This is a genomic window from Chromohalobacter sp. 48-RD10 (assembly GCF_029889785.1).
Lineage (GTDB): Bacteria > Pseudomonadota > Gammaproteobacteria > Pseudomonadales > Halomonadaceae > Chromohalobacter.
On record NZ_JARANX010000001.1, the window covers coordinates 346,029 to 461,371 of the forward strand.

A 115,343-nucleotide genomic window follows, 5' to 3' on the forward strand; every position below is an offset into this window, starting at 1 on the left:
TCGGTCATCTCGCGTAGTGGCGCCAACTGTCGCGCCACGGCCTCGACATCCAGCGATGCGGCGCCAGTCACACCCTTGAGTGATACATAGTACAAATAACCTTCGCCGTGCGCACATATTGTAGCGGCCCGGGAGGACGAAGTGGTAGGGGCCAGCAGGAAGATCGACTGCAAACCGTGCTCGGTGAACAGCGGCGCTATCGCCGTGGCTTCCTCAGGCGGCATGTCGACCATCAGCACGCCGTCGACGCCCACCTCACGCGCACGCTGTACGAACGCCTCGTAGCCCATGCGCTCGATGGGATTGAGATATCCCATCAACACTACCGGGGTCACCTGGTCGGTCTCGCGAAACGACGCAACCATGTCGAGCACATCGGCCAGACGCGTCCCATGCTTGAGCGCGCGCGCGCAAGCTTTCTGGATCACCGGGCCATCGGCCATGGGATCGGAAAATGGCACGCCCAATTCCAGCACATCGGCGCCCGCCTCGACGCAGGCGTGCATGAAGCCAACGGTATACTGCGGCGCGGGGTCACCGGCGGTGATATACGGAATCAAGGCGCGGCGCGACTGAGTCTTGAGCGCCGCAAAACGTTGATCGATACGATTCATAGTCATGCTCAAAATTCCAGACCGTCGAGCTTGGCCACCGTGTGAATATCCTTGTCACCACGCCCGGAAAGATTGACGACGATGTGCTGATCGGGGCGCATGGAGGCCGCCATCACCTTGGCATGGGCCAGCGCATGAGCCGATTCCAACGCGGGCATGATGCCCTCGATGCAGGTCAACTCGCGAAACGCCTCGAGCACTGCATCGTCGTTGGCGGCCACGTAGCTGACGCGCCCCACATCCTTCCACAGTGCGTGCTCGGGGCCGACTCCAGGATAGTCGAGACCGGCGGAAATCGAGTGCGTCTCCGATACTTGGCCACTCGCGTCGGACATCAGATAGGTCCGATTGCCATGCAGCACACCGCTGGGGGCATTGCCAGTCAACGGTGCGGCGTGACGCCCAGTTTCGACACCGTCGCCACCGGCCTCGACGCCCATCATGGCCACTTCTTCGTCCTCGAGGAACGGATAGAAAAGGCCGATGGCATTGGAGCCGCCCCCTACGCAGGCCACCAGGGCATCGGGCAGGCGACCAATTTGTGCCAAGCTCTGCTTGCGCGCCTCGCGACCGATCACTGCGGTGAAATCGCGCACCATAGCGGGATAGGGATGCGGCCCCGCCACGGTGCCGATGATATAGAAGGTATCGTCGACATTGGTCACCCAGTCGCGCAGCGCCTCGTTCATGGCGTCCTTGAGGGTTCGCGACCCGGACTCGACCGGGTGCACCTCGGCCCCCAGAAGGCGCATGCGATAAACGTTGAGCTTCTGACGCTCGACGTCCTCGGCCCCCATGTAGATCTCGCACTTGAGGCCTAGTCGTGCCGCCACGGTGGCGGTGGCCACGCCATGCTGACCAGCACCGGTCTCGGCGATGACACGCGGCTTGCCGCTTTTCTTGGCGAGCAGCGCCTGGCCAATGGTGTTGTTCACCTTATGGGCGCCGGTGTGATTGAGATCTTCGCGCTTGAGCCAGATCTGCGCACCACCAAGCTTTTCGGACCATCGTTCAGCGTGGTACAGCGGAGACGGGCGGCCCACGTAATGGGCCAGATCACGGTCGAAATCGGCCTGGAAATCGGCATCGTCACGAAGGCTCATGTAAACCTTCTCCAACTCTTCCAGGGCGAAGCTCAGAGTCTCCGAGACGAACCGGCCACCGTAAGGGCCAAAATGGCCTTGGGCGTCCGGCAGTCGGGTCAGGTCGCTGAACTTGGTCACGAATGACACCTCTATGGGGCTTGGGTATGGGACACTTGGGACAGAAATGCCCGGATGCGCGCGGAGTCCTTGATGCCCTTGACCGCCTCGACGCCTCCCGAGACATCGACGGCGTAGGGCCACACTCGCTGAATGGCTTCGGCAACATTGGTTGCCGTCAAGCCTCCTGCGAGAATAACAGGTTTTGCCAGGTTTGCGGGGATTCGCGACCAGTCAAAGGTCTCGCCCGTTCCTCCCGGCATGCCGGGACGGTAAGCATCCAGCAGCAGGCCGCGCGCGCCGGCATAGCGCGCCGCCTCGGCGTGCAAGTCGAGTCCGTCGCGCATGCGCAAGGCCTTGATCCAAGGGATATCCAGATGCGCACACGCCTCGGCGGTCTCGTCACCATGCAACTGCACCAAATCAAGATGCCGCGCGCAACGCCGAATCTCGTCCGGCGGCTGGTCGACGAACAACCCTACGCGTGTCACGAAGGGCGGCACGCACGCCGATAGCTGCGCCAGGCGCGCTTCGTCGATAGCCCGCGCACTGCCAGGCCACATCACGAAGCCCAGCGCATCGGCACCCGCCGCCACTGCCGCCTGGATATCGTCCTCACGCGTCAGGCCGCAGATCTTGACACGCGTTCGTTGCATCGGCGCCTTCATGACGACATCTCCCGACGCGGTGGATAGACGCGGCGCTGGCGACGCGCACGCGCCCACTCACTATCCGGCAGCGTGCGCTCGCCACTCCACTCCCCGACGAACGCCAGCATGTTCGGGCCAAGTGGCTCTTGTGGCAATTCGAAGCGCTCATCGTAGTACACATCGACGAAGTGCAGTCCGCAGCCCGGCGCCGTGACATTGCCCTGCGTTCGATCACGCAGCGCCAACAGCTCGCCAGGATAGTTCGTCGGATGATCGCCGCGTCCGACGGCCATCAGCGCGCCGGCGATATTGCGGATCATGTGATGCAAGAACGCGTTGGCCTGAATGTCGAGGACGACCATCTGTCCATAGCGTCGTACCTCGATGAAATGCACATGGCGATGGGCGCTTTTCGACTGGCAACCCGCGGCGCGGAAACTCGAAAAATCGTGCTCGCCGATCAACGCTTGGGCGGCGGCATGCATGCGCTCGGCGTCCAGCGGCTCACGGCACCAGGTCACATTGGCGCGTTCGAGCACCGGCCGCGATGGCTGATTGAAGATCACGTAACGATAGCGCCGCGCCAAGGCCGAGAGTCGCGCATGAAAATCATCGGCGACCGGCACCACCCAGCGCACCGCAATATCCCGCGGCAATTTGGCATTGGTGCCGAACAGCCAGGCTTTTTGCGTACGAGCCACCGGTGCATCGAAGTGCACCACCTGGCGCGTGGCATGCACACCAGTATCGGTGCGCCCGCTACACAGCGCTTGCACCGGCGTATTGGCAATCTTCGAAAGCGCCGCTTCCAGCGCTGCCTGCACCGAAGGCGCTTGTGTGAGGCGCTGCCAGCCACAGTACGCACTGCCATCGTACTCGACACCGAGTGCAATGCGTCCTTCCAGCGGCTGGCAGTCATCCTGGAATTCGAAGAAGGCCATCGATATCCGTCACGTTGAGTCTTGGGCATGTCAAGTGGAGGCTGGGCATGAAGCTTGACTTCAGCGTCTTGGCGCCCCATCGACGCGCCCATTATCCAGATGCGAGGGTTCGAACGCCACTTCCTCGACCTCCCAATGCGCAACATCATGTGGTGACTCGCTTGAATCATCGTGCGACTCGGCCCCCGCGGAGGGCTCTACCTCGGGCAACTGATAATCCAGTCGTGCAGGCGCGTCGGGAACCTCGGGCGGGTTGAAGTCGAGCGGCGCGGCCTCCTCGTCGGGGCGTACGGCAGGCGTTACCGCCTCCTCATCCGTTTCATCATGGGGCGTCTCGGACTTGGCGCTGTCGGCAGGCACCGAGGCGCCTGCGAATAGTGGATCCATCTCGGGGGAAGACGCCACCGACTCATGCGACACACTCGCGGCTTGCGTGGCGACGACTTGACGATAATGCGTCACCAAGGCCTCGACCTCGCGATGCGTTTCATCACTGACCGACGACGCAAAGCACTCAGCCTCCCGCTCCAATACATTGAGCTCACCCAGCTCGCCCAACACCGACAGCAATTTGAGACGTAACTCGGCATTTTCCTGTACCGCCAGACGCGCCTGCAGCCATTCGCGCGCCTGGGTATAACGACCATAGGCGATATAAATGTCGGCCTCGTCGATGGTGGCCGTCTCGGGTACATCATCGTCGCTCAAGATCGGGCGCGTCTTGGCGGCGGACTGCGTCGTCCCCAACCGCGCCGTCATATCCTGGTAGGTCGCTTCGCGGCCGGTACGCCAACGCTGCCATCCCCAGAGCGCCAGCAATGCCGCCAGTACGATCAGTAGCCCCGCCTGCAATGGCCCCAACCAGGATGACGACGCTTCATCACGCTGGGCAGCATTCGGAGGCGTTTCGTCGCTGATGGATGCTGCCTGCTCGACGGACGGCGCCGATGAGGTATCGAACGCCGTCTGTGCCAGCAACGCTGCCACGCCGGTGACATCGACCGGCGGTAGCATCGAGAGTGCTTCAAGGCGCTCGGCCAGCGCATCACGCTCCCGCTCGACGTAGGCTACGCGTACGCGCAGCGCTTGCAGTGCCGCCTCCAGCTCGGCCGCACGCCGCGAATCGGCTTCTCCTGTACGCTGACTCGATGAAGTGGCGCCCGACGATGCAGGACGTGAAGCCTCGGCCCCCTCGGGACCCGTCCCGACAACGCCCTGTGGCGCCTCGGACTGGGGCTGAGAGTTCGCACGAGAAGACATCGAAGCATTGGCTTGCCATGTCGAGGCATCATCCTGCGTTGTCTGCGACGCACCGGGAGAACTCGACAAGGCGTAGCCAGGCGGATCGAGCAACAATGTCACCGGCTGCTGGATACGCCCTTGCGGCCATGACACCTCCAGCAATAATTCGAGATAGGCGCGCCCCACCGACGCCTGACTGCTGATCGTGATGCGTGGCGGCGTGGTATCGCGCGATAGCGCGACATTCAGCGGCATTTCTAGTGCCCTCTCGTCCATCCCCGCCGCTTCGAAGGCACCGTCATCCGCCAGACGCACCTTGAGTCGCTGGGGATCGATATCGCCGACACCGGACAGCGCCAGTTCGGCGCGCAAGGGCTGATTGAGATACGAGGTGACCTGCGGCGCGCCCACGCTTACCCCTAGTGCCACGGGGCTTATCACGACCAGGCACAATGCCAGAGCAATCTTGCGCAGCATGGAATCCTCAAGAACGACGTCAACGATAGTTTGAGTTTTACCATATCTTTTAACCAGCCACCTCATACTAGGCACTACCCAAACGAGACGAGCCCGCCTAGGCGGGCTCGTTGCTCAGGATGACCATAAGGCATGGGCGCCATCTCGACGGCGCCACACCTGTCAGCGCGTGGCGATGATCCAGACAGCGTGGACGATGCCGGGAATATACCCCAACAACGTCAGCAGAATATTGAGCCAGAAATGCAGGCCGAAGCCGACCTGTAGGAAAACCCCCAGGGGCGGCAGCAAAATAGCCAGAATTATGCGGATAATGTCCATACATCCTCTCCTTGTGAATGCGTCCTTTCAGAGTCTTTCAAGGTAGCGTGGGTCGCCACACTGGTGGTATTCACCGCCTAGCATGATACGCAAGGGCATGATGCCTAGATAGCCTGGCTATTGCTTTCCGCGAGGATCACAATATTCGACACCCGGCGCATGCGAATGTGCATCGGGATCGATTTTCTGGCGCACCTCATCGGCGCCGGAGGCCAGCGTGTCATGGTGACGCTCCCAGTCTTCCCAATCATGCGGAGTACCACTGCGCGGGCGGTGGCTTGCCGCGCCCCGGGCTCTTGCCCAAGCCTGTTCCTCGAGGGTGGTGGGCTTGTCCTCTTCCTTGTCGAGGCCGATTCCCTGCTTGGCCAAGTAATCGCGTGCGTTCATGTTGCCTCCCGAAGAGCCGAAACCTGTCTATCACGTCTCGTACCAATGGTTTGCGCTACTTCCGCGCAGCGTCACTTTCTCACGATGTCACTATAGCTTATCTATCTTACTGAAGGCATGAGGCCGACTTTCAAGTCGCCGCCACTTTATCGTTTACACAATCTCCACGCGCTGCAATGACACCGTGAGAATGAGCTATTCTCGACTACAGGGCTCAGGGCTATTATCCGGTCCTGCCCGTCGACGCTAAGGAGGCCTTCCATGACGCGCTCATCCCCCACCGTAGTCGGCGATATCATGATCGGCGATGGCTACCGAGTCACCGCCAACACTTCGATCTCGGTCCTCGCTGACGGTCTGGCTCGCCACCGATTGCCCGGTGCGCCAGTCGTCGATGCGCAAGACCACCTGATCGGCTTCATCTCGGAACAGGATGTGCTGGGCCAGTTGCTCGATAGCGCCTATCACTGCGGCCAGCCATCCTTGGTCGGCGAACTGATGCGCGAAGTCGTGCTGACCGTAACGCCTGACAAGAGCATCGTCGACCTGGCCGAGTCCATGCGCGGCGAACGCCCCAAGGTATATCCCGTCGTCGATGACGGACACGTCATCGGCCTGGTAACCCGTCGCGAGGTTTTAGGCGCCCTGTTGGTAATGCGCAACCGCTGCTAAGGCCGACGCCAACGCATAAAAAACCGCCGTACAAAGGGCACGGCGGTCAATCGAGAACAGTAAGCTCAAAACGCATTTCCTAGCGACTGCCTGGAATCACGTTTCTTGCTTTAACTCAGACCATATTGCGAGCAAAAGTTCCCTCTCCTCGCGCATTTTTTTATCGAGCGCTGCTATGGTCAGGCTTGCCAAGCCTGGCTCGCTTGATTAACATCCCTGCGTCGAGCGGGCATAGCTCAGTTGGTAGAGCATCAGCTTCCCACGCTGAGGGTCGCGAGTTCGAGCCTCGTTGCCCGCTCCACTCCTTCTTCGTAAGTTCAGGCAGACCTCAGGGTCGCGAGCTGGTGCGCCAGCCCGGTCGCGCCTCGTTGCCCGCTCCACTCCTTCTTCGTAAGTTCAGGCAGACCTCAGGGTCGCGAGCTGGTGCGCCAGCCCGGTCGCGCCTCGTTGCCCGCTCCACTCCTTTCTGCGATTTCATTCCAGCCCGCTTTCCTTTTTCGTGTCATTGTTTCCCCCACCGATGGTCGACTCGCGAGTGTGCGCACTTTTAGGCAGAATCACGCTGCTGGACACTCACGACTTAGAAGAAAACACCATGACGACTTTTTCACGCGAAACACGTTTATGGCTGGGGGCAATGCTTTGCAGCCTGGCGCTGGCCTCATTCGATACTCACGCCGCACCTCAAGGCAAGACCGATTGTATTGCCCCCGCCAAGCCCGGCGGTGGCTGGGACTTTACCTGCCGTACGACGGCGCGTGCCTTGCAAGAACTCGACTTGATTCCCACCGGCATGCAAACCATCAATGTCCCCGGCGCCAGCGGCGGTGTGGGTTTCAGCCATGTGCGTGCCAAGCGCAATAACGACGATAACCTCATCGTCGCAGCCTCCACCGCCACCACCACGCGTCTGGCTCAGAACCGCTATTCGGGTGGCACTCTCGACCAAGTGCGATGGGTCAGCGCGCTTGGCGCTGACTACGGCATCATCGCTGTCCCCAGCGATTCGCCCTATGACGACTTGACCGATCTGCTCGAGGCACTTGAAGAAGATCCACATAGCGTCAGCTTCTCGGGAGGTGATATCACGGGTGGGTTCGACCATCTCAAGATGTTAATGGCTGCACGCAAAGCCGGCGTCAGCAACCTTCGCGAGATCAAGTATCTGGCTTTCGATTCCGGTTCTGTCGCTATCACACAATTGCTGGGTGGCCACATCGACGCCTTCACCGGTGATGTTTCCGAGGCCATGAGCTTCGTCGAAAACGGCGACCTGCGGTTGCTAGCCGTCTTCTCGGAAGAACGCCTCCCCGGTGAGTTAAGCGATGTCCCCACCGCGCGCGAGCAAGGCATCGATGTTGTCGCACCCAACTGGCGGGGGTTCTACATTCCCGGTGGAGCCTCCGACAAGGCCTATGCAGACTGGACGGACACGTTTGATACACTTTATGGCTCATCGCAGTGGAAGGACATCATGGAGGCCAACGGTCTGTTGCCTTTTCACAAGTCCGGAGAAGAGATGCAGCGTTTCGTCGAGCAACAGGTCAACGACATCCGTGAACTATCGGAGACACTAGGCCTGGTTAAGTAACCAACCGACGGATGGCACGACAGAACACGCCATCCGTCGCCGCGTCACTGCGTCGTGCCGCGATCACATGCTAGAATCAAGGTTTCGCATTTGTTTCGGCCCCTCAACGCATCATGCTACTTTTTTTACTGGTTTTCGCCGTCTGCCTGACGATCCTGGTCGGTACCGTGGCGATGCTGATGCTCAGCCGTACGCCCCGCTATCGGACCGAGCCCGCGCACCTGCTGACGCTGTTCGACAAAACGCTGGACAAACGCGTCAGTGTGGCCGAGTGGCATACACTGGTCGATTACCCGATTCGCCACGATGCCTATCTCGAAAGCATTCGCCGCCGCGCGCAGCATGTGATGGAGGAGCACGGTAGACCCTGGCAAGTCGCACGGGGAGGCTGCCTGCTATCGCGTGCCGGGCGCGACGAACTCGAGGCAATACGCGACCATTTGCGCGCGCGCCTGGCACTGCAGAAGCCTGAACTAGAGGCCTGAGAATTGCGCCTCACGCGCCATGGGCGTGTATGGTAAGCTCACTGCGAAGCTCAGGAGAGTCGCCATGAGCAGCAGCATTCGTCTGACGCCGCTCGACAACACCGTCAAACATCACGGCCATGCCTTCCATCAGATCGTTATCGGCCTGGCCGGCCATGCCGAATTCGAGATCGAAGGACTGGGCGGTTCCATCGCCCCCTTGTCGGGCTGCATCGTCCCGATCAATCATGTGCACTATTACGAAGGTATCGGTGACAACCGCCAGTTGATCCTCGACCTCCCGGATGACTCGCCCTCGCTGACCGGAAGCCATCGCGAACTGGCCAGCCTGTTCGATGCGCCACGCTATTTCACGCTCGACGATCCCCTGCGCAATTATCTCAACTTCGTGGTGCAGGAAATGTCGCAGCCGCGCCATGCCGACGGCGAATTGCTTGCTACCACCTTCTTGAGCTGTCTGCATGCCCGCCTGGCCGCACCGACGATGCTCGATAATGGGCGCGCGCTGGATCTCGATACCATCGATCGCTACATCGACCTCCACCTCGCCGAGCGCGTGACGGTCAAGGATCTGGCGCGCCTGGCCTGCCTGAGCGAGACACACTTCGGCGAGCGCTTTCGGCGCCATACGGGGCTGACGCCTTACCAATACTTGTTGCGTCGCCGCCTCGAACGCGCGAGCACCTTACTGCGAACCGCCGGCGCACCGCTCAGCGAAATCGCGGCACGCACGGGATTCGCCAATCAAAGCGCCTTGTCGCATGCCTTTCGACGCCATCATGGCCAGTCTCCCTCGCAATGGCGCCGAAGTGCCAACGCCTCCGTCATGACCACGTCATCCATTATAGACTAAGGTCTAAAATTCAAGCCCACTTCTTCTTCTGCCGTGTTTTTTGACACAAATATCCGGGAAATTGGCAAGACCGAGCACGCTGCCCCATTCTAAAGTCGACGCTATACAACATAATCAGGACGCCGATACCGGCGCCGACTCCGCACGCCCACCTTCATTATTACGTCGCCGATCATCACGGAGTCATGACATGCAAGATGCCAATACCATGCTGGAAACCGCCACCTGGAACGACGATCTCGACACGCTGTTCGCGCGCGTCAGCGATTATTATAGCGTCGAGGAAGATGCCTATGTCGCCGAATTGGTCGCGTTCTTGCGTACCGAAGAGCAAGACTTCAAGCGCATTGCCACGCAAACCGCCGAGCTGGTGCGCGAAGTCCGCGAGATGGATACGGCGGTCGACTCCATCGACGAACTGCTGCAGGAATACAGTCTCGATACTCATGAAGGCCTGATGTTGATGTGTCTGGCCGAGGCCATGCTGCGAATTCCCGACAAGGCCACCGCCGACGCCCTGATCGAAGACAAGCTGGGGCCTGCCGACTGGAAGGCGCACGTCGGCCAGAGCGAGTCATGGTTCGTCAACGCGTCCACCTGGGGATTGCTGATGACCGGCCGCGTTCTGCAGCTTGACCAGTCCCACGAAGGCAAGCCCGCCACCTTCATCAACAAGATGGTCAACCGCATGGGCGAGCCGGTAATTCGCCGCGCCATGTATCAAGCGATGAAGATCATGGGCAAACAGTTCGTGCTGGGGCGGACCATCGACGAGGCCCTGAAACGCTCGCAGCCACTGTTCGACAAGGGCTATACCTACTCATATGACATGCTTGGCGAGGCCGCACGCACGCGGCCAGACGCCGGTCGTTATTTCGACGATTACGCCCAGGCTATCGAACGAGTCGGTGCTACCAGCCGCAAGCTGGACGCCAAGACGCCAGCACCCTCGGTATCGATCAAGCTATCGGCCTTGCATCCGCGTTACGAATTCGGGCGTCGTCGTCAGATCCTCGAAGAGCTTACCGACAGTGTCCGCCGGCTCGCCTCGCTAGCCCGCGAGAACAACGTCGCCATCACCATCGATGCCGAGGAAGCCGACCGCCTGGAATTGTCGCTGGAGGTCTTCCGCGCCGTGTTCGAAAGCGATGTCTGCCGCGGCTGGGGGCACTTCGGGCTAGTGGTACAGGCCTATTCCAAGCGTGTCTTGCCGGTTCTGCACTACATCAATCGCCTCGCCGATCAGTGTGGCGACGAAATTCCGCTACGTCTGGTCAAGGGCGCCTACTGGGATACCGAAATCAAAGAGGCTCAACAGCAAGGGCTCGACGGCTACCCTGTCTTCACGCGCAAGGCGTGCACCGACGTCACCTACCTGGCCTGCGTGCATTTCCTGCTCTCCGAGAATACTCGGGGACGCATCTTCCCGCAGTTCGCCACACACAACGCCCACACCATCAGCACCATACTGGAACTCGCCAATGCGGGGGATCGTCATTTCGAGTTCCAGCGCCTGCATGGCATGGGTGAAGCGCTCTATGACGCCGCACTCAAACGCGCACCACAGGGCACCTACTGCCGTATCTACGCACCGGTAGGCGCGCATAAGGACCTGTTGCCCTACCTCGTGCGGCGCTTATTGGAAAACGGTGCCAATTCGTCTTTCGTGCACCAGTTGGTCGATCCTGGCGTGCCCGTGGAAAGCCTCTGCGAGCACCCGGTAGAAACCTTGGCGCAATACGATACTTATGCCAATCCACGGATTCCGCTGCCACGCGATATCTATGGGGAAAAACGCAAGAACTCCAAGGGCGTCAACTTGAACATCAACAGCCAATACCAACCGCTGATCGACAGCATGGCGACATTCATGGAGCGCGAACACCACGTCAAACCGCTGCTGGCTTTCGACGTGGAAGACGAGGCCGCGCAGCAGCATGACGTTCTCAGCCCTTACGATACCCGCCAGCGCGTGGGCAGCGTGCAATGGACTACGAGCGAACAGGCCCAGCGCGCCGTGGATGCCGCCTGGGCGGCCTTCCCTCGCTGGTGCGATACACCGGTCGAGGAGCGTGCGCAGACTCTCGAGCGCTTCGCCGACTTGATGGAAGAGCATCTGGCCGAACTGATGACACTGTGCTCCCGCGAAGGCGGCAAGCTGCTCACCGATGGCGTCGACGAGATTCGCGAAGCGGTGGACTTCTGCCGCTACTATGCGATGCGGGCCCGCGAAATGTTTGACGCGCCGATCCCGCTGCCCGGCCCGACCGGTGAATCCAACGAGCTGATCTTGTCCGGCAAGGGCGTATTCGCCGCCATCAGCCCGTGGAATTTCCCGGTGGCAATTTTCTGCGGCCAGATGGTTGCCGCCGCCGTCGCTGGCAACCCGGTGCTCGCCAAGCCGGCCGAGCAGACCTCTCTGATCGCGCACCGCGTCGTGGAACTGCTCCACGAGGCGGGCATGCCGCGCGACGTGGTGCAATTGCTGCCCGGCGACGGCCCCACCGTGGGCAGCGTACTGACCGGTGACGCCCGCATCACCGGCGTCGTCTTCACCGGTGGCACGGACACCGCACGAACCATCAACCGTGCCCTCGCCGACCGCGAAGGTGCCGCGCTGCCGACCCTGGTCGCCGAAACCGGTGGCTTGAACGCCATGATCGTCGATTCCACCGCGCTTCCCGAGCAGGTCGTCGCCGACGTGGTGGCCTCGGCCTTCCAGAGCGCTGGCCAGCGTTGCAGCGCCTTGCGTGTGCTCTATATCCAGGAAGACGTCGCCGACCACGTCATCGCGCTACTCAAGGGCGCCATGGCGGAGTTGCACATCGGCGATCCACGCGACCTGGGTACCGATGTCGGCCCGGTCATCGACGAGGACGCCCATCGTCAGCTCAGCGATTACATCGTGCGCCTCAAGGAGGAAGGCCGTCTGTTGGCCGAGGCGACTCCCGATGCAGACACCACGGCACACGGCCACTTCATTGCGCCGACCGCGTTCGAGATCGAAGGCATCGACACACTGGAGAGCGAGCAATTCGGGCCGATATTACACATAGCCCGATACCGTAGCGCTGAGATCGACCAGGTCATCGATACCATCAACGCCAAAGGGTATGGACTGACGTTCGGCATTCACAGTCGCAACGAATCCTTCGCCGCTGAAATAGCGCGGAAAATTCGAGTGGGCAATGTGTACGTCAATCGTAATATCATCGGCGCCGTGGTAGGCGTTCAGCCTTTCGGTGGCCAGGGCCTGTCAGGCACTGGTCCCAAAGCAGGTGGACCGCATTATCTGCAGCGATTCGCCACAGAGAAGACCCGTACCATCAATACCGCCGCCTTGGGCGGTAACGCGTCGCTACTCGCGCTGGGAGACGAGTGATCATTACTCGTCATCAAACAATAAACGAAGGGAACTCCCTTATGATCGAAATAACGTCGCGATCGGCGCCACCTTCGCGCTCTGCCTGTTCACGATGCTCGCCATCAGCGTTCTGGCCCGTATGCGTACCCACAACCTGCCGGAGCAACCTCCGGCCCAATAACTAAGACAATTAAAAACAGGAGACGTTTTTATGGCTATTGGTGTCTGGATAAGCCTCTTTGCTTACTTTGCGCTCATGGTCGGTATCGGTCTTTATGCCATGCGCAAATCGACGTCCACATCCGAAGATTACATGTTGGGAGGGCGAACGCTTAGTCCCAAAGTGGCGGCCCTGTCGGCCGGCGCTTCGGATATGAGTGGCTGGTTGCTGCTGGGATTGCCCGGGGCAATGTTTGCCTCCGGCCTGGGCTCTGCCTGGATTGGAATCGGCCTGTTCGCGGGCGCCTTCTTCAACTGGCTTCTGGTCGCACCTCGCCTTCGTGAACAGACGGTGCACTATGGCAATGCGATCACCATTCCCGCTTTCCTGGCCAATCGGTTCCCGACGCGAGCCATGTCGCTGAGAACGGTATCCGCTATCGTCATCGTCGTCTTCTTCGCGGTGTATACGGCCTCAGGCCTGGTGGCAGGCGGCAAATTGTTCGAAAGCGCGTTTTCCGGCGTTATCAACATCGGAGGCATGAGCGATTACGCGGTGGGGGTCATCATCACACTGGGCGTGGTACTTGCCTATACGGTTGTCGGCGGCTTTTTGGCCGTGAGCATGACGGACTTCGTGCAGGGCTGCATCATGATGCTGGCATTGGTGATCATGCCGATGGTTGTACTCTTTGGCGAAGGTGGCGGCGGTTTCGCCCAAGCTACTCAGACCCTGAATGACGTCGACCCCACACTCCTATCGTGGACGGATGGACTGACCTTCATCGGTTGGCTGTCTGCGGTGGCCTGGGGGCTGGGTTACTTTGGGCAACCACACATCATCGTGCGCTTCATGGCCATTCGATCTCTCCAGGATGTCCCTATTGCACGTAACATCGGTATGAGCTGGATGCTCATCTCCATGATCGGTGCGGTCTCTCTGGGTGTATTCGGCCGAGCCTATGCAATCCGCAATGGTATGGAAGTCGAGGATCCGGAAACGATCTTCATCATCCTGGCGGACCTGCTGTTCCATCCGCTGATCACCGGCTTCCTCTATGCCGCACTGCTTGCAGCGATCATGAGCACCGTTTCCAGCCAGCTTCTGGTGGCGTCTTCATCACTGACTGAAGACTTCTACCGCTTGTTCCTGCGTAAAGAGGCAACGGAGAAGGAAAGCGTCGGCATCGGCCGGGTCAGTGTCGTATTGGTTGGCCTGGTGGCAGCCTTCATTGCATCCGATCCGAACTCTCAGGTCCTGGGGCTGGTCAGTAATGCCTGGGCAGGCTTCGGTGCAGCGTTCGGCCCATTGATCATCCTGTCGCTGATGTGGTCGCGCACGAACGGCGCTGGCGCCATCGCAGGCATGGTCGTGGGTGCCGTCACCGTCATGATCTGGATTGAACTGGGCTGGAACGCAGCGTTCATGGGAGGTCCCGGTGTATACGAGATCATTCCAGGCTTCATCGCTTCCTTCATTGCGATTCTGGTAGCGAGCAATGTGACTAAAGATGCCGGGGAATATAAGCAAGTCTCCCGCTGACAGAGCACGCTAATCCACTCAGAGTAATCAAAGGGCTCCTGCGGGAGCCTTTTTCATGACCAGTCGCAGTGGTACTGAGCGCCGAGAAAGATGCGATAATCGGCGTTAGCGTAGCGATATCAGCGTGACGCGCCGAACGCCCAGAAGCGTGACGCCAAATACGTCAACACTGGCACCGTCAATGTCGCAATCGCCACCGCGATAAAGCCATGTAGCGGGGTCACCGCCAACAAGGCGGCCAACACGCCATTGTTGAGGATGAATCCCGACGCCGCCACCAGAAAGAAACGTCTTGCCCGGCCACGACGGCGGAAAGTCAAACGCCTATGCCCGATCAGCGATATCTGAAAAGCCACTAGAAACGCCACGATATTCGCTACGAATTCAGACATATTCGGCCATAGGCCAAGCAGCACCCCCGCCACCAGAAGATGAGCGCCAGTCGCCATTACTCCAACAAGTCCGAAACGTGCAGCGGTACCCGCTTCCCCTACGAGCCGACTCATGACTCGCGACCACTTCGAGGACGTGATGCGTACGGCGTCTCACTATCTTCGGCAACTAGATAAAGCGGTCGATGCTTGGCCTCGATGAAGAGCCTTCCCACGTACTCCCCCAGCACGCCTATCGACAACAATTGCATGCCGCCGAAAAACAAGATTGCTGTCATCAGTGACGCATAGCCGGGCACATCACTGCCAAATAGCACCACACGCCCCACCAGAAACACGATGTACAAAAACGCAATCAAGGCGATCACCGCCCCAAAGTAGGACCAGATCCGCAACGGCCAGGTGGAAAAACTCACCACGCCGTCCAGGGCGAAGTTCCACAGTTTCCAGTAGTTGAATTTACTCTGCCCCGTCCCGCGGGAAGGGCGTGCGTAGTAAACCCCGGTGGTGCGATACCCCGGCCACGAGAATAACCCCTTCATGAACCGGCTGCGTTCCGGCAAGCGGTTGATGGCGTCGACCACACACCGATCCATGAGCCGAAAATCCCCCGCATTATGCGGAATCGGCGTGTTCGCCATGCGGTTGAAGAAACGATAGAACAAGCCGGCGGTGGCACGCTTGGTATGAGTGTCCTCTTCACGGGTACCGCGCACACCGTAGACCATGTCATAACCTTCCTCACGCCACAGGCGCACGAACTCGATGATCACCTCTGGCGGATCCTGGAGGTCGACATCCATGGGCACGATGGCATCGCCACGAGCATGCGCGAGCCCCGCTGATAGCGCCGCCTCCTTGCCGAAGTTACGGGTCAACGAGAGATAGCGCACGCGAGCGTCTCGCTCATGCGCATGGCGCAAGCTGCTCAGGGTCGCATCCTGCGATCCGTCATCGATGAAAAGCACTTCCCAGCGCGCAATATGGCCATCGAGAGCGTCACGAACCGCTTGCAGAAACCCCGGGATGGCGTCCTCTTCGTTCATGACCGGCACTACGATGGACAACAGCCAATCAGCCCCGAGGCTTTCATCCTGTACTCCCTTTCCCGTCGACGATGATAGTTTCATTGTTACCTCCACTTTGAACTCACCACGATCCACCGTAGACTCAATGTCGCCATCCCTCGACACGAGACGGTGCTCTACCAGTCGTCAGATCCATCCCTTCAACTCACTCATCATGATAGATCACACTCTCTCGACGTAAAAAAACAGTGTTTTAAAATTTTCCTTGACTTAAGAAACACTGTTTCCTATTCTACAAGCGTTGATTCGGAAACGCCGTTCGATATGGCGATGAACCCAAGGAGTTAAATCATGACCAAGACTAAACTGTTCTCTGCCGTAGTACTGGCCAGCACCTGCGCTTTCGGTACCCAAGCCGCTCTCGCCTATGACGCAGGCGACTTCTTCGTGCGCGGCGATATCGCCAAAAGCGATATCGATGATAGCCATGTCGACGATGAAAATGGCTTCATGGGTAGCGTCGGTTACCTCTTTCACGACAAGCTGGGCGTCGCTCTGAGCTCCAGCGAAAAGTTCGAGCACGATTTCTCGACCAATGGGGTCAATGGCGACTTCGAGCAGCGTCCGATCAATCTGACGCTGCAATACTATCCGCTGGGTGGCACTAACTCGCGCGTTCAGCCCTATGCCGGTGCCGGCGTCAACTACACCAAGTTTTCCAGCGAAAACCTTGCCAACGGCCAGAGCGCCGATATGGACCACTCCTGGGGTGCCGTCGGTGAACTGGGTGTCGACCTGTTCGTGACCGAGAACCTGGCCTTCAATGGCTTCGCAAGCTACACCGATGTGGATTCAGACGTCGATATCGATGGCAACTCGGCAGGCTCTGTCGACCTGAATCCGGTCACAGTGGGTGGCGGTCTTAGCTATCGCTTCTAAGCAGTACACGTCAGTACGTTGATAAAACGCCGGGCTCTTTGCCCGGCGTTTTCATGTCTGACCATGCACCTCACGCCTCGGTGACGATCCGGTCGACCTCGGCCACAGCTTCAGTGATCACGCGACGCACGCTGGGCGATGCCTCCTTGAGCCAAGTATCCACTGCAGGTGCGACATCGCAGGACGCCGGCAACGGTGACCCAGTCTCGGCCAGCGTTTCGAGACGCGCCACAAAGACGTAGCGCAACCACTGCGGCATCGCCATGGTATCGATGCAAAATGGCTGCTGGCTGGCGAAAGCCGCGGCAGTTGGCTCTTCCACTCGCCACATGTCGACACTGCGTAATGACGCGACCAAGTTTTCCAATGCCTTCATCAAGGCGTCATGAGCCGTCATCTCGTCTCCTGAAAAGGGTGGAACACTACCCCATTATCGCGTTCACCCTAGGCGATTGACCACCGCGCAGACGGTTTCTCCCCAAAAGGCCGTTTACCCACAGTTCATTGGGACGAGATTGTGGATAAACGTGGGACAATCTTCGTTGGGCCATGGATGACGCCGCTTGGCAGCAAGCGTTTATTTTTTGACCAACTTGGGGCTGGTCAGCGCCATCCTTGAACGCTACAGTGCTGGCCTCGATCCCGGAGGCAGCATGCAGTCGATCACCACGCTCAGTGAATTTTTCCAACGTACCGGTGCGGACGTACGCCTTTTCGACATGGGGCGCCGCATCGCACCTTTCGAATTCTCACGGCTCACCGAGTTCGAAGCCGGAGCCGCCCCCTGGCCCTTGCCCTGGAACGGCCAAGCACGCCTGGCATGCGCGTTCCGCCTGGGCAGCGATGCCACAAGCGAACCCCTGATCTGGTTCTTGGCCCTGCCCCTGGATGAACAAGGCATGCTGGTCCCCGGACCACGCGACGCCTTCCTCGAACGCCTCATCGAAACCCTCGGGCGTACGGTGGAAAGTGTCGGGCGCGACGACGCACCGCACATCGACAACTTGATGCGCGATAATCCCTTGGTCTTTACTCCCGAGCTCATACAACAGGCCATGTTGCATGCCCAAGCTGCCCGCGACTTTGCCCTACCGGCCAGCATGCACCATGCCCTGGTCCGCGCCTATCTGATCGAGGCCGACACCAGCGTCGACTGGCAAATGCTCGGCCTGCAAGGAATTGCCGATCTCGTGGCCCGCCTCGACCGTGAGGAAGAAGCTCGCCTGGCCGAACGCATCCCTACGCTACCCGTCGAGGTCCTGCAACCACTTTGCTACTGTATGGAGCATCGAGACTTGGGCTCGGCATGCGTAGAGCCGCTTCGCGAGCGCGCCGAACAAGCGGCGCACTCAGGGGATCTCGAAACCGTGTGCGCGGTGATTCGTGCCCTGGGCGGCAGTCGCGATTCACGAGTCGGTACCTGGTACGATACGCTGCTCGATGATCCAGCAGCCTGCGGGCCCGATATACTCGCCGCCATGGCCGCGCGTGGCTGGATGCATCTTGAGGATGAGCAACGCTTGCCGCGGTTTCTCACACGACTAGCGGAAACGCCACAAGCGAACTTCACCGCACTGGTACGTGACCTGGCGCTTGTGCCACGTTTGCGCCTACCGGTATTAATGACGCTGCGCCAAGCGAATGCCGATTCCCCTATCGGCCTACGCCTGGCCGAACTGGATCGTTGATGCATGAAAGCACTGCCCTACCAAGCCAAGGCAGTCATCGGCCGGCGCGAAATGGTCACCCTGCCGGAGCTGGGCCTGACGCTGTGCGCTAAAATCGATACGGGGGCGCGCACCTCGGCACTGCACGCCGAAGACATCGAGACGTTCGAGCGGCAAGGGCATCTTTGGGTGCGTTTCATTACGCGCGGCGGCGGTCCCGACGCCCCATCGCATACGCTGGAACTCCCCCTGTACGACCGCCGCAAGATCAGGAATTCCAACGGGTTCGAGCAATGGCGCCATGTCATCCGAACGCATATGCAACTCGGGGGGCTCGAATATCCTATCGAACTGACCTTGACCGACCGGCGTAGCATGCGCCACCCCATGCTGCTTGGACGGCGCGCGCTGCGCCGCCTTCTGGTCGCGTCCGGCGCGGCCTTCCTGCACGGCGAGCCCTGATTCCGCCGGCATCGCTATCGAGTGGAGACGACCATGCATATCGGCATTCTTTCACGCAATCGCAGACTGTACTCGACGCGGCGTCTGATCGAAGCTGCCGAGGCGCGCGGACACACCGCCCGGGTGGTCGACACGCTGCGCTGCTACATGAACATCGCCTCACACCGGCCGTCGATTCACTACAAGGGCGAGGAAATCGAGCCGTTCGACGCCATCGTGCCGCGCATCGGTGCTTCAGTCACCTTCTACGGCTGCGCCGTGTTGCGCCAGTTCGAGATGATGAGCACCTATGTGCTCAACGACTCAGTATCGATCACGCGCTCGCGCGACAAGCTGCGCTCTCTGCAATTGCTGTCACGCAAGGGGCTAGGACTGCCGGTCACCGGATTCGCCCATTCACCGGACGATATTCCGGATCTGATCACCATGGTCAAGGGCGCGCCACTGGTCATCAAGTTGCTCGAGGGCACCCAGGGCATCGGCGTGGTCCTGGCGGAAACCAACCAGGCCGCCGAATCGGTCATCCAGGCCTTCATGGGCATGAAAGCTAATATCATGGTCCAGGAGTATATCAAGGAGGCCAAGGGCGCCGATGTGCGCTGCCTGGTGATCGGCGACAAGGTGGTTGCCGCCATGAAGCGTCAGGCGCTCGAAGGTGAGTTTCGTTCCAACCTTCACCGTGGCGGCACCGCCAGCGTCATACGCATTACCCCGGAAGAGCGTTCCACCGCCATCCGCGCTGCCAAGGCGATGGGCCTGCGCGTCGCCGGTGTGGACCTACTACGCTCCAACCACGGCCCCGTGATCATGGAGGTCAATTCTTCGCCGGGCTTGCAAGGTATCGAAACCGCCACAGGCAAGGATATTGCCGGGCAGATCATCGACTACATCGCGAAAAATGGTGTCACCCCACGCAAGGCCCCTCCCAAACCCAAGGGCTGAGCAAGACATGCCCCGTGCGCGGTGCCACACGGGGAAATTTTCTTGCCGCCGGGGTAGCAAAACGCTGTTTCCACCCGCACAATTTGCGTCACCGGAGGAGGTGACCGCCCATGTTTCTCGATAATCGCCAAGTGGCGATGGACAGCGTGCTGGAAGCGCTGGCCGACAGTCTCGATTATTTCCAGGACAATTTCGAGCGCCTGCGCCCCGCGCTGCGTGATCGGCTGAAACCGCATTACGAAGAGCGTGGCCAGGCCATGCGCGAGCTGCAGAAACTTGCCAAGGAACATCTCGATATTTTACCGCGTGATGCCGACGTGGAGCGCGATGACTACCTCTGGCTGTGGAGCCGTATCAAGAGTTTCGTGGGTAACGACAGCCAAGTGCTTATCGGCGAGCTTCTCGAGCAGGAGCGCGTCTTGATGCAGGCCCTGGGCACGGCGTTCACCCATCCGCTACCGGACCCGCTGGAACCGGTGCTGGAACGCTGCTGGAAGAATTGTCGGGCGTTGATCCGCGAGCTCAACGCACAGCACAAGCGCTGATGCCGATCTCGGGCACTATCACTTCTCGTTATTGCGGATAGGCAACGTTTCAGGCGGCCCGAGAAAGTAAGGTACCCTTCCCCACAGGTAGATATCACCGACGGTCGCTGCACGTGCTAGCCATTCGCGCAGCCAAAGCTGCCACTCGCCCCCGACTCGACCATCCGGCACGGCACACCCTTCCGCTTTCAAGCCGACCGCATCAGCGATAAACAAGGCACGCGGCAAGTGCCATGCCTGCGAGATCATCAGCACGTGCTCGGCCCCGAAGACGCGACGAGCCCGCACCACGCTGTCGAAGGTGCTGAAACCGGCATAATCGAGCGTCATATCGTCACTATCGACGTTACGAGCACGCAATGAGCGCCACATCGACACGGGCTCGTTGTAATAGCGCGTACGATTGTCACCAGACAGCAAAAGATGCTGGACGCGCCCCAGGCGCAGCAATTGCGCTGCGGCTTCCATGCGTGCGGCGAAATAGGGGTTATGACCGCCACCACGAAGTCCCTCGGCGGTACCGAAGACCAACCCGACCGGCTCGGCGTCGCACACCAGCGTATCGTGATGAATACGACCAGCCGTCTTGGCGAACACCCAGATGTTGAGCGCCACCACCACGGCGAACATGAAGATCATGCCGACAAGACACCACTTGAGCAGTCGCCATCCCCACCGAATGAGTCCCCGGCGACCGTTTTCTAGCGGCATGCGGATCTCCAACGAATAAGGGGGCGTCAGTCACGCCCCACCATGAGAAAGAGAGCGACGAAGGCCGCATCCTAGAACATGCCCAGTTCCAGCCTCGCCTCCTCTGTCATCATCTCACGGCTCCAGGGCGGATCGAAAACGATCTCGACATGCACTTTGGACACTTGCACCGCGCCCTGGAGTTTGCGTCGAGCATCTTCGGCGATCACCTCGCCCATGCCACATCCCGGCGCGGTCAAGGTCATGCGAATGGTCACCATGGTCTCGCCACTCAGTAGATGCTCGATACGGCATCCGTAGACCAGGCCCAGGTCGACGATATTGACCGGAATCTCCGGGTCGAAACAGGTCCGCAGCTGCGCCCAGATAAAGGCCTCGAGCTCCTCGTCGCTGGCCCCCTCGGACAGGGACACACGCGATACTGCCTCGAGCCCCAGGGCATCGAGGTCATGTCCCTCGAGCAGAAACATGCGTCCCTCGAAGCCGACACTGACCGTTCCGCCCTTGGCCTGCATCACCGAGACGATGCTGTCCTCGGTCAAGGTCTCGCTTTTGCCAAAGGGAATCGAGATTGCCTCGACATCGCGCTGCAAGGGCATTTCCTGCCCCTTGTAGAGGCTTTGCAGTTGATCCATGCCGTCTCCGTTAGCGCACCATGGCGATGACTTTCTGTAAGGCTTCGACGAACGCATCGACCTCTTCCGGCGTATTGTAAGCTGCCACAGAGGCGCGACACGTTGCGTCGAGGCCCATGCTGGCGAGTACGGGCTGGGAGCAATGATGCCCGGTACGGATCGCCACGCCAAGTTGATCAATCAGCAGGCCGATATCTTGAGAATGTGCTCCGTCGACCACGAACGACAGCACACTCACCTTGTCCGGGGCCGTGCCGATCATACGCAGACCATCGACCTCCTTCAGCTTGTCGGTGGCACGCTCGAGCAGGTGATGCTCCCACGCCGCCATCCGGTCAATGCCGGTCTCCGCTATCCAGTCGAATGCCGCTCCCAGAGCGATCACTTCCGCGATAGCCGGTGTGCCGGCTTCGAACTTGTGCGGAATTTCGCTGTACACCGTACCCTTCTCGAAGGACACGCGACTGATCATCTCGCCACCGCCCTGCCAAGGCGGCATCGACTCGAGCAAGGCCTCACGGCCATAGAGTGCGCCAACGCCGGTGGGACCATAAGCCTTATGCCCCGAAAACGCATAGAAATCTACGTCCAGTGCCTGGACATCCACGCGCTGATGCGGCACCGCCTGGGCACCGTCGACCAGGACCAATGCGCCATGCTCATGCGCTGCGCGCGCCATTTCCGCCACCGGATTGACGGTGCCCAGCGCATTCGAGACGTGATTGACGCACACCAGGCGCGTACGCTCGCCCAACATGTCTCGGTAAGCCGCTTGGTCGAGCACACCGCGCTCATCGACCGGAATCACCTGAAGCGTGACATCCAGCGCCTCGGCCAGCATTTGCCAAGGCACGATATTCGAATGGTGCTCCATCAACGAGACGATGATCTCGTCACCCGGGCGCAGGTTGGCCCGCCCCCAGCTATTGGCGACTAGATTAATCGCCTCGGTGGTGCCACGCGTGAAGACGATCTCGCGATGCGACGCCGCCCCCAGCCAGGCACGTACTTTCTCGCGCGTGCCCTCGTAAGCTGCCGTGGCCTCGTCAGCCAGGGTATGCAGCCCGCGATGGATGTTGGCGTTATAGCGCCGATAGTAATCGTCCAGCGTATCGATGACCGCCGTCGGCGTCTGACTGGTCGCCGCGTTATCCAGATAGATCAACGGCTTGCCGTGGACTTCCCGTTCGAGGACCGGGAAGTCGTTACGCACACGCGCCACATCCAGCATCGTCTCGGCAAAGGCATTCATGGACTCAGGCCTCCTCAAGCGCGTCGGAAACCTCTACCAGATCCGCAAGATTGAAGCGCTCGGGCAATTTGCCTGCCACCGCACGCTCGACACGCTCGGCGATGACCGGCAGGCGCACCCGATCCATCACCTCGCCAGCGAACGCCAACGTCAGAAGACCGCGCGCCATCTGTTCGTCGATGCCGCGCGTACGCAATGCAAAAACGGCCTCCTCGTCGAGCTGGCCGGTCGTCGCGCCGTGCGAGCACTTGACGTCGTCGGCGTAGATTTCCAGTTCGGGCTTGGTATCGATTTCGGCGCGATCGGACAAAAGCAGGTTGGCGTTATTCTGATTCGCCTCGATCTGTTGACTATCACGCTTGACGACCACTTTGCCATTGAACACGCCCCGGGCACGGTCGTTGAGAATGCCCTTGTAGTTCTCGTCGGAGAAGGTGTTCGGCGCGTTATGCCTGACCAGGGTGTGATTGTCGACGTGTTGACGGCCCTGAACGAAGAACAGGCCATTGTAATTGGTCTCTGCACCTTGCGCGTTGAGATCCGTGACCAAATCAGTGCGCACCAGCGCGCCGCCCAGGTTCAAGTTGAACGACGTAAAGCGCGAATCGCGACTCTGCTCGACGTGGATGCTCGCCACGTGCAGGTCCTCGGTCGAGGCTTCCTGCAACTTGTAGTGATCGACGATGGCGCCGCGTTCGAGCATGACTTCGCTGACCACGTTGGTGAAGTTGGCCGCACCCGCCTCGCCGGCGTAATGCTCGACCACCGTGGACTGACTACGCGCTCCGGCCATTACCAACACGCGAGGATGGCTCATCCGCGCCGATTCATTGGCGCGCGAGGCAAAGACCACATAGATCGGTTTGTCGACGACGACGCCCTGACCGATACGCACGACCGCACCTTCTTCGGAAAGCGCCACGTTGAGCGCGGTGAACGGCGAGAAGTCGACCCCCGCCAGGCGCCCGATGGCACCGCCGATCGCCTCGTGATTGGTACGCATCGCCGTGGTCAAGGGCTCGATGGAAACACCTTCGGGCAGCTCCGTCAGGTCGGATAAGGCCGCCGAAAAGACGCCATCGACGAACACCAGACGATGGGCATCCAATGGCATGTCGAGTGCCGCGAAACGCGCCTCGTCGAGTTCGGCGTCATCGGCCAGCGTAAATTCGCCCTCGGCGATGCGTCTGACATCGGTATATTTCCAGGCCTCGTCACGCTTGGTGGGAAATCCCAAGGCTTCGAAGCGTTCTGCCCCGGCCTGGCGGCGTGCCGCCACCCAAGTGGGCTCGTCATCGACTCGCTCGCCGAGCCGCTGTAGAAAAGCGTGTGCTGCACTCATGCTGCAGACTCCTCCAGCACCCATTCATACCCGCGTGCTTCAAGCTCGTTGGCAAGATCCTTATCACCGGACTTGACGATACGACCGTCCACCAGAACATGGACATGATCCGGCACGATGTGCTCGAGCAAACGCTGATAATGCGTCACCATAAGGATCGCGCGGTCCGCGCTGCGCAGCGAATTGACACCCTCGGCGACCACCTTCATGGCGTCGATATCAAGCCCGGAGTCGATCTCGTCGAGCATCGCCAGCTTGGGTTGCAATACCAGCATCTGCAGGATCTCGTTGCGCTTCTTCTCACCGCCTGAGAACCCCTCATTGACTGCACGCTGCAAGAAGCTGCCGTCCATCTTCATGAAACTCAACTGCTCGCGAACCAGTTTCATGAATTCCGGCGCCGGAATTTCCTCTTCACCACGCGCGACACGCTGCGCGTTGAGCGCCGCCTTGAGCAGGTAGATATTCTTGACGCCCGGAATTTCCACGGGGTACTGGAAGCCCAGCAGAATGCCGGCCAGCGCACGCTCTTCGATTTCCATTTCCAGCAGGTTCTTGCCTTCGAACAGCACCTCGCCGCTGGTCACCTCGTAACCGTCCTTGCCCGCGACCACTGCCGACAGCGTCGACTTGCCCGCCCCGTTGGGGCCCATCAAGGCATGAACCTCGCCGGGATTGACGGTCAAGTTCAGCCCCTTGAGGATTTCCGAACCTTCCACCGTGACGTGCAGATCTTTGACTTCGAGCATCTTGATACCTTGCTTGCGTTCGAGTCGCCCGGCGACTCCGATACATGGGTTGAGACCTTGTCTGTGCGTCTGACGGTATATCGGGCGCGTTACCCGACTGCCCCTTCCAGCGTCACATTGAGAAGCGCCTCGGCTTCCACTGCGAATTCCATCGGCAGCTCCTGGAAGACGTCCTTGCAGAAGCCGTTGACGATCATGTTGACGGCATCTTCTTCGGAAATGCCGCGCGCCTGGCAATAGAACAACTGATCCTCGCCGATCTTCGAGGTGGTCGCCTCATGCTCCACGGTCGCCGAGTTGTTGCCGATTTCTTGATACGGGAAGGTATGCGCGCCGCAGCGGTCACCGATCAACAGTGAATCGCACTGCGTGAAGTTGCGCGCGTTCTTGGCGCGCGGACCGACCTTGACCAGGCCACGATACGCCTGATCGCTGCGTCCGGCGGCGATACCCTTGGAGATAATGGTCGAGCGCGTGCCTTCGCCGATATGAATCATCTTGGTGCCGGTATCGGCCTGCTGACGGCCGTTGGTCACCGCCACGGAATAGAACTCGCCAACACTATCCTTGCCACGCAGCATGCAGGACGGATACTTCCAGGTGATCGCCGAGCCGGTCTCGACCTGCGTCCAACTGATCTTGGAGCGGTCGCCCCGGCAATCGCCGCGCTTGGTGACAAAGTTGTAGATGCCACCCTTGCCGTCCTCGTCGCCGGGATACCAGTTCTGGACCGTCGAGTACTTGATGTTGGCATCTTCCAGCGCCACTAGCTCGACCACCGCCGCATGCAGCTGGTTCTCGTCACGCTGCGGCGCCGTGCAGCCTTCCAGATAGGAGACCTGGGCGCGCTTGTCGCAGACGATCAGCGTGCGCTCGAACTGGCCGGTATTCGCCGCGTTGATGCGGAAATAGGTGGACAGCTCCATGGGGCACTCGACGCCTTCGGGCACATAGACGAAGGAACCGTCGGTAAACACCGCCGAGTTGAGTGCGGCGAAGTAGTTATCACCCTGAGGCACGACGCTGCCCAGGTACTGGCGCACCAGCTCGGGATATTCACGAATCGCCTCGGAAATCGAGCAGAAGATGACACCCGCTTCCGCCAGCTTCTCCTTGAAGGTGGTCGTCACGGAAACGGAGTCGAACACCGCATCCACCGCGACCCCGGCCAGCGCCGCACGCTCGTGCAGCGGAATCCCCAACTTCTCGTAGGTTTCCAGGAGCTTGGGATCGACCTCGTCGAGGCTCTGCGGCTTGTCTTCCTGCTTTTTGGGCGCGCTGTAATAGGAGATCGCCTGATAATCGATAGGCGGATAGTCAAGATGCGCCCAGGAAGGCGTAGTCATTTGCAACCATTGACGATAAGCCTCCAGGCGCCATTCGAGCATCCACTCGGGCTCGCCCTTCTTGTTCGAGATGAAGGCGATGGTGTTTTCATCCAACCCCGGCGGTACGGTATCGCTTTCGATGTCGGTCACGAATCCTTGAGTATATTCGCGACTGACAAGCTCTTCCATTTCCTGACTTGCCATGGTGTCTCTCCTCCCGAGCGGTATGCTCTCGGCTCGTGGCCAGCGCCACGGCCCCGATATCGTGTGATCAAACCTCGGCGCGACTCGCCAAGGTCACGCTCTGTATGGGCAATTGGACGGGCAGTTTCAGCGGCGATTCCTGGGCCAGATGCGCCAGAGTCACGCTGTCGAGCAAGGTACGAATCGCCAGCGAGACACGCTGCCAGTTATCGGCGACGCCACAGGTATCGACTAGATCGCAGTCACCATCGGCGTGGCTGCACTCAGTCATCGCCACCGGCCCTTCAATGGCGCCGATGATGTCGGAAGTGGTGATCGAGGTCGCCGGTCGCGCCAACCGATAACCGCCCAACGAACCACGCCGCGATTCCAAAAGCCCGGCTCTCACCAACATTTTCAACGTCTTACTGACGGTGGGGTGTGGCAACTGCACCGCATCCGCCAATTCGGTAGCGGCATGTGCCTGTTCCGGATAACGCGCGATCTGCGCCATCACCACGGCGGCGTAGTCGGTTAGCCTGGAAAGCTTCAACATGCCTTCACTCCACGATTCATCTATTGAGGACCATTTTAGTCCCCTATCGATTCGATGTGAAGGGAACCAATCACTTCGCGCCTTCGAGCGCCATCTTGGCGTCACGATAACGACCATTCGCATCAATAATGACAATTGTTAGCATTTGAGAAAACTATCGCCTCTTGCCTTGGGCACGATTCACCCGCACATTCGAGACAGAACTTCAGTCGGATACCGTCATGCGACGTCACCTGAGCCAGGAACTGCACAATTTCATCGAGCGGGGCCGCGACCGCCAATTGCGTCTCGCCGTCACCGGACTTTCCCAAGCCGGCAAGACCGCCTTTCTGACTTCGCTGGTGCATCAGTTGCGCCATGCGGGACTGGAAGCACGTCTCGATTTGCTGCGCGCCGCCCGCGAGGGGCGCCTCTTGGGCGCCCAGCGAGTCGCTCAGCCTGATCTCGGCGTGCCCCGCTTTCCTTACGACGCCGCCATGACCTCCCTCGACGGCACACCACCGCACTGGCCGGCGCCCACCCGAGGTATCAGTGAACTACGTCTGACCATCAAGCATCGCACGCGCCGCGCTCGGGGGCTGCTGGGTGATACGGCGACGCTCACCCTCGACTTGATCGACTACCCCGGTGAATGGCTGCTCGACCTGCCCCTGCTCGAGCACGACTTCCTGAGTTGGAGCGAGGCGCAGCAAGCCGCCATGGGCAGTGAGCGCCAACGCCTCGCCGCGACCTGGCTGCGTGCTGTCGAGGCTCTGGCCCCGGACGACGACGCCGACGAAAGCCAACTCGCCGAGATCGCCGCGCATTACGCCGACGCGTTGCGCGCCTCTCGCGAGGCCGGTTTCGCCGACCTGCAGCCGGGCCGCTTTCTGCTCCCGGGCGACCTGGAAGATGCGCCGGTACTGCAGTTTTTCCCGCTTCCCGGCGTGAGCGAAGCCAATCGTGCCGAGCTTGAGGCTTTGCCCGAGACGAGCGTCTACAAGACGCTGACGCGACGCTTCGACCATTACCGCCGTCACGTGGTCAAACCGTTCTACCGCGAGCATTTCCGACACTTCGACCGTCAGATCGTGCTGGTCGATGTGCTGGGCGCGCTCAACGCCGGCCCAGAGCGCTTCGAGGATCTCTCCCGGGCGCTGAGCACCCTGATGCGGAGCTTCGACTACGGCAAGCGCACCCTGATGAGCCGACTGTTCTCGCCGCGCATCGATCGTCTTGCCATCGCCGCGACCAAGGCCGACCACGTGACGCCCGAACAGCATCCCAACGTCGTCGCGCTGCTCGAAGCACTGCTCGCCGAGCCGCTCAAGGACCTGCGCTATGCCGACGTACCGGTGAAAGCGCTGTCCTTGGCGGCGGTGCGTGCCACCGAGCCACGCGAAGTGGATAATGACGGTCAACGCCGCGCCGCTCTACGTGGTACCACCCTGGAAGGCGAAGACGTACTGCTGTTCCCCGGCGACGTGCCGCCCCGCTTGCCTGAGGGCGACTTCTGGGCCCGCCAGGGATTCGATTTCACGGCGTTTCGGCCCCCACATCGCGACACACCCGAATTGCCGCATGTGCGCATGGATGCAGCGCTCGACTGGCTGATTGGAGATAAATTGAAATGAGCGAGCCGCGCCCCGGACAACGTTTTCGCGTCGACCCTGAGCCGCCACCCCACTTTACCGCCGCCCCCGAACCGGGGGAGCGCTTTCACCCGGACAGCGTTTCTCAACCGCTCGCAGTCCAGGACAGCGCGCCGGACATACCACTCGAAGCCAGCCTGGGCAAACCCCGCAAGCGTCGCTGGGGGCTGATGACGCTGCTCGGCGGTTCCATAGCGCTAGGCAGTGTGGAGGTGGCGCGTCATCTATATACCGCCACCCTGGGCGGAGACTGGCTGGCAGGCGCCTGGAGCGCGCTGGGGCTATTGGCGCTGGGCTTGGGTGGCGTGGCGCTCTTGCGCGAGCTATGGCGTCTGCGGCGTCTGAAGCGGCACACCCAATTGCGTGACCAACTCGACGCCCCCGAAGAGGCCACGCCCCAGGACATGCAGACGCTCGCCGAGCGCTTGCGACGCCAGATGCAACTCGGTGACGACGACCCCAACTGGCGCGCTTTTCAAGCGGCGCATCAGTCGCACCACGACGCCCAGGAAATACGTACCCTGCTCGCCCACCACCTTCTAGCCCCGCGCGACCGTCAAGCACGCCGACTGATCGCGCGCATGTCCGGCGAAACGGCCGTCATGGTCGCCGTCAGCCCGGTCACCTTTATAGACATGGCCTTGATGGCGTGGCGTAATATCGGCCTGATCGACCGTCTTGCCGCGCTCTACGGTCTGGAACTGGGCTACGCCAGCCGCCTGCGCCTGTTCCGCGCGGTGCTCTACAACATGGCCTTCGCCGGCGCCAGCGAGATCGCCACGGATGCCGGGATGGACCTGCTCTCGATGAACGTGGCCGGCAAGCTTTCCACCCGCGCCGGCCAAGGGCTCGGCGCTGGTCTTCTCACCGCGCGGCTCGGTCTGCGCACGCTGCGCATGACACGCCCGATCCCCTTCGACGAGGGCGAAGCCCCACATCTCGCCGATCTGCGCCGCGAACTCTGGCAACGCCTGCGTCAGTTGGAAACAAAGGACGACGCATCACGTTAGCGCGAAGAACTCTCGCAACTGACAGGCAACGCCATAAGGATGGTGGTGGCCGATGCGTGCGGCGTCAGGCACGCGCCGCACCAATTCGGGGTGAGCGTTTTCCACGATGAAGCCATGGCCAGCCAATGCCAGCATCTCGGCGTCATTGAGGTTATCGCCGAACGCCAGGCAGCGCGCTGCAGGTAGCTCGAGATGCGTCAAAAGACGCTCCAGCGTGGCGCCCTTGTTGACGCCTTCCGCCATGATCTCTAGTGAATGGGACATCGAATAGGTTATGTGCAGCCGCGTCCCTAGCGCTTCGTTGATGCTCTGCTCCAACGACGCCAGCGCCGTAGGGTCGCCGATGCACAACACCTTGCCCACCCCATTGCCATCATGGGCCTCGAGATTGGCGACTCGATAATGAAAACCCGTATGCGCATGCAAGGCCTTCAACTCGGGGGCCGACGCATCGATCAACCACTCGTCGCCGGTATAAAGATTGAGCCGGATATCGGCATCGCGCGGCATCGCTATCAACGTCCGTACCAATTCGGCCGGCACCCACTGCTCAGCGATCAGGCGATCGTCGGGTGCATAAAGATGCGCGCCGTTGGTACTCAAAATATAGGCGGGCACGCCCAATCGACGGCGAAACGCGGTGATATCGTGAAAGTGACGCCCCGAGGCCAGTGCCAGATGATGGCCCTCGGCGGCCAGTGCCTGAAAGGTCTCGATGGTCAACTCATCGAGATCGTGCTCGGCATTGAGCAGGGTGTTATCCAGATCCGTAACAATCAGATGAGGCTGCATGCGGCTTCCCAGTTGGTTCGCGACCTCCCAAGGTTACCGCATATCGGTCTAGAGTTGGGGACTGGCGTTAGCGCCATGTCTGTTGGTCAAGGTGCATCTCACAGCAGGACAGACCCATGGCAGAACGAGCGATATCGACGACTCCAACGCCAGTATGGTCGATCATTACGTACTTTGTCCTTGAGTCGCCCAACTGTTCAGCATTTTCGTCGTGCGGCGCATGGCGGATAGATGCTGAACAGTTAAATGCCTAGAGAGCGCTATTCTCGTCATCTTCATCGGGCTTCGCCGAGCCCTGGTGTTCCAGCGGCGTGGCTCGGTCGAGACGCGGATGGTTATTACGGAACTCCTGATGCGGATCGTCGAGGACATCCAGCGCTTGAATGGTGTAGGTCAGCGCATGGATCGCCGCGAGCACGTCCTGAGTATTGCCGGTCTCGGAGATGGTGTGCATGTTGCGGATCGGAAAACCGATCGAGGTGGCAGCGCAATCCACCGCCGCCAGCACCCCGGCCATACCGTCGGTGCCGGTGTCGGCGCCGACCATGTCTCGCTGCATGGGAATGTCGTGCTGCTTGGCGGTGCTCTCGATGATCCGATTGAGCTGCTCGCTGGCGATCGCGCCCACCGCCATGGTGAAGCCCTTGCCCATTTCCAACGGCTGCATGCGTCGGTCGCCGATGCCGGGCGCCGCCACATAGTCGTGATTGACGTCGACGCCGATCAGCACGTCCGGCTCGAGCTCCCCGGCCAGCACCCGGCTACCTAAGCGGCCGATCTCCTCGTAGCTGGCGATGGCGAACAGCACACGCACCTGCCGAGTGCCGCCCGCCTCGGCGATCAGCCGTGCGACCTCGCTGGTGACAAAGCAGCCCAGGCCGTTGTCCAGGTAGGCGCCATAGAAGGTGTCGGGGCTGAAGCCGGGACGGATGGGGCGATCCATGATGATCGAGTCGCCGGGGCGCACGCCGAGATTCAAGACCTGCTGCTTCTTGTTCTCGCCGTGGATCTGCAGATCCAGATAGAGCTGCTCCTTCTTGATGCCCCGTTCGCCCGAGCGCACCGCCGGGTCGGCGAAATGGATGGCGCCCAGCGCCTCCACCGTACCGCCCTGGATCACCCGGTAGTTGCCGGGACTTTCCGGATCCTCGCTGAACAGCTTGACCTCGTGGCCGATCAGCACGGTGGGCAGGAAGGAATCGCTATTGATCCAGATCTTGCCGTCGTCGCCGATCGAGCGCACCTGCATGCGAATCTTGTCGGCATGCCCAATCAGCATCACCTTGAACATGTCGTCGCGACCAGGATGGGTATCCAGCACCACGCCGGCATGGCCCTGATACTGGTGCAGATGCCAATCGCTGGGCGCGAACGACTCGAACTGCGGCTTGAGCACGCCATAGGTCATTGCGCCCTCCAGCCCCACCGGGCTGGGTGCATCGAGGATCTCGCACATTAGCTTGAACTGCTGTTCCTGCATTGGCCGGTTCCAGGGTTGCTTCTTCTCGCTCATTGCGCTCACTCTTTGTGAAGTCAGTGTCTATAGAAGACTAGTCTGGCAGATTTCAGGCCACTAACTGAAGCCAAACATAACGATGCTCTGCGCGGCGCTGCGGCGTCATGGGCGTGGGCGCCTACGTGTCCGGTAGGCTCCAGGCCCCCGATTCGTCAGTCCGTTCGCGAAAGCAACGCGGCGCGCAGCTCGTCCGAAAGCGGTGGTTCGGCCAGCCAGATGCCGAAATAAGCCCGAGCCAGCTCGCCGTCGTCCGACTCGAAGAGCGTATCACCGTTCAGGCTCAGACTCAGTCGTGGCACGTCCGGGTTCCAGTCAAGCCTATAGCGATCACCGTCAGTGACACTGATCATGGCATTCTGGATCGCCTCGACCTTGGGACGAAGCGCCTCGAGGGCACTATCCTGAAACTGCTCCTCCAGAGTGGCCCAGGTCGCCTTACGGATATCCGCAACGTCCACATCACGCCGATACTCGAGGAGCAGACTCATCGGCATCTCGGCGTTGATGATGGCATCCTGGCTAGCGTCCGCCGGTGCGTAAAGCGCCGCGTCATATACATCCCAGAGCATATAACTGGCGGTGCCTGCCCCTTGCAAGACGACCTCACTCCCGTCCAGTGACTTCTCATCCGGAAACGACGCGGCGAGCGCCGCGCCACCGCTCCAACCGACCGCCATTGCCAGCCCCACTCCTCCGGCAAAACCGCTTAAAACAGCGCGTAGCGTCATGATGACTCCCCGTCTGGATTAGACTTGGTGAAGAACAGCGTATCCTCTCCACCTTGGATACCGAATTTCGTTACAGTCGCCCAATTGATCATCACACTCGCCTCTGGTGGCATACATTCTCCATCGACAACCCGGAGCTTATTCATGTCTCGTACTATCGAAGTCCCCGCCGCCGACGGCACCATCGACGCGCATATCTTCACACCCGGGAACGCCGACGGCCCTCTATCGGCCGTGGTGCTGTTCACCGATATCGGTGGCCTGCGCCCCTGCTATCACGAGAAAGCCCAGCGAATCGCCGATCACGGCTATGCCGTGTTGATGCCCAACGTGTACTACCGCGATGCGAGCGGGTCTCTCGTGCCGGAGGGCAAGTCCTTCCGTGATCCGGATGTACGCCCAACCCTGGTCGAGTATGCCGGCCACCTCACGCCCGAGGCACAATCCCGCGACTTCATCGCCCTACTGGACTGCATCGACAACGAGGCCGAGTTCGCGGACGGCAAGATAGGCGTGATCGGCTATTGCATGACCGGCGCCTTCGCACTGCGCATGGCGGCCGAACACGCCGGTCGTGTCGCGGCTGCAGCTGGATTCCACTCAGCCCGGCTCGCGGAGGCAGACGACCCGAACAGCCCCAGGCATGTGGTCGGCAATATCCAAGGGCGCGTCTATTTCGGTCACGCCGACAAGGATGAACTGCTACCCCCCGAGCAGATCGCCTGCATGGACGAAGCGTTAGCCGCCGCCGGCGTGCACTTCACCACCGAACTCTACAAAGGCGCCGCCCACGGCTTCACCGCCAAGGACGCCCCCTCCTACGATGCCGCCGCCGATGACCTGCATCACAAGCGGCTAACCACTCTTCTGGAAGAAACGCTGTGACGTCTAAATTAGGCCACTGGTGAGCGGCCAGCGGCCATGACCACCAAGATCCACAAGCCGAGCACAGCCAGAAAGTTGATGGTGAAGACGATTCCCCTGAGACGGACGTTGTGGGTAAAAATTTGAACTGCACTATGCAGCAGACGACCCGCGACGAAGACCCAGGCAAGCGCAAACGCGGCCGGGCTAACCTGAAGATATAGCAAGATGAGGCAAGCGGCATGGAACGCCAGTGGCCACTCGAATTGATTGGACAAGTTGGCACTGATGCGTGGCTCGACAGCCGCCCATGGATTAGTGCCGTCTGACCTGTGCCCAATCCCCCAAACGGCGGGAGCCCGTGCAGCCGTCAGCAGCACATACAGGAAGGCAGAAAGGGCGACGTGTGCTGCCATGGAAAGAATCAACGCCTGCGGCATGTCTTACTCCTGTGGCTTAGTGCTACAACTTAGTTGCCGCCCCGCTTGGGACGGTCAACTACAGCATTTCGTTGGGCATCTCTTGTCTGCGTCGCGGCTTGAAACGCCAATTCTCTGGAACCTTAATTCTTTTACTACGGACCATACTGCCCAACCAAGCATGATAAACGTTCGCGTCGTAGTGATTCAGCGATCCCCGAGGCTGGCGGCGACGCCGGGGGCGCGTTCGCCGAGCAGTACGTGGACCAGGCCGCCGTCGATGCGTTGAATGCCTTGCGCGCCGAGTGTCTTGAGCGCGGCTTCGTCGAGATTCGCAGCATCGGCGAGGCGTAGTCGTAGTCGGGTCATGGCCACGGCGGTGGCTTCCTGTACGTTGCCACGTCCGCCGAGCGCGGCCAGCCAGTGGTCGAGCTGTTCAGCACTCAGCCGCACCACACTGGTTGCATCCGAGCCATTGCCCTCGCCGGCCACTGGCGCTTCACTGGGCGCGGCGCCTTCGGCAACCATGGCAGCGCGAATCTCATCGGCGACGCCATCGGCTATCGGCCCCAGGATCACTTGCAAGCCGCCACTACGGAGGTGCAGCACGCCGCGCGCGCCGAGCTGCTTGAGTGCCGGTTCGTCGATGGCGTTGTCATCGTCAAGCACCAGTCGCAAACGGGTGGTGCACGCACCCACGCTGGTCAGGTTGGCGGCTCCGCCTAGTGCATGCACGAACGCTGGGCCTCGCTCCCCGAGATCGGCCGGGGCGCTGGTGGCACCTGCGGTTTCCGACTCGCGCCCCGGCGTGGGGAGATCGAAGCGTACGATCGCCCAGCGAAACACCCCGTAATACAACGCGAAGTAGCAAAGCCCCACGGGGACCATCAGCCAGCCGTTGGTCGAAAGCCCATAGGAAAGCGCATAGTCGAAAGCACCGGCCGAAAAGGTGAAACCCAGCTTAACGTTGAGCAAATCCATGAGCACCATCGAAAGCCCGGTGAGCATCGCATGCAGCACGTACAAAAACGGCGCCAGGAACATGAAGGTAAACTCGATCGGCTCGGTCACCCCGGTCAGAAACGCGGTCAACGCCAGCGACAGCAACAAACCGCCGACCTGGGCACGCCGCCCTTTGGGCGCGGCGTGATACATCGCCAGCGCCGCCGCCGGTAGACCGAACATCATCACCGGGAAAAAGCCCGCCATGAAACTGCCCGCGCTGGGGTCGCCGGCGAAGAAGCGATTGAGGTCGCCGGTCGCGCCATCGAAGCTGCCGAACACGAACCATACGAAGCTGTTGAGGACATGGTGCAGCCCGGTGACGATCAGCAAGCGGTTGAGCACACCGTAGACGAACAGGCCCAGGTCGCCGGCCTCGATCAGCCACTGACCGAGGGTATCGATGCCGGTCTGCACCGTCGGCCAGATCACCCCGAAAATCATCCCCAGGATGACCGCAGCAAGCCCGGTGACGATCGGAATGAAGCGCCGCCCGCCGAAGAATGCCAAGTAGTCGGGAAGCTTGATGTCCTTGAAACGGTTATAAAGCAGGCCTGCCAAGGTACCGATGATGATGCCCGACAACACGCCCATGTTGATGTCTTCGTTGAGCGTATGCAGGACCGCATCGAGCACCAGGTAACCGACGACGCCCGCCAACCCGGCAGCGCCATTGCTGTCGTTGGCGAAGCCCACCGCCAGGCCGATGGCGAAGATCAACGCCAGATTGGCGAAAATCGCATCCCCGGCATTGGCGAGAAAGGCGATGTCGAGCAGATCCGGCTGCCCCAGGCGCAGTAAGAGACCGGCAACCGGTAGTACCGCGATGGGCAGCATGAGCGAGCGCCCCAGCTTCTGCAGGCCGCCCATGATATCGAGTCGCATGATCGTTTCTCCCACTCTTGTTGTTGGCCAGAACGTCGTTGTTCAGAATGTCGTTACATGAATGGCGGTGGTGTCAGGCCACGACCGGCGCATTCAGCCACGCCTCGACGCGCTCGCGTAGCGCGGTGCCGTCGTCCAGTTCCAGCCATGCCGGTAATTGTTCGTTGAGCGCACCAGCGTCGATGTCGCGCAATGCAACCTTGACCGCCGGCACGCGGCTTGGCTCCACCGAGAGTTCATCGATTCCCAGCGCCACCAGCACGGCCAATGCCATAGGAGCGCCGGCAGCAGCGCCGCACACTCCCACCGGACAGCGTCCGGCAGCGCCTTCGATAGTTATCTTGATCAGTCGCAGTACCGCCGGATGAAGCACGTCGAGCTGCGCCGCCAGGTCCGGGTCCTCGCGATCCATGGCCAGCGTGTATTGCGTCAGGTCGTTGGTGCCGATCGATAGGAAATCGGCTTCGGCGGCGAGGCTGGCCGCACATAATGCGGCTGACGGCACCTCGATCATCACTCCGAGCTGCGGCAGTCGACTCACGCCCAGTTCCTCGGCCAGCGTTTCAAGCCGTTGGCGCAACGCCCGCAACTCTCCGACGCCGCTGACCATCGGCAGCATGATGCGCAGCGACTCGAGTGGTTCGAGCGCCAGCAAGGCACGCAGTTGGCTGTCCAACAGGTCGGCCTGACTAACCCACAAACGAATGCCGCGCACGCCTAGCGCCGGATTAGCCACGCTGGGCAGCGGTAGGTAGCTGAGTTGCTTGTCGGCGCCGATATCCAGCGTACGTACGATCACTGGCTTGCCGCCCAGCGCATCGAGCGCGGCCTGATATTCATCACGCTGTTCGTCGACGCTCGGCGCGCTATCACGATCGAGGAACAGGAATTCACTGCGCAGCAGGCCGATACCGTCGGCGCCCTCCTCAGCGGCGATAAACGCCTCGGCACCGCCGGCGACGTTAGCGCATACCTCGATAGTGCGCCCGTCATGGGTCGTCGCCGCCTCTTTTGCCGCCTCGCGGGCGACGTCTTGGGCTTGCTCGCGCTCAGAGATACGCTCGCGCATGGCTTCCAGGCTGGCGCTATCCGGCTGCGGTTCGAGCAGGCCGCGTTCGGCATCGAGAATCGCCATTTCCCCTTCAGCCGATTCCAGAGCAGTGCCCATCGCCACCAGGCACGGCAGGCCCCGGGCACGGGCGAGAATCGCCACGTGCGACGTAGTACCACCCGCCACCAGACAGATACCCGCCGGTTGCTGAGCGGCCAAGGCCGTCAATTCCGATGGCGTCAGATCGTCGGCGATGACGATGGCGTCGGCCGGCACCCGTGGGACGCTCGGCGCCGAACCCAAGCACGCCATTACTTGGCGCTGTAGATCGCGCAGATCGGCAACTCGCGCCGCCAGCAGTTTATTACCGGTCGCCTGCAGGCGCGCCGCTTCGTCATCGAGAGCCTCCCTCCAGGCCTGCCCGGCGCTGCGCCCGTTGTCGATGTAGCCTTCGGCGGCATTATACAGCGCCGGATCGTCGAGCCAGGCCAGATGCGCCTCGAGGATCTCGGCCTCGCTGCGTCGTACGCTGCGCTTGGCTTGCTCCAGCGCCGCCTTGAGCGAATGACCGACATTCTGTAATGCCTCGTCCAACGCCGCTCGCTCTTGCGCCGGATCGTCGCTGGCTTGCGGTACCGTGGGTAATGCCGCCACATAATGATGCAGCGGCCCAACCGCGAGCCCTTGGCTGGCGACGAGCCCGGCCAACTGCCCTGCTCCGACCTCGGCAACAGGCTCGTCGGCAGCACGGGGCGCGGGATCATCGGCCTCGGCTTCGCTCAGCAGACGTTCCGCGGCATCCAGCGCCGCCGTGGTGCGTTCGCCACGCGCGATCAGCGTCACACGGTCGCCATCCATCAATTCCATGTTCATCAACCGGCTCAGGCTCCGCGCATCGACGTGCGTCTCGTCGTGGACGAGTTCGAGATCGACATTCTGTTCGTGGGCGATAGCGCGCAACCGGGCCGCAGGCCGCGCGTGCAAACCGGCCGCCAGGCCTATGGTCACCTCGCGGGTGGCCTGAGGACCCGATGCCGCGGGTGTATTCACGCCGGTCGTCTCTGTCGGCACCTCAAGACGCATGATCGCCTCGCCCTGGCGCACCGCTTCGTCGCTGTGCTGTGCGCCGGGAGGTGTCAGGTGCCAACCGGCCGGCTCGGCGATAATCAATGGTGTGATCAGGCTCATCGCCTGCTGGGCGATCCGGTCAGCATCGAAACGCAGCAACGGCGCGCCGGCCTCGACTCGCTGGCCTACCTCGACCAGCAGTTCGAGCCCCGCGCCGTCGAGATTGACGGTATCGAGCCCCAGATGAATGAGCAGTTCGACGCCGCCCGCACTGCGCAGCGTGACCGCGTGGGCGGTACGTGCGCAGTGTACGATCTCGCCGTCGCAGGGCGCGCACAAGGTATCGCCCAGCGGATCGATGGCCAGGCCGTCGCCGAGTGTGCCTTCGGCGAAGACCGGGTCGGGCACCGTATCGAGGGTGACGAGGACGCCGTCCACCGGTGCCTGGATGTCTAAGGATGAAGCCATGTTGCCTCCGGCGTTGTTGTTGTCAGAAAAGAGAATCGCAAAGCGCTCAGCGGGTACGGGTCACCTTCTTGAGATGACGTGGTTGATCGGGGTCGCTGCCACGCGCCACCGCCAGTTGGGCGGCCATGACGTAGAAACTCTGGATGACCGACAGCGGCTGCAGCGCCGCATGACCGGCATCGACGAGTGTCAGTTCACGCTGGGCAACGCCTTCGTCGGCGGCCAGCAGCACTCGTGCGCCGACGCTTTCAAGCCATTCGGCAAGTTCGAGCAGACCAGCCTGCTCGGGTCCTGGCGGGGCGAACACCAGCACTGGATAACCAGGGCCAATCAACGCCATCGGGCCATGCTTGACCTCGGCACCGCTGAACGGTTCGGCCTGAAGGGCGCAGGTTTCCTTGAACTTGAGCGCCGCTTCCTGAGCGACGGCCAACCCGGCGCCGCGCCCGACCACCATCAACTGGTCGACATCGCGCAGCGCCTCGATGGCTGGTGACCAATCTTGCGCTGCTGCGGCACGCAACCGTTCGGGAAGCGTTTCAAGAGCAGCGAGCAATGCGCGGTCCTGACGCCAGTGACCCAGCAATTGCGCACACGCGGATAGCGTCGCCAGGTAGCTCTTGGTCGCGGCGACGCTGCGCTCCTCACCAGCATGCAGCGCAATCTCACGATCGCTGACTTCGCCCAGCGGCGAACGCGGCGTATTGACCAGCGCCAGCGTCTGCGCCCCGCCAGCGGCCAGCGCTTTTTGGGTCTCGATCAAATCGGGGCTCTGGCCGGACTGCGAGATCGCCAGCGCCAGTTGGCCATCGAGCTTCCACGGCGCCCGCGCCAAGGTGGTGAGCGATGGCGGCAACGAAGCCACCGGAACCCCTCGGCTCTGCATGCATAGATAGGCGAAGTAACTGGCGGCATGGTCGGAGCTACCCCGCGCCACGGTGACTACACCGTGCGGATCGCATTGCCGCAGCCACTCGCCGAGTTCGATCAGCGGATGGGCGTTGTGGGTCAATTGAGCGGCGACACGCTCAGGGGCATCGCGCGATTCGCTGAGCATCATCGAACTCATGTTTCAACTCCTGGGCGCGTCGTTGGGGCGTCTTCGGGATCCTCGCCGGCCACGTGCTGGCCCTCGACATAGACACAGTCGACGCCCAGGTCGCGGTCGAGCACGACCAGGTCGGCATGACAACCATCGGCCAGCCGGCCGCGATCATGCAGGCCAAGAAAATCGGCAGGATGGCGCGATACGCGTTCGCTGGCCTCGGCAAGCGACAGGCCGATATCAACCAAGTTGCGCAGCGCCTGATCCATGGTCAGGGTGCTGCCGGCAAGCGTGCCGTCGGCGAGGCGCACCCCGCCCAGACACTTAGTCACGGCCTGCTCGCCGAGCCGGTACTCACCGTCGGGCATGCCGGCGGCAGCGGTCGAGTCGGTAACCGCATAGAGGCGAGGAATGCTTCTCAGCGCGACGCGAATCGCCCCGGGATGGACGTGCAACAAGTCGGGGATCAGCTCAGCGAAATCGGCATGCGCCAAGGCAACACCCGCCATGCCAGGGTGGCGGTGATGCAGGCCGGTCATGGCATTGTAGAGATGCGCAAACCCGCAGGCGCCATGCTCCATCGCTGCCACGCCCTGTTCGTAGGTGCCCAGGGTATGACCGAGTTGCACGCGCACGCCGCGCTCGCTCAAATGCCGAATCAAGGCGTAATGCCCGGAGAGTTCCGGTGCCAGGGTCACCAGCCGAATCGGCGCCAACGCGCACAGCGCGTCAACCTCGGCGATATCACCCGGCCGTGCGTAAGGCGGCTGGGCACCGAGCTTGCCAGGATTGAGATACGGACCTTCAAGATGCACGCCGAGTACCCGAGCACCCTCACCGAGTGACTGTTCCATCAAAGTACCGATCTCGCCGAGCACTCTGCGCACCGTGGCATCGGTATCGGTCATGGTCGTCGCCAGCAGGCTAGTGGTGCCGAAGCGCGCATGCGTACGTGCCAGGGTGGCCACGGCCTCGCCGCCTTCCATGGTGTCGGCGCCGCCACCGCCATGCACGTGCAGGTCGATAAAGCCAGGCACTATATAGGGCGCATCGTTGTCGGCCGGATCGACCGGCGTACCGTCAATGCGCGCGATACGTCCGTCGCGCCAGTGGATCTTGCCGAGGCGCCAGCCCTCGGGGGTCAGAATGTTGCCGTAATGCATAAGGGTACCTTCTATCGAGCCCGGTGAAGCTCGACCATGAAGTCGTAATAGTCGGTGCGGCAGTAAGTGATGGTGAGTTCCGCCGGTGTGCCGTCGGCGAGGTAGCCAAGGCGAGTGACCTTGAGCAGTGCATGGCCTTCGGGCACTTCGGCCAAGGTGGCGAGTTCGGCGTCGGCATTGACGGCCGTCAAATGTTGCAGGGCGCGCTCCACCGTCTTGCCGCGCGCTTCCAGCGTCGCGTAGAGCGACTGCCCGACGCCTTCCGGATCGGACAGTATCGATTCGGGCAAGCAGCTTTCCTCGACCGCCATCACCACGTCGTCGGCCAGGCGCAGACGCTTGAGGCGCGCCACCTGAGTGCCACCATGCAGCCCGAGACGCAAGACCTCTTCGGTACTCGGCATACCCAACTGGCGGGATAGCCATCGCGAGCGGGGCGTAAAGCCACGCTGCGTCAGCAACTCGGAAAAACTCGTCAGACGCGTCAGTGGCTGATTGAAGCGTGGCGCGATGAACGTGCCTGAACCGTGCGTGCGCCGAATCAGACCCTGCTCGGCGAGTCGTTCCAAGGCCTTGCGCGCGGTGATACGCGAAACCTCCAGCATTTCGGCCAATGCGCGCTCTGAGGGTAAAGCCTCACCGGCCTGCCAGGCCCCCGCCTCGATGGCATCGCCCAATTGCCGCGCCAGCTGATGATAAAGCGGCGTCGCCAAGTCGGGATCCAGCGTCATCTCAACAAAGCGTGGGTCCATGAAAACGGTCTCTCATTTCGGATTCTGAGTAACCAATATAGAGCCTCTTTAATACCAGTCAAATACCAATTGGTCTTGTAGTGGTATCTATGCCTAAGAAGAATGTGAAGAGGGAGGCGGAAGAGATAAGAAGGAAGAGAGAAGAGAGGGAAAAGAATGGAGCAATAGAGGGCAAGGCTGGTCGACGACAGCATCGCTCGGGCTTGATTACCGGCACCGAGAGCCGCATACAATAGTCATCGACAATACTGAGGAGAGCCCCATGAAGACGCTAGTGATCGGTGCCAACGGCCAGATCGGCCGCCAGTTCTGTGAACTCGCGCATGAGGCCGACGTGCCGATTCGAGCGATGATTCGCGATACGTCGCAGCAGGCGTGGTTCCAGGCGCGAGGCATCGAAACGGTGCTTGCCGATCTGGAAAGCAATTTCCGCCATGCTTTCTATGGCTGCGATCAGGTGGTGTTCGCGGCGGGATCGGGACCCCATACCGGCCCCGACAAGACGCTGATGATCGATCTAAATGGCGCGCTGAGCGCGGTCGATCTGGCTGCATCGCTGGGGATCGGGCGTTTCATCATGCTCAGCGCCATGCGTGCCGACAAGGTGCTCGAGGCCCCGGCCAAGCTGCGCCCTTACATGGCTGCCAAGCATGCCGCCGATGCGCATCTACGTGCGTCGCGCGTGCCTTACGTGATCCTCAAACCGGGCCGACTGACCAATGAGACCGCAACGCAACGCGTCACCACCGACATCGCCAACGCCGACGACAACCGTATTTCACGTGCCAATGTCGCGCATGCGTTGCTCGAGGTAATGCGCAACCGAGAATTGCGCCAACATGAGTTTTCCCTGCTCGATGGCAATACGGCGATTGATGAGGCGCTGTGCTGATCCAGCGCTCGGCAGGACATCGCGCTTATCCCCCGCTTTTCCCCGCCAGGCGTTGGTTGGCGAGGGATACACGAACCCGTATAGTATCGACTTACTCCCCCCAACCGAATGTGTCTCGATGCTGCAGAACAACTCCGCGCTTGCCCAGCTCAAGCAACAGATTCGTGAAACCACCCCGCGTGTTCAAGGGGTGATCAAGGCCACTGATCGCGGTTTCGGCTTTATCGAAACCGAGGACGGCACCTCCTATTTCGTTCCGCCCCCCGCCATGAAGCAGGTACTGCATGGCGACCGCGTCGATGCGCTGGTCAAGCAGGAGGGAGACAAGACCTCCGCCGAGCCCGATACGCTCCTCGAAGCGGGACTCGAGCGTTTCGTGGCGCGACTGGTCAAGCGCGATGGGCGCCTCAGTGTCGTTCCCGACCATCCGTTGATCAGCAACCAGTTGCGCGCACGCCTCAAGAACTCGCTCGACGAAAGTACGCTCGGTGACGGCGACTGGGTCGTGGCACACTTGGTGCGCCACCCGCTCAAGCCCGACGACCGCGGGTTCTTCGCCCAAGTCGACGAGCTCGTAGTCAAGGCCGACAACCCCGCCGTGCCGTGGCGCGTGACCCTGGCGCGCCATGCGCTGGAACAGGCGTCGCCGCAATTCGGCGAGCAGTGGCCGCTGCACGATGAAGGCCTCGAGCGCGAAGACTGGACTGCAACGCCCTTTTTCACCATCGACGGTGAAAAGACCCGCGACATGGACGACGCTCTGCACATCGAGACGCACGAAGATGGCTGGCGTCTCAGCGTGGCGATCGCCGATCCTACGGCATACGTCCGTGAGGGTGATCCGGTCGATCTGGAAGCGCAGACCCGCGCCTTCACCGTGTACCTGCCAGGCCAGAACGTCACCATGTTGCCGGAAACACTGGCCAACGAGCTGTGCTCGCTGAAGGAAGGCGAGGAGCGCCCGACCCTGGTCTGTACATTGGACATCCAGCGCGACGGCACCCTAGGCGACTATCGATTCTTCGCCGCCAATGTCCGTTCGCATGCACGTCTGGTGTACGACCAGATCTCCGACTGGCTGGAAGGCCAAGGCGATTGGGCCCCTGCCGACGAGGCCATGGCTACGCAGCTCAAGGCCTTGGCCGCGATGACCGAGGCCCGCAACGCATGGCGCCAGGAACACACGCTGGTGTTCAAGGACCGTCCCGATTATGCCTTCGACGTCGATGACGCGGGCAACGTGCTAGCGGTGCGTATCGAGGAACGCCGTACCGCTCAGCGCATGATCGAGGAGTCGATGATCGCGGCCAACGCCTGCTGCGCCGATCTGCTGGCTTCGCACGTGGGCCATGGCATCTTCAACGTGCATCAGGCGTTCGAGCCCGAGAAGGCCGATCAGGCGATCGAGTTCCTGGCCACCCAAGACATCAACGTGGAACGCGAACAGTTGCTGGAACTCTCGCGCTACCGCGAGCTGCGCCGCGCCCTGGAAGCACGCGAGGACGCCTGGCTCGACGCACGCCTGCGCCGTTTCCAAGGCTATACCAACATGTCCGCCCAGCCTGGCCCGCACTTCGGGTTGGGACTGCCGGCATACGCCACCTGGACATCGCCCATCCGCAAGTACGGCGACATGGTCAATCACCGCCTGATCAAGCGCGTGCTCAAGGGCGAAAGCGCACCCGCCGAGGCCAGCCAGGCATTGACCGAGCAGCTCACCGAGCGGCGGCGCCTGAATCGCATGGCGGAACGTGACGTCAAGGATTGGCTCTACGTGCGCTATCTCGGCCCCTCCGCCGAAAAAGGCGAAGTTTTCGACGCCGAGATCATCGCCATCAACCGTGGCGGCATGCGGGTTCGGCTCTCCGCCAATGGTGCCACGGCGTTCGTTCCGGCACCATTCATGCACAGTGAACGCGACAAGGTCGCCATCGACGACAAGGAAGGCCGTATCCAGATCGAGGGCCAGCCGCGCTACAAGCTCGGCGACAGCGTTCAGGTCGCACTGGCCGAAGCCGTCGAGGCGACACGCTCGTTGGTCGCACGTCCCGCCGCATGAAGCTGGCCATGTCTTGCGTCACCAGAAGTGGACGCAAGGCATGGCATGTGCCAGCGTAATCTCATGACAGCGCGGTGACATTCCTACGACAAGCCCGTCAGGGCCCGAGCGGTCACTCCGTAACCAACCGGGAAGGTTTCAAGGAGTCACGCTTTGCATATCACCGATATCACGATGTTTTACGCACCTGCCAGCGGTGGAGTACGAACCTACCTCGAGGCCAAACGCAACCGCTTGGCGACACTGCCTGGCGTGATATCCAGCCTAGTGATTCCCGGTACCCGCCATGTAGTCAGTGAGTCCATCCATGAAATTCCCGCGCCACCGCTCCCCTTCAGCCAAGGGTATCGCTTTCCCCTGAGGCGAGAAGGCTGGCGGCGCGAACTGATTCAGATGGCGCCGGATCTCATCGAGGCCGGCGATCCTTACGTCACCGCTTGGGCCGCGCTTGATGCCGGCCGGACCTTGGACGTCCCCATAGTGGGATTTTACCACTCCGACCTACCTCGCCTGATCGGCAACCGTCTCGGGAACTGGACGCGCATTGCCCTCAAACGCTATGTCGAAAACCTCTACCGGCATTGCAACCGTGTCCTCGCGCCGAGTCGCGTCATCGCCGATAGACTTAATGGCCTTGGCCTCGACAATGTCGCCCTGCAATCGTTGGGGGTCGACTTGCAGACCTTCTCGCCCCAGCACCGCCAAGATACCTGTCGCCAGCGCTTGGGCCTCGACGACAATACGCGCCTGCTGATCTTCGTAGGGCGCGGCTCGCGCGAGAAGAACCTGCCGGTTCTGTTGGAAACCGCACGGCGCCTCGGAAAAGGCTACCACCTGCTGTTGATCGGGCCGCAGATGCCGCAACGCGTTCCTGACAACGTCAGCGTCATCGGCCGCTACACGGCCACCGCCGATGTCGCCGAGTGGTTGGCCAGCAGCGACATGCTGCTGCATGCCGGTACTCAAGAAACGTTCGGTCTGATCGCCCTGGAAGCCATGGCAAGTGGCATTCCAGTCGTCGCGGCACGCGCCGGCGCCCTAGCCGAGAATGTGCCCCTGGGCTGCGGACTGCTTTGTGAACCCCACTCGGCGGACGATATGGCACGCGCCGTGCGCGAACTCTGCGCCAATGCGCCCGAGGAACAAGGGCGTCGTGCCCGCCTGCATGTCGAACGCCATCACGATTGGGATATCGTGGTCTCCAGCCTGATGAAGCATTATCGTGAATTGACCGGACAACGCGTCAACACGGAGGGCCTTCAGCATGGCTGATCGCCACCTTTCCCTCGTCCTGCACGATGTCGCGCCGGAAACCTGGCCCGACTACACCAACTTCTTGGCCAGGGTCGACGCCCTGGCACATCGACACGGTCCGATCCCGATCACCTGGCTGGTGGTACCCGATTTTCACCATCGCAGCGACTGCCGCCGCGACGGCGTCTTCCTCGAGCACTTGCAACGCCGCCGAGCCATGGGCGATGAATTGGCCTTGCACGGTTATTATCATTGCGACGACGCGCCCGCGCCGCGCACGCCTCGCGACTGGTTCATGCGGCGCTTTTACACCTGGGAAGGCGAGTTCTACGCTCTCGACGAAGATGAGGCGGCACAGCGCCTGGACAAAGGCATCGACCTCTTTCGATCACAGGGCTGGCCACTCACCGGCTTCGTGGCGCCAGCCTGGCTCATGAGCCAAGGGGCGCGGCGAGCACTGGCCCAGCGCGACTTTTGCTACACTAGCGACCCGCAACATCTGTATACGCTGCCCAGCTTCATGCGCCTCGAGGCGCCGGGGCTGGTATGGAGTGCCCGTAGCGCCTGGCGTCGTGGCCTATCACGCCTGGCCAGCGAAACGCAGCGCTGGCGTAGCCGCCAGGCACCGCTGCTGCGCCTGGGACTACATCCCGTGGACATGCGCCACGCCAGCGTTCAGGCATACTGGCTCGCGGTTCTGGAGCGCCTGATCCACGAAGGACGTCGCCCTATCACCAAGTACGATTGGGTGACGGGGCAACGCCGGAGGGAGCAGCACGCCGCATGAAGCGCCTGGTGATATTGCTTTTTATCGGGTTGGTGGCGGCCATCAGTATCCCGCTGTTATTCGGCGGGCGCGCACTTTTCGGTGAACTCGCCTCATTTCCCTTGCAGCAACTGGCGTTTATGCTGCTGCTGATCGTCATCTGCTGGAACGTCAATGCCTTGCGGCTTCGCTTGCTGCTGGCGGGACGCGCCGGACACCTCGGTCAGACGCGCGCAGTGGGCATCGTGATGTCTACCGAGTTTGCCATCTGCGCCACCCCCGGCGGCACCGGGGGCTTACTGACGCTCCTAGGCTTGCTGGCACGACGCGGCGTTCGGCCCGCGCAGGCTTCGGCGATCTTCGCCGTCGATCAGTTGACTGACCTGCTCTTCTTTCTTTCCGCGCTGATAGGCGTCGCGCTCTATGTCCTCATCGAGGCCATCGATCTCAACCTCGGCTGGCTGGTGGGCTTGCCATCGTTGCTGCTGGTGTGCGGCTTCATCCTGCTGTGGCTGGTCATACGCCACTATGGACGCCTGCTCCAGGTCACCGGCAACTGGCTCGAGCGGTTCAAGGTGCGCCGCAAGGCACGCTTCGGGTTCGCTCGCCGCCTGCTGCATTTCCGTAACGCCTTGATCGAGACGCTACGCCTGCCTCGTCTGACCTTGTTGTCGGTCTTCGCCCTGTGCTGCACCCACTGGATGCTGCGTTACAGCGTCCTGTATCTGGCCGTGCAGGGCCTGGATGCCCATGTCGATTGGGCTTGGACCTTCCTGGTACAAATGCTCTCCATGGCGGCAGGACAGTTGAGTTTTCTGCCTGGGGGCGCAGGCGGTGCCGAACTGACCTCCACTGCCTTGCTGGCGCCGTTAATCGGCAAGCAAAGCGCCGCTGCAGCGGTGCTCATCTGGCGCTTCGTGACCTACTACTTCTACCTCATCGCTGGTGCGCCGGTCTTCTTGGCGTTGGCGGGACGTGCTTTCGTCAAACTGCTATCCCGGCGTCGGTAGTCACTTGCACGTTTTTACGAACGGTCGCGTTTTCAAGAAAGGCAGCGAGCGCAGGCCGTTTGCATAAAGCACTTGAAACGACGAAGGGCATCCCCGTAGGGATGCCCTTCGTCATGCTCACTGGCCGGCGACCCATGACCCGCCGGGCCTAGAGGCGACTTACCAACCCGTCGCTGCCTTCAGCGCATCGCCGATCTCGGCGAGCGAACGCACGGTCTTGACGCCTGCAGACTCGAGCGCGGTGAACTTCTCGTCCGCCGTACCCTTGCCACCAGCGATGATGGCACCGGCGTGGCCCATGCGCTTGCCCGGAGGCGCCGTTACACCGGCGATATAGGAGACCACCGGCTTTGAGACATGCTCCTTGACGTATGCTGCGGCTTCTTCTTCCGCCGTGCCGCCGATCTCGCCGATCATCACGATGGCTTCGGTCTGCGGGTCCTTCTCGAACATCTCGAGCATGTCGATGAAGGTGGATCCCGGGATCGGGTCGCCGCCGATGCCCACGCAAGTGGACTGGCCGAATCCATGATCGGTGGTCTGCTTGACGGCTTCATAGGTCAAGGTGCCGGAGCGCGATACGATGCCGACCTTGCCGGACTTGTGGATATGCCCCGGCATGATGCCGATCTTGGTCTCGCCCGGCGTGATCACCCCCGGGCAGTTCGGCCCGATCAGGCACACGCCCAACTCGTCGCACTTGGCCTTGACGTCGAGCATATCGAGGGTCGGAATTCCCTCGGTGATGCACACGATCAGCTTGATGCCGGCATTGGCGGCCTCAAGGATGGAATCCTTGCAGAACGGCGCGGGCACGTAGATCACGGAGGCTTCGGCACCGGTCGTGTCGACGGCTTCCTTGACAGTGTTGAACACCGGCAGGCCGAGGTGCGTCTGGCCACCCTTGCCTGGCGTCACGCCACCCACCATCTGAGTGCCGTAGGCAATCGCCTGCTCGGAGTGGAAGGTCCCCTGGCCACCGGTGAAGCCTTGGCAGATGACCTTGGTGCTTTTGTCGATCAGGATACTCATTACTTGCCCTCCGCTGCTTTGACGACCTGCTGGGCCGCGTCGGTCAAGCTGGTAGCAGCGATGATGTTCAGTCCGCTGGAGGCCAATTTCTCGGCACCCAGCTCGGCGTTGTTGCCTTCGAGACGCACCACGACCGGCACGTTGACACCGACCTGCTCGACGGCACCGATGATGCCCTCGGCAATCATGTCGCAACGCACGATGCCGCCGAAGATATTGACCAGAACGGCTTTCACGGAATCGTCGGAGAGGATGATCTTGAAGGCTTCGCCCACGCGCTCTTCGGTGGCACCACCGCCAACGTCCAGGAAGTTGGCCGGCTGCCCGCCGTTGAGCTTGATAATGTCCATGGTCCCCATGGCCAGGCCGGCGCCATTGACCATGCAACCGATATTGCCTTCCAGAGCGACGTAGTTGAGTTCCCACGCCTGAGCGTGCGCCTCACGTTCGTCTTCCTGAGACGGGTCGCGCATGGCTTGCAGATCGGGATGACGATACAGCGCATTGCCATCGAGGCCGATCTTGGCATCCAGGCAGTGCAGGTCGCCGCTGTTGTTGATTACCAGCGGGTTGATCTCGAGCAGCGCGAGGTCTTTTTCTTCGAACAGCTTAGCCAGGCCCAGGAAGATCTTGGTGAACTGCTTGATCTGTGCGCCTTCCAGACCCAGGTCGAACGCCAGTTCACGCGCCTGGTACGGCTGAGCACCGACCAGCGGATCGACTTCGGCCTTGAGAATCTTCTCGGGCGTTTCTTCGGCGACCTTCTCGATTTCCACGCCGCCTTCGGTGGAGGCCATGAAAACGATACGCCGCGTGCCGCGATCGACGACGGCGCCCAGATAAAGCTCGTTGGCGATATCGGTGCAGTCTTCGACCAGGATCTTGGTGACCGGTTGGCCCTTCTCATCGGTCTGGAAGGTCACCAGGTTCTCGCCCAGCCATTTTTCAGCGAACGCCTTGGCATCCTCGACGCTTTCGACCAGCTTGACGCCGCCCGCCTTGCCACGGCCACCTGCGTGAACCTGGGCCTTGACGACCCACTTATCACCGCCAATCTTCTTGCACGCATCGGCAGCTTCTTCGGGGGTATCCACGGCGAAACCCTTGGACACCGGTAGACCATAATCGGCAAACAACTGTTTGCTCTGATACTCGTGAAGGTTCATCGTGTCATGCCATTGGTTGCATGTGACTCGAATGGTAGCGATGGCCTCGAGCTTTTACAGCCTCAGGCCACCGCTACCCCTGTTCGCTCCCGCCTAAGCGGGAGCGACGCGTCTCTACACTGAAACGCTCGTCGAAACGCTTATTTGCGCTTCTTGCGGTTGGCCATATGAATGGCGTGGCCATCCACCGCCAACGCCGCTTCGTGCACGGCTTCCGAGGTGCTCGGATGCGCGTAGCAAGTCAATGCCAGGTCTTCAGCGCTGGAGCCGAATTCCATGGCGATGACGCCTTGCGCGATGAGCTCCCCGGCATGTTGACTGATGATATGCAATCCCAGAACGCGGTCGGTTTCGGCATCGGCAATGACCTTGGCCATGCCTTCCGACGCATTGTTGGCCAGCGCGCGTCCGTTGGCCGAGAACGGGAAGGAGCCCGTCTTGACCTCGATGCCGGCGTCTTTCGCGTCCTGCTCGCTCATGCCAACCCAGGCGATTTCCGGGGCGGTATAGATCACGCTGGGGATAGCGTCGTAATTCATCTCGGCTTTGTGCCCGGCGATGATATCGGCGACCATCACCCCCTCTTCGGACCCCTTGTGCGCCAGCATTGGACCACGTACCACGTCACCGACGGCGTAGACACCCGGTACGTTGGTGCGGCACTGATCATCGACGAACACGAAACCATGCTCGTCGAGCTTGATACCGACATCATCGCTGAGAATGCCCTCGGTGTAGGGACGACGTCCCACACACACGATCAGCTTGTCGAAGGTCTGCTCCTGCTCGCCGTTAGCGTCGGAATACTTGACAACGACTTCCTTGTCCTTGATCTCGGAGCCCGTCACGCGAGCCCCCATCTTGATGTCCATGCCCTGCTTCTTGAACAGCTTCTGGCCTTCCTTGGCAATGTCCTGGTCGACCATCGGCAGGAAGGCGTCCATCGCCTCGAGGACCGTGACTTCACTGCCCAGGCGATTCCAGACACTGCCCAATTCGAGGCCGATGACACCGGCACCGATCACACCGAGACGCTTGGGCACCTCGTCGAACTCGAGCGCACCGCTGGAATCGACGATCAAGCCCTCGGTCAAAGGCGTCGGCGGGATATCGACCGGCACAGAGCCGGAAGCAATCACGATGTTCTCGGCATCATAGGTGGCCGTCTCGCCATCTTGACCGGTGACTTCGACCTGCTTGTCGGAGACGACCTTACCGGCGCCTTCCAGCGCCGTGACGCCGTTGGCCTTGAACAGCGCGCTGATGCCGCCCACGTTCTTGGCGATGACGCTTTCCTTGAACTCCTGCATCTTGGCGATGTTGGGGGTCGGCTCGCCCACCTCGATGCCGATCTCCGCGTAATGATCGCGGGCTTCGACAAACTTGTGAGAGGTTTCCAGCAAAGCCTTGGAAGGAATGCAGCCCACGTTCAGGCAAGTACCGCCGTGAACGGTCTTGCCTTCCTTGTTGACCCACTTCTCGACGCACGCGGTCTTCAAGCCCATTTGAGCAGCGCGAATGGCCGCCACGTACCCGCCAGGCCCGGCACCAATAACGATCACATCGAATTTATCGGCCATGAAATCATCCTGTTCGAATTCAGTTAATTAGTCGCAACACATTGTTCGGCGACAGCCATCACACGTCGAGCAAGAAACGTGCGGGATCTTCGAGCAGTTCCTTGATCGTGACCAGGAATTGCACCGCGTCCTTGCCGTCAATCATGCGGTGGTCATAGGAGATAGCGAGATACATCATCGGACGAATCTCGACCTTGCCGTCGACGGCCATCGGACGCTCCTGGATCTTGTGCATACCCAGAATCGCTGTCTGCGGCGGATTGATGATCGGTGTCGACAGCAGCGACCCGAAGATACCGCCGTTGGTGATGGTAAAGGTGCCACCCTGCATGTCTTCGATGCCGATCTTGCCGTCACGACCGCGCTCGCCGAAGTCGACGATGCTCTTCTCGACATCGGCAAGTTTCATGCTGTCGGTATCACGCAGCACCGGTACGACCAGGCCACGCGGCGTGGACACGGCGACACCGATGTCCTGATAGCCGTGATAGACGATATCGCTGCCATCGATCGACGCGTTCACGTCGGGGAAACGCTTGAGCGCCTCGGTACACGCCTTGACGAAGAAGCCCATGAAACCGAGCTTGGTATCGTGCGCCTTGAGGAAGGTTTCCTTGTACTGACTGCGCAGATTCATCACCGCACTCATGTCCACCTCGTTATAGGTGGTCAGCATGGCGGCGGTCTGCTGTGCCTGCACCAGACGCTTGGCGATGGTCTGGCGCAAACGGCTCATCGGCACGCGTTGCTCTGGACGATCACCCTCGACGGCGGGTGCCGGCGCTGCGGCAGCCTTGACGTCGCCGCCCTCGGGTTTGCCGCCCTCGGGTTTGGCGCTCTTCTTGGCGGAACTGTCCTTGACGGCCTTCTGGACATCTTCCTTGAGGATGCGACCGCCCTTGCCGGTGCCTTCGATCTTACTGGCATCCAGGTCATGCTCGGCGACCAGCTTGCGTGCTGCCGGCGCAAGGATCTTGTCACCGACCTTCTCATCACTGCCGGTGTCTTTCGACTCGCTCGCCGTATCGCCAGATGCGGAAGCCTCACCGCCCGCGGCATCACCGCCGGCGCCTTCGGCGAACAATGCGAGCACCGCTTCGGACTCGACCTGCTCGCCTTCTTGCACCTTGATCTCGCTGAGGGCGCCATTGGCCGGGGCGACGACTTCGAGCACTACCTTGTCGGTCTCGATGTCCGCAAGGATATCGTCACGCTTCACCGCTTCACCGACCTGCTTGTGCCAGGTGGCCACGGTCCCTTCCTGGACGGATTCCGGGAAGCTGGGCGCCTTGACGTCATACTGGTTGCCAGACGCCGCCGACTTGGCATCGTCGGACTTGGCTGCTGCCGCGTCCTGCTTCTCGCTGGTCTCTTCTTTTTTCTCTTTTTTCGAGTCCTCGGCAGGCTTTTCTCCGCCACTTTCACTCGCGGCGCCCAGCATTCCGAGCACCTGCTCAGAATCGCACGTATCGCCTTCTTCCACCTTGATTTCGGTCACGGTACCGGCGTCCGGTGCCACGACTTCGAGAACGACCTTGTCCGTCTCGATCTCGACAATCAGCTCATCACGTTCAACGCTATCACCGACCTTCTTGTGCCAAGTGGCGATGGTGCCCTCGGCAACGGATTCCGGGAAATTCGGCGCTTTGATCTCAGTAGCCATGTCGTTTCCTTAGTGTTTTCTCTCGATCCCGATGGAACGCCTCAGCCAGTAATGGCGTCTTCCACCAGCTGACGCTGCTGTTCAACATGGACGGACATGTAGCCGGATGCCGGTGCGGCAGATGCCGGACGCCCCGCAAACTTCAGATCGCGCCCCAAGCCTTCCTGCACCATATCGGCCACCAGACGCATGTGATGCTGGCTTTGATACCAGGCGCCCTGGTTGAGCGGTTCTTCCTGACACCAAACGACCTGTTCGAGGTTCGAATAGGTCTTGAAGACCTCGTACAGTTCTTCCTTGGGGAAAGGATAGACCTGTTCCAAACGCACGATCGCAACATCGTCGTTGCCATTCTCGGCACGATAGCTCACCAGATCGTAGTAGACCTTGCCCGAGCACAACACCACGCGCTTGACACTCTCCGTGTCGAGCTTGCCTTGATCCGGCAGCACCATTTCGAAGCGGCCATTGGCCAGATCTTCCAGCGTCGAGGTTGCTTCCTTGTGACGCAGCAGGCTCTTCGGTGACATGATCACCAGCGGCTTGCGCAGCGGACGAATCACCTGTCGGCGCAGAAGGTGGAATATCTGGGCCGGCGTGGTCGGCATGCAGACCTGCATGTTGTGCTCGGCGCACAGTTGCAGGAAGCGCTCGAGACGCGCCGAGGAGTGCTCGGGTCCCTGCCCTTCATAGCCGTGCGGCAGCAGCATGGTAAGCCCGCAAAGCCGTCCCCACTTGGTCTCACCGGAGGAAATGAACTGGTCGATCACCACCTGTGCCCCATTGGTGAAGTCACCGAACTGGGCTTCCCAAATGATCAAGGCCTTGGGTGTGGTCGTGGAATACCCGTACTCAAACGCGAGTGCCGCTTCCTCGGAAAGGAAAGAATCGCGGATGGTGAAATTTGGCTGGTCTTCCTTGATGTACTCCAGCGGCACATAAGTCGAACCGTCTTTCTGGTTATGCACGACGGCATGACGATGAGAGAAAGTGCCGCGTCCTGTATCTTGGCCCGTCAGGCGTATCGGATGGCCTTCATCCAGCAAGGTGGCATACGCCAGCGTCTCGCCGAAGCCCCAGTTGATAGCCAGATCACCAGCGGCCATCTTGCGGCGATCCTCGTAGATCTTGGCCACCTGGCGCTGTACCTCGACTTCCTCGGGGACTGCGCACATTTTGTCGGCAAGCGCCTGCATACGCGTCATGTCGATCGACGTATCGGCATCACCAGTCCACGTGTGCCCTAGATAAGGCGTCCAGTCGACGAATAGCTCGGTATTGGGCTCCTTGACCAGCGCATTGGCAACGTGATTGCCTGCCACAAGATCATCGCGATACTTCTCGACCATGGCGGCCGCTTCGTCGTCGCTGATCATGCCCTCTTGCACCAAGCGCGCCACATAAAGCTCACGCGAACTCTTGTGCGACTTGATCTTCTGGTACATCAGCGGCTGGGTGCCGGAAGGCTCGTCAGCCTCGTTGTGGCCGCGCTTGCGATAGCAGACGAGATCGATCACCACGTCCTTGTTGAACTGGTAACGATAATCGACGGCCACCTGGGTGGCATGCACCACCGCCTCGGGATCGTCGCCGTTCACGTGGAAGATCGGTGCCTGGACCATCTTGGCGATATCGGTGCAGTATTCCGTGGAACGTGCGTCATCGGCTCGTGATGTGGTGAAGCCGACCTGGTTGTTAATGACGATATGCACGGTACCGCCGGTCTTGTAGCCACGGAGCTGGGACATCTGGAATGTCTCCATGACCACGCCTTGGCCGGCGAGAGCGGCATCACCATGAACGACGATCGGCAGTACCTTGGCACCCTCGCCGTCTTCGCGGCGGTCCTGGCGGGCACGCACGGACCCTTCGACCACCGGCGTGACGATCTCGAGATGCGAGGGGTTGAACGCCAAGGCCAAGTGGACCTCGCCACCCTCGGTCATGACGTTGGAACTGAAGCCCTGGTGGTACTTCACATCCCCCGAGCCTTGCTGGATGACTTTCTTGCCGTCGAACTCGTCGATCAGTTCCGACGGACTCTTGCCCAGCAAGTTGACCAGCAGGTTGAGGCGACCCCGGTGCGCCATGCCGATAACGACTTCCTTGGTGCCATAGTTACCAGTGCGCTGGATGATTTCGTCAACCATCGGGATAAACGTCTCGCCGCCTTCCAGCCCGAAGCGTTTGGTGCCTGGGTACTTGGACGCGAGATAAGTTTCCAATCCCTCGGCAGCCGTCAAACGCTCGAGGATGTGCTTGCGCACATCGATGCTGTAGTCCGGCTTGGAGCGCACCGATTCGAAGCGTTGCTGCAGCCAACGCTTTTCGTCGGTGTCAACGATATGCATGAACTCGCAGCCAATGCTGCGGCAGTACGTCTTCTCCAGGACGTCGACGATTTCCTTGAGCGAGGCTTGATCCTTGCCCAGGAACAGCGAGCCGGTCTGGAAGGACGTCTCCATGTCAGCGTCGGTCAGCTGATGGAAGGAAAGATCCAGATCAGGAATTGGCGTCGGGCTGCGCAGCCCCAGCGGGTCGATATCGGCACGCTGATGGCCGCGAAAGCGGTATGCGTTGATCAGCTGGAGAACCTTGACCTGCTTCTTGTTCTCGCTGCTGTCGGCGACACCGGCGGCGGGTTTGCCACGCTGGTTTTGCGCCAACTGATAGAACTGATCACGAATCGGACTGAGAGGAACGTCGTGAGAGGGGGCGCCTTCCGGACGAGGTAACTGATCGAAATAGTTACGCCATTCGTCGGGAACCTCAGAGGGCTCGACGAGATATTGCTCGTAGAGCGCTTCCACGTAGTGGGCGTTGCCGCCGCTGACATGGGAAGTGCGCCACATCAACTCCATTATGCCTTCTTGCATTTCTTAATCACCCTATGCACTGATGGGTGTTCTTGGCGCTGGCACGCCCGGACGTGCCGGCGTCACTTGGGACCTGCGGGAACAGGTTGGCGTCACACGCGATGCTAGGGTCCACTTATCGTCAAAAGCCGGTGCGCAGGGCACCGGCTAACGGCGATCGTTGGACCGGCCTCCTGCGACGGCATGTCGCAGGAAGAAGCTTGTTGCCAATGATAACAAGCCACGCGGCGCGATTTAAGTGGCATTAGACAGTAACATCTCACGAATCTTGCCAATCGCACGCGTCGGATTGAGCCCTTTAGGACACACCGCCACGCAATTCATGATGCCACGGCACCGGAACAGGCTAAACGGATCCTCAAGCCGCGCCAGGCGCTCGCTCGTTGCGGTATCACGCGAATCGGCAAGGAAGCGATAAGCCTGTAGCAAGCCCGCTGGCCCCACGAACTTGTCCGGATTCCACCAGAAAGAGGGGCAAGCCGTAGAGCAGCAGGCGCACAGGATGCACTCATAAAGCCCATCGAGTTTTTCGCGCTCTTCCGGTGACTGCAAGCGCTCGGTGGCCGGCGCAGCGGTATCGTTTTGCAGATAAGGCTGGATGCTCTCGTACTGCTTGTAGAACATCCCCATATCGACCACCAGATCACGAATAACCGGCAAACCGGGCAGTGGACGCAGCACCAGCTTGTTGTCCTTGATCACCTCGGACAACGGCGTGACGCAAGCCAAGCCATTCTTGCCGTTCATGTTCATGCCATCGGAACCGCAAACCCCTTCGCGGCAGCTACGCCGGTACGCCATGGAACTATCCTGCTGCTTGATCATTTCAAGTGCATTGAGAACCATGATGTCGCGGCCCTGCGTGTCCAGCTCGAACTCCTGCATATAGGGCACGGAGTCGGTTTCCGGGTTGTAGCGATAAATGGATATCTGAAGCATAGACATCTTGGACAACCCCTTAGTAGGTGCGAATTTTCGGCTCGAAGGTCTCGACGGTCTTTGGCGCAAAGTTCACGTCACGCTGCCCAAGCCGCTTCTCGACCGGGAAGTACATGGAGTGCTTGAGCCAATTGGCGTCGTCGCGATCCGGATAGTCGTAGCGCGAATGCGCGCCGCGGCTTTCCTTGCGGTCCAAAGCGGAGATTGCCGTGGCTTCCGCCACCTCGAGCAGATTGTCGAGCTCCAATGCTTCGACACGCGCGGTGTTGAAGGCATTGGATTTATCGGCCAGATGCGCATTACCGATACGCTCGCGGAGATCGGCCAGTTTCTTGACGCCCTCCTGCATGGTGTCTTCCTGGCGAAAAACACCGAAATCGTTCTGCATGACCTCCTGAAGTTCTGCACGCAGCTCAGGAATTGCCTCGCCACCGCTCGATTCATCCCAGCGGTTGAGGCGGGCCATGGCACTGTCGATATCGGACTGAGCCGCCTCGAGGTAATCGACCCCCTCATTGAGCGCTTCTTCGATGAACATGCCGGCGGCACGTCCGAAAACCACCAAGTCTAGCAGTGAATTGCCGCCCAGACGGTTGGCACCGTGCACGGACACACATGCCGCCTCGCCACAGGCGAACAGCCCGTTGACGATCTGATCGTTGCCATCGGCGTCCTGCATGATCGCCTGGCCGTGGACGTTGGTCGGCACGCCACCCATCATGTAATGGCACGTCGGCACGACCGGAATCGGGTCTGTGGCGGGATCGACATGGGCGAAGGTCTTGGATAGCTCGACGATACCCGGCAGACGCTTACCCAGAACCTCCTCACCCAAGTGATCGAGCTTGAGCATGACGTGGTCACCGTTTTCGCCACAACCACGCCCTTCAAGGATTTCCATGACCATGGCGCGAGCCACGACATCGCGGCCGGCCAGATCCTTGGCGTTCGGCGCGTAGCGCTCCATGAAGCGCTCGCCATCCTTGTTGATCAGATAGCCGCCCTCGCCACGACAGCCTTCGGTGACCAGGACTCCGGCCCCGTAAATACCGGTGGGGTGGAACTGCCACATCTCCATATCCTGCATGGAGAAGCCAGCGCGAAGCGCCATGCCGATACCATCGCCGGTATTGGTCAGCGCATTGGTCGTTGACGCGTAGATGCGGCCCGAGCCACCGGTCGCCAGCACCGTGGCCTTGGACTTGATATGCACGAGTTCACCGGTTTCGATGCACATGGCGATACAGCCCACTACATCGCCATCGGCATTTTTCACCAGGTCCACCGCATACCATTCATTCAGAAACACGGTGTTATTTTTCAGGTTGTTCTGATACAGCGTATGTAGCAGCGCATGGCCGGTACGGTCGGCAGCGGCACATGTACGCGCGGCCTGGCCGCCCTTGCCGAAGTCCTTGGACTGACCGCCGAAGGGGCGCTGATAGATGCGGCCGTTATCGAAACGCGAGAACGGCAACCCCATGTGTTCTAGCTCGAAAACCGCCTTGGGGCCTTCGGAACACAAGTACTCAGTGGCATCCTGGTCGGCGATATAGTCACCGCCCTTGACGGTGTCGTACATGTGCCAGCGCCAATCGTCATTGGGATCGGCGCTGGCGATGGCGCAGGTGATGCCGCCTTGGGCGGAGACGGTGTGCGAGCGCGTCGGAAAGACCTTGGAAAGCACCGCGGTCTTCTTGCCGGACTTGGCCAGCTCGAGCGCGGTACGCAGGCCGGAGCCACCGCCACCGATGATGATTGCGTCGAATGTCAGGCTACGCATATTGGACATGGATTAGGCTCCCCAAAGGACTTGAACGCCCCACACCAGAAAAACAAAGATGGCCAGCATGACGACCGCTTGAAATGCAAAGCGTGCACCCGCCTGCTTGAGATAGTCGGTGGACACCGTCCACAAGCCGACCCATGCGTGCGCCGCGATGGAAATAAAGGCCAGCAGAGAAAAGATGCGCATCCAGGTCTGCGAGAAGAGACCGCTCCACGTGGCGTAATCAAGCCCCGGATGGAACAGTAGATACAGGACCATGAATACGGCATAGACTGCCAGAATGATGGCCGAGACTCGCTGGATCAGCCAATCGGACAGGCCGCTACGACCGAGGTTCGTGATATTGGTTACCATACCCAGACTCCTGCCAGAACCACCAAGATGGCACTGATCACGACCGTGATCTGCGCCTTGCGATATCCGCCCTCGAGATCCACGCCAATACCTGCATCCATCAGCAGGTGCTTGATGCCGGCCACGAAGTGGAAGCCCAGCGCCGAGAGCAATCCCCAAGCAATCAGTTTGGCGAGTACGTTGTTGGCGAGGGTGTCACGCACTGCTTCGAATCCTTCGGGAGACGACAGTGACGCGTCGAGGGCCCAGAAACCGAAGATCAATCCCACGAAGAGGATGACACCGGTAATGCGGTGGGCAATGGAGGTCAATGCGGGAAGTGGAAATTTTATAGTCGTCAGGTCTAAGTTTACGGGTCTTTTGCTATTCACGGCTCATCACACTCTCTTGGCCCGCCAGCGGCTAGGGCTGTACCCGGTGCGGGCGGTGGTTTGAGGGGGAGGCCTTGGTCGAGGGCTTACATGACCAAGCCATGCTCCTGCCAGTCGCGCGGGTTAAGATTATAAGGACCGGGGGATGTCATGACAAATGAGATAGCCCTTGCAGCCATCCGCATGGACGCGTCAAATAGGGTAACACTTCCGGGTGAAAACCTTGCTCGCCCCCTTTCTATCGCCACGTCAGGACACACCATGCGCGGCGGCGCCATGGTCACAGGCGCCCTAGGCCCAATTGACAATCCACCGCGTGGTTCTATAGTAGGCGCATTATTTTCGCTGGCATGGCAAGCAAGACAAAGACTTAGGTATAAAGAGGAGGCCATAATGGCTGACAGGAAAGCGCAGTTGACGGTAGAAGGGTTGGACAAGACGATCGAGTTCCCTGTCTACTCCGGCACCGTCGGGCCTGATGTGATCGACGTCCGCGGCCTGACCAGTGAAGGTCTGTTCACATACGACCCGGGCTTCGTCGCCACCGCCTCCTGCGAATCAGGCATCACCTACATCGATGGTGCTGCAGGCGTTCTTCTCCATCGCGGCTACCCCATCGGCCAACTCGCCGAGCACTCCAATTACGTCGAACTCTGTTATCTACTGTTGTTCGGAGAGCTCCCCAGCAAGGCACAATACGACGACTTCGCGGCCACCGTGAGAAATCACACCATGGTCCACGAACAACTCGTCAACTTCTTCAAGGGCTTCCGTCGCGACGCTCATCCGATGGCGATCCTGTGCGGCGTCGTCGGTGGCCTGGCCGCCTTCTACCACGACAATCTGGACATCACCAAAGAAGAAGAGCGCCGCGTCAGCGCGATTCGCCTGATCGCCAAGATGCCGACCCTGGCCGCAATGTGCCACAAATACAACATAGGCCAGCCATTCAATTATCCGCGCAATGACCTGGATTACGCGGAGAACTTCCTCTACATGATGTTCGGCAACCCGTGTGAAAGCTACGTGGTCAACCCGGTTTTCGCCAAGGCCATGGACCGGATCTTCATGCTGCATGCCGACCATGAACAGAACGCCTCCACCTCGACGGTTCGTCTAGCAGGTTCGACCGGTGCCAACCCCTTCGCCTGCATCAGTGCCGGCATCGCCGCACTATGGGGTCCGGCTCACGGTGGTGCCAACGAAGCCGTGCTCAACATGCTCGATGAGATCGGTGATGAGTCCGAGGAGAACATCCAGCGTTTCATCGACCGCGCCAAGGACAAGGATGATCCGTTCAAGCTGATGGGCTTTGGCCACCGCGTCTATCGCAATTTCGACCCGCGCGCCAAAGTCATGAAGGAAACCTGCGACGAGGTGCTGGGCGAACTCGGCATGGCTGACGACCCGCAGCTCAAGATCGCCAAGCGGCTCGAGCAGATCGCATTGGAAGACGACTATTTCATCGAGCGTAAGCTCTATCCAAACGTCGACTTCTATTCGGGCATCATCCTCAAGGCGATCGGCATTCCGACCAACATGTTTACCGTCATCTTCGCCATGGCCCGTACGATTGGCTGGACTTCCCACTGGAACGAGATGATCAGCGGCAGCTATCGCATCAGCCGCCCGCGTCAGCTCTATATAGGTCATTCCCAGCGGGACTATCCAACCAAGTAACTTGCTAGCCACAACCCAACCGAGATACTCCCGGACAGGTTACTGCACGCAAGCATCACGGACCGCCTTCAGGGCGGTCCGTTGCGTTTGACTCCGCGTCTTCCCGCCCCTAAAACCTCCCGCTCCCACAGCCTTGTTCTTCTGCCCCTGACGCCGCTGGGCGTTTTCCACACTTTCTGTGGATAAACCTGTTCAAAACCTTTCGGTAGTTCGCCAGGAACACCATGACAAGGCGGTTACGCTCAAATCGGTTAATTTTTAACCTTCTATAAGTGATTGAAAAATCGAATATTTTTCAATAGCGCGCAGCATGAGGGGCCTCATCCGGCGTTATACACAACACGAAAAGGGTTACGACACGGCAGTGGACAAAATTCCGGAGGTGTCAAGGGGAAAAACGTATAAAAACGTCTAATGGCGAACGAGAAGCAGACACAAAAAAAGACGCTTCAGCGTCTCTGATATCGCCACTACTGTGGGCAAGGGTGGCGTCCCATAGGGGGTTTGAACCCCTGTTACCGCCGTGAAAGGGCGGTGTCCTGGACCACTAGACGAATGGGACGCATTGTCTTGATGCTTGGTGGAGCCTAGCGGGATCGAACCGCTGACCTCAACACTGCCAGTGTTGCGCTCTCCCATCTGAGCTAAGGCCCCGCGCTTCAAGACGGTGCGTAGAATACTGATAACGCCGAGATTCGTCAATAGCTGTTGAGAAGGAAGAAGGAAGAAGGAAGAAGGAAGACAGTCTCTGGAGTTTTCTTCCCTCTTCCAGGCGCGCAGCGCCGCTCTTCCAGCTCCGGGCGAAGCCCGGGAGCTTACAGCTCCCGATATTCCTTCTCGAAGCGTTTGGTCTGCTTCTTGGAGATACCCCCCAGCACCTCGATGGCATGGCGCAAGCGTGCCCGTGTCATGTCCGAACCGAGAATCGCCATGGCATCCAGCACCGAGGTAGAAGTCGCGCTCCCCGTAACGGCGATGAAGACCGGTGCCAGAAACGCTTTCATCTTCATATTGAACGCCTCGGCCAGGAACTTGACCTCGTCGAGCAAGGCTTCCTTGTGCCAACTGGAAACGCCTTCCAGTCGCCAGGTCAAAAACTGCAGTAACTTGAGCAAGTCCTCATTCTCGAGCTTAATGCCCTCGAAACTGGACGCCTCGAGCGGCGGCACCCCCGAAAAGAAATGCCCGGCCAACGGCATGACATCGGAGAGTGTCGAGATTCGCGGACGTACCTGCGGCAGAATTTGACTGACGTACTCTTCATTGAAGGCCCACTCTCTCAGGGCCTGCAGCAAGGCAGCATCGTCCAGATCCTCGCGGATATAGACCCCATTGAGCCAAGTGAGCTTCTCTAGATCGAACACCGGCCCCCCCAGCGACACACGCTGGATATCGAAGTTTGCCATCATCTCTTCGAGGGTGAATTTCTCGCGGTCGTTGGGCATGGACCACCCCATGCGGCCCAAATAGTTGGTCACCGCCTGCGGCAAAAAGCCCATGTGCCGATAATAATTGATCGAGGTCGGGTTCTTGCGCTTGGACAGCTTCGACTTGTCCGGGTTGCGCAGCAATGGCATATGGCACAGCGTCGGCATCGACCAACCGAAGTACTCATACAGCAGCTTGTGCTTGGGTGCCGAGTTGATCCACTCCTCACCGCGCATGACATGCGTGATGCCCATCAGATGGTCGTCGACGACATTGGCAAGGTGATACGTTGGCATGCCATCAGACTTGAGCAGGATCTGGGCATCGACCTGCGCCCAATCGACTTCGATCTCACCCCGCAGCATGTCGCTGACGATGCAACTGCCCTCGCTGGGTACCTTCATGCGCACCACGTAAGGCCACTGTTCGCGCTCGCGACGCGCGACTTCTCCATCGCTAAGCGCCAGGTCGGCGGGCTTGAGCGCCAGGTGCAGCCCCGCCGCCTTGCGTGTCTCACGCAGCTCATCGAGTTCCTCGCTGGTCCGATAGCACTTGAACGCATGCCCGGTGTCGAGCAACTGCTGTGCATATTGCGTATAGATGTCGACACGCTCGCTCTGCCGATACGGGCCATGAGGGCCACCGATATCCGGACCTTCATCCCATTCGAGCCCCAGCCAGCGCAGAGAGTCGAGGATCATCTGCTCCGACTCGGCCGTCGAACGCATCCGGTCCGTATCCTCGATACGGAGGATGAACTGCCCGCCGTGCTGACGCGCGAAACATAGGTTGAACAGCGCGATATAGGCCGTGCCGACATGGGGATCGCCGGTCGGCGACGGCGCAATACGTGTACGTACGGTCATGAAGTTCCCGATCATTGGTGACTGACGATGGGGGACATTATACGCATGCACCTCCCCGGCATCAGCACCGTCGACGTCTTCTTCACAAGGCCAGGTGCTCGCGAAACCACTCCGTAATGAAATCCAGGTAGGCGCGAGTCTTGTCAGGCAGGTATTTGCGCGAACGAAACAACACCAACATGCTGCCGTGCTCATTCCAATACGGCTGCAAGAGTGGGGTCAGCTGCCCCTCCTCCACTGCCGCGCGCGCCGCGAATGTAGGCAGATAGGCCAAGCCAAACCCCGCCTTTGCCGCTTCGACCACACCCAGCAGATTATTGATTACCAGACGCGAATTGGGCTCTATATCCAGCGGCTGTCCATTGAGCGAAAAGCGCCAGTGAGCACCTAGGTCGTAATTGCCGTAGAACACTGTATCGAACTCGGCGATGTCCTTGGGATGCAGCGGCCGTCCGACACGGGCCAGGTAATCCGGCGCGGCGTACAAGCCATAGACCACCTTGCACAGCGGGCGCGATACCAGGCTCGATGGCGGCATCGGCCCCATGCGAATGGCCAGGTCCACCGAGTCGTCGATGGGCTCGAATCGCTGATCCTCGAGCAGGATTTCCACCGACATCTCGGGATAGCGGCGCATGAAGGCGGTGGTCGGCTCTGCCAAGTACATAAAGCCGAAGCTCACCTGGGCACTGACCTTGAGTTGCCCCCGAGGTTGCGACGTCACCGACTGGACCTGCGCCTCCGCCGTCTGCAACTCCTCGATGACCCGCAACCCATGCTCGTAATAGATCTGTCCAGCTTCCGTAAGGCGCAGCGAACGCGTCGAGCGATTGAGTAGACTGACGCTTAACTCATCCTCGAGTGCAGCCACACGCTTGGAAGCCAACGACTTGGAGATACTCAGACGCCGCGCCGCGGCGGTAAAACTGCCCGCACGAACGACCTCGACGAAGACACGCAATGCATCCAGTGTCGTCATGTTGAAGATACTCCGACTACCAGTTTCCAATTTAGAAACACTAGTTTTCGATTGTACCCTCTTATTACGCAAAGGCCGACTGCCTATAATGGCAGCGCTCGGGCAGGCGATGTTTCGCTCCCGACACGCGTGGTCTTTTCTCAGCGAAAGTGCCACGCGCACGCTAACGGCGTCAGGCAGCTTCGGCTGTCCTGTGCCGTGTGGCATCTTCAGTGAAACGAGCTTTTCTTTGCGCCACCAGGCTGTTCTCCGGAACGGCCGGCGCTCTTTTCTTCCTCATTCTATCCTTCCCCATGCTGCAACACGGTTCCGGCATGCGCACTGCATTCTGGTCATAACCCCCAACCCGAAACATACTTTGGTATTGGCTGGATATGCTAAAGCGTTAACCTCATGGCGAGATGTCTACATGGACGCACTGGGACCCCGAATCAAGCAGCTAAGGATATACGCCGGCTTGAGCAAGGCCGCCTTGGCCAGACGTGTCGGCGTATCGGACGTCACGATTTCCTATTGGGAATCCGGCACCATCAAGCAGGTCGGACATGAGCGACTCATCGCGCTGGCCAACGCGCTGCATTGCTCACTCGAACGACTACTCGAAGATGGCAATGCCGTCGCCACACCCACGGCCTCTCAACGTATCACCGAGGACGCACCCGGCAGTGCCCCCCTATTGGCACTACATGCCATGCCTCCAGTGCCGTGGAAAGCTCACACGCTCGCGGTCCCTCTCCCGACCTCGGGCACCGCCATCGATACCCTCGTTCGGGGATGTTACCTAGTGACGCCGGGCGCAGGCGAGACATTCGCCTATCTCGAGGAAGGCGATATCGCTGCCATTCTTCCCACCTCGCAATTCCGGCAGGAAGGGCTTTACCTGATCGACTGGCGGCATGCACTCACGATCCAGCATCTGAGCCAGCCTGAACCCGAGACGTTGCGCATCGCCGATCCTGCGCACCACACTACTGTCGATCCAAACCAGCCCTTCCCCTTTCATATCGCGGGGCGCCTTCAGGCTCGCTGGAAACAACGTGACGACAGCGATTGACGCCACCCGGCAGACTTTTCTGACCGTCTCAGGGATTTAATGGATCACATCTTGGTCCATACTAATGCATACCTCATCAACGGGAGGCCGCATGATAAAAGCCATTCTGCTGGTGACACTGTTCGCCCTGGCATGGTCGGTACTGGCCGATGACCCTGGCCAGCACGACTCGCTCAACGACAGTCGACAGCGCAATCAACTGCAACGTGACGTCAGCAGCGACCGCGCCACCACGATCGAACGTCGCCAGTCGCTGAACCGCAGCGAACACCGCGATGAGCGTTTCGACGAGCGCCAGCGGCAAGAGCGTCAACTCAAGCGCTCTCAGCGCCGTTTGGAAGACTCGCAACGCGAGCTTAGAGATCAGCGCAACCAATCGCCCTGATACAAAAAAGCCCGACCAATCCCGGCCGGGCTTCCGTACAAATCTGCATTTCCTTGCAGTCATGACGGACTTCCTGTCCGTGCCTCCGTGCTTACCTAGGTGTCCTTTTTACCTAGCTTCCTTGCTTTCCGCCCTTCCGTGGCGGACATGATCAGCGTGGCAGAAGAATTTCAGTAGTCAAAATAACCTGAATTAAACAACCCCAATTTAATGTTATGTCTCGGAAAGTAAGAGAGTATCAATACAAGATCTACTGCTCTTCAAGTATCAATACGCCAGTAAGGCTAGAACAGGCATCGCCTTGACTCTCGCCGTCGATCCCCATGCAGCGCATCGCTATCCTCGACAGTCTAAGCCCTAGCCTGACAGTAGAGACTATGAAATCATAAGCACCCTATATATTGGAGAACATCATGCAGTATGCAAAATATGGCCGTGTAGCTTTAGCGATCATAACTGTGGGTATTCCCCTTTTGTCGACAATGGCCTCAGCCTCCAGCGAAGAAGCTTGGAGCGACTTCCGTGCCAACGTCGAAAAAACATGTCGTGCCGCCGCAGCTGACAGCTTCAATGTCGAAACGATTGCAGTGGATCCCTTTGGCTCCAAACACTTCGGCCTTGCCCGCCTGACCGGACATGAGCGCGGCACCAAGAAGCGCTTACAAATACTATGCGCCTACGATAAGCAGACTCAGCAAGCTGAAATCGGCGGCCCCATGGATATTAAAACGGACATGCAGGCAGGCAAACGTCAATAAGGCAATTAGATGTCGGGACCCATGTGCTATTCGCTGGTCAGGTCGGCGATCCGGACCCAAGCGATGCGGACCTGAGCAAGATATGAGACGCTGCTCTCCCTTCGTCGGCGCTTCCTGATCGTCGCCAAAGTAAACCTCCCAGGTACCGAATCGAAAGCACTGCGAGTACCAAATGAGTACCAGCATGGTTCGAAAAACCTAACCAAAACACTGTAAATATGAACAGTTATGAGTGATAACGCAACTGCTCCAACCGGCATGAGTACTGGCACCAAGCACCGCAATCTGGATAGGACTTTCTCCGTCGCCCCGATGATGGATTGGACGACCCGCGACTACCGCGCGTTTGCCCGTACACTGACGCGTGAGGCGCTGCTGTATACCGAAATGGTCACGACCGGGGCGATTCTGCATGGCTCTCCGCGCGAGCGCTTTCTCGGGTATAGCGACGTGGAGCATCCGGTGGCGCTACAACTAGGCGGCAGCGATCCTGCTGCACTGGCGGAATGCGCCGCCATCGCCGAAACCTGGGGCTACGATGAAGTCAATCTGAACGTCGGTTGTCCCAGCGATCGGGTACAGAACAACCTGATTGGTGCCTGCCTCATGGAGCACCCAGGCAAGGTGGCGGCGGCGGTCCGTGCCATGCAAGCAGCAGTTTCGATCCCGGTCACGGTCAAGTGCCGCATCGGCATCGACGAACAGGACGAAGACGCCGACCTGGCGCACTTCATCGAGCGTGTCGCTGATGCCGGCTGCGAGGTCTTCATCGTGCATGCCCGAAAGGCCTGGCTCGAGGGGCTCTCGCCCAAGGAAAACCGTGACGTGCCGCCGCTCAATTATCCACGCGTGCATCGTCTCAAGGCGCAGTATCCCGACCTTCATATCGGCATCAACGGCGGTATCAAGACGCTGGACGAGTGCCAAGCGCAGCTCGAGAAGGTGGATAGCGTGATGATCGGGCGTGAGGCGTACCAGAATCCCTGGCGACTGGCCGGTATCGATGCCGCCATCTACGGCGGCACCTCGCCCGTGAGTAGCCGCCATGCGGCCGCGCGTGCTTTCCGGCCCTACATCGCCGAACGCTTGGCAGAAGGGGCCAAGCTCAACCACGTCACCCGCCACCTGCTCGGCCTGTTCCAAGGCTGCCCCGGCGGGCGTCAGTTTCGGCGTCACCTGTCGGAAAATGCCCATCGCCACGGTGCCGGGCTGGAGGTTTTCGACGAAGCATTGGCCAAGGTGCGCGAGCTCGACACCGCAAACGCCGTCGCCTGAGCTGACGCAGTGGGCCAGGCTATAGCTCCTGGCGGGTCTCGAAATCGGAGTGGAAGGTTTCAACGGCGTTCTCAGCCTCTTCGATTTCATCGAAGCGCGCCACATGAAACAGTGCTTCGCCCTCATTGGCGAGCGGCAGATTGCTCATGCCAATGACGATACCATCGGCGTTGGCGAGCACTTCCTGCTCGGCATTACCGAACGGATCGGCAACGCGTCCCAGCACATCGCCCCGTGCAACGCGTGCGCCCAACCGCGTCCGAGGCCGCAGAATGCCGTCGCTGGGCGAGCGAGCCCAACTCGAGCCATTGGCGACCTCCGCCACTGCAGGCGCATGACGACGCCGATCGGTGGGGAGCATGCCCAGCAAACGCATCACGCGCTGCACACCTCTTACCCCCGGCGCGATCGCCCACTCATCGAAACGCAGCGCCTCGCCAGCTTCATAGGTCAGCACCGGCACATCACGTGACTGCGCATATTCCCGCAGACTTCCCTCGCGCAACTCGGCATTGAGAATCACCGGCACCCCAAGCGCCTCGGCCATGGCCTGGATCTCAGGTCGATTCTGGAGCTGTGCTCGCACCTGCGGAAGATTAGTGCGATGAAGTGCCCCGGTATGCAAATCGACGATGTGTGTCGCCAAGTCGACGATCTGCTCGCGAAACAGCGACGCGACGCGCGAGCCCAGCGATCCGACCTCACTCCCCGGAAAGCAGCGATTCAAGTCGCGTCGGTCGGGCAAGTAACGCGTCTGCTGCACGAAACCGAAGACATTGACGATCGGCACCGCGATCAACGTGCCCCGCAAGCGCGATAGCGACGCCAGCCTAAGCATGCGACGCACGATCTCGACGCCGTTGATTTCGTCACCGTGGATGGCCCCGCACACCAGCAGCACCGGTCCTGGTTGACGGCCATGAACGACCTCGACGGGAATATGCAGCGGTGCATGGGTGTAAAGCTTGGCCACCGGTACATCGATCTGTGCCCGGCTGCCGGGCGGAATACGCGTACCGGCAAGTTCGAAGGGAGCGCGAGCCATGCGTGTTCCTATACCGTAGATGGCGGATTCTTTATACCCGCCATGGCGCCTCATGAGGCCAAGTCATGCAAGCGATTCTTATTTTAGCCGTCACTGGAGGGCCCTGACCTCTCCCAGACCGTCACCTTAGATACGCATGCGTCGATGGCGATATAGCCACGCGATATCACTCGCAAACGAGTACATCAGTAATACCAGCGCCAGACCCACACAGAGCATGGCCCAGAGGGGGGAGACGAACGGCAGCAGCGCCACCAACAGACTAGCGACTTGCCAGACACATATCAGCTTGCGGCGCCGGCTCTGGGGCAACGGTCGACGCAACCATGTCCATGCATACCCCGCCGCTACGAAGGTGTAACGCATGGCGCCCACTACCAGCACCCACCCCCCGAGCTTGTCGAGCACGATGAGCGCGCAGCACAGTACAGCGATGAAGAAGGCATCCAATTCCATATCGAAGCGGGCCCCGAAGGCAGTGGCGGATTGCGTCTGCCGGGCTACCCAGCCATCAAGGCCATCCAGGCACAAGGCCAACAGTGCCAGCCCTGCCATTTCCAGTGCATGGCGCTGCATGAAAGCAGGAAAGGCCATACTGCCGGCAAGCAATGCGATCAGCACTCCCCGCAGCAGAGTCACGCGATTAGCCCAGCCCAACCAGCGCCGTGCCGCCGGCCATGCCCAGAGGATGATCAGCGCCATGCCCAAGTATACCCCCCCTACCGACCAGCCAAGCCCCACGGGTGCTGTCAGGTGCCACTGCACGGCCTCTACCAGCACTCCCACAAGGCATAGACCTAACAGCAGTTCAAGGACCGCCGGCAAACCATGCACCAAGGACGGCTTGCGACCAGTAATATGGGGTGAGGTGGAACGCATGCCCTTTCTCCGAAACTTTCTGGTCTCACTATGGCAGAGATACCGATGCTCAGCGCTATTTTCACTACGCTGATGGCACTCACGACTGGAAATAAAGTGGTACAGAAAAGCAGATATGTACAATACCTGTACATGAATGATGTCATGGACGATACTCAAGGTGAATAAGGAGATTTGCCATGCTCGCAGCGAACGCCCAGGCTTTCTGGATACAGGCACCGGGGCACGGTGAGATCAAACAGCACGCCTTGCCCTCCCGCCAAACGCATGAGCTGTTGGTCAGAACACGCTACAGCGCCGTCAGCCGCGGAACCGAAAACCTCGTTTTTCAAGACAAGATCCCGGAGAGCGAATATACACGCATGCGTGCGCCTTTTCAGGAAGGGGATTTCCCGGGGCCGGTCAAATATGGCTATGCCAACGTCGGCGTGGTCGAGGAGGGACCGGAGGCCTGGTGCGGCCGCGAGGTCTTCTGTCTCTATCCTCACCAGACACGCTATATCGTTCCCATCGAGGCCGTCGTTCCCCTACCCGAGGATCTTCCCGCCACACGCGCGGTCCTCGCGGCCAACATGGAAACCGCCGTCAACGCTTTGTGGGACGCCGCCCCACGCGTCGGCGACCGAATCAGCGTTATCGGCGCCGGCGTGGTCGGTAGCCTGGTCGCCTGGTTGTGCCAACAGACTGCTGGCGTGCGCGTTCAATTGCTCGACATCGATGCCGGCAAGGCCGAGCTGGCCGCTGAGCTTGGCCTGCCCTTTCGTCATCCACACGATGCCGAGGATGAACAGGACATCGTGATCAACGCTAGCGGCAATCCGCACGGCCTACGCAGCGCCCTGACACTGGCGGGATACGAAGCGGAGATCATCGAACTGAGCTGGTTCGGACGCGACGAGGTCACACTACCCCTCGGCGAGGCTTTTCACTCTCGGCGGTTGACGCTGCGTGCCAGCCAGGTCGGCGGTGTCTCGCCAGCGCGACGCGCGCGACGCAGTCATGCCCAGCGCCTGCAACTGGCTCTGACGCTACTGCGCGACGCCCGCCTCGATGCCTTGATCGACGCTGAAAGCGATTTTCAAGACTTACCCACCACCTTGGCACGCCTGAGCGACGCGGATCGCCCGGCACTGTGTCATCGCATACGCTATTCGTGACGCTATCGCCAGGCGGTGGCGCCCGTGTTACACGCATAACCACTAACACGCACAACCGGTAATACACATAGTCGGCAATACAACAGGAGTCACACGGATGTTCAGCCTGACGGTTAGAGACCATTTCATGATCGCGCACAGTTTCAACGGCGAGGTCTTCGGCCCCGCGCAACGCTTGCACGGTGCCACCTACGTGGTCGATGTCGCCTTCAAGCGCCCCGAGCTCGATCGCGACGATCTCATCGTCGATATCGGCCTGGCCAGCCAGACGCTGTCCCGCATTCTGGGCGATCTCAATTTCAACAACCTCGACGACGTGCCCGAATTCCAGGGCCGCAACACGACCACCGAGTTCATGGCCAAGGTGATTTTCGAACGCCTCGCCCACGCCATCCGCCAGGGCGAGCTCGGCGAGACCGGGCATGGCCTGACGGCCCTCGGCGTCACGCTGCATGAATCGCATATTGCCTGGGCGAATTACGAGGGCGCGATATGAGCCATCCCGTGACCCTGATCGTCGCCGGCGACCCGGCGCAGTTGACCGGCGGCTACGTCTACGATGCGCGCATCGCCACCGCCCTGCGCGAACACGGCTGGCCGGTCGAGGTCATCGGCCTCGAGGGGCGTTTTCCCGAACCCGACGCCACGGCGAAAAAGGCACTGGAAAACGCCTTGGCGGCCAGGCCCACAGGCGCCCATGTGATCATCGATGGACTCGCGATGGGCGGGTTGCCCGACGTTCTCGAGGCCCACGCCCAGCGTTTGACGCTCACCGCCCTGGTTCACCATCCGCTCGCCGACGAAACCGGCCTCGGCGACGCCGAACGCGAGCACTTCCTGATCAGCGAAACGCGCGCACTGTCGGCGGTGCGCGACGTCATCGTCACCAGCCCTTTCACCGCTCGGCGTTTAGCGGATTTCCAGGTCGGTCCTGAGCGCTTGCACGTGGTCGAACCCGGCGTGGAGCGCGCCCCGGTAGCACGTGGCAACACTGAGGTGCCACGCCTTTTGTGCGTGGCCACGGTCACTCCGCGCAAGGGGCATGACGTGCTCATCGAAGCGCTGACCACGCTGACCGACCTGCCCTGGACATGCGACTGCATCGGTGGTCTGGATCGCGCACCGGCACATGTCGAGCATGTCCAGGCACGCATCGCCGCCCACGGCCTGGAAGAACGCATCCACCTGCTCGGCGAGCGACCCGCCGATGCGCTGGACGAGGCCTATCACGCCAGCGACATCTTCGTGCTGCCATCTCATTACGAGGGCTACGGCATGGTCGTCAGCGAAGCCTTGGCGCATGCCCTGCCCGTGGTCACCACCACTGGCGGCGCGCTCGCCCATACGCTGCCCGACGATGCCGGCCTCAAGGTGCCCGCCGGCGATATCGCTGCACTCGCCGGCGCCCTGCGCGAGATGCTCGGTGACCCGAGCAAGCGTCAGACATGGCGCGAAGGCGCCGAGCGCGCCCGGGCCTCGCTGCGCGATTGGTCACAGGTCGGTGCAGCCTTTGCCACCGCTTTGCAACGAGGCGCCGAATGAACACCGCCGGCACGTTCAGCGAGTCCTGGCTAGCGCAGCGCGAGCAGGCCGATCACGATGCTCGCGCCACGGCCCCCATGCAGGCCGCCGTCGACTGGCTTGCCACGCGTGAGCGCCAAGTGCCCTGGCAACTACTCGATCTCGGCAGTGGTAGCGGCGCCAATGTGCGCTATCTCGCGCCTCGCTTGCCCGGCCCTCAGCACTGGCATCTGCTCGATCATGACGATGCCCTGCTCGGCCATGCTGTGGAGCGCTGTCATTCCTTGCGCGATAATGCGGGAACGCCCCTCCGCGTGACCACATACCAGCGTGACCTGCATGCGCTCGACGCGTCATGGTTCGCCGGTATCGACCTCGTCAGCGCCTCGGCGCTGTGCGACCTGGTCAGTGCCACCTGGGTCGAGGCCCTGGCCGACGCCTGCGCGGCTCATCGCGCCGCGACATTAATCACGCTCAACGTGGACGGCAATATTCGTTTCCAGACCGATGACGTGGCGGTCAATGATGCCGAAGATGCCTGGCTCTTCGAGATACTCGCCGCGCATCAACGCCGCGATAAGGGTCTCGGACCTGCGCTGGGCACCACGGCGCCCCAGACATTGATCGCAGCCTTCACCGCCAGAGGCTTTCACATCGTCAACGCTGAAAGCACCTGGCGCCTGACGCCAGCGCAGCGCCCGCTGGCACTGAACCTTATCGATGGCTGGGCCGCCGCCGCCCGTGAGCAAGCCCCGCACGATCGCCAGCGCATCGAACGCTGGTGGCAACGCCGCCGGGAGGCCCTCTACCGGGGGCATCTCGACCTGCACGTCGGGCACCGCGACCTGTTCGCCGCCCCGGAGCCAGACCATGCGTCCCGCTAACGCAACCCTTGCACGTCTGGGCGTCAGCCTGGTGCTGATCGGAGCGCTCGCCTGGCAACTCGATACGCGGGCGCTGCGTGACGCCTTCGTTACCCCCTCGCCAGGCTGGCTGTTGCTGGCATTGGCCATCAGCGTGCCCCAGGTGGTGCTCTCCGCCTGGCGCTGGCGCCTGACCGCCCGCCGTATGGGACTGACGCTACCGCTGCGTCGTGCCGTAGAGGAATACTATATGGCCACTTTCCTCAACCAGGTACTACCGGGCGGCGTCATTGGCGACGCCTCACGGGCCTGGCGCCATGCCCGGTCGAGCAGCGATCGTCCACGGGCGTGGCGCGCGGTGATCATCGAACGCCTCTCCGGCCAACTGATGCTGGCCGTGATCGCCATCGTGGGGCTGCTATCTTCGCCGACCTTGCGCGATAGCATGCTCGGTGGCCTTGCCCGGCTGGGGAATGCCCCTGGTGCACTAACGACAGTAATCATCATGCTGAGCGTGTTGGGGATCTGGGGTTATCGCCGTCCTCCGGCCTGGCTGCGCAACACGCTGGACGACCTCGGCACCGCCCTGGTCGCCTCGCGCATGTGGCTCTGGCAATGCCTCAGTTCGCTGGGCGTGGTGGCGAGCTATATCGCCGTCTATGCCATCGCCGCCCGCGCTGCGGGAGCTGATATCGACTTCGCTACGCTATTGCCGTTGATTCCGCCGGTGCTGATGGTCATGGCGATTCCCCTCTCGGTAGCCGGCTGGGGGCTACGTGAGAGTGCCGCCGCGCTGGTATGGATGGGCGCCGGTCTCGATCCCGCCCAGGGCGTGGCCATTTCGCTGATTTACGGCGTCGTAGTGCTGGTCTCGAGCCTGCCAGGCGCCTGGCTGCTCTGCCACCGGCGTCGCCAGCATCGCGACCGTGATGCACAAGCAAGCGCCCCGCTGACGAGCAAGAGTGGAGGAGACTGCCATGCGCGATGACGCAGAGGGTATTTACAAAAGAGCTGCACTCGACAATCCGGCGTTAAAATCGGCCTCAGGAACGCAGCGCCAGATCGAACAGCGTGTCATCGCCCATCGCAAAGGTACGACACGGCGGACGCAGGGCGGCGTCGAGGGTCTCGATTTCTGCCAGGCTCACCGCCGGGCGCCCCGAACCGATCAACAGCGGCGCCACGACCACATGCAAACGATCGAGCTGGCCATCCGCCAGGAACCGCGACACGGTCTGTCCGCCGCCCTCGATGAGCACGCGGCGAAGCCCGCGTGCCGCCAGGGTGTCGAGCAGCGCCGACGGCGTCAGATCGGCCGCGCCGTCGGGCACCAGCGACTCGACGTGCGCGCCCAGGGCATCGCGTGGCAACGGATGCCGGGTGATATGCAACGTCGGGGCATCGCCGCGCTGGAATACAGCGCTAGCCGCGGGCACGCGGCCGTTGGGATCGAGAATCACGCGTACCGGGTTGCTCCCCGTTACATGCCGCACGGTGAGTTGCGGATCGTCGGCACAGGCCGTGCCCGCCCCGATCACCACGGCATCGACCAGCGCGCGCAGGCGATGCAGATGCACACGACTCGCCTCGCCGGTGACGTAGTGCGAGGCACCGGTGATCGTGGCAATACGTCCATCGAGGCTCTGCCCCAGCTGCGCAATGACGAAGCGCCCGGGCGTGGCGCTGCTCGGCAGCAGACTATCGAGCAGTGCCGTCGCCTCCGCCGTGACCGGATCCTCGGCCTGCCAGGCACCGCCACGCCAGACACGCAGTCGGCCGGCTGCCAGCGTCAACGCCGCATGGCCGTCCCAATCCTCGCGCCGAGCCTCGCAAATCCCTTGCCAGGCCAGCGCCACATCGAGTGTCGCAGGACTCATACGGTCTCCCGTGCCGTGTGCCAACGAAAGTGTCATGACACGTCATCGAAGCATTACGACGCGCAAAAACCAAGGAGAGGCTCATGAGACAAGTAGAACGTGCGATCTTCGACTTGCGCCGCGGCCTGCCGGTCGTGCTGCGTACCCCACAAGACGACGTCTTGATCCAGCCACTGGAAGGCATCGACGACACCGCTCTGACCGCGCTCGCCGATATGGCCGGCCATGCGCCCAGCCTGGTGATCACCACGCATCGCCTCGCCCGACTGGGCACGCTTGCCCCCCGTGACGCCGACGCGGTAAGCCTGCCACTCGGCACACATCACCATGCCAGCGATGTCGTCGCCTGGGCCATGGCCGCCACGGCCGAGCCTCCGGGCGTCCATCCGCCCGAATCCGCCTCGGCGGCGGAAACGGCCGCGCTGGGCCTGATGCGGCGCGGCCTGCTGGTCCCTGCCGCGCTCAGCGTCCGGGTCGATGCGACGCAGCGCGAGTCCCTGGCCGCGCTCATCGAAGACGGCACCCTGCTCGGTGTGGCGCTCGACGACGTGCAACGCTACGGCGAAGGCGATACGACTTCGCTCAAGCGTATCAGCGAAGCCAACGTGCCCCTCGCCGATGCCGAACACGCCCGCTTCGTACTGTTCCGTGAAAGCGACGGCCTGCGCGAGCATCTCGCGGTGCTGGTCGGCGCCCCCTCCGACTGGGCGGACGCCGTGCCAGTGCGGCTACATTCGGCGTGCCTGACGGGTGATCTGTTCGGCAGCCTGCGCTGCGATTGCGGCGAGCAGTTACGCACCAGCGTGGCGGCCATTAGCGAGCGTGGCGGCGGCATCTTGTTGTATCTCGCCCAGGAAGGGCGCGGCATCGGCCTGGCCAACAAGCTACGCGCCTACGGCCTGCAGGATGCGGGGCTGGATACCGTCGATGCTGACCAGGTGCTGGGTTTCGGCGAGGACGAGCGGCAATACCGGGCAGCGTTGCAGATGCTGGCCGAGCTCGACGTCACGCGTATCGCACTGCTGACCAACAACCCCGAGAAGATCGCGGCCATGAGCCTCGGCGGCATCGACGTGGCGGGGCGCGAGGCCTGCTATGGCCAGCTCAACGAGTACAATCGACGTTACCTGAGCGCCAAGGCCGAACGCGCCGGGCACTGGCTGGAGGGCGTTCTCGAAAGCCCCGACGCCACTGACAGGCGCACGGCGCACCGCGATACCTCCGGTTCGCTCGAATGAGGTGACGCGCGCCCTACCGGCGCGCCTCTCACTGTGGTGAGCGTTCGCGCAGTTGGGCAAGATCGAAGCAGCCGGCCTCCTCGATCACATTCGCCAGGCGCGCGGCGAAATGAGCGACCAGCCTTTCCCCCAAGGCCGGCGTGGCCAGGGTCGCATTGCCCACCGCGCCGCTGGGGTGCAGGTCTTGCGCCATCCAGGCGAAACCGGCATCGCCCTCGGGGAGTAACGTGCGACCGGCGCGTTCCTGATGCGCCCCTAACGAGACTGCCTCGTCGAGCTCGGCCCAGCGTACCTTGTGAGGCGCCAGATGCATCATCATCGCGGTTTCCAGCGCGCCGCCATGCAACCCATGGCGCAACTCCTCGGCGGGCAGCGCGTCTTCGGGCGGCGTGAAGCGAAAGTAATTCGCCTTGACCACCAGCAAGCCGTGACGCTCGCGCAACTTGAGTGCCGCCAGATCGACCACCGCCTTGTTGCCGCCATGGCTATTGAACAGCACCAGGCGGCGAATCCCCGCACGCGCCACGCTGGCACCGATATCCACCAGATGCGCAATGGCCGTCTCCGGCGTCAGGCTCAAGGTGCCGGCGAAGCCGCCATGCTCGAGGCTCGAACCCACCGCTAACGTGGGCAGTATCAGCAAATCCAAGGATGTCGCGACACGTTCGCGCATCGCCGCGACCAGGCCATCGGCGATATCCACATCGGTGGAAAGCGGCAGATGGGCGCCATGCTGTTCGATGGCTCCCAACGGCAACAACGCCACGCTCTCCGGCCCTACGCGCCGGGCCAGCTCGGGGCTGCTCAGCGACGCCCAGTCGACGCCACCGAGCGCGGCATTTTCAAGCGATGAAGCGTTCATGATGTCTCCTCCTTTTCCAGCGCCGCCACCCAGTCGGCGAAGCCACTGTCACGTACCACGCGTCGATGCAAGGCGCTGTCCAGGACCCGCGCGTCGCCACCGGCCAGCGTCAACTGGCGCTTGGCGCGGGTAATGCCGGTATACACCAGCTCGCGGGTCAGGATCGGGTTGTCATGCTCGGGCAGCACGAACAACACGTGGTCGAACTCGGAGCCCTGCGATTTATGCACCGTCATCGCGAACACCGTCTCGCAGGCCTCGAGACGCGAAGGCAATACCGCCCGTGCACCATCGGCGGTCGCAAAGAACACCCGCAGATGCTGCTGCGCCTCGGGGTCGGGCAGGACGATACCGATGTCGCCGTTATAGAGCCCCAGTTGCGGGTCATTGCGTGTCACCATCACCGGGCGCCCGGCGTACCACCCCTGATGATCGTCGATGAGGCCCTCGCCCCACAGGCGTGTGGCGATACGCGCGTTGAGCCCTTCGACGCCCCAGGGACCACGTTTGAGCGCACACAGCACCTGGAAATCCCCCAGCCGCTCCAGCACCTCCGTCGCCGTGGCGCCTGCCGCAATACGCCGGTAGAGATCACGATAGCCGGCCAGCGCGGCACGCTCGACGGCCGCCTGGTCGCGCGCCGCCGCCAACCAGTTGATATCCGCGTAACCCGCGTCCCACGCGCGGCGAAACGCGGCGATGTCGCCGGCATTGGTGGCCGCCGCCAGGACGCCGATGCCGCTATGTGCATCGAAACGGTAGCTCTTGCGCAGCATGACCACGTGATCGGCCAGCGGTGAGCACGCAGCATCGGGCGTCATCGCGATGCCCGCCAGCCGCTCGAGAACGTCACAGGCGTGAGGCGAATAGCCCTGATCCAGGGCATTGGCACAGAGATCGCCAAGCACCGACCCAGCCTCCACCGAGGCGAGTTGATCCTTGTCACCGAGCAGAATCAGGCGCGCCTCGGCCGGCATGGCGTCGAGCAACGCGGCCATCAGTTCCAGATCCACCATCGAGGCTTCGTCCACCACCAGCAGGTCGAGACTCAGCGGATGCCCAGCGTGATGGCGAAAGCGCCGCGTATCCGGACGCGCGCCAAGCAAGCGGTGCAGCGTCAACGCCTCGCGTGGCAAGGCTGCCTTGACGTCATCGCCGACGTCGAGATCCTTCACCGCACCGGCAATCGACTCGGACAAGCGCGCTGCCGCCTTGCCAGTGGGCGCGGCCAGCTGGATACGCAGACCGTGGCTCGACTCCGCCGACGACAGCGCCTGCGTCTGAAGCAATGCCAAAAGCCGCGTCACGGTCGTGGTCTTGCCGGTGCCGGGGCCGCCGGAAATGATCGTCAGCCGGTTGCGTAGCGCCAGCGTGCACGCCACCTTCTGCCAATCCGGCGTGTCATCGTGCGCGGCGTTCGCGGCAAACAGCCGCGCCAGAGGCTCGGCCAGCGACGCCTCCACCGGCAGGGGCCGCCCCAACCGCTCGCCGAGATACGCCGCCACCGCCTGCTCGGCAGACCAGTAGCGGCGTAGATACAAGCGTTCGCCCGCCAGCACCAGCGGCGTAGTGCCCGGCCCAGGCGGCGCCACCAACGGCGACGCGGCCAATCGCGCCGCCCAGGTGGCACTATCCAGCCCCTGCAGAAAATCCTCGGGAAGCGGCACCTCAGCCTGCGGCGCGCTCTCTTCCAACGGCGGCAGCGAAAGCACGTCGCGCGGCGCCGACAAGGCACGCGACAGCGCCAGGCAAACATGGCCACGTCCCAGTTGATGGCTGGTCAGCGCCGCCGCCAGCAGCACCTCGGCCGGCGCCTCGAGGTCGTGCTCGGCGAGAAAGCGCACGAAGTGGGTATCCAGCGCACGTAGCCAGCCCAGCGCCTCCCACCATGCCAAGCTCTCGAACAATCGCGCGCGCGAAGGCGGGGTCGCCTCCAGGGTCAAGGAATATTGCGCGTCGCTCATGCATTCTCTCCCGGGGTAGTCTCAGGCGCTGCGACGCCATGTTCGCGACGCAGCGCCTCGACGGGCGCCGCGTCGCCGGCGAGCCAGGCATCCAGGGCCTCGATCAAGCGCCGTTCGGGGCACCGCTGGAAGACGCCATGATCCGGCGTGCCATCGAAGCCGCGCAGGAACACGTAACAGGCCCCGCCCATGTGGGTATCGTAATCGTAATCTTCGAGACGCGCCGTCAGCAGGCGGTGCAGTGCCAGCACGTACAACACGTACTGCAGGTCGTAGCGATGCGCAACCATGGCCTCGGCCAGCGCCTCGTGGTGATAGTCGGCCAGGGCGTCGCCTAGATGATTGGACTTCCAGTCGAGGACGTACCAGCGGCCGTCTTCGGCCTCGAACACCAGATCGATGAAGCCCTTGAGCATACCGTTGAGCTTGCGCGGCGCCAGCCGGGGGCGTGGCGTCGGCAAGGGCTCCAGCGCGCAGACCAGCGCATCGAGCGGCGTACTCCAGGCATCCTCGGCGGGCAGCCAGAACTCCAGCTCTGCCCGCCAGGCGGCCAGTCCATCGAGACGGATCGCCGCGCCCTGGTGGCCGGCGAACGGTGCCGGCAGCGCCTGGCACAACCAATCGAGCAACACCGGCGCCCACTCGGCGTCGAAGCCGCCGAGGTGCAGGCGCGTGCTGACCAGACGCTGCAATTCGTCGCGATAAGCCGGTTCGCTCAATCGGTCGAAGTCCACCGCTTCCAGCAGGCCATGCAGAAAGGTCCCCGGGCGCGGGCCGCGCGGAAAATCGCGCAACGTGCGCGCCGCGGGACGCGGTACCGGATCGCGCTCACGGCTGACCTCGACATCCAGCGTCGCCGGGGCGTCCCAGGGCAGTGCCTGTGCGCCCCCACCGGTCTCGAGACGCGCGTCGGCGATCAACGCCGAATACGAGGCGATCCACCAGTCGTCGTCGATGCCCCCGGTAAAGCGTCGCGCCGGCGCCATTTCCGGAGCGTCGTCGCCGAGGCGCAGGCGATGCGCGGGTGGCTCGGGCAGCGCCTCGACGTTCAGCGCCGCCGCCAGGCGCTCGCGCAGCATCTGGCCGTCATCATCGGCCTGGCAGCCCAGCAATCGGCCCAGCGCCGTCTCGTGCAGGCAGCTCGACGCGCCACGCCCGCGCCCCAGTTGCGCAACGCCCAGTCGGCAGGCATGCGCGGCCCGCGTGAGCGCGACATAGAGCAGCCGCACATCTTCGTCCAGTCGCGCCCGCTCGGCGGCCGCCAGTTGCGTGTCGTCGGCACCATGCATCCAGATCCGGCCCTCTTGCGGATCGCGCCATTCGAGCAAGCCGGTGCCGCGATCCGGTGTCGCCGGCCGGTAATCGCAGACGAACGGCAACAACACGATGGGATACTCGAGGCCCTTGGCCTTGTGGATGGTAATGACCTTGACCAGTTCCTCGTCGCTTTCCAGCCGCTGACTGACCGCCTCGGCATCGAGCTCGGCCGCCCCTTCGAGGAGCGCGCGATGCCACCAGCGCAACAGCGCATGCTCGCCGTCGAGTCGGGCCGACACCGTCTGCGCCAGCTCACCCAGATGCAACAGGTCGGTCAGCGCACGCTCGCCGTCATCGCGCTGTCCCAGGCGTTCGGCAACCCGGAAGTCGCGCATCACCGCACGCAGCATGGGCAGCACGCCACGCCGCTGCCATTGGCGATGATAGTCGGCGAAACGCTCGACTTCGCGTTCCCACGCCAGCTCGTCGGCGAGCAGCGTTTCCAGCGTCGCCGGCGTATCGCACAACAGGCGCGTCGCCAACGCCGCCTTGAGGCGAGCATCCTGGCGCGGCTGCGCCACCGCCTCGAACAACTGCAACAGCTCGAAGGCCAACGGGGTATCGAAGACGCTGGTGCGCTCACTGAGATAGACGCTACGAATGCCGCCCTCGGCCAGCGCGCGACGTACCGCCAGCGCCTCAGCGCCCTTGCGCACCAGAATCGCGATGTCCGCGGGACGCACCGGACGCCGAGCGCCGTTGTCATCAACGAAATAGGCGCCGCCCTCGAGCATCCGCTGCGTCTCGGCACGCGCGGCGCTTGCCATGCGGGCCTGATATTCTGACTTGGTGTGGCGTTCCTCATCCGGCCACCAGGCACCGAGCGCCGCCATGTCGTTGCCATCGGCGTCCACCAGGCGCGTCGACTTGCCCTGGGCTGCGACTTCGACGAAAGGGATCTCGTCGCTGCCGAACGGTTCGGGATGACGCGTGAACAGCGTATTGATCGACTCGACCATGGCGTGGCTGGAGCGAAAGTTGCGCGCCAGGGTGAAGCGACTCGGCGTTTCGCGCCGCGCCGCCAGATAGGTGTCGATATCGGCACCGCGAAAGGCGTAGATCGCCTGCTTGGGGTCGCCGATCATCAGCAAGGTGGTCGTGGTCTCCACCTCGGGCGCCCGGTAGATGCGCGAGAAGATGCGGTACTGCAGCGGATCGGTATCCTGAAACTCGTCGATCAACGCCACCGGCAGTGCTCGGCGAATGCGTCCCGCAAGGCGCAGCGCGGCTTCCGGGGCCGCGTCGGGGTCGAGCGCGGCATCCAGATCGCACAACAGATCGCCGAACTCCCACCAGCCCTGGCGACGCTTCTCGGCGGCGAACATCGCCGCCACCGTGTCACGCGCATGGGCCAACACTTGCGGCACCAGTTGCTCGAAAGGCGTCGCGGTCTCGGCTAGCTCGTCGAGCAGCGCGAAAAAGGCATGCGTGGGCGCATCATGCCCCTTCTTGGTGGCCCCTTCGAGTTTGGCCTGACTCAGCCAGAAGCGGCCCTGGCTATCGGTCGTGTCGTCATCGCCGCCCGCCTCGAGTGTCGTCAGCCACTGCTCGAATGCCGCCAGGCGTGTCTCGAGCTCTTCCGGCTTGTAACTGCGCTTGTTGAGAGCGCCGCGCTCGAAAGCGTCCTGCAGGCAGGTCGCGATGGCCTCGCGATCCCACGCCTGGCGCAGCCGGGCTTCCAGTTCACTGCGAGCGGCCAGCGAGCGCTCGGCACTCTCCAGCAACGCGCTCAACGAGGCAGGCGCCTGAATATATTCGCCGTCCCACCACAGTGGCTGCGCCCGACCCTCCTTGAGCAGCGGCGTCAAAGCGCGACTCAGCGCCTCAGGCCCCTCCCAGCGGCGACGGATTTCACGTTGCCAGTGCGCGGCGAGAGGATAGAAATGACAGCGCCAATAGTCCTCCACGACCCGCGTCAACAAGGCCGAGCCATCCTGCAGCAACTCGGCGCCGAAACGCGCGCCGGCATCGAAGGCGTGGCGCGTCAGCATGCGCTGGCAGAAGCCATGGATGGTGAAGATCGCCGCTTCGTCCATCAGTCGCGCAGCCTGATCGAGGCGCTTGGCGGCACCGGCCAGGGCATCGTCACCGGCCTCGACCAAGGGCCCCAGCAGCGCCGCGAGTACCTTGTCGTCCCGCGTCTCTTGCGGCGCCAGCAACCAGTCGCGGGCTTCCTTGAGACGTGCACGAATGCGCCCACGCAGCTCGGCGGTGGCGGCTTCGGTAAAGGTCACCACGAGAATTTCCGGCGGCAACAGCGGGCGCGGGAAATCATACTCTTCACGCCCGGGCAACGGGCCGAGCACCAGACGCACATAAAGTGCCGCCAAGGTGAAGGTCTTGCCGGTGCCCGCGCTGGCCTCGATCAGGTGATGGCCGGTCAACGGCAGCGTCTCGAGCACCAAGGGCTGAACGGTCGGTGCCGTGGCATGGCTGGGCGACGTCATGAACGACCTCCGTGTACCCGCTGGGCGATGCGCGCCAGCATGTCCATTAGCGGCGCATACTGGGTGAGCGAGGCGGCGATGCCGCCCGCTGCCTCGAAGGTGGCGAAATCGGGCCACAATTGCCCCAGTGCACCGTCACTCGCACGCAGCGCCGCCGGGCCGGCGAAAGCATCGGTTTCATAACGTGCGATGAGCGCCTCGCGCAGACCGGCATCCGGCGCCTCCCCTGACGCCAACGACGCCCAGTCAGTACGCGGCAGGCGCTTCCAGACCTCCTTGGCGATCTCGTCGATGGCCGGCCACGGGGCTCGATAAGCACGCGCCCAGGCCGCCAGCAGGCCATCGAGTTCGCCTGCGGCGCTGGCCTTGTCCAGCCCCGGGAGGCTCAGACAGCGATCCTCGAAGATCGCCGTCCAGGCACACGGCGCCTCCAACGTGGCATTGGCAAGCAGCCAGCGCAGATAACCGGCATACAACCGATGCAACTTGCCGACGTGGCGATAAGGGCCTTCGCCCTCGACCTTCAGATGCCCGTAGTGGCCTGGCTCCAGCGTCACCAGTCGCCAGGGCGTCGAGGCCTCTTCAGGCGCGGCGAAAAGACCGTCCAGACGCGCCTCCAGAGTGAGTTCTTTGTCGTCCAGAGCTTCATGACCAGCGACATGACGCACCAGCGGCGGCGTCGACGCGACGCACTCGGCCACCTCGCGGCGCCAGCTTTCCACCTGGCGCGACAGGCGCGCCAGCCGCGGTTCGATCAGCGCCTCGCCGAAACCGGCCGTGGGCAGGCGCCCGGCCATGCGCAGCCGCTCGGCGACGGCGGTAAGCGGCACACCATCCCGGGCGCCCTCGAGCAGCTCGCGCTTGAGATCGTGATCTTCCAGGCCGTCCAGCGCGAATGGCTCGTTATCCTCGTCGGGCACATGGGCGTCAGCAAAATGCACGCCCAGGCGCCCGAGATAGACCGTCCAGGGGCGACGCAGCACGCGTTGTAGATCGCCCAACCCGAGCGGTTCGCTGGGCAATTCGACCACCGCAGCGGCATGTGGCGGCACGGATTCGTCGCGCTCAAGTGGCATATACAGCGCCTCCCAGCTCGACTCATAGGTGAATCGCGGATCGTCTCGCTCGAAGTAGCGTCGCGAGAAGGGCTGCAACGGATGTGTCTCGATCAGGCGCTGCGCCAGGCGCGTGGCGCGGTCGGCGGCATCGCTCTCCGGCGCGTCCCAGCCCTGTTCGAGGGTATCGAGCAACTCGCCGATCAACACTGACGGCGGACGCGGGGTATTGTCGCGCACGTCGCGCCCTACCCAGGAAAGCGTCAGGCGTTCGCGCGCCGAGAGCATGGCCTCGAGCATCAGATAACGATCGTCGTCGCGACGCGAACGATCACCGGAACGCGGCCGCGTCGCCATCAGATCGAAATCCTGGGGCTGGCGCACGCGGGGATAGTCGCCATCATTCATACCCAGCAGATAGACATGACGAAAGGGAATCGCGCGCATCGGCATCAGCGTCGCGAAGTTGACCTTGCCGGCCAGAAAGCGCTGCGCGAGGCCGCCTTCGTCGAGTTCGGCGCGCAGCGCATCGCGCACCACACCGAGTCCCACCGGAGCCTCGAAACCGGCCTGCCGGCATTGCTGCGACCAGCGGCCCAGCGCCGCGTCGAGGCGTGCCATGACATCGTGCTCCTCTGCCGTGGTAGGGCTCAGGCAGGCGGCTAACAAAGCCTGCAGACGTCCCAGCCATGCCTCGGGGGACAATCGCTCGCTCAAGGCCGCACGCTGCGTTTCCAGGGTATCGAGCAGCGCCGCCACACGCCCGGCGAGATCGGCCTCGAGCCCACCCACCTCGGCATACGGTACGATACCTTGGAAGTCCCAGCGCGGCGAGTGCCCCAGTGAGTCATCACTTTCGCCCTGAGCGCCGTTCGCATCCGGTTCGCCCACGGCGTAGCCGAGCAGCATGCGCGACAGCCCAAAACGCCAGCTGTTCTCGCCCAGCGCGGGGAATCCCAATGATCGACGGTGCTCGGCACTCAGCCCCCAACGCACACCACTACCGGCCAGCCACTGGCGCAGCCGTTCGAGCTCGGCCTCGTCGATGGCGAAGCGAGCACGAAAGGCGGGCACTTCCAGAGCATCGAGCACTTCGCTGACCGTCAGACGGCGCTCGGGCAAGTCGAGCAACAGCAAAGCCAGTACCATCAACGGGTGCGCCTCGCTGGCCACCTGGTCGGCGATGGTGAAGGGAATATGCCGAGCGTGCGACGGCGGCAACTGGCCAAAAACCGCCTCGATGCAGGGCGCATAGCGGTCGATATCCGGCACCATGACCACGATGTCGCGAGGCCGCAGCGATTCGCCCGCCGCCTCAGCGTCCTCGAAGGCCGCCAGCAAGCGATCGTGGAGGATCTCCACCTCGCGTAGCGGTGAGTGAGCGCTGACAAGGGCCAGGGAGCCGTCGTCCTCGGCGAGCGTTCTCGGCTCGCCTTCCTGTCGGGCGCGCTCGCCGGGGTGCGCCAGTTCGAGCACGTCCTGCTGTAACTGCTGCAACAGCGTCGGCGACTGCGCGGGCGCCATGTCACGAAAGACATCGGTTTCCAGATCGAAGCCGCGCGCGCTCTCGAATTCATAAAGGCCGACGATGAAATCACGCCCCTGGGTGCCCCACCCCGCCAGCAGTGGATTGGCGTGCAGATGCAGGGCTTCCTCGTCGAGCTCGGCCAACCACGGCGCCTCGGGATGGCGCGTTTCCTGCTCATGGCGTGCCTGGGCCGATAACCGCCCGGCACGCTTGATGGCATCGCGGTCGGAAACGATATCGCCCCAGTAGTGGCGACACGGGTTGGCGATCATCAAAAACACATCGACCACGCCGGAAAGCGCGTGCAAGGCCTCCAGCGTCTGCGCCGGCAACGCCGAGATCCCGAATACGAACAACCGGGGTGGCATATCGCGGGGCCGCTCGCGAAGCTGCCGGGCCGCGTCGAGAAAACGCCGGTGCAGACGTGCGCGATGGTGCTCGCGCGCCTGTACCGGAGCGTCTTCGATCAGCGCCCGCCACAACGCCGGCTGCCAACGCTGATCGTCGGGCAATTCCTCAGGCGCGGTCTCGCCACGCTCCCAGGCCTCGATCCATTCGGGCCGATAGATCAGGTATTGATCGAAGAGATCGGCGAGGCGCACCGCCAGGTGCCAACGGCGCCGCTCTTGCGCCTCATATGCGGCGCCCGGCATGGGACTGGCCTCCAGCGCCTCGCTCTGCAGGTAACCGCGAAGCGGCGCGTAACAGCTCGGGTCGTCCGGCACGGCTTGCGGATCGAGACAGCGCTCCAGCAGATCCATCAGGCGCCAGGCCAGCGGCGTCTTGTCGAACGGCGATTGCTCGGGAATGTCATCACCGAGCACCGCGCGGTAGGCACGCCACACGAAGCTCGAAGGCAGCGGAAAATCCACCGAGGCAGCAATACCGTCGGCCTCGGCCAGCGTCAGGCGCAACCACTGCGCCATACCGTTGGATTGCACGAGAAAGGTTTCCGGCACTAGCGGCGGTTGACGATGGCGCCGAATGACATCGAGCGCCAGGGTTCCCAGGTCCTCGAGATGATTGGCGTGTATGACGCTGAACATGGATGCTCCCGGCGGTCGAGGTAACGTCCAGTAGTATCTTACACCATCGTGTGGATGGCCCCGAGCCCCAGCAAGAGCAGGAAGCCAACGTATCTGGAACCTTCCGCACGCCAGAAAACGTGGCGCCGCCGCTAGTCAACTTTACGCTAACCAAAAGTTGACATATAGGCGCATACTCGTACCCTAATTGTTAACTTTAAATACTAAACAAGTTAACAGAGAGTGGATATATTATGCCTGCCCAGTCACACGACAACGCTTGGGCCGATCCTTCCGCGACGCCCCGGACGGCCATTCGATACGATTGGTCTTTGGAAGAGATCGAAGCGCTGTTCGCGCTGCCCTTCAACGACCTGCTGTTTCGTGCCCAGCAGGTGCACCGGGAATATTTCGACCCCAATGCCGTGCAGATCTCCACCCTGCTGTCGATCAAGACCGGCGCCTGCCCCGAGGACTGCAAGTACTGCCCGCAATCCGGGCACTACAACACCGGGCTCGGCAAGGAGAAGCTGCTCGAGGTCGAGAAGGTGGTGGAGCAAGCCAAGGCGGCCAAGGATGCCGGGGCCAGCCGCTTTTGCATGGGCGCCGCCTGGCGCAGTCCCCGGGAACGCGACCTGGACGTGGTGCTGGAGATGGTCGGTCGGGTCAAGGCCCTGGGTCTGGAAACCTGCATGACGTTGGGCATGGTCGACGCTCACCAAGCGGGCCGATTGGCCGAAGCAGGCCTGGACTACTACAACCACAATCTGGATACCTCACCGGAATACTACGGCGAGATCATCACTACCCGTTCCTACGCCGACCGTCTGGATACCCTGTCCAACGTCCGTGATGCCGGCATGAAGGTCTGTTCGGGCGGGATTCTCGGCATGGGCGAGGCGCCACGCGACCGCGCGGCTCTGCTGCAACAACTGGCGCGCCTGGAGCCGCACCCCGAATCGGTGCCGATCAACATGCTGGTCAAGGTGCCGGGTACGCCGATGGAAAACGTCGAAGACCTGGACCCGCTGGAGTTCATTCGCGCCATCGCCGTGGCTCGCATCCTGATGCCCAAAAGCCACGTGCGCCTGTCTGCCGGCCGCGAGCAGATGGACGAATCGACTCAGGCCATGGCGTTTCTCGCCGGTGCCAACTCGATCTTCTACGGCGATACCCTGCTGACCACCGGCAACCCGCAGGTGGAGCGCGACCGGGCGCTTTTCGACAAACTCGGCCTGCATCCCGAACCTATCGACCCGGATGCGCCCGACGCCCGCAGCGACGATGAACAAGACGAGATCGCACTGGCCCATGCCATTCAGCGCCAACGTGACGACGCCCTCTTCTACGACGCCGCCCGGGCCTGAGCCGTGCTATCGCGTGCAGACCTCTGGACAAAGCGGCTGGCGGAGGCTGAGGAAAAGCGCCGTGCTCACGATGGCTGGCGGCAACGCTCCACCCTTAGCGATGTCGCGCCCTTCATCGACTTCGCCGGCAACGATTATCTGGGCCTGGCCGACGACCCGCGTCTGGCCGAGGCTCAAACCGAGGCCACGAGACGCCTGGGTGCCGGCGCCAAGGCGTCGCATCTGGTCTCCGGGCACCTCGAGATCCACGAACGACTCGAGCGACACCTGGCCGCGCTGACCGGCCGCCCCCACGCCCTGCTGTTCTCCACCGGTTACATGGCCAACCTGGGCACCCTGCAGGCGCTATGCGACCGCCACACCCCGGTCTTCCAGGACCGCCTGAACCACGCCTCGCTGATCGACGGTGCACGGCTCGCCGGCGCGCCCTCGCGGCGCTTCCACCATCGCGACCTCGATGATCTCGAGCGCCTGCTCGCCCGCTCACCGAGCGATACGCCGACGCTGGTGGTCAGCGACGGCGTATTCAGCATGGATGGCGATACGGCCGACATCGCCGGCCTCGCCAGCACCTGCCGACACCAAGGAGCCTGGCTGATGATCGACGACGCCCATGGTCTCGGCGTGCTCGGCGAACATGGCGACGGTTGCGTGGGACGCGCCCACGGCGTCGACGACGTGCCGATACTGGTCGGCACGCTCGGCAAGGCACTGGGCAGTGCCGGGGCCTTCGTGGCCGGTGACGAGGCGCTGATCGATCACCTGATTCAGTTCGCCCGTCCTTACGTCTACACCACCGCCCAGCCGCCCGGCGTGGCGGCGGCCACCCTGGCCGCCCTGGACATCCTCGAAGACGAGCCCGAGCGCCGCACCTGGCTGTTTGAGCGCATCGGCCGCTTCCGCCGCGAGGCCGCCACACTCGGCTTGCCGCTGGCCAACTCTCGGACGCCCATCCAGCCTATCGTGCTGGGGGACAACGCGCGCGTCATGCGCTGGGCCGAGCGCCTGACCCGGGCCGGATTGCGCGTCGGTGCCATCCGTGCGCCCACCGTGCCTCGTGGCCAGGCACGCCTGCGCATCACCCTCTCCGCCACCCATGAGACGACGGCCCTCGACGCTCTGCTCGAAGCGCTGGCCGCCTGCCAGCGGGAGGAGCGCGCATGACTGCCACACCCGAAAAACGCCTGGTCCTGCTCTCCGGGTGGGGCTGCGACGCCCGCCTCTGGCAAGCGCTAGACGGGCACTGGTCACCGGAAGTCGACGTCGAGACGCCGGACTGGCCCGGCTACGGCGATCGCGCCGCGCTCGACGATCCCGTCTCGCTGGAGTCCTTGGCCGATGCCATGGCCAATGACCTGCCGAGTAACGCCGTCTGGGTCGGCTGGTCGCTGGGCGGACTGCTGGCCGGCGCCCTGATCGACCGGCTGCCCCCGCCCCACGCCCTGGTGTTGCTCGGGATCGGCGAGCGTTTCACCCATCCGCAAGGCGTCAGCGCAGCCGACTTGACCAACTTCCGCGACGCCTTCCAGCGCAATCCGGAGGCTACCCGTAGCCACTTTCTGCGCTGGCAACTTGGCGGCGAGCCGTCACCCCGGAATGCGCATCGACGTCTACGCGCTCTGCTCGGCGACGAGGTGAGCGCCGACACGGCCACCCTGGCTGCGGGGCTCACGCAGCTCGCGGAGATCGACAATATCCAGCGCCTGGCCACGCCACCCTGCCCGGTGCATCGGCTGGCCGGCGAGGCCGACCCGCTGCTGGCCCCGGCGGTGCGCGAGCGGGCCGACTACCGTCTGCCCGAGGCCGGCCACTGCCCGCTCATCAGCCAACCGGAACGACTCGTCCATGCGCTGGCCGCCATCACCGTAGCGCCGACGCAGTCACTCGCCGGGGCCGCTCTGGAGGCGATGCCATGACCGCACTGCCATGCCACAGCCTCGATGCGGACACCGATGCTCGGGATCGCGACTGGCGCGCCCGGGTCGCGCATGCCTTTTCGCGTGCCGCACCGCATTACGCCCGCCGCGCCACCGCCCAGCATGCCATGGGCAAGCGCCTGCTCGAGCAACTGCCCGATCACGCATGCGATGTACTGGATCTGGGCTGCGGCCCCGGCGACCTGACCGCTGCGCTGGCAACGCACTATGGCGCCGACTGTACGGTCAGCGGCCTGGACCTTGCCGCGGGCATGCTCGACGAGGCACGTCGACGCCATCCTGAAGCGATTCGCTGGATATGCGGCGACGCCGCCATGTTGCCCCACGCTGACGCCAGCTTCGATCTCGTCGTCTCCAATCTGGCGATCCAATGGTGTCCGGACATTGACCGGGTACTTAACGAAATCCGACGGGTCCTGAGGCCGGGAGGACGTGCGCTGATCAATACCCTGGCGCCGGGCACGCTGGCCGAGGTCGGCCACGCCTGGACGCGACCCGTCGCCCTGCTCGACTTCCACGACGCCGCCCGGCATCGCCGAGCTGCCCATGGCGCCGGCTTCCGTCGCGTCGAGGTCACGGCTCGTACCGAGCGCTTCCATTATCCCGACTTCGCGGCCGTGATGGCTTCCATCAAGGGCGTCGGTGCCCAGGTAGCACGCAACGGTGCTCGGCTCTCGCGCGCCGACGTGGCCTGCGCCGCCCGACGCTTCGAGACGCTTCGCACCGAGGCCGGCCTACCCGTCTCTTATCACCTTCTAACGCTCGATCTGGAACGCTGAGATGACCGCCTACTTCGTCACCGGCACCGACACCGACGCCGGCAAGACCCTCATCGCCAGCGGCCTGCTGGCCCTGGCCCGCCGCCGCGGCCTGACCACTCTCGGGCTCAAGCCCGTGGCCTCCGGCTGCGAGCCCACCGCCGACGGGCTGCGTAACATCGACGCCCTGGCCCTCCAGGCCCAGAGCGAATCTATCACCTCGTACGCCACTATCAATCCCTATGCCTATTCACCGGCCATTGCCCCGCATCTGGCCGCACGGCGTGTCGGCGAGGCACCGACTCTCGATGTTCTGGCCGCGCACGTCGCCGAACCGCTGGCCGAGAAGCGCGACCTGACACTGATCGAGGGCGCCGGCGGCTGGCGTGTGCCGCTCAATGACATCGAGGATCTCGCCGGCCTGGCGGTGCGCCTCGAACTGCCGGTGGTCCTGGTGGTGGGTCTCGAGCTCGGCTGCCTGAACCACGCCCGGCTCACGGCCGAGGCGATTCGCGCCGACGGCCTGCCACTGGTCGGCTGGGTGGGCAATCTGATCGATTCCGACTTCGCTACTGACGCGGCCTGCTACCGCGACAACCTGGCAACCCTAGAGCGCAGCCTGGAGGCGCCCTGCCTAGGGATCGTGCCGCGCCTGACCGCCGATACGCCGGCGGCACGAGCAGCATCCGCCGCCGATCACCTGGCACTGCCCGGCAACGAGTGAATATCGGCAGCGTCAGTGGACAACCACGCCATCGACACGCGATTCATATACAAGGAAACACGATGACATCCCCGATCTGGCATCCCTATGCCCATCTCAAGTCCCAGGCGCCGTCACCCAAGGTGGTCGGCGGCGAGGGACCGCGCTTCACTCTGGAGACCGGCGAGTCCTTGCTGGATGCCACCTGTTCCTGGTGGTGCATGATCCACGGCTATCGTCATCGGCGACTGGTCGAGGCCATCCAGCGCCAGGCCGACGAGCTGTGCCACGTGATGCTGGGCGGGCTGACCCACGAGTCCGCCGACCGCCTAGCTCGCGAGCTGGTACGCGTCACCCCCGAGGGGTTGAACCACGTGTTCTTCTCCGACAGCGGCTCGGTGGGCATGGAAGTGGCCATGAAGATGGCGGTGCAGTATCACTACCTGCGCGGCAAGCCGGCCAAGCACCGCATGCTGACGCTGATGAAGGCCTACCACGGCGATACCGCCGGCTGCATGGCGGTATGCGATCCCGAGGAAGGCATGCATTCGCTGTTCGCGGGTTTCCTGCCGCAGCATTACTTCGCTCCGGCGCCCACGGCCGGCTTCGAGGCCGGCGAGGATGAGGTTCAAGCCGACCTCGACGCCCTGCGCGGCGTGCTGGAGGCCCATCATGAGAAAATAGGCGCCCTGCTGATGGAGCCGCTGCTGCAAGCGGCCGGCGGGCTCAACATGACCTCGCCTCACTATTTGCGTGGCGCCCGCGCGCTGTGCGACGAATTCGATGTGCTGCTGATCTTCGACGAGGTGGCCACCGGCTTCGGCCGCACCGGCAAGATGTTCGCCGCCGACCACGCCGACGTGACGCCGGACATCATGGTGCTCTCCAAGGGCCTCACCGGCGGCTACCTGGGCCACGCCGCGACGCTTGCCACCGATCATGTGCACGACGCCTTCATCGGCGACAGCGAGCTGCACGCCTTCATGCACGGCCCCACTTTCATGGGCAATCCGCTGGCCTGTCGCGTCGCGCTGGAGAGCCTGGCAGTGTTCGAGGAGGACGACTACCTGGGCCGTATTCAGGCGCTGAACGACGTGCTGCGCGAGGAGCTGCTCGACGATGCGGAGCTGCGCGCGCACCCGGACGTGGCCGACGTGCGCGTACTGGGCGCCACCGCGGTGATCGAAGTCCACGATGCCGAAACCCTCGAGGGCGTAGCCGGGTTCGCCCGACGCCAGGGCGTATGGCTACGTCCCTTCGGCCATTGGCTGTACACCATGCCGGCCTACATCACTTCTAGTAACGACTTGCGCCGCATCACCGATGTCATGAAGCATTGGTTTAACGCACGTCACGTCCCCTCGACCTCGCAGTGAAGTCGTGGCTCACTCCATGAAGACGCGGATTACGTCTTGGCCCATCGGCAATGTTAACCTATCGAGCTCATGTGCCCTTTCATTCATCGGCACCGCGCATTCCGCGAGGAGCCCCCGTGCAGCCATTGCCGCCTCCCCATCCAAACACTGCCGAGGATCGTCCACGGCGGGTCGGCGTTGAGATCGAATTCGCCGGCCTCATGCCCGATACCGCGGCGCGGCTGGTCGCCGACTGCTTCGGTGGCGATATCGTGCGACAAAGCCCCCATCGCATGCGTGTCGAGGGCACGCCCTGGGGCAAGTTCACCATCGAGCTGGACAGCAAATACGTCCATCCCGACGCAGCGGTCATGAAAGCCAACGGAATGGTACCCGGTCAGGCCCCGTCGGTGGGGCGCGAATGGCGCGTGGAGTTCCATCAACGCTCGCGCGAGTGGCTCGGCGAGATGGTCGCCGGCCTGGTGCCCACCGAGATCGTCTCGCCACCGGTTCCATGGTCGGAACTGGGCGAATTCGACCGGCTCTTCGAAGCCCTGCGGCGGCATGGCGCAGAAGGCACCGATGCCAGCGTCTTCTATGGTTTCGGGCTGCATCTCAATCCCGAAGTCCCCGCCACCGATACGCCGAGCGTCCTCGCGCATCTGCAAGCCTATATCATCCTCGCCGCCTGGCTACGCGATCAGATCCAGGTCGACATCACCCGCGAGATATTGCCGCATACCAATCCCTTCCCCAAGGCCTATGCCTTGAAGGTGCTCGATCCCGATTACGCGCCGACGCAGGCACAATTGATCAGCGATTATCTGCGCGACAACCCAACCCGTAACCGTGAACTCGACATGTGCCCCTTGTTCGCCCATCTCGCGCCCGAGGCCGCGCATCCCTTGCTCCAGGAAAACCTGGTCAAACCGCGCCCTACTTTTCACTTTCGCCTGCCCAATGCCCAGCTCGACACGCTCGACTGGGGCAGCGTCACGGAATGGAACCGCTGGGTAACAGTCGAGCGCCTAGCCGCCGACCCGCACAGCTTGCGCACGCAGATGCAGGCTTATCGCGCCCATCACACGCAATCGACGATGGGGCAATGGCGGGATAAACTGAAACGCTGGGTCGAGAAATGAGTTCACGACCGCTGATCGGCATCACCACCTCGGATAACAAAAGTTTCATGGCGTGGGCATGCGACCGGCTTGCCGTATGGCGTGCCGGCGGTCAACCGGTGCGGCTATCGCCCTCGCGCGAGATTCCCGACGGGCTGGCGGGCTTGATGATCGGCGGTGGCGACGACATCGGCGCTCAGCTCTATGGCGGAGAAATGCGACTCGACGTACGCGTCGACCCGACGCGGGACCAGTTGGAGCTCACGCTGCTCGAGCGCTTTCTGCCCCAGCAGTTGCCCGTACTGGGCATCTGTCGAGGCGCGCAGATCATCAACGTACACTGCGGCGGCACCCTGATCGGCGATATCTATACCACCTACGACCATGTGCGCCGACAGCGAACTGTGCTGCCTCGCAAGCAGGTCGACATCGCCATCGGGAGCCGCTTGCATACCCTGCTCGACGTCTCGCGCTGTCGCGTCAATAGCCTTCATCACCAGGCAGTGGATCGGCTCGGCGAGACCCTTCACGTGGTGGCGCGCGACCGTGACGGCCTGATCCAGGCCATCGAGGCTGCCGAATACCCCTATCTGATCGGCGTACAGTGGCATCCAGAATTCCTCATTTTCAATCGCCCCCAGCAGCGCCTGATTCGTGGCCTCGTCGACGCCGCGCGCACGCATTGATCTCTTTACACGCGATGACCTTCCCACACGAAGACGCCCCGCATGATGGCGGGGCGTCTTCGTACGGCGTTCGTTCACTACTACTCAACGACTCATGAGGCCATGACGGCCAGCCGCCGACCGCGCGGCGCACGCATCAAATAGAGTCCGATGACGATGCCCAACCCGCCCAGCGCGGCGACGTAGACCGCCGGAAACATGGGATGCACGGCCATCAGTATCGACACTACGATCGGCGTGAAACCGCCAAAGATCGCATAGGCGACATTGTACGAGAACGACAGCCCCGTGAAGCGCACCATGGCCGGGAACGACTTGACGGCAACCGTCGGCACCACGCCGACGATCCCCACGGCAAAGCCACATAGTATGTAAAGCGGCGTCAGCCACTCGGGATGCGTGCCGACAGTGATCATCATCGCCCAATAGCTGATCGCCAGCAGCACCCCCCACAACGCGATGGTAGGCCCACTGCCGATACGATCAGCGCTCCAGCCCGAAGCCAGGCAACCGACCACTACACCGAGAATGGCGTAGACATTGGCCAACGAGGCATCCAGCGCGTAACGGGTCTCGAGCAGGCTCGGTGTCATCAGGATCACTACCACGATGGCGGCGGTCAGAATCCAGGTGACGGCCATCGACAGCACGACGCTCGGCAAGTGGTTGCGCAAGATACTCTTGACCGGTAGCTCCTCGGCCAGCGCCTTCTTCTCCTGCATCTCGGCGAACACCGGCGTCTCATGCAACCAGCGGCGCAGGTACACGGCCACCAATCCGAAGACGCCACCGATCAGAAACGGAATCCGCCAGGCGTACGCAGCCAACTCCGCATCGCTGTAGGTGGTCTTTATGAACGCCGACATCAGCGAGCCGATGAGAATTCCCGACACCAGGCCAGCGGATAGCGTGCCGCAGGCGAAGCCCACGTGACGACGCTTGACGTGCTCGGTGACGAAAACCCAGGCGCCGGGCACTTCACCGCCCACCGCAGCCCCCTGCAGGATGCGCAACGTCACCAGCAGCAGCGGTGCCGCATAGCCCAAGGTGTCGTAGGTCGGCATCAAACCGATCAACAGCGTGGGTACCGCCATCAGGAAGATCGACAGGGTGAACATCTTCTTGCGCCCCAGCAGGTCGCCGAAGTGCGCCATGATGATGCCGCCCAAAGGACGGGCCAGATAGCCGGCGGCAAAGATCCCGAAGGTCTGGATCTGGCGTAGCCATTCGGGCATCTCGGGGGGAAAGAACAACTGCCCCACCACCGTCGCGAAATACACGAAGATGATGAAATCGTAAAACTCCAGTGCACCGCCCAAGGCGGACAGCGACAGCACCTTGACGTCGCGGCGATTCAGCGGGCGCGACGAGGCCGCATCGGTCTCTTGCGAAGTAGCCATGATGAATGAGGTCTTCCGTCGAATGATCGTTGATCGTGTTATATGAACATCAGTCCAGCGTCGCGATACCCAAGTAGGGCGGGAGGTACCGACCGACGAGCGTGTAGGAGGCTAACAGATTCGCGGAAAGACTGCATCGACGACGTTGTCAAGCACCAACGACGCCAAGGGAGGAATGCCTATAAAAGGGCCGGCGCAAGGCCGGCCCCGAAGAAGCGATGCCGATCAGCTTTCGAGCGTAGCATCCAGCGTGATCTCGGCATTCAGCACGCGCGAGATCGGGCAACCTTCCTTGGCCTTGTTGGCCGATTCATCGAAGTCCGACTGGTCGATGCCCGGTACCTTGGCGCGGGTAACGAGGTGCACCTTGGTGATCTTGAAGCCGCTGTCGTCCTGATCCAGCGTCACGGTTGCTTCGGTACGTACATCGTCGGGGTCGTGTCCAGCTTCCCCCAGAATCATCGACAGCGCCATCGAATAGCAACTGGCATGGGATGCTGCGATCAATTCCTCAGGGTTGGTCCCTGGCTCGCCTTCGAAGCGCGTGTTGAAACCATAGGGATTGTCCTTGAGCGCACCGCTCTGAGTGGAGACCGTCCCATTGCCGCGCTTGAGACTGCCTTGCCAATGGGCGGAACCGGTTTTCTCGATACTCATTCGTGCCTCCTTTCGTGAGTGGGCGTCATGCCCCTACACCATAGTCCATATGGGTGATGTCGTGGACTTCAAGGGGCCAGTGATTAGTCTCTCGCCCGCACGCGACGACACGCCGACCACTGCTCGGCCAGAGCAGCGCTACCCATTTCACGCAAGGCGGCGACATTATCCTCGGGGATCGACCCCGGCGCGGGATGATTCGCCACGGCGGCCTCGACACTGCGCTCGCGCAGAAGATGCCACATCGGCCAGGGCGAGCGATTGGTATAATTGGCGGGATCGTCGGCCGCGCTGCCCTCGAAGTCAGTGTTCTCCAAGACATCGTTCTCAAAGGCGTCGTTCTCAAAGACATCGTTCTCAAAGACATAGTCGGGATGAAAGCTCGCCAACTGGTAAATCCCCGCATAACCCTCCGCCTCGAGCAGTGACTCAGCGACCCCCAGCAGATCCAGATAATCGTCGAAGTCGGCCAGCCCTTCCGGCAGGATCATCAGCGTGGTCTCGATCGCCGGCTCGGCGTCCAGCCGATGACACTCCTCGATCAAGGCATGCAGAAGATGTTCGGGGTTAGCACCATCCGCCACGACATAACGCAGGCTGTCACGGCGCACCTCGCGACCGGCGAAAGGGCAGACGTCATGCGCCACGACGAAGTTCGCTACCCAGGCGCGGGTCATGGCGATGACATCGGCATCCAGGGGACGCTCGGACATGTGAATCGATCCTGAAACGAGAAAGGGCTGTCAGTATAACGGACTTGTCGTGCTCTCCGTGTCGGCGCACCCTGAAGGCATCCGCATTCATCCATACTATTTCCTCACGCTAGAGAGGCAGTCACATGGCCACGCCTTTTTCTTCCGACACAACACACGCCCCCGACACACCTGGCGTCACCCTCGCCGCTACCGCCCGGGAATCCGCCGTCACGCTTCCCGCCATCGGCCAGGGAAGCTGGCATATGGGCGAGAACCGCGCCCCGCGTCGCGATGAAGTCCACGCCCTGCAATACGGTCTCGACCTGGGCATGACGCTGATAGACACCGCCGAGATGTACGCCGACGGCGGCGCCGAGGAAATCGTCGGCGAGGCCCTGCGCGGGCGGCGCGACGAGGCCTTCGTGGTCTCCAAGGTCTATCCGTGGAATGCCGGCCGTCACGACGCCTTCGCCGCCTGCGAGCGCAGTCTGAAGCGCTTGGGCACCGATCATCTGGACCTATATCTACTACACTGGCCCGGCAACGTGCCCTTGGAAGAAACGCTGGAAGCGTTCGAGCATCTGCAGGCCCAGGGCAAGATTCGACGCTACGGCGTCTCCAACTTCGACCTCGATGATATGCACGCCCTGCATGCCGTGCCCGGTGGCGACGCCTGCACTGTCAACCAGGTGCTCTATCATCTCGGCTCGCGCGGCATCGAACACAGCTTGCTGCCCTGGCAGCGCCAACACGGCCTGCCGACCATGGCCTACTGCCCCTTGGCCCAGGGCGGGCAAGAGCTCGACCACCCCGAGGTCCGCGCTATCGCCGACGAGCTCGGCGTCAGCCCCGCTCAGGTACTGCTGGCCTGGGCGACTCGCCCCGCGCCCGCCGGTCAACGCGACGTCATCGCCATCCCCAAGGCCGTGCAGCCCGCCCACGTCGAAGCCAATGCCGCCGCCATGCAGCTCACGCTGGACAATGCCAGCATCGCGCGGTTGAACGCCGCTTTTCCAGCACCCACAGAACCCGTTACGCTTGATATCGTCTGAAAGTTCGAAGCACTCTGTCTTTCATCGATTTGGAAGGAGTCCTTATGATAGGCGCAGTATCTCGTACGCAGCCCTCGCAATCGCATTGGCTTCCGGCCTTCGGCCTGGCATTGGGAACGGCTCTGGCCAGCACCCCAATGGCCGTGGCGGCACAGGAAACCGATACCTCGGAGGAAAGCAATCAAGAGACACCGCACTACGGCGCCGAACTCGAAGGCTTCGACTATCCCTACCCGGTGGAGCGCTTTCGCTTCACGTCCCAACGCCAAGACCTGCAGATGGCCTACCTAGACGTTCCCGCAGAAGACCCCAACGGCCAAACCGTGGTGCTCATGCACGGCAAGAATTTCTGCGCCGCCACCTGGCAGGACTCCATCGAACGTCTGAACGATGCCGGATATCGCGTTATTGCGCCGGACCAGATCGGCTTCTGTAAATCGAGCAAGCCCGAGGCGTATCAGTTCAGCTTCCATCAGTTAGCTGCCAACACCCACGCACTGCTGGAAAATCTAGACGTGGACGATGTCACCGTCATGGGTCACTCCATGGGCGGCATGCTGGCAAGTCGCTACGCGTTGATGTACCCCGACGATACCGAGCAACTGGTACTGGTCAACCCGATCGGGCTAGAAGACTGGAAAGCGATGGGCGTGCCCTATCAATCCATCGACGAGACCTATGCCGCCGAAAAACAGAAGACGGCCGAGGCGATTCGTCAGTACCAGAAATCGACCTACTACGTAGGCGAATGGGAGCCACGCTACGACCGTTGGGTCAATATGCTGGCAGGCATGTATGCCGGCGACGGTGGCGACCGGGTTGCCTGGAACCAGACACTGACGTCCAACATGGTCTTCACCCAGCCCGTGATCCATGAATTCGACAAGATCCAAGTACCGACACTGCTATTGATCGGCGAGCAAGACAACACCGCCATCGGCAAGGGCCGCGCCTCCGACGCGCTCCAGAAGACACTAGGCGACTATGAAGTGCTCGGCGAACGAGCTGCCGACCGGATTCCCGACGCCGAGTTGGTCGAATTTCCCGATCTCGGTCATTCGCCACACATTCAACAGCCAGAGCGCTTTCACAAAGCCCTTTTCAACGGCCTCGAACGTCTCAACGACACCGACACTTCTACCTAAAGCGATAGCTGCCCGGGCGTCGCGGTCGTACCATGCCGCGACGCCAGCCGATCCGCCAGCCGCGTCGGCTCGGGCAGCTTGGTCTTGCCCAGGCAAGCGTTCGTCCACTCCAGCGCCGTGGCCTGATCGAGCCGATGCCCAGGAGAGACGATCACCGGCTTGACGTTCTCGCGGGAACGCAGCATTGCGCCGATGACCACGCGTCCTTCGGCATCGGTTTCGACGTCGGCGGGGTCCTCGGTGCGGCGACGGTCGTTGAGCGGCGTCCATTCACCGCGCGTGGCCGGCACATCGCAGTGACGACCGCAAAGCACCTTCTTCGCCACGCCGATCGTCGGCAGATCGAGCCACAAGCCCAGGTGCGAGGCCACGCCGAGACGCCGTGGGTGGGCAATCCCCTGGCCATCGACCATGACAAGGTCGGGGGACGACGCCAGCCGCGCAAAGGCGGCCAGGGCGGCGGGAATCTCGCGAAACGACAATAGCCCCGGAATATACGGCATGCGTGTCGGCTCGCGGTGCACCACCGACTCGCGCAGCGTCAACGACGGCCATTCGAGCACCACGACCGCTGCTCGCGTCGTCTCGCCGCCATCCTCGAAGCCGATATCCACGCCAGCGATGCAGGTCACCGCATCTGGCCTTCCCTGCCGGATGACGCGCGGCGCCAAGCGACGCTGCAGTGCCACGGCCTCCTCGGGGGTCAGCGTCCAGGCATGCAGGTCTTCATGATGTGTCATACCGCCTCCTTGTCCTTGTTCCTTCCTTCCCTCCTTACCACTGGCCCCATTGGGCCACCCTCCTGCAACCGGTAAACTGAAGGACCGGTATAGGAGATCTGCGTGAAACTCATCCACACAGCGGACTGGCATCTCGGTCAGACCTTCCACGGGCAAGAGCGCCACACCGAGCAACGCGCGTTTCTCGACTGGCTGTTGGCGACCCTCGAAACGCGACGCCCGGACGCCCTGCTCATCGCAGGCGATATCTTCGATGTCGTCAATCCATCGTTGCGCGCCCAGGAGATGCTCTACGACTTCATCGTCGAGGCGCATCAGCGTTTGCCGCAACTGACGATCGTCATGATCGCCGGCAACCACGACAGCGGCAACCGTATCGAATTGCCCGCGCCGCTGATGCAGCGCCTCAATACCCACACCCTGGGCCGGGTGAGTTGGCTCGACGACGGACGACTCGACGCCGAGCGCCTGCTGGTACCGTTGACAGATGCCGACGGCGAGATTCGCGCCTGGTGCCTGGCGCTACCCTTCCTGCGTCCCGCCGAGGTCACCGGCGGTTCAGCGCCGAGCGTCGACGAGACCGCCGACGCCTCACGCAATACCTATGTCGCGGGCATTACGCACGTTCACCAACAGCTCATCGACGCAGCGCGCGAACATCGCACGCCCGGTCAGGCCCTCATTGCCATGAGTCATGCTCACTTGCATGGTGCCGCCGTCTCCGAGGCCAGCGAGCGGCCCATCGTCATCGGCGGCGAGGAATCGATCCCGGCCTCATTGTTCCCCGCCGACATCGCCTATGTCGCGCTGGGTCACCTGCATCGCGCCCAGCAGGTCGGCGAGCAACGCATCCGTTACAGCGGTAGTCCGTTGCCGCTGGACTTCAGCGAGGTGGACTACCCCCATCAGGTCGTCGACGTCACGCTCGACGGCGAAGCCTTGCGCGATGTCGAGAGCCTGGCGGTCCCGCGTCCGGTGGCCATGCACCGACTCGGCCCGGCGCCACTCGACGACGTGCTCGCCGAGCTGGAGGCCCTGGCGGATACGCCCGAGCTAGCGACAGATCAGACGCGGGATCTCCCTAGAGAACGCTGGCCCTGGCTGGAGATACGCGTCGAACTAGACGCCCCGATGCCCGACCTACGCGCCCGAGTAGACGCAGCGCTCGACGGCAAACAACTGCGACTGCTGCGTCTGGAGCGTCGCCTACCAAGGGTTGCCGCCGAGGACGCGCCCGCTCGCATCGACCTGGCAGCGCTCGGTCCGCGCAAGCTGTTCGAGCGTACCTGGCAAGCGCGCTGGGGCGAGCCACCCGCCGACGACGTGCTCGCCGACTTCGACCGGCTACGTCAGGACGTGCTCGACGATGAGGAGACATCGACATGAAGATCCTCGCCCTGCGCCTGGCCAACCTGGCCTCGATTCCCGGCCCGCTGGAACTCGACTTCACCGCCGCGCCGCTCGCGGGGGCCGGCCTGTTCGCCATCACCGGCCCCACCGGCGCCGGCAAGAGCACGCTGCTCGATGCCTTGTGTCTGGCACTCTACGGCAGCACGCCCCGGTTGCGCCAGGCGCCCGGTCAGAATGCCCCGCTGCCCGACGTGGGCGACGCCACCCTCAATACGGCCGACCCGCGTACTCTACTCCGCCGAGGTGCCGCCAGCGGCCATGCCGAGGTCGACTTCCTGGGCCGCGACAGCCGCCGCTATCGCGCCCGCTGGGGCGTGCGCCGCGCCCGCGAGAAAGCCGACGGAAAATTGCAGAAGATCGAGCAGTCGCTGCGTGATCTGGACGATGACCGCCTGCTGACCACGCAGAAGCGCGAGTTCGACCGCCTGCTGCCCGAGTGTCTGGGGCTCAGCTTCGAGCAATTCACCCGCGCCGTGCTACTGGCCCAGAGCGAATTCGCCGCCTTCCTCAAGGCCGACGACAACGAGCGCAGCGACCTACTCGAGCGTCTCACCGGCACCGCCGAGTACTCCGAGATCTCGATCGCCGCCTATCGCCGCGCCAGCCAAGCCAAGAAAGCCGTTGATGCGCTGGACGCCAAGCTCGCCGACGACCTGCCCGCCGAGGCCGAGGCACGCGCCGCGCTCGAAAAGACCGCCGAGGCCGCCCAAGCCGAGCTCGATACCGTGCAGCGCCATACCAAGCGCCTGGAGACACAGGCGCACTGGCATGCCACGGATACCAGACTGCAAGACTCTCACGCCCAAGGGCAGCATGAACATCGCGCTGCCGAGGCGCATTGGCAGACGCTGGCCTCGGCCCGTGCCGACCGTGACTGGCAGCGCCTGATCGCGCCTCAACGTCATCGTCTGGCACGCCAGGCCGAATTGCCCGGCGAGATCACACGTCTCGAGACGACTCATGCCGACACGCGCGAGGCTCTGACAAAGGCCGAGACCACACAGCAACAGGCTAAACAGGCACATGCCACTGCCGAAAAGACCCTTCAAGACGCCGACACGGCACGCCGCACCGCCGAGCCTCAACTGCACCAGGCGCGCGAGCAGGCACAGCAACTGGCGACGCGCGAGCATCAGCTGGCCGAGCTCGACAACACGCACGCCGCACAGCGCCGCGAAGCGCAGGCGCTGACCACGCGCCATCAGCAAGCCCACGAGACACAGCAACGCCAGCGCCGGCAGCGCGATGACTGGCAGGCCACCCTGCGCCAATTGATGGGTGAACATGCCCGCGTGGAGGACGCCCGCCAGGCCGTTCAGCGCGCGCATGATCATGCCGCTCGACGTCACCTGGCACTCGGCGAGCTGCAAAGTCGCTGGCAGACCGTCTGTCGTACCGAGCACGCCCAGCGCACCCTCAATGAGCGCCTGACGCAGGACGCAAAGCGTCTCGAAGCATTGATCACCCAAGGCCAGGCCGCCCGCCAGCGCCTCGATGAGCACGAGCGCCACTATCGCAGCGTGCTGGAATTCGTCGAACGCGGTCGTGCAGTGCGTAGCGAGAGTGTCACGCACCTGCGCGACGCCCTCGAGGAAGGCCAGCCCTGCCCGGTGTGCGGGGGGCTCGAGCATCCCTGGCGCCACCAGCCGCCACAGACGCCCGAAGCCGCCCAGCTTGCCGCACAGCAAGCGGAAGAAGACCGCCAGTTGACGGATGCCCAGCAGCAACGCGATCACGCCCAGCAACAACGCGACGAACTGCTGGGCCAGTACCGGGCGCTTGACGCCTCGCTCACGCAGCAACGCCAGGACGCTGCGGATGCCGATAAGCGCCACCAAGAGGCGCACCAGGCACTCGACGAACATCCGCTATACACCGAGCTAGCTACCATCGATCATGACCGGCGTGATGCCTGGCTAACCGAGCAACGCCAGACAAGCGACGCCCAGCGCGCGCAACATGAAAAGACGCTTCAGGCCCTTGCCCACGCCGAGGCCGAGTTGGCACCGCTCGACGAGGCATTGCGCCAAAGCGAGCTGACACTGGCGCAATTCGACGCCCAGCGCACCCGCCTCGACAAGGAACTCGAAGAACTCGACGCGCGCCTGCCTCCGCTACGCCGCGAGCGCGACGATATCGCCGCCCGGCTCAAGACCCTGCTCGGCGAACACGCCTCGCCGGATGCCTGGCAGCAGCAGCTCGATACGCATCAGAGCGCCGCGCGCCAGGCCCTGGATACGGCGCTTGCCCAATGCCATGACAGTGAGCGGGAAACCCAGCGGCTCGCCCAGCAGTCGCACTACGAGACCGAGCAACTCGCCAGGCTCAAGCAGGAAATCGACACCCTCACTCGTGAGCTGGATGCCTGGCGCCAAGCGCATCCCGACCTGGACGACGCCACTCTGCAGCGACTACTGGCCGAAACCGACGACGCCGCCGATCGTCGAGAACGGGAATTGACCCAGGCCGAGCAGGCCCGCCAGCAGACCGCTGCCGCCCTCACTGAGCGCCGCCAGGCCCTCATCGATCATCGCCGCGAGCAGGCGTTGACCGAGCACGACGCCACCCCGGACACCCTCTTGAGCGAGACGGTCGACGCCCGGATCGACCAGCGCCGAGAGGCGTTAGACACCGCGCGTGACGCCTTGGCGCACCGGCTTGACGCCGCCCAAACGCAGCGCGATGATGCCCTGCACACCCTGCGTGACGACGACCGCAAGCGTCAGCGCCAGCGCGAGGGACAAGCCGAACTCGATGCCGCGCGCGCCGAGTACCGTCGCTGGGGCCGCATCAGCGAGCTGATCGGCTCCGCCGACGGCAAGGTCTTCCGACGCATCGCGCAGGCTTACAATCTGGAGCAACTGCTGGAGCACGCCAACGCGCACCTGACGGGTCTGAGTCGCCGTTACAAGCTGATCCGCGGCGGCAGCGAGCTGGGCCTGCTGGTGGAGGACCGCGACATGGGAGACGAGCACCGCTCGGTGCATTCGCTTTCCGGTGGCGAAACCTTTCTCGTCTCGCTGGCGCTGGCACTAGGGCTCGCTTCCATGGCTTCCGGCGAACTCGTCATCGAATCGCTGTTCATCGACGAAGGCTTCGGCAGCCTCGACCCGCAATCCCTGGCACTCGCCATGGATGCCCTCGACGGCCTGCAAGCGCTAGGGCGCCGCGTCGGCGTGATCTCGCATGTACAGGAAATGCACGAACGCATCCCGGTGCAGATCCAGGTCGAACCGTTAGGTAATGGCACCAGTCGAGCGCGGTTGGTGAGCACCTAGTGAATATGAGCCTCTAGGAAATATGAGCTTCCAGGAAATACAGGACGGCCGCCTCCGCCGTCCTTGGCTCAGCATCATAAGGCCCGAAACCGCAACCAGAGGCGGCCGATACCGACGGAACTGGCAAACAACATGATCCCGATAGCGATGGAGAGGCCGCCACGCCAGAGCCTTTCAGGGCTGACAGTACCCAGCGTTTCCAGCCGCGCATAATGCGTTCCCAGCGTGTTCAGCCCTGCTGCTAGATAACCGATACCAATAATGGCAGCCCCCACGGCAATCAGAGTCGCCGACGAGGCTGAGACTGCGGCTTCATGCGGTGTTAACCATCGACTGATCGGCTTGCGCGCCAGGATAAGCACCGCTCCCAACAATGCACTGACGAAGAAATGCACGCCCTGGATGGCGAGCATATTCGTTGCTTCTGCTTCTTGAGCCATCGACGAACTGGACCAGGCGATATAGAGAGACGTGGCCTGGTTCGAAAGGGTCCTTACCAGAAGCCAGATCCCCGCGACGCCCAACAGCGCTTCGCACAACGAACGAGTATGGAAACTGGGCATATATCCCCTGATAGTCCTGTATTCAAGTATTTAGTCATTTCTTTTGTGGGCCCATCATGTTGCCGGATACGGCGCCACCTCGTTGCCATCTTCGGTCATCAGCCTGACCAGCTTGGGGTGAACGAAAAGCTTCTCTCGGCCTGCTCGAATCTCTTGCAGTACCCCGATCTCGCAGAGCTGCTGTAGATAGATAGAGGCCGTCTGGCGTTTGGCGATATCGCGTTCCACCAAGTTGCCGATACGGCAATAGGGCTGCTCGAAGATGACCTGCACTAGCTCATGACTGTAGACGCCTGGAAGTTCGCACTGGATATAACGCGTTGTCTCTTCGATCAACTCCCGCGTCGCCGCAATCTTGTCGGTAGTCCAGCGTGCCGTGTATTCCACGGCCTTGAGCATATAAAGCAGCCAATCCTGCCACCGCCCTTCGCGCGTTACCGACAGCAAAAGGCGGTAGTAGTCAGCCTTGTTGAGCACGATATAGCGACTCAGGTACAGGATCGGAAGCGAGAGCAGTTGCTGCTCGATTAGATAAAGTATGTTCAGTATCCGGCCGGTGCGCCCGTTGCCATCGGTGAAGGGGTGAATCGCTTCAAACTGATAATGGGCTACGGCCATCTTGATCAGCGGATCGACGCCATCTTCCTCGTGTAAGTAGCACTCCCAGTTCGCCAGCATCTCCCGCAAGGCTTCTTTTCCCATGGGAGGAGTGTAAATAACCTCACCGCTGGCCTGATTAGCCAGAGTGGTACCCGGTACGCGACGGATATTCATGTCGGCGCCTTTGATAGTACTGCAGATTTCCACCGCCGTGTTGGTGCATAGCGGTCGCTGGGCCAGCTCGCGATAGCCACTACTCAGCGCTGTGCGATAGCGCAGAGCTTCCTTGGTGGCCGGGTCGGCATGTGTATCTTCTTGGGCGAATTGGAAGAGCCGATCGGTGGTGGTGACGATGTTCTCGATCTCGGAACTGTCACGCGCTTCCAACAAGGGCAGCAGGTTGATCAATACCCCCTGATTGGGCAGCAGTTCTCCCGCCTGTTTCAGCTCTGCCAGGGCCGTACGGGCGGGAATGCAGGCTTTAAGCACTGCCGATGTCTCCAGCTCCTCCGCTGGCGGTAGCGTAGGCAACGTGTTGTGAGGTTCGTCGGGGCGCCAGCTCATGTTCATTTTTCTCTTTAAAATCGACACGTCACCCGCTTATGTCGATAGCATCGACATGTTTCGACGACGTGTCGATAAAATGGCGTTTCGTGTACACATCATAACGAAGTGGCGATGGCGTGAACATGTCGGCTCACTTCTCATAGCACAGCATTGCGAGATCAGCTCTCGATAGCCAGGCATTGCGTACTATTTTGCCATCGACGACTCTGTCGGCAACGAAAGCGGTATCCGAGTCACTGAGCCGAGCGACACCATATCCGCTAATCGACCACATCGGTCTCATACTCGATCCTGACGCCATCGATGACACCGTCGCCGCTATCCGGGCACTGAACGGACAGAAAACGCCTGCCCCTTAGTAGGACGGGGTAAATACCTAGGCGACGTGTCCAAAAAACGCACTTCGTGTACCTATCCCTGACACTAAAACGCCGCGCCCGAAGGCACGGCGTTTTGGCGTCTTTCGAAGCGCTTCGAACGGCGCTCAGCCGGCGAGCTTGGCGGCCATTTCGGCGGTATGCTGGCCTTGGAAGCGGGCGATGGTGAGCTCATTTTCGCTGGGTTGGCGGCTGCCGTCACCACCGGCGATGGTCGTCGCGCCGTAGGGCGTGCCACCGGAGACTTCCTCGAGCTCGCTCAGCGCCGCACAGGAATACGGTACGCCGACGATCGCCATGCCGTGGTGAAGCAGGGTGGTGTGAATCGAGGTCAGCGTGGTTTCCTGCCCACCGTGCTGGCTGGCGGTGGAAGTGAAGGCGCCGCCCAGCTTGCCGATCAATTTGCCTTGCGCCCAGAGACCGCCCGTCGTGTCCCAGAAATTGCGCATCTGCGAGGCCATGTTGCCAAAGCGCGTGGGCGTGCCGACGAGAATCGCGTCGTAATCGGCCAGAAGACCGGGATCATCCAGCACGGCGGCAGTGCTGTCTGCCTTGTAGCCGGATTTTTCGGCGACGTCAGCGGGCACGAGTTCGGCCACGCGATACAGATCCACTTGGGTACCGGCCACGCCGCGTGCGCCTTCGGCGACGGCATTGGCCAGTGTCTCGATGTGCCCGTAACTGGAGTAATAAAGGACGAGAATCTTGCTCACGTGGGTACTCTCCTGACTGGATGTATGGACGCTCTCAAGATGGCGTACGCTCGCGCCACCGTCAAAGTGACGTGACGCGACATCGGCGTGCTAGGCTGGCGCAAAACATCCTCCGGGGAGGCCACCATGTCCAACACCACTGCCCTGCTCGAACGCCTGATTGGCTTCGATACCGTATCGCGACACTCCAACCTGGAATTGATTGCCTTCATCGAGGCCTACCTTGCCGAGCATGACGTGCCGTGTACTCGTATCGCCAACGATGACGGCAGCAAGGCCAACCTGCTGGCTCGCATCGGCCCCGAGGTGGCGGGCGGTGTGGTGCTATCCGGGCATACCGACGTAGTACCCGTAGACGGCCAGCCCTGGAGCAGCGATCCCTTCACGCTGACCGGCAAGGACGATGGCCGCCTCTACGGCCGCGGTAGCTGCGACATGAAAGGCTTCATCGCCAGCGCACTGGCACAGGTACCGCAGTGGCAAACGCTCGACTTGCAGCGCCCCATCTACCTGGCGTTTTCCTACGACGAGGAAGTCGGCTGCCTGGGCGCGCCGCGCTTGATCGAGCGCCTGATGGCCGATACGCCGACGCCGGCGGCGGTGATCGTCGGCGAGCCTACGCTAATGGCGCCGGTGGTGGCCCAGAAAGGCATCACCAATCTGCGTACCACGGTGACCGGCCGCGAGGCGCATTCCAGTCAGGTACGTCAGGGCGTGTCCGCCGTGCATGTGGCGGCCCGCCTGGTGACGCGCATCGAGGACATCATGGCGGAGCTGGTCGCGGAGGGCCGTGTCGATCCACTCTTCAACGTGCCCCACTCCAGCCTGCATGTGGGCAAGATCCAAGGCGGCACGGCGATCAACATCATGGCTCGCGAGTGTCATTTCGACTGGGAGATCCGTCATCTGCCGACGGACGGTTTCGAAGCCTTGTTCGAGCGCTTGCAGCACTACGCCGAAACGCTGATGAATGAATTGCGCCCACGCGCACCGCAGATCGACATCCACACCGACCACCTGACCGAGACCGTACCCGCCCTGGCCGACCGGGATAACCAGACGGCACTTGAGTTCTGTCATGCATTGCTGGGCGCTACCAACAACGAAGCCGTGGCCTATGCCACCGAGGCCGGTCAGTTCCAACGCGCCGGCCTGCCCACGGTCATTTGCGGCCCCGGCAGCATCGCTCAGGCGCACCAACCCGACGAATATCTGGACGTCGCCCAGCTCGAGGCCGCCGATGCCTTCATGGCCGCGCTTGGGGAGCGTCTGACGGCCTCCAGCTAGCTTCATCCAGCTAGCTTCGGCGTATCGAACGAACATCGCCCGACGAGCGGCACGCAGCGCATGGCCACCAACCATCGGCGCCTTGTCGAAATGTTCGACATATGCCAGCGTGAACGAAATGATTCGGAACGATGTCACGTGAAGAGCAAGCAATCCCCATCCAGAAAACGCCCTTGCGTCGCCGAGGCGCTGGCAAAGGAGATCTTCTCCGGCACATATCAGCCGGGAGATTTCGTACCGCGCGAAGTCGACCTGTGCGAGCGCTTCGCCCTCAATCGCTCGGCGGTGCGCAGCGATCTGCGCCAGTTGGTCGATGCCGGGATCATCGAACGCATCTCAGGGCACGGCTCGAAGGTCCGTGAGTATCCGGAGTGGAACATTCTCGATGCTCAAGTCACCGAGTGGATGACCCGCTATGCGGCGCCCAATCCCGGTGTACAGCGCGAGATTCTGGCCTTTCGCCTGGACGTGGAGCCCTATGTCGCCATGACCGCCGCCAAGCACGCGACGGCGCATGACCTGGTTGCCATCGAGGAAGCCTTCAACGGCATGGGCAGTGACCTCGACGATACCACTGTCAACCGTGACGGCCGCCTGCATAGCGACTATGACATCGCCTTCCATGTGGCGATCTTCAAGGCCACACACAACATCGTCTGGTCACAGCTTTCGCACATTCTGCGACCCTCGATATTGCTGTTGATCGAGACCTCGAACGTCAGCGCCAGCGACCCGGCGGAGAGTCTGGAACGCCACCGGTCACTGATGGAAAGTATTCGCGCACGCCGGCCACGCGATGCGTTTCGCGCCTCGCAGGCCGTACTTGCCGGCACCGCCAGCGCCTTGGGGCTGGAGATCCCCGACACACCGCTTGGATATAGCGCCGAGCTGTTGTCCGAAACCTGACACGCGCCCAATCCTGTCTCCCGCAAAGCCAACCGGGCGTCGCATGGCGACGCCCGGTTCAGTGGCCAAAGTCCTTAGCAATAAGTTCTTAGCAGTGAGTACGGGGTAGTGAAGACTCAGTGATTGTCGCGAGGCGGGCTCTGGCGGGCGACATCGCGATACTTGGTGGCGGGGCCCAGCGTCATGCCATGATCGAGCTGCTCGACCATGCCGCGCTGAATCTCCTGCCAAGGCGTCTGATCCACCGGATAGATGTAACCGCCGCGTGATTCTAGCGCCTGACGACGTTTCGTCAGCTCGGCGTCATCGAGCAGCAGATTGGCTTCGCCACGCTTGAGATCGATACGAATCCGGTCGCCCGTTTCCAGCAGCGCCAGGCCGCCGCCCACCGCCGCTTCGGGGGCCGCGTTGAGGATCGAGGGCGAGCCCGAGGTCCCCGACTGACGACCGTCGCCAATGCACGGCAGCGATTCGATGCCTTGACGGATCAGCGCCTCCGGCGGCTGCATGTTGACGACCTCGGCACTCCCCGGATGGCCGATCGGCCCGGCACCGCGCATGATCAAGATGGTGTTCTCGTCGATCTCGAGCGACGGATCGTCGATACGCGCATGATAATCCTCGGAGCCGTCGAATACCGCCACCTTGCCTTCGAAGGCATCCAGGTCATCGGCCTGGCTCAGGAAACGCCGCCGGAAGTCGTTGGCAATCACGCTGGTCTTCATCAACGCCGAATCGAACAGATTGCCCTTGAGGTTGATGAAGCCGGCCTCTTCCACCAGCGGGTTGTCGTAGCGGCGAATGATATCGTCGTCCAGCGTTTCACGCCCGGCCGTATTTTCCGCCAATGTCTTGCCGTTGACCGTGGGCACATCGCCGTGCAGACGCCCAACCTTGATCAGTTCGCTGAGCACCGCGGGCACGCCACCGGCTCGGTGGAACTCCTCGGAAAGATAGATCCCTGCCGGCATCACGTTGGCTAGTAGCGGAATCTCATGCCCGAGGCGCTGCCAATCGTCGTTGGTCAGCTCGAGCCCCGCGTGACGCGCAATGGCATTGATATGCACCGGCGCATTGGAAGAACCGCCCAGCGCCGAACACACCACGATGGCATTTTCACAGGCCTCGCGGGTAATGATATCCAGCGGACGCAGGTCTTCCCACACCATGTCGACGATGCGCGTTCCGGTCTTGTAGGCGACCATCGAGCGCTCCTTGTAGGGCGCCGGAATCATCGCCGAACCGGGCAGGCTCATGCCCAATGCTTCGGCCATGGAATTCATCGTCGAGGCGGTGCCCATGGTGTTGCAGTGGCCCACGGAAGGCGCCGAATCGGTGGCGCGGGACAAGAATTCCTCGTAGCCGATATCCCCCGCCGCGAGACGCTTGCGCAGTTCCCAGATGATGGTGCCCGAGCCCACGCGCTCCTGAGTGCCGCGCCAACCATTGAGCATCGGCCCGCCGGAGAGCACGACCGCCGGAATATTGGCGGTCGCCGCCGCCATCAGGCAGGCGGGCGTGGTCTTGTCACAGCCGGTGGTCAGCACCACGCCATCCAGCGGGTAACCATGCAGGACTTCCACCAAGCCCAGATACGCCAAGTTGCGATCCAGCGCTGCCGTCGGCCGACGCACATTTTCATGGATGGGATGCAGAGGAAACTCGAACGGCACGCCCCCAGCGGCGCGGATGCCATCCTTGACGCGTTTCACCAGATCGATGTGATGACGATTGCAAGGCGTCAAGTCGGAGCCCGACTGGGCGATGCCGATGATCGGCTTGCCGCTCTTGAGCTCCTCCAGCGTCAGGCCGTAATTCATGTAGCGCTCGATGCACAGCGCAGTGGTCCCCGGATGCTCAGGGTTGTCGAACCACCAGCGCGAGCGCAGTTGATCGGGGGTCATGCGGCGATTGTCGGCGGACATCAGGTTATCTCCTCTCGAAAGAACAATCGGCTCCTATGTAAGTCAAACATATTGCGAGTATGTTCAACATACTCCGATAGGTGTAGAGACTCTGCTTCCCCGCCCCGAACAACGCCGCAACGCAAGAAGGCGACTCAATGAGCCGCCTTCTCGTTTTTCATACTCGCCGTTTATCGTTAGTCCTCAGTGCGAGTGACGCGGCACTTCGGCACCACGGCATCCCACCAGGAAGTCGAAGTCGCAGCCTTGATCGGCTTGTAGCACATGCTCGATGTAGAGCTGGCGATAGCCGCCGGTGCTAGCGATTCGGGTCGACTCGGCGGTAGGGTCGGCCTCGGCCAGGCGCGCAGCAAGCTCGACATCGTCGATCTCCAGATGCAACGTGCCGGCATAGGCATCGAGGGCGATCAAGTCGCCATCACGAACCGCCGCGAGCGGCCCCCCGGCAGCGGCTTCCGGCGCCACATGCAGTACCACGGTACCGTAGGCGGTGCCGCTCATGCGGGCATCGGAGATCCGCACCATATCGGTGACGCCTTGCTCGAGAAGCTTGGACGGCAATCCCATGTTGCCGACCTCTGCCATGCCATGATAGCCGCGCGGCCCGCAGTTCTTCATCACCAGGATATCGTCGGCGGTGACATCGAGATCGGGATCGTTGATGCGCGCCTTGTAGTCATCGAAATTCTCGAAAACCACGGCACGGCCACGGTGCGTCATCAACTCGGGAGTCGCCGCAGAGGGCTTGAGGACGGCACCATTGGGCGCGAGATTGCCGCGCATCACGCACATACCGCCATCCTCGCGCAACGGCGTGTCGAGAGAACGAATCACGGCGTCGTTGTAGAGCGGCGCATCCTCGACGTTCTCCCACAACGTCTTGCCGTTGATGGTCAGAACATCCTTGTGCGGCAGCCGGTCAGCCTCGCCGAGGCGGCGCAATACGGCAGGCAGGCCACCCGCATAGTAGAATTCTTCCATCAGATAGCGCCCCGAGGGCTGCAGATCGACGATGGTCGGCGTGCCACGCCCGATACGCGTCCAATCGTCCAGCGTCAGGTCGACCCCGATGCGTCCGGCGATGGCTTGCAAATGAATGACCGCATTGGTCGAACCGCCGATGGCCGCGTTGGTGCGAATAGCGTTCTCGAAGGCTTGTTTGGTCAGCACCCTGGAGAGTTTGAGATCCTCGTGGACCATCTCGACGATACGATTACCGGAGAGATGCGCCAGTACATAGCGGCGCGAATCCACCGCCGGAATCGCCGCATTGTGGGGCAACGAGGCGCCCAGAGATTCGGCCATGCAGGCCATGGTCGAGGCGGTCCCCATGGTGTTGCAGGTACCGGCGGAGCGTGACATGCCCGCCTCGGCGGCCATGAAGTCATGGATCGAGATCTTGCCGGCTTTCACATCTTCGGAGAGCTTCCACACCACGGTGCCCGAGCCGATGTCCTTGCCCTCGTGCTTGCCATTGAGCATCGGGCCGCCAGTGACCACGAGAGTGGGAATATCGCAGCTCGCCGCGCCCATCAGCAGCGCCGGGGTGGTCTTGTCGCAGCCGGTCAGCAAAATCACCGCATCGAGCGGGTTGCCGCGAATCGCCTCCTCGACATCCATGCTCGCCAAATTGCGGGTGAACATCGCAGTGGGACGCAGGTTGGACTCACCGTTGGAGAACACCGGAAATTCAACCGGGTAACCGCCCGCCTCGAGCACCCCTTTCTTGACGTGTTCGGCGAGCTTGCGGAAATGAGCGTTGCAAGGGGTGAGCTCCGACCAGGTATTACAGATACCGACGATCGGCTTACCCTGGAATTCGTGGTCGGGAATGCCCTGGTTCTTCATCCAGCTGCGATACATGAAGCCGTTCTTGTCGGCAGTGCCGAACCACTCGGCACTGCGCAGTCGGCGGGGGGACTGACTCATCAGGGGCTCCTTCTCATGGCATTCGCATTAGCGTTGCCAACACCATAAACGCCCCTTTCAATAACCGAATAATGTCAAAAAAGACCTTCTTTGATGTAAAAAAAAATATCAAAAATAATATCGAGCCTTTCCCATCCTCTTCAGGAAGAGTCATCAAGACTTGGGGGCAATGCCGACACGAGTTGTCAGGATACTGATTAAAATCCACTTTTATCTAACGAACATCGAGATGACTGTGTCGATCACCCCCCATACCAGCAGCCCGAGTGCTTAGGGTAGATTGCAAGGGGTATACCAAAGTCTATGTTGAACATGTAATCACTATGTTCAACATTTACCGTCTGATGCGACGAATCCAAGGGCGCCCCCATGAATGAATTTCACTCGTTTCTCCCACAGGATGCCGGCAACGATAGCTTGATCGGACGCGTGTGGGATCCCGATGCACAAGGCCCCCGCCTGGTCACCGTGCGTGACGGCATGCTGCACGATATCAGCGCACTGGCCCCCACGTTCAGCGGCCTATTGGAATTCGACGATCTATCAACACGCATCGCCCAGGCGCCGGATGCACCGCTTCTCACGGTCAGCGATTGCCTGGAGGCCTCGCTCGATGCCGAGGGCGACCCCGCCACCTGGCACCTTCTGGCGCCCTGCGATCTGCAAGCAATCAAGGCCTGCGGGGTAACCTTTGCGTCATCGATGCTGGAACGAGTGATCGAGGAGCAAGCGCGCGGCGATAGCCAGAAAGCCACGACATTGCGCGAGACCGTTACCTCGCTGATCGGCGACGACCTTTCCCGGCTGACGCCGGGATCCGCCGAGGCCGAGGCCCTCAAGGCCAAGCTGGTGGAGCTCGACGTCTGGTCGCAATACCTGGAAGTCGGCATCGGTCCCGACGCCGAGGTGTTCACCAAATCGCAACCCATGTCGGCGGTCGGCCTGGGGCACCGGGTCGGTATTCACCCGGCCTCTAAGTGGAACAACCCCGAGCCCGAGGTCGTGCTGGCGGTAGACTCGCGCGGCCAGGTACGCGGCGCCACGCTCGGCAACGACGTCAATCTGCGCGATGTCGAAGGGCGAAGTGCCCTGTTGCTGGGCAAGGCCAAGGACAACAACGCCTCTTGCGCCATCGGCCCCTTCGTGCGCCTGTTCGATGACGACTTCGACATCGACAGTGTCCGCGCCCTGGAGGTAACGCTGGATGTCAGAGGCGAGGATGGCTTTCACCTGGACGCGGTGAGCTCGATGAATCAGATCAGTCGCGACCCGCTCGATCTCGTCGCCCAGACACTGGGGGCGCATCACCAGTATCCGGACGGCTTCATGCTGTTCCTGGGGACATTATTCGCCCCCACACAGGATCGCGATACCCAAGGTAGCGGTTTCACTCACCACCTCGAAGACGTCGTGACCATTGCCACGCCCACGCTCGGGGCACTGGTCAATCGCGTCGACACCAGCGACCGCATTCGGCCCTGGCAGTTCGGTAGTGGTGCCCTGCTGAACTACCTCGTACACCAGCGCCCCGACGCTTGACGATCGTCGTTTCAACACCGTGGACGGGGCGCTCGAAGACGTCGCTCCCGACG

The 115,343-nt window shown here is 62.0% G+C and carries 98 protein-coding genes and 3 tRNA genes (1 of these 101 only partly in view); 46 read left to right on the plus strand and 55 right to left on the minus strand.

Translation table 11 applies throughout. The features are described from left to right. From trpA to OP496_RS01575, 7 genes are all read right to left on the minus strand, one after another. A protein-coding gene (trpA, locus tag OP496_RS01545) for a tryptophan synthase subunit alpha (RefSeq protein WP_280561897.1) crosses the window boundary here: on the minus strand, nt 1–614 show its 5' portion. The gene continues 190 nt to the left of window position 1, outside the view; the window shows 614 of its 804 coding nt (coding positions 1–614); the start codon lies at nt 612–614; its stop codon lies beyond the left edge, outside the window. 8 nt (nt 615–622) lie between these two features. Next, complete coding sequence (trpB, locus tag OP496_RS01550; RefSeq protein WP_280561575.1) at nt 623–1,837, minus strand: tryptophan synthase subunit beta; 1,215 nt, start codon at nt 1,835–1,837, stop codon at nt 623–625. A gap of 11 nt (nt 1,838–1,848) precedes the next feature. Further along, on the minus strand, nt 1,849–2,484 hold the full coding sequence (locus OP496_RS01555; protein ID WP_280561576.1) for a phosphoribosylanthranilate isomerase: 636 nt from the start codon (nt 2,482–2,484) through the stop codon (nt 1,849–1,851). Next, nucleotides 2,481–3,407: a tRNA pseudouridine(38-40) synthase TruA gene (truA, locus tag OP496_RS01560; RefSeq protein ID WP_280561579.1), complete on the minus strand. Its 927-nt coding sequence runs from the start codon at nt 3,405–3,407 to the stop codon at nt 2,481–2,483. Before truA ends, OP496_RS01555 begins: the two co-directional genes overlap by 4 nt. A gap of 60 nt (nt 3,408–3,467) precedes the next feature. Then, the gene (locus tag OP496_RS01565; RefSeq protein ID WP_280561581.1) at nt 3,468–5,126 is read right to left on the minus strand and encodes a hypothetical protein; all 1,659 of its coding nucleotides are present in this window, start codon (nt 5,124–5,126) and stop codon (nt 3,468–3,470) included. Nucleotides 5,127–5,288: 162 nt separating this feature from the next. After that, nucleotides 5,289–5,447 (minus strand): YqaE/Pmp3 family membrane protein, encoded by a 159-nt coding sequence (locus OP496_RS01570; RefSeq protein ID WP_280561582.1) that lies wholly within the window; start codon nt 5,445–5,447, stop codon nt 5,289–5,291. Between the two features lie 117 nt (nt 5,448–5,564). Then, nucleotides 5,565–5,834, minus strand: a complete 270-nt coding sequence (locus OP496_RS01575) for a hypothetical protein (protein ID WP_075367796.1) — start codon at nt 5,832–5,834, stop codon at nt 5,565–5,567. Between the two features lie 261 nt (nt 5,835–6,095). On the opposite strand from OP496_RS01575, the gene OP496_RS01580 reads away from it, so the two are divergent. The 7 genes from OP496_RS01580 to putP all read left to right on the plus strand — a co-directional run bounded on the left by OP496_RS01580 (nt 6,096) and on the right by putP (nt 14,501). Next, complete coding sequence (locus OP496_RS01580) at nt 6,096–6,506, plus strand: CBS domain-containing protein (RefSeq protein ID WP_280561583.1); 411 nt, start codon at nt 6,096–6,098, stop codon at nt 6,504–6,506. A gap of 225 nt (nt 6,507–6,731) precedes the next feature. Further along, nucleotides 6,732–6,807 (plus strand) — tRNA-Gly (locus OP496_RS01585). Nucleotides 6,808–7,101: 294 nt separating this feature from the next. Next, nucleotides 7,102–8,097, plus strand: a complete 996-nt coding sequence (locus OP496_RS01590; RefSeq protein WP_280561584.1) for a tripartite tricarboxylate transporter substrate binding protein — start codon at nt 7,102–7,104, stop codon at nt 8,095–8,097. Nucleotides 8,098–8,210: 113 nt separating this feature from the next. Beyond that, nucleotides 8,211–8,582 carry a hypothetical protein gene (locus OP496_RS01595; RefSeq protein ID WP_280561586.1) on the plus strand — a complete coding sequence of 124 codons (372 nt, stop codon included), beginning with the start codon at nt 8,211–8,213 and terminating at the stop codon, nt 8,580–8,582. Between the two features lie 64 nt (nt 8,583–8,646). Then, on the plus strand, nt 8,647–9,435 hold the full coding sequence (locus tag OP496_RS01600) for an AraC family transcriptional regulator (protein ID WP_280561587.1): 789 nt from the start codon (nt 8,647–8,649) through the stop codon (nt 9,433–9,435). A gap of 190 nt (nt 9,436–9,625) precedes the next feature. Further along, complete coding sequence (gene putA, locus OP496_RS01605; RefSeq protein ID WP_280561589.1) at nt 9,626–12,817, plus strand: bifunctional proline dehydrogenase/L-glutamate gamma-semialdehyde dehydrogenase PutA; 3,192 nt, start codon at nt 9,626–9,628, stop codon at nt 12,815–12,817. Nucleotides 12,818–13,010: 193 nt separating this feature from the next. Continuing rightward, entirely contained in the window at nt 13,011–14,501 is a 1,491-nt protein-coding gene (putP, locus tag OP496_RS01610) for a sodium/proline symporter PutP (protein ID WP_280561591.1), read from the plus strand. A gap of 119 nt (nt 14,502–14,620) precedes the next feature. Here the strand turns inward: putP and OP496_RS01615 are convergent, their stop codons facing one another. Together OP496_RS01615 and OP496_RS01620 are read right to left on the minus strand one after the other, a co-directional pair. Beyond that, complete coding sequence (locus tag OP496_RS01615) at nt 14,621–15,007, minus strand: GtrA family protein (protein ID WP_280561593.1); 387 nt, start codon at nt 15,005–15,007, stop codon at nt 14,621–14,623. Next, nucleotides 15,004–16,023 carry a glycosyltransferase family 2 protein gene (locus OP496_RS01620; protein WP_280561595.1) on the minus strand — a complete coding sequence of 340 codons (1,020 nt, stop codon included), beginning with the start codon at nt 16,021–16,023 and terminating at the stop codon, nt 15,004–15,006. Before OP496_RS01620 ends, OP496_RS01615 begins: the two co-directional genes overlap by 4 nt. Nucleotides 16,024–16,272: 249 nt before the next feature. On the opposite strand from OP496_RS01620, the gene OP496_RS01625 reads away from it, so the two are divergent. Then, the gene (locus OP496_RS01625) at nt 16,273–16,860 is read left to right on the plus strand and encodes an OmpW family outer membrane protein (RefSeq protein WP_280561597.1); all 588 of its coding nucleotides are present in this window, start codon (nt 16,273–16,275) and stop codon (nt 16,858–16,860) included. Nucleotides 16,861–16,930: 70 nt separating this feature from the next. Here the strand turns inward: OP496_RS01625 and OP496_RS01630 are convergent, their stop codons facing one another. Beyond that, a complete protein-coding gene (locus tag OP496_RS01630) occupies nt 16,931–17,257 on the minus strand; it encodes a YqcC family protein (RefSeq protein ID WP_280561599.1) in 327 nt (108 codons plus the stop codon). A 256-nt stretch (nt 17,258–17,513) separates the two neighbouring features. Here OP496_RS01630 and OP496_RS01635 point away from each other — a divergent pair, with 256 nt between their 5' ends. From OP496_RS01635 to OP496_RS01650, 4 genes are all read left to right on the plus strand, one after another. Beyond that, nucleotides 17,514–18,548: a DUF3549 family protein gene (locus tag OP496_RS01635; RefSeq protein WP_280561898.1), complete on the plus strand. Its 1,035-nt coding sequence runs from the start codon at nt 17,514–17,516 to the stop codon at nt 18,546–18,548. 3 nt (nt 18,549–18,551) lie between these two features. Next, a complete protein-coding gene (locus tag OP496_RS01640; RefSeq protein ID WP_280561601.1) occupies nt 18,552–18,989 on the plus strand; it encodes a RimK/LysX family protein in 438 nt (145 codons plus the stop codon). A 33-nt stretch (nt 18,990–19,022) separates the two neighbouring features. After that, a complete protein-coding gene (rimK, locus tag OP496_RS01645; protein ID WP_040244030.1) occupies nt 19,023–19,931 on the plus strand; it encodes a 30S ribosomal protein S6--L-glutamate ligase in 909 nt (302 codons plus the stop codon). Between the two features lie 110 nt (nt 19,932–20,041). Continuing rightward, a complete protein-coding gene (locus OP496_RS01650; protein ID WP_280561603.1) occupies nt 20,042–20,476 on the plus strand; it encodes a hypothetical protein in 435 nt (144 codons plus the stop codon). Between the two features lie 18 nt (nt 20,477–20,494). Here OP496_RS01650 and OP496_RS01655 read toward each other — a convergent pair whose 3' ends face one another. The 7 genes from OP496_RS01655 to OP496_RS01685 form a co-directional block, all read right to left on the minus strand. After that, on the minus strand, nt 20,495–21,187 hold the full coding sequence (locus OP496_RS01655) for an ElyC/SanA/YdcF family protein (protein ID WP_280561604.1): 693 nt from the start codon (nt 21,185–21,187) through the stop codon (nt 20,495–20,497). 71 nt (nt 21,188–21,258) lie between these two features. After that, on the minus strand, nt 21,259–21,822 hold the full coding sequence (gene sufT / locus OP496_RS01660; protein ID WP_280561605.1) for a putative Fe-S cluster assembly protein SufT: 564 nt from the start codon (nt 21,820–21,822) through the stop codon (nt 21,259–21,261). A 10-nt stretch (nt 21,823–21,832) separates the two neighbouring features. Next, complete coding sequence (locus tag OP496_RS01665) at nt 21,833–23,074, minus strand: cysteine desulfurase (RefSeq protein ID WP_280561607.1); 1,242 nt, start codon at nt 23,072–23,074, stop codon at nt 21,833–21,835. A gap of 4 nt (nt 23,075–23,078) precedes the next feature. Beyond that, entirely contained in the window at nt 23,079–24,416 is a 1,338-nt protein-coding gene (gene sufD, locus OP496_RS01670; protein WP_280561609.1) for a Fe-S cluster assembly protein SufD, read from the minus strand. Further along, nucleotides 24,413–25,165 carry a Fe-S cluster assembly ATPase SufC gene (gene sufC / locus OP496_RS01675; protein WP_280561610.1) on the minus strand — a complete coding sequence of 251 codons (753 nt, stop codon included), beginning with the start codon at nt 25,163–25,165 and terminating at the stop codon, nt 24,413–24,415. The genes sufD and sufC overlap by 4 nt, the downstream gene beginning before the upstream one ends. 89 nt (nt 25,166–25,254) lie before the next feature. After that, on the minus strand, nt 25,255–26,697 hold the full coding sequence (sufB, locus tag OP496_RS01680; RefSeq protein WP_280561612.1) for a Fe-S cluster assembly protein SufB: 1,443 nt from the start codon (nt 26,695–26,697) through the stop codon (nt 25,255–25,257). A 67-nt stretch (nt 26,698–26,764) separates the two neighbouring features. After that, on the minus strand, nt 26,765–27,232 hold the full coding sequence (locus tag OP496_RS01685; protein ID WP_280561613.1) for an SUF system Fe-S cluster assembly regulator: 468 nt from the start codon (nt 27,230–27,232) through the stop codon (nt 26,765–26,767). Nucleotides 27,233–27,453: 221 nt separating this feature from the next. On the opposite strand from OP496_RS01685, the gene OP496_RS01690 reads away from it, so the two are divergent. Further along, a complete protein-coding gene (locus OP496_RS01690) occupies nt 27,454–28,845 on the plus strand; it encodes a YcjX family protein (RefSeq protein ID WP_280561614.1) in 1,392 nt (463 codons plus the stop codon). Then, the gene (locus OP496_RS01695; protein ID WP_280561615.1) at nt 28,842–29,873 is read left to right on the plus strand and encodes a TIGR01620 family protein; all 1,032 of its coding nucleotides are present in this window, start codon (nt 28,842–28,844) and stop codon (nt 29,871–29,873) included. Before OP496_RS01690 ends, OP496_RS01695 begins: the two co-directional genes overlap by 4 nt. Here the strand turns inward: OP496_RS01695 and OP496_RS01700 are convergent. The 3 genes from OP496_RS01700 to OP496_RS01710 all read right to left on the minus strand — a co-directional run bounded on the left by OP496_RS01700 (nt 29,865) and on the right by OP496_RS01710 (nt 32,909). Next, nucleotides 29,865–30,665, minus strand: coding sequence for a Cof-type HAD-IIB family hydrolase (locus OP496_RS01700; protein WP_280561616.1), 801 nt, complete (start codon nt 30,663–30,665; stop codon nt 29,865–29,867). The genes OP496_RS01695 and OP496_RS01700 overlap by 9 nt on opposite strands. 250 nt (nt 30,666–30,915) lie before the next feature. Continuing rightward, nucleotides 30,916–32,178: a M20/M25/M40 family metallo-hydrolase gene (locus OP496_RS01705; protein ID WP_280561617.1), complete on the minus strand. Its 1,263-nt coding sequence runs from the start codon at nt 32,176–32,178 to the stop codon at nt 30,916–30,918. Between the two features lie 155 nt (nt 32,179–32,333). Further along, nucleotides 32,334–32,909 carry a chalcone isomerase family protein gene (locus tag OP496_RS01710; RefSeq protein ID WP_280561618.1) on the minus strand — a complete coding sequence of 192 codons (576 nt, stop codon included), beginning with the start codon at nt 32,907–32,909 and terminating at the stop codon, nt 32,334–32,336. Between the two features lie 144 nt (nt 32,910–33,053). Here OP496_RS01710 and OP496_RS01715 point away from each other — a divergent pair, with 144 nt between their 5' ends. Further along, complete coding sequence (locus OP496_RS01715) at nt 33,054–33,794, plus strand: dienelactone hydrolase family protein (protein WP_280561619.1); 741 nt, start codon at nt 33,054–33,056, stop codon at nt 33,792–33,794. An 8-nt stretch (nt 33,795–33,802) separates the two neighbouring features. Here OP496_RS01715 and OP496_RS01720 read toward each other — a convergent pair whose 3' ends face one another. The 6 genes from OP496_RS01720 to OP496_RS01745 form a co-directional block, all read right to left on the minus strand. Beyond that, nucleotides 33,803–34,213 (minus strand): MAPEG family protein, encoded by a 411-nt coding sequence (locus OP496_RS01720; RefSeq protein ID WP_280561621.1) that lies wholly within the window; start codon nt 34,211–34,213, stop codon nt 33,803–33,805. Nucleotides 34,214–34,399: 186 nt separating this feature from the next. Next, nucleotides 34,400–36,079: an N-acetylglucosamine-specific PTS transporter subunit IIBC gene (gene nagE, locus OP496_RS01725; protein WP_280561622.1), complete on the minus strand. Its 1,680-nt coding sequence runs from the start codon at nt 36,077–36,079 to the stop codon at nt 34,400–34,402. A gap of 73 nt (nt 36,080–36,152) precedes the next feature. Then, nucleotides 36,153–38,666 (minus strand): phosphoenolpyruvate--protein phosphotransferase, encoded by a 2,514-nt coding sequence (gene ptsP / locus OP496_RS01730; RefSeq protein ID WP_280561623.1) that lies wholly within the window; start codon nt 38,664–38,666, stop codon nt 36,153–36,155. A 46-nt stretch (nt 38,667–38,712) separates the two neighbouring features. After that, nucleotides 38,713–39,735, minus strand: a complete 1,023-nt coding sequence (locus tag OP496_RS01735; protein ID WP_280561624.1) for an SIS domain-containing protein — start codon at nt 39,733–39,735, stop codon at nt 38,713–38,715. Then, nucleotides 39,732–40,874: an N-acetylglucosamine-6-phosphate deacetylase gene (gene nagA / locus OP496_RS01740; RefSeq protein ID WP_280561625.1), complete on the minus strand. Its 1,143-nt coding sequence runs from the start codon at nt 40,872–40,874 to the stop codon at nt 39,732–39,734. Before nagA ends, OP496_RS01735 begins: the two co-directional genes overlap by 4 nt. Nucleotides 40,875–40,885: 11 nt before the next feature. After that, nucleotides 40,886–41,626, minus strand: coding sequence for a GntR family transcriptional regulator (locus tag OP496_RS01745; RefSeq protein WP_280561626.1), 741 nt, complete (start codon nt 41,624–41,626; stop codon nt 40,886–40,888). Between the two features lie 262 nt (nt 41,627–41,888). On the opposite strand from OP496_RS01745, the gene OP496_RS01750 reads away from it, so the two are divergent. From OP496_RS01750 to OP496_RS01770, 5 genes are all read left to right on the plus strand, one after another. Further along, a complete protein-coding gene (locus tag OP496_RS01750; protein WP_280561627.1) occupies nt 41,889–42,518 on the plus strand; it encodes an SDR family oxidoreductase in 630 nt (209 codons plus the stop codon). Between the two features lie 118 nt (nt 42,519–42,636). Continuing rightward, a complete protein-coding gene (locus tag OP496_RS01755) occupies nt 42,637–44,577 on the plus strand; it encodes an exoribonuclease II (RefSeq protein WP_280561629.1) in 1,941 nt (646 codons plus the stop codon). 153 nt (nt 44,578–44,730) lie between these two features. Next, complete coding sequence (locus OP496_RS01760; RefSeq protein WP_280561631.1) at nt 44,731–45,849, plus strand: glycosyltransferase family 1 protein; 1,119 nt, start codon at nt 44,731–44,733, stop codon at nt 45,847–45,849. Beyond that, nucleotides 45,842–46,618: a polysaccharide deacetylase family protein gene (locus OP496_RS01765; protein WP_280561632.1), complete on the plus strand. Its 777-nt coding sequence runs from the start codon at nt 45,842–45,844 to the stop codon at nt 46,616–46,618. Before OP496_RS01760 ends, OP496_RS01765 begins: the two co-directional genes overlap by 8 nt. Continuing rightward, entirely contained in the window at nt 46,615–47,607 is a 993-nt protein-coding gene (locus tag OP496_RS01770) for a lysylphosphatidylglycerol synthase transmembrane domain-containing protein (RefSeq protein WP_280561634.1), read from the plus strand. The genes OP496_RS01765 and OP496_RS01770 overlap by 4 nt, the downstream gene beginning before the upstream one ends. Nucleotides 47,608–47,766: 159 nt before the next feature. Here OP496_RS01770 and sucD read toward each other — a convergent pair whose 3' ends face one another. From sucD to sdhC, 9 genes are all read right to left on the minus strand, one after another. After that, nucleotides 47,767–48,639 (minus strand): succinate--CoA ligase subunit alpha, encoded by an 873-nt coding sequence (gene sucD, locus OP496_RS01775; RefSeq protein WP_280561635.1) that lies wholly within the window; start codon nt 48,637–48,639, stop codon nt 47,767–47,769. Then, the gene (gene sucC, locus OP496_RS01780) at nt 48,639–49,805 is read right to left on the minus strand and encodes an ADP-forming succinate--CoA ligase subunit beta (RefSeq protein WP_280561636.1); all 1,167 of its coding nucleotides are present in this window, start codon (nt 49,803–49,805) and stop codon (nt 48,639–48,641) included. Before sucC ends, sucD begins: the two co-directional genes overlap by 1 nt. Nucleotides 49,806–49,945: 140 nt before the next feature. Then, nucleotides 49,946–51,385: a dihydrolipoyl dehydrogenase gene (gene lpdA / locus OP496_RS01785; RefSeq protein WP_280561638.1), complete on the minus strand. Its 1,440-nt coding sequence runs from the start codon at nt 51,383–51,385 to the stop codon at nt 49,946–49,948. Nucleotides 51,386–51,443: 58 nt separating this feature from the next. Next, nucleotides 51,444–53,048 (minus strand): 2-oxoglutarate dehydrogenase complex dihydrolipoyllysine-residue succinyltransferase, encoded by a 1,605-nt coding sequence (gene odhB / locus OP496_RS01790; protein WP_280561640.1) that lies wholly within the window; start codon nt 53,046–53,048, stop codon nt 51,444–51,446. 41 nt (nt 53,049–53,089) lie between these two features. Then, nucleotides 53,090–55,924, minus strand: coding sequence for a 2-oxoglutarate dehydrogenase E1 component (locus tag OP496_RS01795; RefSeq protein ID WP_280561642.1), 2,835 nt, complete (start codon nt 55,922–55,924; stop codon nt 53,090–53,092). A gap of 234 nt (nt 55,925–56,158) precedes the next feature. Further along, nucleotides 56,159–56,863 (minus strand): succinate dehydrogenase iron-sulfur subunit, encoded by a 705-nt coding sequence (locus OP496_RS01800; RefSeq protein WP_348521295.1) that lies wholly within the window; start codon nt 56,861–56,863, stop codon nt 56,159–56,161. Nucleotides 56,864–56,882: 19 nt separating this feature from the next. Then, on the minus strand, nt 56,883–58,655 hold the full coding sequence (gene sdhA, locus OP496_RS01805) for a succinate dehydrogenase flavoprotein subunit (RefSeq protein ID WP_280561646.1): 1,773 nt from the start codon (nt 58,653–58,655) through the stop codon (nt 56,883–56,885). Between the two features lie 3 nt (nt 58,656–58,658). Beyond that, nucleotides 58,659–59,006, minus strand: a complete 348-nt coding sequence (sdhD, locus tag OP496_RS01810) for a succinate dehydrogenase, hydrophobic membrane anchor protein (protein ID WP_040244087.1) — start codon at nt 59,004–59,006, stop codon at nt 58,659–58,661. Then, nucleotides 59,000–59,377: a succinate dehydrogenase, cytochrome b556 subunit gene (sdhC, locus tag OP496_RS01815; protein WP_075369620.1), complete on the minus strand. Its 378-nt coding sequence runs from the start codon at nt 59,375–59,377 to the stop codon at nt 59,000–59,002. The genes sdhD and sdhC overlap by 7 nt, the downstream gene beginning before the upstream one ends. A 393-nt stretch (nt 59,378–59,770) precedes the next feature. Here sdhC and gltA point away from each other — a divergent pair, with 393 nt between their 5' ends. Next, nucleotides 59,771–61,057 (plus strand): citrate synthase, encoded by a 1,287-nt coding sequence (gene gltA / locus OP496_RS01820; RefSeq protein WP_280561648.1) that lies wholly within the window; start codon nt 59,771–59,773, stop codon nt 61,055–61,057. Between the two features lie 486 nt (nt 61,058–61,543). Here the strand turns inward: gltA and OP496_RS01825 are convergent. From OP496_RS01825 to OP496_RS01840, 4 genes are all read right to left on the minus strand, one after another. After that, a tRNA-Glu gene (locus OP496_RS01825) sits at nt 61,544–61,619 on the minus strand. Between the two features lie 16 nt (nt 61,620–61,635). After that, nucleotides 61,636–61,711: transfer RNA gene (locus tag OP496_RS01830), tRNA-Ala, on the minus strand. A 161-nt stretch (nt 61,712–61,872) separates the two neighbouring features. Next, complete coding sequence (gene gltX / locus OP496_RS01835; protein ID WP_280561650.1) at nt 61,873–63,351, minus strand: glutamate--tRNA ligase; 1,479 nt, start codon at nt 63,349–63,351, stop codon at nt 61,873–61,875. Nucleotides 63,352–63,433: 82 nt separating this feature from the next. Next, nucleotides 63,434–64,330, minus strand: a complete 897-nt coding sequence (locus OP496_RS01840; protein ID WP_280561651.1) for a LysR family transcriptional regulator — start codon at nt 64,328–64,330, stop codon at nt 63,434–63,436. Nucleotides 64,331–64,739: 409 nt separating this feature from the next. On the opposite strand from OP496_RS01840, the gene OP496_RS01845 reads away from it, so the two are divergent. The 4 genes from OP496_RS01845 (at nt 64,740) to dusA (ending at nt 67,802) form a co-directional block, all read left to right on the plus strand. Further along, on the plus strand, nt 64,740–65,384 hold the full coding sequence (locus OP496_RS01845; RefSeq protein ID WP_280561653.1) for a helix-turn-helix transcriptional regulator: 645 nt from the start codon (nt 64,740–64,742) through the stop codon (nt 65,382–65,384). 91 nt (nt 65,385–65,475) lie between these two features. Next, on the plus strand, nt 65,476–65,769 hold the full coding sequence (locus tag OP496_RS01850; protein WP_280561655.1) for a hypothetical protein: 294 nt from the start codon (nt 65,476–65,478) through the stop codon (nt 65,767–65,769). Between the two features lie 413 nt (nt 65,770–66,182). Then, complete coding sequence (locus OP496_RS01855; RefSeq protein ID WP_280561656.1) at nt 66,183–66,527, plus strand: hypothetical protein; 345 nt, start codon at nt 66,183–66,185, stop codon at nt 66,525–66,527. A 228-nt stretch (nt 66,528–66,755) separates the two neighbouring features. Next, nucleotides 66,756–67,802, plus strand: a complete 1,047-nt coding sequence (dusA, locus tag OP496_RS01860; protein WP_280561657.1) for a tRNA dihydrouridine(20/20a) synthase DusA — start codon at nt 66,756–66,758, stop codon at nt 67,800–67,802. A gap of 19 nt (nt 67,803–67,821) precedes the next feature. On the opposite strand, the gene OP496_RS01865 is transcribed toward dusA, so the two are convergent. Next, nucleotides 67,822–68,847: a succinylglutamate desuccinylase/aspartoacylase family protein gene (locus OP496_RS01865; protein ID WP_280561658.1), complete on the minus strand. Its 1,026-nt coding sequence runs from the start codon at nt 68,845–68,847 to the stop codon at nt 67,822–67,824. A 126-nt stretch (nt 68,848–68,973) separates the two neighbouring features. Further along, nucleotides 68,974–69,726: a CDP-alcohol phosphatidyltransferase family protein gene (locus OP496_RS01870; RefSeq protein ID WP_280561659.1), complete on the minus strand. Its 753-nt coding sequence runs from the start codon at nt 69,724–69,726 to the stop codon at nt 68,974–68,976. 179 nt (nt 69,727–69,905) lie between these two features. On the opposite strand from OP496_RS01870, the gene OP496_RS01875 reads away from it, so the two are divergent. The 5 genes from OP496_RS01875 to OP496_RS01895 all read left to right on the plus strand — a co-directional run bounded on the left by OP496_RS01875 (nt 69,906) and on the right by OP496_RS01895 (nt 74,255). After that, nucleotides 69,906–70,883 carry a zinc-binding alcohol dehydrogenase gene (locus tag OP496_RS01875; RefSeq protein WP_280561661.1) on the plus strand — a complete coding sequence of 326 codons (978 nt, stop codon included), beginning with the start codon at nt 69,906–69,908 and terminating at the stop codon, nt 70,881–70,883. 97 nt (nt 70,884–70,980) lie between these two features. Then, nucleotides 70,981–71,379, plus strand: a complete 399-nt coding sequence (locus OP496_RS01880; RefSeq protein ID WP_280561663.1) for a 6-carboxytetrahydropterin synthase — start codon at nt 70,981–70,983, stop codon at nt 71,377–71,379. Continuing rightward, on the plus strand, nt 71,376–72,425 hold the full coding sequence (locus tag OP496_RS01885; RefSeq protein ID WP_280561665.1) for a glycosyltransferase family 4 protein: 1,050 nt from the start codon (nt 71,376–71,378) through the stop codon (nt 72,423–72,425). The genes OP496_RS01880 and OP496_RS01885 overlap by 4 nt, the downstream gene beginning before the upstream one ends. Then, complete coding sequence (locus OP496_RS01890; protein ID WP_280561667.1) at nt 72,422–73,288, plus strand: class I SAM-dependent methyltransferase; 867 nt, start codon at nt 72,422–72,424, stop codon at nt 73,286–73,288. The genes OP496_RS01885 and OP496_RS01890 overlap by 4 nt, the downstream gene beginning before the upstream one ends. Then, nucleotides 73,275–74,255 (plus strand): lysylphosphatidylglycerol synthase transmembrane domain-containing protein, encoded by a 981-nt coding sequence (locus OP496_RS01895; protein WP_280561668.1) that lies wholly within the window; start codon nt 73,275–73,277, stop codon nt 74,253–74,255. The genes OP496_RS01890 and OP496_RS01895 overlap by 14 nt, the downstream gene beginning before the upstream one ends. Before the next feature lie 55 nt (nt 74,256–74,310). On the opposite strand, the gene OP496_RS01900 is transcribed toward OP496_RS01895, so the two are convergent. Then, nucleotides 74,311–75,144 (minus strand): RibD family protein, encoded by an 834-nt coding sequence (locus tag OP496_RS01900; RefSeq protein ID WP_280561669.1) that lies wholly within the window; start codon nt 75,142–75,144, stop codon nt 74,311–74,313. 83 nt (nt 75,145–75,227) lie between these two features. On the opposite strand from OP496_RS01900, the gene ribA reads away from it, so the two are divergent. Next, nucleotides 75,228–76,382 (plus strand): GTP cyclohydrolase II RibA, encoded by a 1,155-nt coding sequence (gene ribA / locus OP496_RS01905; RefSeq protein ID WP_280561670.1) that lies wholly within the window; start codon nt 75,228–75,230, stop codon nt 76,380–76,382. Between the two features lie 28 nt (nt 76,383–76,410). On the opposite strand, the gene OP496_RS01910 is transcribed toward ribA, so the two are convergent. From OP496_RS01910 to recC, 4 genes are read right to left on the minus strand one after another with little or no spacing between them, the layout of a single operon-like run. After that, entirely contained in the window at nt 76,411–77,244 is an 834-nt protein-coding gene (locus OP496_RS01910; protein WP_280561672.1) for a creatininase family protein, read from the minus strand. Next, the gene (recD, locus tag OP496_RS01915) at nt 77,241–79,208 is read right to left on the minus strand and encodes an exodeoxyribonuclease V subunit alpha (protein WP_280561674.1); all 1,968 of its coding nucleotides are present in this window, start codon (nt 79,206–79,208) and stop codon (nt 77,241–77,243) included. Before recD ends, OP496_RS01910 begins: the two co-directional genes overlap by 4 nt. Next, nucleotides 79,205–82,972 (minus strand): exodeoxyribonuclease V subunit beta, encoded by a 3,768-nt coding sequence (gene recB / locus OP496_RS01920; protein WP_280561676.1) that lies wholly within the window; start codon nt 82,970–82,972, stop codon nt 79,205–79,207. The genes recD and recB overlap by 4 nt, the downstream gene beginning before the upstream one ends. After that, nucleotides 82,969–86,601, minus strand: a complete 3,633-nt coding sequence (gene recC / locus OP496_RS01925; protein ID WP_280561678.1) for an exodeoxyribonuclease V subunit gamma — start codon at nt 86,599–86,601, stop codon at nt 82,969–82,971. The genes recB and recC overlap by 4 nt, the downstream gene beginning before the upstream one ends. A 233-nt stretch (nt 86,602–86,834) precedes the next feature. Here recC and bioB point away from each other — a divergent pair, with 233 nt between their 5' ends. From bioB to OP496_RS01965, 8 genes are all read left to right on the plus strand, one after another. Further along, nucleotides 86,835–87,947 carry a biotin synthase BioB gene (gene bioB / locus OP496_RS01930; RefSeq protein ID WP_280561680.1) on the plus strand — a complete coding sequence of 371 codons (1,113 nt, stop codon included), beginning with the start codon at nt 86,835–86,837 and terminating at the stop codon, nt 87,945–87,947. A 3-nt stretch (nt 87,948–87,950) separates the two neighbouring features. Next, nucleotides 87,951–89,111, plus strand: coding sequence for an 8-amino-7-oxononanoate synthase (bioF, locus tag OP496_RS01935; protein WP_280561682.1), 1,161 nt, complete (start codon nt 87,951–87,953; stop codon nt 89,109–89,111). Continuing rightward, a complete protein-coding gene (locus OP496_RS01940; protein WP_280561684.1) occupies nt 89,108–89,863 on the plus strand; it encodes an alpha/beta fold hydrolase in 756 nt (251 codons plus the stop codon). Before bioF ends, OP496_RS01940 begins: the two co-directional genes overlap by 4 nt. Next, a complete protein-coding gene (locus OP496_RS01945) occupies nt 89,860–90,663 on the plus strand; it encodes a methyltransferase domain-containing protein (RefSeq protein ID WP_280561685.1) in 804 nt (267 codons plus the stop codon). Before OP496_RS01940 ends, OP496_RS01945 begins: the two co-directional genes overlap by 4 nt. A gap of 1 nt (nt 90,664) precedes the next feature. Then, the gene (bioD, locus tag OP496_RS01950) at nt 90,665–91,366 is read left to right on the plus strand and encodes a dethiobiotin synthase (protein ID WP_280561687.1); all 702 of its coding nucleotides are present in this window, start codon (nt 90,665–90,667) and stop codon (nt 91,364–91,366) included. Between the two features lie 62 nt (nt 91,367–91,428). Next, nucleotides 91,429–92,721: an adenosylmethionine--8-amino-7-oxononanoate transaminase gene (gene bioA, locus OP496_RS01955; protein ID WP_280561688.1), complete on the plus strand. Its 1,293-nt coding sequence runs from the start codon at nt 91,429–91,431 to the stop codon at nt 92,719–92,721. Between the two features lie 116 nt (nt 92,722–92,837). After that, nucleotides 92,838–93,842 (plus strand): amidoligase family protein, encoded by a 1,005-nt coding sequence (locus tag OP496_RS01960; RefSeq protein ID WP_280561689.1) that lies wholly within the window; start codon nt 92,838–92,840, stop codon nt 93,840–93,842. Further along, nucleotides 93,839–94,507, plus strand: a complete 669-nt coding sequence (locus OP496_RS01965; protein ID WP_280561690.1) for a type 1 glutamine amidotransferase — start codon at nt 93,839–93,841, stop codon at nt 94,505–94,507. Before OP496_RS01960 ends, OP496_RS01965 begins: the two co-directional genes overlap by 4 nt. Before the next feature lie 92 nt (nt 94,508–94,599). On the opposite strand, the gene OP496_RS01970 is transcribed toward OP496_RS01965, so the two are convergent. The 3 genes from OP496_RS01970 to OP496_RS01980 all read right to left on the minus strand — a co-directional run bounded on the left by OP496_RS01970 (nt 94,600) and on the right by OP496_RS01980 (nt 97,277). Further along, the gene (locus tag OP496_RS01970; RefSeq protein ID WP_280561692.1) at nt 94,600–95,907 is read right to left on the minus strand and encodes an MFS transporter; all 1,308 of its coding nucleotides are present in this window, start codon (nt 95,905–95,907) and stop codon (nt 94,600–94,602) included. A gap of 225 nt (nt 95,908–96,132) precedes the next feature. Further along, nucleotides 96,133–96,564, minus strand: a complete 432-nt coding sequence (locus tag OP496_RS01975; RefSeq protein ID WP_280561693.1) for an OsmC family protein — start codon at nt 96,562–96,564, stop codon at nt 96,133–96,135. Nucleotides 96,565–96,647: 83 nt separating this feature from the next. Next, nucleotides 96,648–97,277 (minus strand): DUF1415 domain-containing protein, encoded by a 630-nt coding sequence (locus OP496_RS01980; protein ID WP_280561694.1) that lies wholly within the window; start codon nt 97,275–97,277, stop codon nt 96,648–96,650. A 125-nt stretch (nt 97,278–97,402) separates the two neighbouring features. On the opposite strand from OP496_RS01980, the gene OP496_RS01985 reads away from it, so the two are divergent. Next, nucleotides 97,403–98,311 carry an aldo/keto reductase gene (locus OP496_RS01985; protein WP_280561695.1) on the plus strand — a complete coding sequence of 303 codons (909 nt, stop codon included), beginning with the start codon at nt 97,403–97,405 and terminating at the stop codon, nt 98,309–98,311. Between the two features lie 44 nt (nt 98,312–98,355). After that, complete coding sequence (locus tag OP496_RS01990; RefSeq protein WP_280561696.1) at nt 98,356–99,456, plus strand: alpha/beta hydrolase; 1,101 nt, start codon at nt 98,356–98,358, stop codon at nt 99,454–99,456. On the opposite strand, the gene nfi is transcribed toward OP496_RS01990, so the two are convergent. Beyond that, a complete protein-coding gene (gene nfi, locus OP496_RS01995) occupies nt 99,453–100,196 on the minus strand; it encodes a deoxyribonuclease V (protein WP_280561697.1) in 744 nt (247 codons plus the stop codon). The two genes, OP496_RS01990 and nfi, sit on opposite strands and share 4 nt — an antisense overlap. Nucleotides 100,197–100,298: 102 nt before the next feature. Between nfi and OP496_RS02000 the strand changes: the two genes are divergently transcribed. Beyond that, nucleotides 100,299–101,582, plus strand: coding sequence for an exonuclease SbcCD subunit D C-terminal domain-containing protein (locus tag OP496_RS02000; protein WP_280561698.1), 1,284 nt, complete (start codon nt 100,299–100,301; stop codon nt 101,580–101,582). Beyond that, on the plus strand, nt 101,579–104,884 hold the full coding sequence (locus tag OP496_RS02005) for an AAA family ATPase (RefSeq protein WP_280561699.1): 3,306 nt from the start codon (nt 101,579–101,581) through the stop codon (nt 104,882–104,884). Before OP496_RS02000 ends, OP496_RS02005 begins: the two co-directional genes overlap by 4 nt. 74 nt (nt 104,885–104,958) lie before the next feature. Here the strand turns inward: OP496_RS02005 and OP496_RS02010 are convergent, their stop codons facing one another. From OP496_RS02010 to wrbA, 3 genes are all read right to left on the minus strand, one after another. Next, nucleotides 104,959–105,447 carry a hypothetical protein gene (locus OP496_RS02010; RefSeq protein WP_280561700.1) on the minus strand — a complete coding sequence of 163 codons (489 nt, stop codon included), beginning with the start codon at nt 105,445–105,447 and terminating at the stop codon, nt 104,959–104,961. Nucleotides 105,448–105,501: 54 nt separating this feature from the next. After that, entirely contained in the window at nt 105,502–106,611 is a 1,110-nt protein-coding gene (locus OP496_RS02015; protein ID WP_280561701.1) for a Fic family protein, read from the minus strand. A 487-nt stretch (nt 106,612–107,098) separates the two neighbouring features. Next, nucleotides 107,099–107,704: an NAD(P)H:quinone oxidoreductase gene (wrbA, locus tag OP496_RS02020; protein ID WP_280561702.1), complete on the minus strand. Its 606-nt coding sequence runs from the start codon at nt 107,702–107,704 to the stop codon at nt 107,099–107,101. Nucleotides 107,705–107,830: 126 nt separating this feature from the next. On the opposite strand from wrbA, the gene argE reads away from it, so the two are divergent. Beyond that, nucleotides 107,831–108,991: an acetylornithine deacetylase gene (argE, locus tag OP496_RS02025; RefSeq protein ID WP_280561704.1), complete on the plus strand. Its 1,161-nt coding sequence runs from the start codon at nt 107,831–107,833 to the stop codon at nt 108,989–108,991. A 90-nt stretch (nt 108,992–109,081) separates the two neighbouring features. Next, on the plus strand, nt 109,082–109,897 hold the full coding sequence (locus OP496_RS02030; protein WP_280561899.1) for an FCD domain-containing protein: 816 nt from the start codon (nt 109,082–109,084) through the stop codon (nt 109,895–109,897). A gap of 116 nt (nt 109,898–110,013) precedes the next feature. Here the strand turns inward: OP496_RS02030 and OP496_RS02035 are convergent, their stop codons facing one another. Further along, entirely contained in the window at nt 110,014–111,822 is a 1,809-nt protein-coding gene (locus tag OP496_RS02035; RefSeq protein ID WP_280561705.1) for an IlvD/Edd family dehydratase, read from the minus strand. A 183-nt stretch (nt 111,823–112,005) separates the two neighbouring features. Beyond that, nucleotides 112,006–113,751 carry an IlvD/Edd family dehydratase gene (locus OP496_RS02040; protein WP_280561706.1) on the minus strand — a complete coding sequence of 582 codons (1,746 nt, stop codon included), beginning with the start codon at nt 113,749–113,751 and terminating at the stop codon, nt 112,006–112,008. Nucleotides 113,752–114,120: 369 nt separating this feature from the next. Between OP496_RS02040 and OP496_RS02045 the strand changes: the two genes are divergently transcribed. Next, nucleotides 114,121–115,290: a fumarylacetoacetate hydrolase family protein gene (locus OP496_RS02045; protein WP_280561707.1), complete on the plus strand. Its 1,170-nt coding sequence runs from the start codon at nt 114,121–114,123 to the stop codon at nt 115,288–115,290. Nucleotides 115,291–115,343: the final 53 nt, after the last annotated feature.

Coding starts and splice junctions, on each gene's coding strand:
- OP496_RS01940 (WP_280561684.1), top strand. CDS start 89,108: ATGACTGCCACACCCGAAAAACGCCTGGTCCTGCTCTCCGGGTGGGGC.
- OP496_RS02005 (WP_280561699.1), top strand. CDS start 101,579: ATGAAGATCCTCGCCCTGCGCCTGGCCAACCTGGCCTCGATTCCCGGC.
- gltX (WP_280561650.1), bottom strand. CDS start 63,351: ATGACCGTACGTACACGTATTGCGCCGTCGCCGACCGGCGATCCCCAT.
- dusA (WP_280561657.1), top strand. CDS start 66,756: ATGAGTGATAACGCAACTGCTCCAACCGGCATGAGTACTGGCACCAAG.
- putP (WP_280561591.1), top strand. CDS start 13,011: ATGGCTATTGGTGTCTGGATAAGCCTCTTTGCTTACTTTGCGCTCATG.
- recB (WP_280561676.1), bottom strand. CDS start 82,972: ATGACGTCGCCCAGCCATGCCACGGCACCGACCGTTCAGCCCTTGGTG.
- bioA (WP_280561688.1), top strand. CDS start 91,429: ATGACATCCCCGATCTGGCATCCCTATGCCCATCTCAAGTCCCAGGCG.
- OP496_RS01625 (WP_280561597.1), top strand. CDS start 16,273: ATGACCAAGACTAAACTGTTCTCTGCCGTAGTACTGGCCAGCACCTGC.
- OP496_RS01885 (WP_280561665.1), top strand. CDS start 71,376: ATGAGCCATCCCGTGACCCTGATCGTCGCCGGCGACCCGGCGCAGTTG.
- OP496_RS02030 (WP_280561899.1), top strand. CDS start 109,082: ATGTTCGACATATGCCAGCGTGAACGAAATGATTCGGAACGATGTCAC.
- OP496_RS01745 (WP_280561626.1), bottom strand. CDS start 41,626: ATGGACCCACGCTTTGTTGAGATGACGCTGGATCCCGACTTGGCGACG.
- OP496_RS01840 (WP_280561651.1), bottom strand. CDS start 64,330: ATGACGACACTGGATGCATTGCGTGTCTTCGTCGAGGTCGTTCGTGCG.
- OP496_RS01755 (WP_280561629.1), top strand. CDS start 42,637: ATGCTGCAGAACAACTCCGCGCTTGCCCAGCTCAAGCAACAGATTCGT.
- OP496_RS01575 (WP_075367796.1), bottom strand. CDS start 5,834: ATGAACGCACGCGATTACTTGGCCAAGCAGGGAATCGGCCTCGACAAG.
- recD (WP_280561674.1), bottom strand. CDS start 79,208: ATGAGCGACGCGCAATATTCCTTGACCCTGGAGGCGACCCCGCCTTCG.
- OP496_RS01855 (WP_280561656.1), top strand. CDS start 66,183: ATGCAGTATGCAAAATATGGCCGTGTAGCTTTAGCGATCATAACTGTG.
- gltA (WP_280561648.1), top strand. CDS start 59,771: ATGGCTGACAGGAAAGCGCAGTTGACGGTAGAAGGGTTGGACAAGACG.
- sucC (WP_280561636.1), bottom strand. CDS start 49,805: ATGAACCTTCACGAGTATCAGAGCAAACAGTTGTTTGCCGATTATGGT.
- sufT (WP_280561605.1), bottom strand. CDS start 21,822: ATGGATCAACTGCAAAGCCTCTACAAGGGGCAGGAAATGCCCTTGCAG.
- putA (WP_280561589.1), top strand. CDS start 9,626: ATGCAAGATGCCAATACCATGCTGGAAACCGCCACCTGGAACGACGAT.
- OP496_RS01945 (WP_280561685.1), top strand. CDS start 89,860: ATGACCGCACTGCCATGCCACAGCCTCGATGCGGACACCGATGCTCGG.
- OP496_RS01720 (WP_280561621.1), bottom strand. CDS start 34,213: ATGCCGCAGGCGTTGATTCTTTCCATGGCAGCACACGTCGCCCTTTCT.
- OP496_RS01750 (WP_280561627.1), top strand. CDS start 41,889: ATGAAGACGCTAGTGATCGGTGCCAACGGCCAGATCGGCCGCCAGTTC.
- nagE (WP_280561622.1), bottom strand. CDS start 36,079: ATGCGACTCGATATCATGGGCGGCCTGCAGAAGCTGGGGCGCTCGCTC.
- OP496_RS01595 (WP_280561586.1), top strand. CDS start 8,211: ATGCTACTTTTTTTACTGGTTTTCGCCGTCTGCCTGACGATCCTGGTC.
- OP496_RS01890 (WP_280561667.1), top strand. CDS start 72,422: ATGAACACCGCCGGCACGTTCAGCGAGTCCTGGCTAGCGCAGCGCGAG.
- sufD (WP_280561609.1), bottom strand. CDS start 24,416: ATGAGTGCAGCACACGCTTTTCTACAGCGGCTCGGCGAGCGAGTCGAT.
- OP496_RS01965 (WP_280561690.1), top strand. CDS start 93,839: ATGAGTTCACGACCGCTGATCGGCATCACCACCTCGGATAACAAAAGT.
- OP496_RS01975 (WP_280561693.1), bottom strand. CDS start 96,564: ATGAGTATCGAGAAAACCGGTTCCGCCCATTGGCAAGGCAGTCTCAAG.
- recC (WP_280561678.1), bottom strand. CDS start 86,601: ATGTTCAGCGTCATACACGCCAATCATCTCGAGGACCTGGGAACCCTG.
- sufC (WP_280561610.1), bottom strand. CDS start 25,165: ATGCTCGAAGTCAAAGATCTGCACGTCACGGTGGAAGGTTCGGAAATC.
- OP496_RS01765 (WP_280561632.1), top strand. CDS start 45,842: ATGGCTGATCGCCACCTTTCCCTCGTCCTGCACGATGTCGCGCCGGAA.
- sufB (WP_280561612.1), bottom strand. CDS start 26,697: ATGGCAAGTCAGGAAATGGAAGAGCTTGTCAGTCGCGAATATACTCAA.
- OP496_RS01700 (WP_280561616.1), bottom strand. CDS start 30,665: ATGCAGCCTCATCTGATTGTTACGGATCTGGATAACACCCTGCTCAAT.
- OP496_RS01710 (WP_280561618.1), bottom strand. CDS start 32,909: ATGACGCTACGCGCTGTTTTAAGCGGTTTTGCCGGAGGAGTGGGGCTG.
- truA (WP_280561579.1), bottom strand. CDS start 3,407: ATGGCCTTCTTCGAATTCCAGGATGACTGCCAGCCGCTGGAAGGACGC.
- OP496_RS01690 (WP_280561614.1), top strand. CDS start 27,454: ATGCGACGTCACCTGAGCCAGGAACTGCACAATTTCATCGAGCGGGGC.
- bioB (WP_280561680.1), top strand. CDS start 86,835: ATGCCTGCCCAGTCACACGACAACGCTTGGGCCGATCCTTCCGCGACG.
- OP496_RS01630 (WP_280561599.1), bottom strand. CDS start 17,257: ATGACGGCTCATGACGCCTTGATGAAGGCATTGGAAAACTTGGTCGCG.
- OP496_RS01570 (WP_280561582.1), bottom strand. CDS start 5,447: ATGGACATTATCCGCATAATTCTGGCTATTTTGCTGCCGCCCCTGGGG.
- OP496_RS01635 (WP_280561898.1), top strand. CDS start 17,514: ATGCAGTCGATCACCACGCTCAGTGAATTTTTCCAACGTACCGGTGCG.
- OP496_RS01685 (WP_280561613.1), bottom strand. CDS start 27,232: ATGTTGAAGCTTTCCAGGCTAACCGACTACGCCGCCGTGGTGATGGCG.
- OP496_RS01735 (WP_280561624.1), bottom strand. CDS start 39,735: ATGAGTTCGATGATGCTCAGCGAATCGCGCGATGCCCCTGAGCGTGTC.
- rimK (WP_040244030.1), top strand. CDS start 19,023: ATGCATATCGGCATTCTTTCACGCAATCGCAGACTGTACTCGACGCGG.
- OP496_RS01615 (WP_280561593.1), bottom strand. CDS start 15,007: ATGAGTCGGCTCGTAGGGGAAGCGGGTACCGCTGCACGTTTCGGACTT.
- bioD (WP_280561687.1), top strand. CDS start 90,665: ATGACCGCCTACTTCGTCACCGGCACCGACACCGACGCCGGCAAGACC.
- OP496_RS01580 (WP_280561583.1), top strand. CDS start 6,096: ATGACGCGCTCATCCCCCACCGTAGTCGGCGATATCATGATCGGCGAT.
- OP496_RS01565 (WP_280561581.1), bottom strand. CDS start 5,126: ATGCTGCGCAAGATTGCTCTGGCATTGTGCCTGGTCGTGATAAGCCCC.
- ribA (WP_280561670.1), top strand. CDS start 75,228: ATGAGACAAGTAGAACGTGCGATCTTCGACTTGCGCCGCGGCCTGCCG.
- OP496_RS01865 (WP_280561658.1), bottom strand. CDS start 68,847: ATGGCTCGCGCTCCCTTCGAACTTGCCGGTACGCGTATTCCGCCCGGC.
- OP496_RS01850 (WP_280561655.1), top strand. CDS start 65,476: ATGATAAAAGCCATTCTGCTGGTGACACTGTTCGCCCTGGCATGGTCG.
- OP496_RS01875 (WP_280561661.1), top strand. CDS start 69,906: ATGCTCGCAGCGAACGCCCAGGCTTTCTGGATACAGGCACCGGGGCAC.
- OP496_RS01600 (WP_280561587.1), top strand. CDS start 8,647: ATGAGCAGCAGCATTCGTCTGACGCCGCTCGACAACACCGTCAAACAT.
- OP496_RS01640 (WP_280561601.1), top strand. CDS start 18,552: ATGAAAGCACTGCCCTACCAAGCCAAGGCAGTCATCGGCCGGCGCGAA.
- OP496_RS01620 (WP_280561595.1), bottom strand. CDS start 16,023: ATGAAACTATCATCGTCGACGGGAAAGGGAGTACAGGATGAAAGCCTC.
- lpdA (WP_280561638.1), bottom strand. CDS start 51,385: ATGGCCGATAAATTCGATGTGATCGTTATTGGTGCCGGGCCTGGCGGG.
- OP496_RS01800 (WP_348521295.1), bottom strand. CDS start 56,863: ATGCTTCAGATATCCATTTATCGCTACAACCCGGAAACCGACTCCGTG.
- nfi (WP_280561697.1), bottom strand. CDS start 100,196: ATGACACATCATGAAGACCTGCATGCCTGGACGCTGACCCCCGAGGAG.
- OP496_RS01655 (WP_280561604.1), bottom strand. CDS start 21,187: ATGCCGCTAGAAAACGGTCGCCGGGGACTCATTCGGTGGGGATGGCGA.
- OP496_RS01880 (WP_280561663.1), top strand. CDS start 70,981: ATGTTCAGCCTGACGGTTAGAGACCATTTCATGATCGCGCACAGTTTC.
- OP496_RS02045 (WP_280561707.1), top strand. CDS start 114,121: ATGAATGAATTTCACTCGTTTCTCCCACAGGATGCCGGCAACGATAGC.
- OP496_RS01650 (WP_280561603.1), top strand. CDS start 20,042: ATGTTTCTCGATAATCGCCAAGTGGCGATGGACAGCGTGCTGGAAGCG.
- OP496_RS01770 (WP_280561634.1), top strand. CDS start 46,615: ATGAAGCGCCTGGTGATATTGCTTTTTATCGGGTTGGTGGCGGCCATC.
- OP496_RS01665 (WP_280561607.1), bottom strand. CDS start 23,074: ATGAATGCCTTTGCCGAGACGATGCTGGATGTGGCGCGTGTGCGTAAC.
- odhB (WP_280561640.1), bottom strand. CDS start 53,048: ATGGCTACTGAGATCAAAGCGCCGAATTTCCCGGAATCCGTTGCCGAG.
- OP496_RS01705 (WP_280561617.1), bottom strand. CDS start 32,178: ATGAGCGAGAAGAAGCAACCCTGGAACCGGCCAATGCAGGAACAGCAG.
- OP496_RS02035 (WP_280561705.1), bottom strand. CDS start 111,822: ATGTCCGCCGACAATCGCCGCATGACCCCCGATCAACTGCGCTCGCGC.
- OP496_RS01715 (WP_280561619.1), top strand. CDS start 33,054: ATGTCTCGTACTATCGAAGTCCCCGCCGCCGACGGCACCATCGACGCG.
- OP496_RS01845 (WP_280561653.1), top strand. CDS start 64,740: ATGGACGCACTGGGACCCCGAATCAAGCAGCTAAGGATATACGCCGGC.
- OP496_RS01895 (WP_280561668.1), top strand. CDS start 73,275: ATGCGTCCCGCTAACGCAACCCTTGCACGTCTGGGCGTCAGCCTGGTG.
- OP496_RS01970 (WP_280561692.1), bottom strand. CDS start 95,907: ATGGCTACTTCGCAAGAGACCGATGCGGCCTCGTCGCGCCCGCTGAAT.
- OP496_RS01910 (WP_280561672.1), bottom strand. CDS start 77,244: ATGAACGCTTCATCGCTTGAAAATGCCGCGCTCGGTGGCGTCGACTGG.
- OP496_RS02015 (WP_280561701.1), bottom strand. CDS start 106,611: ATGAGCTGGCGCCCCGACGAACCTCACAACACGTTGCCTACGCTACCG.
- OP496_RS01795 (WP_280561642.1), bottom strand. CDS start 55,924: ATGCAAGAAGGCATAATGGAGTTGATGTGGCGCACTTCCCATGTCAGC.
- ptsP (WP_280561623.1), bottom strand. CDS start 38,666: ATGGCTTCATCCTTAGACATCCAGGCACCGGTGGACGGCGTCCTCGTC.
- OP496_RS01990 (WP_280561696.1), top strand. CDS start 98,356: ATGATAGGCGCAGTATCTCGTACGCAGCCCTCGCAATCGCATTGGCTT.
- sucD (WP_280561635.1), bottom strand. CDS start 48,639: ATGAGTATCCTGATCGACAAAAGCACCAAGGTCATCTGCCAAGGCTTC.
- OP496_RS01980 (WP_280561694.1), bottom strand. CDS start 97,277: ATGTCCGAGCGTCCCCTGGATGCCGATGTCATCGCCATGACCCGCGCC.
- sdhA (WP_280561646.1), bottom strand. CDS start 58,655: ATGTCCAATATGCGTAGCCTGACATTCGACGCAATCATCATCGGTGGC.
- OP496_RS01555 (WP_280561576.1), bottom strand. CDS start 2,484: ATGAAGGCGCCGATGCAACGAACGCGTGTCAAGATCTGCGGCCTGACG.
- argE (WP_280561704.1), top strand. CDS start 107,831: ATGTCCAACACCACTGCCCTGCTCGAACGCCTGATTGGCTTCGATACC.
- OP496_RS01695 (WP_280561615.1), top strand. CDS start 28,842: ATGAGCGAGCCGCGCCCCGGACAACGTTTTCGCGTCGACCCTGAGCCG.
- OP496_RS01870 (WP_280561659.1), bottom strand. CDS start 69,726: ATGCGTTCCACCTCACCCCATATTACTGGTCGCAAGCCGTCCTTGGTG.
- sdhD (WP_040244087.1), bottom strand. CDS start 59,006: ATGGTAACCAATATCACGAACCTCGGTCGTAGCGGCCTGTCCGATTGG.
- OP496_RS01900 (WP_280561669.1), bottom strand. CDS start 75,144: ATGAGTCCTGCGACACTCGATGTGGCGCTGGCCTGGCAAGGGATTTGC.
- OP496_RS01590 (WP_280561584.1), top strand. CDS start 7,102: ATGACGACTTTTTCACGCGAAACACGTTTATGGCTGGGGGCAATGCTT.
- nagA (WP_280561625.1), bottom strand. CDS start 40,874: ATGCATTACGGCAACATTCTGACCCCCGAGGGCTGGCGCCTCGGCAAG.
- OP496_RS01985 (WP_280561695.1), top strand. CDS start 97,403: ATGGCCACGCCTTTTTCTTCCGACACAACACACGCCCCCGACACACCT.
- OP496_RS02040 (WP_280561706.1), bottom strand. CDS start 113,751: ATGAGTCAGTCCCCCCGCCGACTGCGCAGTGCCGAGTGGTTCGGCACT.
- OP496_RS02010 (WP_280561700.1), bottom strand. CDS start 105,447: ATGCCCAGTTTCCATACTCGTTCGTTGTGCGAAGCGCTGTTGGGCGTC.